Genomic DNA, 96,420 nt, shown 5'->3' on the forward strand with positions numbered 1-96,420 from the left:
ACCAGCAAGGTCATCAATACCTTGCTCAGCCAAATCTTCCAGGGTGCCCACGCCGCGGCCCGCCAGAGCGTATGCCAGTTCACGACTCAGACCGTTCAGATTGAGCAGCTCTTCGGACGGCTCGACGCCATCAAAGGACTCCTCTTTGGCCAGCGCCTGGGTAGTCAGGGCATCTTTGGCACGCTTGCGCAGCTCTTCGACCATGTCTTCATCCAGACCGTCGATAGCCAGCAACTCGTTGACCGGTACGAAGGCGATCTCTTCCAGGGTCGAGAAGCCCTCTTCCATCAGCAGACCGGCGAAATCGTCATCGATATCCAGGGTGCTGGTGAACAGGTTCATGATGCGGTCGTTCTCGGCCTGGTGCTTGGCACGCATGTCCTCAACGGTCATCACGTTCAGCTCCCAACCGGTCAGCTGGGAGGCCAGACGCACGTTCTGACCATTGCGACCGATGGCCTGGGCCAGGTTGGCAGCGTCCACGGCGATATCCATGGTGTGGTTGTCTTCATCAACGATGATGGAGGCCACATCGGCAGGTGCCATGGCATTGATCACGTACTGGGCCGGGTTGTCATCGTACAGCACGATGTCTGCACGCTCACCGCTCAGCTCTGCGGAGACAGCTTGCACACGGGCACCACGCATACCGATACAGGCACCGATCGGGTCGATACGACGATCGTTGGTCTTCACCGCGATCTTGGCGCGGGAACCCGGGTCACGGGCAGCGCCCATGATTTCGATCATCTCTTCGCCGATCTCCGGTACTTCGATACGGAACAGCTCTTTCAGGAAGTCCGGGCTGGAACGGCTGACAAACAGCTGGGAACCACGGGCTTCTGGACGTACTGCATAGAGCAGGCCACGGACACGGTCGCCCGGGCGGAAGGTTTCACGCGGCAGCATGTCATCACGGAAGATCACGGCTTCAGCATTGCTGCCCAGATCCAGAATGACGTTGTCGCGGTTGCTCTTCTTGACGACACCACTGATGATGGTGCCTTCTTTATCTTTAAACTGATCAACTACTTGTGAACGCTCCGCTTCGCGCACTTTCTGCACGATAACCTGCTTGGCGGTCTGGGTAGTGATACGGTCGAAGGTGACAGAATCAATCTGGTCTTCAACATATTCACCGACCTGGATATCCGGCTGATCAATCTGAGCAGCTTCCAGGGTAATCTCGGCGTAAGGGTTCTCCATCGCGGCTTGATCTGCGATTACCAGCCAGCGACGATAGGTGTCGTAGTCACCAGTCTTGCGATCGATTTCGACCCGAACTTCAATCTCGCCTTCATATTTCTTCTTGGTCGCAGTCGCCAGCGCGGTTTCCAGAGCCTGGAAGATCTTCTCGCGGGGTACCGCTTTCTCGTTGGATACTGCGTCAACGACCAGCAAAATCTCTTTATTCATATCCGATAGCCTCGTTAACCAAAGTTCGGCACTATGTTCGCTTTTTGGATATTGGTGAAAGCCAACACGTCGTCCTTACCATCTACTGTCAGGGTGATCATGTCGCCTTGCACAGCTTTGATTACGCCTTTGAACTTGCGGCGGTTGTTTGTTGCCATCCGAAGCGTTACCGCCGCCTCTTGGCCAACGTATTTTTCGAAATGGGCAACCTTGAACAGGGGACGATCCAGGCCTGGGGAGGATACCTCGAGGTAGTACTCCTCGGTGATGGGATCTTCGACGTCCATGATGGCGCCAACCTGATGGCTGACCTCAGCACAGTTCTCGACAGTCACACCCTGCTCGCCGTCAATATAGACACGCAAGGTGGAGTGTTTACCCGCGCGGATAAACTCAATACCCCAAAGTTCAAAACCCAAGGCAACGACCGGAGCCTCGAGCAGATCGGTCAAACGTTGTTCCAACGTAGCCAAAGTCACCCTCCGAAAAACAAAAAAAGGGCATAAAGCCCAGATAGATATCGATTCAGAGTAAATTGCACATAACAAAAAGCCCCGATGTCAAATCGGGGCTTGGCGCTTTACCCTGATTGTCGCCTCGCAGCGACCGCCTTCCTGAGCGTAGGAAATGCGTGAAATTTGGTTGCGGGGGCCGGATTTGAACCGACGACCTTCGGGTTATGAGCCCGACGAGCTACCATGCTGCTCCACCCCGCGTCCGAAATCGTGCGAGATTATAGCCACTTCACTCTCTCGATACAAGACTGACTGGCTATAATACACTCGGCTTCCCGAGCTCACTGCTTAATTGGTGCCGTGGGCGGGACTCGAACCCGCACACCCTAGAGCACTACCCCCTCAAGATAGCGTGTCTACCAATTCCACCACCACGGCAAAACTCTTACTCGGGAACGTCAGTATCTTTCTTCACTGGCGCTTTGGTCTGCTCAACCTGTTGGGTTTGTTGCAGATTTTCCCATTCACTACCCTGCTTTACCTTGTTGCTGGACATAGATCCGAGCACCAGGCTGATAACGAAAAACAGAGTAGCCAAAATTGCTGTTGTTCGGGTCAGGAAACTGCCTGAACCACCGGAGCCGAATACTGTGTTCGATGCCCCTGCGCCGAAGGAGGCGCCCATATCAGCCCCTTTACCTTGCTGAATCATCACCAGACCAATCAGAGCCAGTGAAACCAGCAGATAAACGACTAAAAGAATCTCGTACATTTAACTTGCACCCTTTGCCGCTTCAACAATTCCTAAAAACGCATCGCTATCAAGACTCGCTCCGCCAATCAGTCCGCCATCAATGTCGGGCTGTGCAAACAAATCTCTCGCGTTGCTCGGCGTTACGCTCCCACCATAGATGATTCTAACTTTCTCACCTATTACCGGAGTATCCTCCGCCAAGCGACCACGTATAAAGGAATGAACCTCTTGTGCCTGCTCGGGTGTGGCGCATTTACCTGTACCTACAGCCCAAATCGGCTCGTAGGCGATGATAGCATTATCGAAAGCCATCGCGCCATTTTTCTCTATGACGATATCCAGCTCTTCAGCGATCACCTCGAAGGCTCTTCTCGCCTGCCTCGCCGCACCTGATTCACCTAAACAGAGGATGGGAATCAAGCCTGCCGCTCTGGCTGCCGCAAACTTCTCTGCGACGATAAAACTGGTCTCACCAAAAAGACGCCTGCGCTCGGAGTGCCCTACCAATACGTAACGACACCCTGCCTCAACCAGCATCTGACACGAGATTTCTCCAGTGTAAGCGCCAGTAGCGTGCTGACTCACATTCTGAGCCCCCAACCTTATTACTTTCTGCTCATTGAGTAGTGAAGCGCTAAAGTCGAGATGCACATGGGAAGGACAGAGAACCACATCTACTTTTCCGTCAACGCCGTTTAGGCACTGACTCGTAAACTGCTCTAACTGCGACCTACTACCGTGCAACTTCCAATTGGCTGCTACAAACGGCTTGCGATGTCCCATCGGCAACTCCCTTGCGAAAGCGGGGCTGATAATATCCAGAGGATGCTCAGCTGACAAGTGCTATTTTTAAATTTTTGAATCGTTTGAACAAGATACAACCAGGGCGGCTAAAAAGTCGCCCTGGTTGTTCATTAAAACGCCGATTCAACCTGCTTGGCGATGCGCTGAGCCATGTCACGCACCTGCTGTTCATGCTCCCCTTCGACCATGACCCGGATCAGCGGTTCGGTACCTGATTTACGCAACAGTACGCGACCACGACCAGCCAGCTCCTGTTCCACCTTGGCAACCTCAGCCATGACAGCATCAGCGGCCAGCGGATCCTTGCCTTCGGCAAAGCGAACATTCACCAGTACCTGCGGGAACTTGCTCATGCCGGAGCGCAGCTTGGCCAGCGGCATCTCGGCACTGCACATGGCGGTAAGCACCTGCAAGGCGGCCACAATGCCATCACCCGTAGTGGTCTGATCCAGACAGATTATGTGGCCGGAGTTCTCGCCACCGATACGCCAGCCCTTCTCTTCCATCATCTCCAGCACATAGCGGTCACCCACCTTGGCACGGGCAAACGGAATGCCCAGGGTTTGCAGCGCCAGCTCCAGACCCATGTTGGCCATCAGAGTGCCGACGACCCCCCCCTTGAGGCGACCATTGCGCAGGGCATCGCGTGCGATGATATAGAGCACTTCATCACCGTCGATGAGATAGCCGGTGTGGTCGACCATGATTAGTCGGTCGCCGTCACCATCAAAGGCAACCCCCAGATCGGCCTTGCACTCCAGCACCTTGGCAACCAGCGCGTCAGGCGCAGTCGAACCGACACCATCATTGATGTTGAGACCATCCGGGGCACAGCCCATGGTGATCACTTCGGCACCCAGCTCGCGGAATACAGACGGTGCAATGTGGTAAGTGGCGCCGTGGCCACAGTCGACCACCATTTTCACCCCATCCAGATTCATGTGAGAGGGGAAGGTGCTCTTGCAGAATTCGATATAGCGACCGGCGGCATCATCAATGCGCACCGCTTTGCCAAGTTCGGCCGACTCGACACACTTGAGCTCGTGATCCAGCTCGGCTTCGATAGCCAGCTCGACATCATCGGGCAGCTTGGTACCGTCGGCGGAGAAGAACTTGATGCCGTTGTCGTAGAAGGGGTTGTGGGAAGCACTGATGACGATGCCAGCTTCGGCACGGAAAGTTCGAGTCAGGTAGGCAACCGCCGGCGTGGGCATCGGCCCCATCAGAATGGCCTTGAGGCCTGCCGCGGAGAGCCCCGCTTCCAGCGCGGATTCCAGCATGTAACCGGAGATGCGGGTATCTTTGCCAATCAGCACCTTTTTGGTGCCCTTCTTGGAGAGCACTTTGCCGGCAGCCCAACCCAATTTCATTACAAAATCAGGGGTGATCGGGTATTCACCAACCTTGCCGCGTACACCATCGGTACCGAAATACTTTCTTGCCATTGTCTGTTCTCTTTATTATCTGGAAATAAAATCTTGTCCCGTCATTGCCAGCCAACCTACGCGCAATGCGTCCATGGTCTCCCGTACATCGTGTACCCTGATGATGCGGGCCCCATGCTGCATGCCGATAAGGGTGCATGCCAGACTGCCCGCCAGACGCTCATCCACCGGACGGCCCAGCAGGTTGCCTATCATAGACTTTCGCGACATCCCCACCAATAGCGGCAAGCCATAATCAAGCAGTTCCTTTTGAGCCGCCAACAGCTGATAGTTGTGTGCAAGGGTTTTGCCAAAGCCATATCCCGGATCCAACAACAGCTCTTCACGACGGATCCCGACCGCCAGACAAGCCGCAATACGCTCATCAAAGAAGGCGCGTACCTCCCCGATCAGGTCGTCATAGTGCGGCTCGACCTGCATGGTTCTCGGCTGCCCCTGCATATGCATCAGACAGACCGGAACCCGCGCTTCGGCCGCGGCCTGCAGCGCTCCAGGCTCTTGCAGCGCCCGCACATCGTTGATCAGATGGGCACCCGCCTTGCAACCCTCCCGCATCACAGCCGCTTTGGAGGTATCGAGGGAGATCATCACATCCAGCTCACGAACCATCTGCTCCACAACAGGAATGACCCTGTCCAGCTCCTCCTGCTCGTTCACATCGGGCGCACCAGGGCGGGTTGACTCGCCACCGATGTCGATGAGGGTCGCACCGTCAGAGACCATCTGGCGCGCATGGGCCATTGCCCGTTCAAACTGGTTGAAATTACCGCCATCGGAGAAGGAGTCGGGCGTCACATTGAGGATCCCCATCACATGGGGACGATCGAGGGAGAGGCTGAGCCCCTTGCTGGTTAACTGCATTTTCACGTCCATCTGATAAAGAAAAACCCCGGGCAAGCCCGGGGTTTGGAGAGTCACAATTATTTGGCCGGAGCATCGTTGGCTTTGTCGATAGTGACATCCGCCACCGGTGCAGCCTCATCGGCAGGCTTGGCCTCGGCAGCCACGGTGGAACCACCTTGCGGAGTATCACCGTGCTCGTCATGCCAGTTGCTCGGAGCACGTACCTCGCGACGCGCCATCAGATCATCGATCTGTTTGGCGTCGATGGTCTCGTACTTCATCAGCGCATCTTTCATGCTGTGCAACACGTCCATATTATCCAGCAGGATCTGCTTGGAACGGGCGTAGTTGCGGTCGATGACCTGCTTGACCTCTGCATCGATAACACGAGCGGTATCGTCGGACATGTGCTTGGCCTTGGCCATGCTGCGACCGAGGAACACCTCGCCATCTTCTTCCGCATAGAGCATTGGGCCGAGACGCTCGGACATACCCCACTGGGTCACCATCTTGCGTGCAATGTCGGTCGCCCGCTCGATATCGTTGGACGCGCCGGTCGATACCTTCTCGGCACCGTAGATCAGCTCTTCTGCCAGGCGACCGCCATACAGACTGGAGATCATCGACTCCAGATGCTGCTTGGAGTGGCTCCAGCGATCCTGCTCCGGCAGATACATGGTCACACCCAGCGCACGACCGCGCGGAATGATAGAGACCTTGTAAACCGGGTCATGATCCGGAACCAGACGACCAATGATGGCGTGGCCAGCTTCATGATATGCAGTCATCTCTTTTTCGGACTCTTTCATCACCATGGAGCGACGTTCCGCACCCATCATGATCTTGTCCTTCGCCTTCTCGAACTCGGCCATGGAGACCACTCGGCGGCTCTCACGGGCAGAGAAGAGAGCTGCTTCGTTGACCAGGTTGGCCAAATCCGCACCGGAGAAACCGGGGGTACCACGGGCAATCAGCGCCGGATTGACGTCATCCGCCAGCGGAACTTTACGCATGTGCACTTTCAGGATCTGCTCACGACCACGGACATCAGGCAGACCGACCACCACCTGACGGTCGAAACGGCCCGGACGCAGCAGTGCCGGATCCAGTACGTCAGGACGGTTGGTGGCAGCGATGACGATAATGCCTTCATTGCCTTCAAAACCATCCATCTCGACCAGCATCTGGTTAAGGGTCTGCTCACGTTCATCGTGACCGCCACCCAGACCGGCGCCACGCTGGCGACCGACCGCATCAATTTCATCGATGAAGATGATGCAGGGGGATGATTTCTTGGCCTGTTCGAACATGTCACGCACCCGGGAGGCACCTACACCAACGAACATCTCCACGAAATCGGAACCGGAGATGGTGAAGAACGGCACCTTGGCCTCGCCCGCAATAGCCTTGGCCAGCAGGGTCTTACCGGTACCGGGAGGACCAACCAGCAGCACACCGGTCGGGATCTTGCCACCCAGTTTCTGGAATTTGCTCGGGTCGCGCAGATAGTCGACCAGCTCCTTCACCTCTTCCTTGGCTTCATCACAACCTGCAACGTCAGCAAAGGTAGTCTTGATCTGATCTTCGCTCATCAGGCGAGCCTTGCTCTTGCCGAACGACATGGCACCTTTGCCACCGCCGCCCTGCATCTGACGCATGAAGAAGACCCAGACACCGATCAGCAGCAGCATCGGGAACCAGGAGATGAAGATAGAGGTCAACAGAGACGGCTCTTCCGGCTTCTCGCCCATCACTTTGACATTGTGATTGAGCATGTCGTTGAGCAGCTGGGGATCCGGCGCAGGGATGATGGTGGTGAATCGTTCACCAGTACGCTTGACGCCATTAATGACCTTACCGTCCATCCGCACTTCACGGATCTGCTCTTGGGTCACCTCTTTAACGAAGCTGGAATAGTCCAGCTGGCGACTGGTGGTATCGCTGGGGCTGAAGCTATTGAACACCGACATCAAAACGACGGCGATGACCAGCCACAGGATTAAGTTTTTCGCCATGTCACTCAAATCAGTAACCTCGCAGACTGACAGTTAACGATGAAGGTTAGGGTACTACAGTTTAAAACCGGTAGCCACAATGTAGACTTCCCGTGATCTGGCGCGGGATGAGTCTGGTTTACGAATTTTGACAGCGGAGAAAAGTTTACGAATTTCATTGAGATAGGCATCAAAGCCCTCTCCCTGAAACACCTTCACTACGAAACTGCCGTCACTACGCAATACCTGATTGCACATGTCCAGTGCCAGCTCGACCAGATACATGGCGCGAGCCTGATCCACCTGCTGGGTACCGCTCATGTTGGGCGCCATATCAGACATCACGACATCGACCTTGTCGGGACCCACTCGTTCCAGCAAGGCGCCGAGTACAGTTTCCTCCCGAAAGTCCCCTTGCAGGAAATCGACACCAGCAATGGGATCCATCGGCAAAATGTCACATGCGATGACGCGACCCGAATCACCAACCTGTTCAACCGCAAACTGGGACCAACCACCGGGGGCAGCACCCAAATCCACTACGGTCATGCCATGTTTCAGCAAGCGATCCTTGCCCTGGATCTCGTCAATCTTGAAAACAGCACGAGAACGCAGGCCCATTTTCTGGGCTTTTTTGACGTATTGATCGTCGAAATGTTCTTTTAACCAGCGAGTTGAACTGGGGGAACGTTTTTTCTGGGTCATGATAATCGACTTTAAAAAACCACAAGGGTTATTAGTATTAAGGGCTAAGTGGGGGTAGAATACGCCCCTTTCAACCCTGACTTATGAAGAAATTGCGATGATTCTCAACAATAAACAGAAACAGTACCTCAAGGGCCTTGCCCATAGCCTCAAGCCTGTCGTCCTGCTGGGTCAGCATGGTCTGACCGAAGGTGTACTGGCCGAGATCGATCTGGCACTGAACCATCACGAGCTGATCAAGGTTAAGGTTGCCTCTGAAGATCGCGAAATGAAACAACTGGTTATGGATGCTATCGTCCGTGAAACCGGTTCAATCAAGGTGCAAAGCATGGGTCATGTGCTGACCATTTATCGTCAAGCCAACGAACCCAAAATCCAGCTGCCCCGCAAGTAAAAGGAAAGAGCATCGCTCTTTCCTTATTCCACTTCTTCCCGAGTCGCTTGCCAAAGTAGTCGCAAAGCCCTTAACCTGCGATGAATACTTCCGGACACGCATTATGGCTCACCATCCTATTCTGACCGACGATGAGCTGGCCATGCTGCGGGACTTGGGGAGCAATCAGGACACCCATGTTCTGAGTGGTCACCTCGATGCCCCCATGCTTGGCTTGCTGCAAAAAGCCGAACACCTTGTACTCGAAGCCCGCTTCGCAGGCCATCAGCTGCGTTTTCCTCTGAGCTTTACCCAAGGGGAAGATGGCTTCGTCGAGCCCCGCTTATCTGCACCGGTCATCAGGGAGCTGGGGTTTGCCCAACCGCGCGCCTGGCGTCTCACCCAAAAAGCCAAGCTATGCAGCGAACTGGGCCTGTTTCAGGTACTCAGCCTCTCCCTCAACGGCCTCATCGTGGAAAATTTGCCGACCGACATGGTGGCCGATACCCCCATCAACGGCGAGCTCTGCATCGAGCAAGAGCCCCCTCTTCCACTACAGGGCCGACTGGTTAGGCGCATTAAAGCCAATGCCGACCATGCCACCTGGGCACTGAGCTTTCAAATGAGCGAGAGCAACATCGAACGGCTGCGCCACTGGTTGTTTCAGCGTCATCAGGACGCCTTTACCGAGGCATATCTGTCCTGATTTTTATCAATCATCATATAGATAAAGACAAACAGGGGAGCACCAGCCCCCCTGTTTCATCGTCTGTAGCATTCGCTTAGATATAAGCGACTTCCAGTACTTCGTATTCCACATCGCCAGCAGGGGTCTTGACGATTGCAACATCGTCCACTTCCTTGCCAATCAGGGCGCGGGCAATGGGGGAGTTGACAGAGATGAGGTTCTGTTTGATATCAGCCTCATCGTCACCCACGATGCGGTAAACCACCTCTTCCTCTGTCTCGCTCTTGAGCAGAGTCACTGTCGCGCCAAAAATAACGCGGCCGTTGTTGGTCATCTTGGTGACATCGATCACCTGCGCATTGGAGAGCTTGGCTTCAATCTCCTGAATGCGGCCTTCACAGAACCCCTGCTGCTCGCGAGCGGCATGGTATTCGGCGTTTTCCTTCAGATCGCCGTGCTCACGGGCATCGGCAATCGCTTCGATAATCTGGGGACGAAGCTCGGTCTTGAGATAATCGAGCTCTTCGCGCAGCTTCTCAGCGCCGCGAACAGTCATCGGAGTATGATTCATAGTCGAAACCTGGGTTGCTTGAAAATAGAAACTGCGGCCATCTGCAAGGAGGCCGCAGCAATCGGTTCGGATGAGGCATCTTAATATGAAGCCAACACAAAATCCACGTCAGCCCCCTGATGCAGATCCCACTTGCGTCATCGGCATTCCCCTCGCTTACTTCCCTTCCGGTACGGAAATGGGGGCCGAAACGGTCGGTTTGCCCTGCATGATGGCGATCTCCACCCGCCGGTTCATCCGACGATTTTCCGGGGTGGTATTGGGCACCAATGGTTGGGAGTCCGCCATCCCCTGCACCACCAGCCGCCCCTGATCAAAACCGGGGACCTTCAGCATCTGGTGCGCAACCGCCACCGCCCGTTGCGACGACAACTCCCAGTTGGACTGGAACAGCTCATCTTCGGTCGCCACGTTGTCGGTGTGACCGGAGATGGTGATTTCACCCGGCACATCCTTGAGCAAGGTCGCGACCTTGCGAATGACCGGCCAGAACTGTGGCTGCAGAAATGCCGAACCGGCCGGGAAAGACGCTTTTTCCCTGATCCGGATGATGATCTGCTGGCCCAGCGCCTCAATTTCGATGGCGCCATCCTGGATCTGATCTTTCATCTGCTCGGCGAGGGCTTTGGCCAAGGTATTGGACTGTTCTTGCGCCTTCTTCGCATCCTGCGCAGTATCGCCCCCCGTCTGTTTGCCATCACTCTTGTCCTGACCACCGGCCTGATCCGACTCGCCGGGCAGAAACTCCAGCTCGGTCTGGGTCAGATCGATAGTCTGCTGCATCACGGTATCAATTGGCGTGGGTTCTGGGCGACCGGGCCTGAACTCCTGGGCAATCACCGAGGTTCCCTTGGGAATATCTTTCACCTCAAGGATGTTCTGTACCCCGAATGCCTTGTCCATGGAACCGGCGATCTGCTTGAATTTCTGCACATCCATCTCGGCAAAGGAGAGCAACAGCACGAAGAAGCACATCAGCAACGACATCAGGTCGGCAAAGGTTCCCATGTAACCAGGGAGCCCTGGTGGCGGGCACTTGCAATCAGACATAACGCCCCCTATTCGGTGCCGGTATTACGTTTGGACTGGTTCAGATAGTTTTGCAGCATGGACTGGATCACCCGCGGGTTCTGACCATCCTGAATCCCCATAATGGCATCAAGGATCAGGGTACGACTGAGCTTCTCCTCCCCGCTGCGCAGCTCCAGCTTGTCGGCAATCGGGATCGCCAACATATTGGCCTCTATCGCACCGTACAGGGTGGTAAGCAAGGCCACCGCCATCGCCGGCCCGATCGACTTGGGGTCACTCATGTTGGCCAACATGGCCACCAGACCCACCAACGTACCTATCATCCCCATAGCAGGGCCCAGATCCCCAAGGGTACGGAAGACCTTGATGGCAATGACATGGCGCTCGGCTGTCAGGTCGATATCCTTTTCCATCACGGCACGCACCACTTCGGCATCGTGACCATCCACCAGCATGTCGATCCCTTTTTTCATAAATGCATTGGGGATCTCTGCGGCCTCCAGCGCAAGAAAGCCCCCTTTGCGAGCCGCGTCAGCCAGTTCAACGGCTTTGGTAATCAGGTCTTCAAGCTTGTCGCCCTTGTACATAAAGGCTTTACCCGCCACCTTGAATGCCATCAGGAACTGGCCAAGGTTGAACTTCATCATGGCGATGAAGATGGAACCAAAGATGGTGATGTAGACCGATGGCATATCCACATACATGCTCATGGGCCCACCCAGCAGCATGCCGTACACCACCACCCCGAAACCCAGCACTATCCCTATCAGACTGCCTAGATCCACGTCCCTACTCCTGTCACCGGTTCTTATGCCTAATTATAGTTTGTTGAATTTTCTGCTATTGCGACCCTAGCGGCAAGCATGCATCCACTGAGAATGATGGCTCATTATCGGCCAGTTTAGCGAGAGTTTGAGGGGGCAATGCTTTTCTGCCTCCCCCCTGTGGACGGTCGATGTTAATATAAGCCGTTTTTTTCAATCCCCGAGGATGGACATGGCCAGTAAAAAAATCGACCGTCTGAGTTTTGATGCCACTCTGGAAGAGCTGGAAACCATCGTTCATCAGCTGGAACAAGGTTCCCTACCCCTGGAAGAGGCACTCAAGCAGTTCGAGCAGGGCGTTCATCTGGTACGGGCCGGTCAGCAGAAGCTGGAACTGGCCGAACAGAAGATCCAGATCCTGCTCAGTCAAGCCGATGGCAGTGACCAGCTCGCCCCCTTCCAGCCAGAACAAGGAGAGGAGTGAGTGGCGCTGGACCATTTTTCCCGTCTGCATCGTCAGCGTATTGACGACTGTTTGTCAGCACAACTTGAATCCTTGCCCGCCATGGCGCCACGCCTGCGCGATGCCATGAGTTATGGCCTGCTGCTGGGCGGCAAGCGGGTTCGCCCGTTTCTGGTCTACGCGGTCGGCGAGATGCTGGGCGTCAAGAGCGAACTGCTGGATGGCCCCGCGGCTGCCGTGGAGTGCATCCACGCCTACTCCCTGCTGCACGATGACCTGCCCGCCATGGATAACGACGACCTGCGTCGTGGTCAGCCAACCGTTCACAAGGCGTTTGACGAAGGAACCGCCATTCTGGCCGGTGATGCGCTGCAGACCCTGGCGTTCTCCATTCTGGCCGATCACCCCATGCCCGATACCTTGATGGCCAACCGGGTGCGGATGCTGAGTACCCTCGCCCGCGCCTCCGGCTATCTGGGTATGTGTGGTGGTCAGGCGCTGGATCTGCAGGCCGAAGGGCGCCAGATCACGCTTGCCGAACTGGAGCAGGTACACCGCCACAAGACCGGTGCGCTGATTGAATGCGCCGTGGCGCTCGGCGCCCTGTGCAAAGCCGATGTCGATGACGCCACGCTGGCTGCCCTGCAAACCTATGCCGCCGCGATTGGCCTCGCCTTTCAGGTGCAGGATGACATCCTCGACATCACAGGTGATACCGCCACCCTGGGCAAGCCACAAGGTTCTGACCTGGCGCTGGAGAAAAGTACCTATCCGGCCCTGCTCGGACTCGAAAATGCCCGTGAGCTGGCTCGCGAACTGCACGGTAAAGCCTTAACAGCCCTGCAATCCTTGCCCTACAATACCGATATTCTGGAAGCGTTTGCCGATTACATCATCGAGCGAACCCACTAAACGCTGGATAACAGTAACAATATGAGCGTTGATATTAGCAATTTCCCCAACCTGGCCCTCGCGGACACTCCGGTCGAGCTGCGTTCCTTGCCCAAAGATCGGCTGCCGGTGCTGTGCAACGAGCTGCGCGAATATCTGCTGCGCTCTGTCAGCCGCTCCAGCGGACACTTTGCCTCCGGTCTCGGCACGGTCGAACTGACCGTGGCCCTGCACTACGTCTACAACACCCCGTTCGATCGGCTGATCTGGGATGTGGGCCATCAAGCCTACCCCCACAAGATCCTGACCGGGCGCCGTGACCAGATCCACACCATCCGTCAGAAGGATGGCCTGCACCCCTTCCCCTGGCGTGGTGAAAGCGAGTACGACGTGCTCTCCGTCGGCCACTCCAGTACCTCCATCGGTGCTGCACTCGGTATGGCGGTTGCCGCCGAGAGTGAAGGGCTGGGTCGCAAGGTCGTTGCGGTGATCGGTGACGGTGCCATTACCGCAGGTATGGCCTTTGAAGCGCTCAACCACGCCGGCGATGTCCATAAAGACATGCTGGTGATCCTCAACGACAACGAGATGTCCATCTCCGAGAATGTCGGGGCGCTCAACAACCATCTAGCCCGGGTCATGTCCGGCAAGCTCTACACCACCATCCGCGAAGGCGGCAAGAAGGTGCTGGCCGGTCTGCCGCCGGTCAAGGAGCTGGCCAAGCGGGCCGAAGAGCACCTCAAGGGGATGGTGGTGCCCGGCACCCTGTTCGAGGAGTTTGGCTTCAACTACATCGGCCCCATCGACGGTCACGATATCGAGGCGCTTGTCGAGACCCTGCGCAACATGCGCAATCTCAAGGGCCCGCAGCTGCTGCACGTCAAGACCAAGAAGGGCAAGGGCTACGAGCCGGCGGAGAAAGACCCCATCGGTTATCACGCCGTGCCCAAGTTCAATCCGGACGAGTGCGCCCTGCCCAAGGCGAGTGGTGCCAAGCCCACCTTCTCGGCCATCTTCGGCCAGTGGCTGTGTGACATGGCGGCCAAAGACGAGAAGCTGGTCGGCATCACCCCCGCCATGCGTGAAGGCTCCGGGCTGGTGAAATTCAGCCAGCAGTATCCGGATCGCTACTTCGATGTGGCCATTGCCGAGCAGCACGCGGTCACTTTTGCTGCCGGTCTCGCCATTGCAGACAAGAAGCCGGTGGTCGCCATCTATTCGAGCTTCCTGCAGCGTGCCTACGATCAGGTGATCCACGACGTGGCGCTGCAAGAGCTGCCGGTGCTGTTCGCCATCGATCGGGCCGGTCTGGTGGGCGCCGATGGCCCGACCCATCAGGGGGCGTTCGACATCAGCTTCCTGCGCACCGTGCCCAACATGGTGATCATGACCCCCTCCGACGAGAACGAATGCCGTCAGATGCTCTATACCGGCTATCGCCATCAGGGGCCGGCAGCAGTGCGCTACCCACGTGGCAGCAGCCTGAGCGATGCCCCCATTTCGCAGGAGATGCAGGCGCTGGCGCTTGGCAAGGGACGCATCATTCGAGAGGGTAAAGGCACCGCCATTCTGGCGTTTGGTACTCTGCTGCAACACGCCAAAGCGGCGGCCGAAGCGCTCGATGCCACCCTGGTGGACATGCGCTTCGTCAAGCCGATGGATGAGGCGCTGGTGCTGTCGCTGGCGGCCAGCCACGATCACTTCGTCACCATCGAAGACAATGCCATCATGGGCGGCGCCGGTTCGGCGGTGAACGAGCTGCTGATGCGCTGCAAACAGTGCAAGCCGGTGCTCAACCTCGGCCTGCCGGATCGCTTCGTGGAACAGGGTACCCAGCAGGAGATCTATGCCCTGCTCGGTCTGGACGATGCAGGCATCCAGCGCAGTATTGAAAGCTGGCTGCAAGCCTGATAACGCTTAAAGCTATCAAACAAAAGAAGGGCGCCTCATTGGCGCCCTTCTTATTTTTGCGTTTCTAACCCGGATTACCCTTTATAGATCTTGGGGTTAAACACATCCCGCAGCCAGTCACCCAGCAGGTTGATGACCAGCACCAGCACCACCAGACAGATGCCCGGGAAGGCGGTGATCCACCAGGAGCCGGAGAAGATGTAGTTGAAACCGACGCTGATAAGCGAACCGAGCGAGGGTTGATCAACCGGCATCCCCAGACCGAGGAAGGAGAGCGCCGCCTCACTCATGATGGCGTTGGCCACCTGCACGGTGGAGATAACCAGAATCGGCGACAGGCAGTTGGGCAGAATGTGGCGGAACATGATGCGCGGGGCGCGGAACCCCATCACCTTGGCCGCTTCCACATACTCCTTCTTCTTCTCCGCCAGCACCGAGGCGCGCACGGTACGGGCGTACTGCGGCCACTCGGCGATCCCGATGATCACCACCAGCATCACGATGGCAAAGCGCGAGTAGAACTCGGAGCCAAAGGTCGCCTGAAAGATGGCGGAGATGATGATCGCCACCATCATGGTGGAGAACGACAGCTGCACGTCGGCAAAGCGCATCAAGAGGTTATCGATGCGACCGCCAAAGTAGCCGGCGATCAAACCGATGACAATCCCCAGCACCAGCTGCAGACCCACCGCAAACAGGCCGATGGTGAGGGAGATACGGGCACCATAAAGAATGGTACTCCAGATATCCCGCCCCTGGTTGTCGGTGCCGAGCCAGAAGCGCTCCTCGCCGCCATCCAGCCATGAAGGAGGCAGTTCGGCATCCATCAGGTCGAAGCTGGTCTGGTCATAGACGTTGTGCGGGGCGATCCAGGGTGCCAGTAAGGCAGCCACCACGAACACCACGAACACCGCAAAGCTGAACATGGCTACCTTGTCCCGCAGGAAGTAGTAGACGATGTCGGAGTTCTTGAAACGTGCCCAACGGCTTGGGCTTGCAGTTACAGCATTAGTCATGCGCTTACCCCTTGGCAGTCAGGTTAACGGTCGGGTTGATCAACCCGTAGAGCAGGTCGACCAGGGTATTGGTCACCACGAAGATCAATCCCACGAAGATGACGTAGGCGGTGATCAGCGGGGTATCGACCCGGTGGATCGCTTCAAGAAACAGGAAGCCGGTACCCGGCCACTGGAACACACTCTCGGTCAGAATGGTGTAGGCCACCATAGTGCCGATCTGCACCCCGCCGACGGTAATGACCGGCAGCATGGTGTTTTTGAGGGCGTGGCTGTAATAGACCTTGTTGTTGTCCAGTCCCTTGGCGCGGGCGAATTTGACGTACTCGGAGGAGAGCTGCTCCAGCATCTCGGAGCGCACCAGGCGGATAAACAGCGGCAGCATGATGGAAGAGAGCGACACCGCAGGCAGGATCAGGTGCTTGATACCGTCCCAGGTGAAGAAGCCCGACTCCCAACCCAGCAGGTTGCGGGTCTCGCCGCGACCATAGGCCGGCAGCCAGCCCAGCTGAATGGAGAAGAGATACATCAGCATGATGGCGGTCAAAAATACCGGGATCGAGATACCGATACTGCTCCCTGCCATGATGATTTTGGTGGGAATGCTGCGCGGGCGGATCGCCGAATAGACACCGAGTGGAATGGAGACCACCACGATGATGAGCGCGGCAGCAAACACCAACTCAAGGGTAGCCACCAGCTTGTCGAGGATCACCTCGAGAGCGGGTCGCTTGAAGAAATAGGAGGTGCCCAAATCCCCATGCACCGCATTTTTCAGAAAGCGGCTGTATTTGATGAGGAAGGGATCATTAAGGCCCATCTTCTCGCGCAACTCGTGACGCTGGGCTTCGGAGACGGATTGTCCCACCAGCTCGCGCAACGGGTCACCCAGGTTATCCTGGATGGAGAAGGCGACCAGGCTGATGACGAACATCACTATCACGGCCTGATAGAACCGTTTCAGCAGGAATGTAAACATGCTTGTCCTTCTACGTGGCCTGTGTCGTGGCACAGGCTTCTGTTAGTGAGCGGAGTGGCCAGCTGACCACCCCGCCCCGTCCTTCCTTGCGACGTTCTCTTACTTGCTGACCACCAGGTCACCCAGGTAAGGGAAGTTCATCACGTTGACCACCGGCTTGATGTCGACGTTCTTCTTGGCGCCATAGGCCAGATCTTCCCAGTGCAGCGGCACATAAGCTGCATCCTCGATCACCATGGCTTCCACCTTCTTCAGCATCTCGGCACGCTTGGCCGGATCTGTCTCGGCGTTGGCCTGCTCGACCAGCTTGTCAGCCTCTGCGTTGGCATAACCGGCGCAGTTGTACTGACCCATACCGGTCTTGGCATCCTTGGTGAAGGTCAGGAACTCGAAGAAGTTCGCGGTATCTTCAGTGTCGGAGTGCCAGCCGATCATCTGCATATCGGCAGCGCACTTGTCAAACTCCGGCCAGTACTGGGCCACCGGCATGGTCTTCAGATCCACCTTGATGTTGATCTTGGCCAGCATGGCGGAGACCGCCTGGGCAATCTTGACGTCGTTGACGTAACGGGCAGCCGGGGCGATGAAGGTCATCTTGAAGCCCTTCTCCTGACCGGCCTCTTTCATCAGCTGCTTGGCTTTGGCCAGATCATACTGGGGCACCAGCGCCTCGTTGTGACCGGCATAGCCTTTCGGGCTCAGCTGGCCGGCAGGGGTACCGAAGCCCTTGTTGATCTTCTCGACGATACCCACCTGGTTGATGGCGTAGTTGATCGCCTGGCGCACGCGCTTGTCTTTCAGCGCCGGGTTGGTGTTCTGGTTCAGTTCGATGATGATGGCGCGGGTACCGGACAGGGTCACCAGCTGGGAGTCCTTGCCATTCTTCACCCGCTCCAGATCGTTCGGCGCAACTGGGTAGATCACGTCCACGTCACCACCCAGCAGAGCGGCTACGCGGGTCGCGTCTTCCTTGATCGGCACCACGGTCAGATTCTCGACGTTACCCTTGGAGGCCTTGTCCCAGTAGTTGGGGTTGCGGGCATAATCGAGCTTCACGCCCTGCTCGCGGAACTTGACGGTGAACGGGCCAGTACCGGAGACGTGGGTAGAGGCATAGGAGTCGCCGTTCTTGACGATCTCGGCCTTGTCTTTGCCCGCGTCGGTCTTGCCGGTATAGAACTTGGAGTCCATCGGGAAGATGTAGGTGACGGTCTGCAGGATCAGCGGGAAGGGCTTCGCGGTGATCAGATCGACGGTGTAGTCATCTACCTTCTTCACTTCGACGATGGGGTCGAAGATCGCCTTGAAGTCGACAGAGGACTTCAGACGGTTGACGGTCCACACCACGTCATCGGCAGTGAAGTCGTTACCGGAGTGGAACTTGACCCCTTTGCGCAGGTGGAAGCGGACAGTCTTGTCATCGACACGCTCGAACTTCTCGGCCAGACGGGGCTCGAACTGCAAGTCCTGGGTGTAACGCATCAGGGGATCGAATACCAGGTGCGACATCTCCAGGGTCTGACCGGAGAGCTGCTCCTGCGGATCCAGCGAAGTGGCGTCAGAAGCGACACCCACCTTGATATCAGCGGCTGAGACACTGAAGGCGAAACCGGCGGCAAATAGCGCCAGGGCAATCTTGGACAATCCTTTCTTCATCTTGTTCTCCATGCTTTTGGCTTTCTTATGACACTTTTTTTGACAAGCAGACCGGCGCACCGGCGCTCTCCTAGCTTGCGATTTCCAGCCCCTCGCGGGACATTCCCTTGAACTCCGGCATGAGGGAGATCAGCTTGCGGCTGTACTCATGCTCGGCATTGGTAAAGAGTTTCTCGGTCTCGGCCACCTCCACCAGATTACCGTGCTGCATCACCCCGATGCGGTCGCACATCTGGCGGATCACCGGCAGATCGTGGCTGATAAACAGCATGGTGAGCTTGAGCTCCTGCTGCAGATCCTTGAGCAGGTTGAGGATCTGGGCCTGCACCGACACATCCAGCGCCGAGGTCGGCTCGTCACAGATAAGGAAGCGCGGGCGAGTGGCCAATGCGCGGGCAATGGAGATACGCTGGCGCTGACCGCCGGAGAACTCGTGGGGATACTTGAGGCCAGCACCACGGCCAAGACCCACGTGATCCAGCAGATCGCCGACAATCCCCTCGATCTGGCTCTCGCTGCTCGCCAGCTGATGGAAGCGGATCGGCTCGGCAATGATGTCGCGCACCTTCATCCGCGGGTTCATCGAGGAATAGGGGTTCTGAAACACCATCTGCATCTGGCGACGCAGCGGGCGACGCTCGCGCTCGCTCTTGAGGGCGGTGAGATCGATCCCCTCGAAGAAAATCTTGCCGGTATCAGGCGGATAGAGACCGGTGATGGCGCGAGCAATGGTCGATTTGCCTGAGCCAGACTCCCCCACCAGACCGAAGGTTTCACCCTCGAAGATCTCGAAGCTGATGTTGTTGCAGGCGCGTACATACTGGCGGCGGCTCGGGAAGATGGAGTCCTTGGTGACGAACTTCAGATCGACGTTCTCCACCCGCAGCAGCGCCCCTTCATAGGCACGCTCGTCCTGACTCTGGCCGAGCCAGTGGGTCTTGAGGTCGATATTGGTATCCGGCGCACTGGCATCCTCGATATAGGAGACCAGCGGGAAGCGCACCAGCTTCACATCGGAACGGGGGACCGCCGAGATGAGGCTGCGGGTATAGGGGTGATTGGGGCTGCCCAGCACCTGTTCGGTCAGGCCGAACTCCACCAGATCGCCGCGATACATCACCGCCACCTTGTCGGTAACGTTGGAGACCACGCCCATGTCGTGGGTCACCAGCATGCAGCCCACCTGACGCTCTTTGCAGAGGGCGCGGATAAGCTGGAGGATCTGATCCTGAATGGAGACGTCGAGCGCCGTGGTCGGCTCGTCGGCGATGATCAGCTCCGGATCGCAGGAGAGCGCGATGGCGATAACCACCCGCTGACGCATGCCACCGGAGAACTGGTGCGGATACTGTTTGATGCGCAGCTCCGGCTGCGGAATACCCACCGCCCCCATCAGCTCCAGCGCCTTGGCAAAAGCGGCCTCGCGAGAGAGGTCGGTATTGGCCAGAATGGTCTCCACCAGCTGATGCTCAACGGTGAACAGCGGGTTGAGGGAGGTCATGGGGTCCTGGAAGATGAACCCGATACGGGAGCCACGTATGGCCCGCATCTCGTTCTGGCTCTTGCCGGAGATGAGTTCGCCATTGAGATAGATATCGCCACGGGCGATGCGACCCGGCGGGCTCAGCAGATCGATAACGGCGTTGCCGATGGTGGACTTGCCGGCGCCGGATTCACCGACCACCCCGACAATCTCACCCTTTTCGATAGAGAAAGAGAGATCCTTCACCGCGGCCAGCACCCCGTAGCGGGAGGGGTACTCGATCCGCAAGTTCTTTACTTCGAGCAAGGACATGTTTACCTCTGCGGGGGACATCCGTCCCAAATAATTCGTCCGTAAATCAGCCGCAGATGCCGGTTGTTACCTTGGGCAATATTTGCTCAATCCATGAGGCAGCGAAACCAGCGATCCGGGCGGGTTTTTTGCATTTTTTTGGAATAACCCGCGAGTAACTTAGACGGTTTGACCACGGGTGTAAATGATTGAGTTATACAATTCCGCAATGTTTTGTGCAGATAACCACCAACTCGGCAGAGATAAATGATGATATTCATCACACAAATGGCCGGTGCGTCCGTACTTCTATTGGTATCATTACTTTAATTTCAACAACAACGCAACAAGCAGCATTTATCACTATTTCCAAAACAATCACGAGCCCCGAATGAGTAGTGAATATTTATGTGAAATGGATGATAAACGGCAGCATATGCCGATGAATGAAAATTAAGCAGATATAAATCGGGGAATGCCAGAACGGTCATCCCCCGGAAGATGGCTCTCAACCGAGCCAGAATGCCAGTAATTGCATACAAAACAGGGCGAACAGGCCGGCGATCAGATCGTCCAGCATGATGCCCAGGCCACCGTGGATCCGGCGATCAAACCAGGAGATGGGCCAGGGCTTGAGCACATCAAACAACCGGAACAGCGCGAAGCCCGCCACCACCCACTCCCAACCGGCTGGCGCGGCGATCATGGTGACGCCAAAGCCGATCACCTCGTCCCAGACGATGGCGCCGTGATCCGGCATGCCGATGGCATCGGTGGCGCTCTGGCAGATGCGGATACCGATCAGGAATCCCACCACCAGCAGGGCGATAAACCAATAGGTCGGCAGCCCGCTCACCAGCAGGTAGAGCGGAATGGCCGCCAGGGTGCCCATGGTGCCCGGCGCCTTGGGGGAGAGACCGGAACCAAACCCCACCGCCAAAAAATGAAGCGGATTTTTCAGATCCAGTCGTGTCAGCTCGGGCTTTATCCTAAACAAACTCATGCGAAGTGATCCCACCCTTTCAGTTGCAACTCGACCGCCTGGTCGCCACGCAGGTAGTCGATGCCCGGCTCGCCCGCCACGATGCGGCCGATGCGGCTGAACTTGACCCCGCTGTGGGCCAGCGCCGTATCGAGCGCGCCGCGGTGCTCCTCCGGTACGGTAAAGCAGAGCTCGTAGTCATCGCCACCGGCCAGCGCCAGTTGCCACGCCTCCTGCTCGCTCACCGCATCCTGCAGCACCGGCGAGAGCGGCAGCAGATCGAGATCGATCTGGGCCCGCACGCCGGAGGCCTTGAGGATATGGCCGAGATCCGATGCCAGACCATCGGAGAGATCCAGCGCACTGCCCGCCAGCCCGCGCAGCGCCTGACCGGCCAGAATGCGGGGATGGGGGTGGTCGAGCCGTGGCAGCACGGCCGCCAGCTGGTTCTCGTTGAGAGTGCGTTTGCCCAGCAGGTGGGAGAGCGCCAGCGCGGCATCTCCCAGAGTGCCGGTCACATAGATGCCGTCACCGGCTTTGGCACCGCTGCGCATCAGGGCGCGACCGACAGGCACCGCTCCCTTCACCGAGATGGTGATGGAGAGCGGCCCGCGGGTCATGTCTCCGCCCACCAGCGCCACATTGTAGTACTCGGCCAGCTCCAGAAACCCTTCGGCAAAACCGGCAACCCAGCCTTCGTTGATGGCGGGCAGGGTCAGCGCCAGCGACACCCAGCGCGGCTCGGCCCCCATGGCGGCGAGATCGGAGAGATTGACCGCCAGCGCCTTGTAGCCGAGATCCACCGGATCCATGTCGGGAAAGAAGTGTACGCCGCTCACCAGAGTGTCGGTGCTCACCGCCAGCTGGGTATCGGGGGGCAGGGTCAGCAGGGCACAGTCATCTCCAGGGCCCATCACCACGTCCTTGCGGGCGTGGGGGACCTTGAAGTACTTATCAATCAGCTCAAATTCACCCATACAGTAAAAAGCCAGCAATAAGCTGGCTCCTCTCTTAGATGCTGACGGACAGCAGGATCAACGCTTGTTCAGCGACTTGATCACCTTGTCCAGTACACCGTTGACAAACTTGTGGCTGTCATCGGCAGCAAAAGCTTTGGCCAGCTCGATCGCTTCGTTGATGACCACGCGCGGCGGTACATCATCACGACGGGTCAGCTCGTAGGTCGCCAGACGCAGGATCGCCTTGTCCACCATGTCCACTTCTTCCAGCGGACGGGAGAGGAAAGGTGCAAACACCTTGTCCAGCTCGCTGCAGTGGAGGGCTACCCCGAACAGCAGATCGCGGAAATAGTTCAGGTCTACACCCTTGGTGTCCTGATCGATCTTGAACTGCTCTTCGATGTCACCCACGTTAGCCTTGGTCATCTGCCACTGGTAGATGGCCTGGGTGGCGCAATGGCGGGCTTTACGGCGCTCAGACGGTTTCAATGTACTTCTCCTCGTTACACGTCCAGTTCTTTCAGGACGTTGATCATTTCGAGCGCTGCCAGTGCAGCCTCTGCACCCTTGTTACCCGCCTTGGTACCTGCACGCTCGATGGCTTGTTCAATGTTTTCAGTGGTCAGCACACCGAAGGCAACGGGAATTTCATATTCCATCATTACCTGGGCCATGCCCTTGCTGTTCTCGTTTGCCACCAGGTCGAAGTGGTAGGTGCCGCCACGGATGACAGTACCGACCGCCACGATGGCGTCGTATTGACCACTCTTGGCCAGCTTCTTGATGACCAATGGCATTTCAACCGCGCCCGGCACTTTTACCAGTGTCAGGTTGCTGTCCTGCACTTGACCTTGACGCTTCAGTACGTCCACCGCGCCGTTCACCAGACTGTCGTTGATGAAGCTGTTGAAACGGGCAACAACAATAGCAACGCGCGCCTCAGGAGCGGCGATATTTCCTTCGATAACCTTCATTGGAAATCCTGTATCTGTGCAATCAAAAGGGCCGGAGTCAAAAGTGCGCACATTCTAGCACAACAGACCCACGACAAAAACCATGGCCGCAATAGACGGCCATGATCGCGATGTAACCAGTCCGGCGCACTTGCTCGCCGGTAAATTCCACGACTTCCAGACCGAAACCGCCCGGAAGGGGATGGTACTTCTCTGGTGGAACTTTACTCGCCTACGTATTCAACCACTTCCAGACCGAAACCACCCGGAAGGGGATGGTACTTCTCTGGTGGAGCTTTACTCGCCGACGTACTCAACCACTTCCAGACCGAAACCGCCCGGAAGAGGATGGTACTTCTCTGGTAGAACGTTACTCGCCGATGTACTCAACCACTTCCAGACCAAAACCGCCGAGGGCATGGTACTTCTTCGGCGAGCTCAACAGGCGCATCTTGCTCACGCCGAGCGCCTTGAGGATCTGGGAGCCCACGCCAACCCGGCGCGAGGTGCCCTGCCACTTGGCTCCTTCCGGTGCTAGCCCCTTGTCGGCGGCTTCAAAACCTTTGACCCTAGCCAGCAGCTCGGCGCCATGGGATTCCGCCCCCAAAATCACCAGCACGCCGCCTTCGTCGGCGATGCGGGCCATGGATTTGGGCAGCGGCCAGCTGCGGGCCGCATGACGGTCGGTCAACAGCAGATCGCTCAGCACATCGTGCAGATGGACGCGCACCAGGGTCGGCTGGTCGGCCTGCACCTCACCCTTTTTCAGGGCGAAGTGAACCTGATTGTCGATGGTGTCGCGGAAGGTGATGAGGTCAAACTCGCCAAACTCGGTGGGCAGCTTGCACTCGGCCACCTTCTCGACCGTGGTCTCGTGCTGGTTGCGGTACTCGATAAGATCGGCGATGGTGCCAAGCTTGATGCCGTGCTCCTCGGCGAACACCTCCAGATCCGGACGGCGCGCCATGGTGCCATCCTCGTTGAGGATCTCGACGATGACGGCGGCAGGCTCGAAACCGGCCAGACGGGCCAGATCGCAACCGGCTTCGGTGTGGCCGGCACGGGTCAGCACGCCGCCATCCTGCGCCATCAGCGGGAAGATGTGGCCTGGCTGCACCAGATCGGCCGCCTTGGCATTGGGCGCCACTGCCGCCTGCACGGTCACCGCGCGATCGGCGGCTGAGATACCTGTGGTCACCCCTTCTGCCGCTTCGATGGAGACAGTAAAGGCGGTGGAAAACTGAGCATTGTTGCGATCCACCATCAGCGGCAGCGCCAATTGCTTGCAGCGATCCCGGGTCAGGGTCAAGCAGATGAGGCCACGGCCGTAGCGTGCCATGAAGTTGATATCCTCCGGACGGACGCAGGAGGCGGCCATGATGAGGTCCCCTTCGTTCTCCCTGTCTTCGTCATCCATCAGGATCACCATCTTGCCAGCCTTGATATCGGCAATGATTTCCTGGGTTGTGCTCAGCGCCATGGGCTACTCCATCAGTGTGCTTGGGGGTTGAGCCAGCAGGCTCAACGCAAATGCGAGTGTATGTTGCTCTAGATTGGGGCTAGCGGCTCCATTTCAATCAGAGCGGGATCACAGAAAATCGTTTTGGGGGCCAGATTCAGCGCACACCGTCAGAGAAAGCCGGCCTTGGCCAGGGTCTCCATGGTCAGGGTCGAGGCGCTGCTCTCCTGACTTTTCCCCATCATCAGCCGCTCCAGATAACGGGCGATCTGATCGACCTCGAGGTTGACCTTGTGACCCGGCTTCCAGCTGGCAATAGTGGTCTCCTGCGCGGTGTGGGGCACGATGGTCAGACGGAAAAGGTCCCCCTGCACCGCGTTCACGGTGAGGCTGATGCCATCTACCGCAATGGAGCCCTTCTCGGCGATATAGCGGGAGAGCTCGCCCGGCGCCTTGATCCAGTACTCGATGGCGCGGCCGCTGCTGGAGACGCTTTTCACCTCCCCTACCCCATCCACGTGGCCGGAGACCAGATGGCCGCCGAGGCGGGAGGTAGGCATCAGTGCCTTCTCGAGGTTGACCCGATCGCCCACCCTGGCGGCGGCAAAACCGGTGCGTGAGAGGGTTTCCAGCGACACGTCGGCGGTATAACTCTTGTCGCCCAGCGCTACGACCGTGAGACAGACGCCGTTGGTGGCGATGGAGTCGCCCAGTTTGACGTCGCTAAAATCCAGACCTGGTGCGTGGACGGTGAGGGCCATGTCCTCCCCCTGACGACGCAGTTCGGCCAGGGTCCCCACCGCTTCGATAATTCCGGTAAACATGCAGATCACCTTGCTGATGACGGGGGCAGCAGATGCCCCCTTGAACATTGAAAGATCAGGCTATTTTGGCGGTAATGCGAATATCCGGCCCCACCATGCGCACGTCCTTGATGACGAGCTTGGGCGCCTGGAACAGCCGGGTCAGGCCCGGCAGATGGAACAAACCACGCCCCTCGTCACCCATCAATTTGGGCGCCTGATAGAGCACCAGCTCATCCACCAGCCCCTTATCCAGTAGAGCGCCGCAGAGCCGCGGGCCCGCCTCGACCAGAACCGAGTTGACGTTCTGCTTGGCCAGCAGCATGAAGAGGCTGACCAGATCCAGCTTGCCATCCAGCAGCGGCAGCTCCAGCTGCTGCACCCACTCGGGCCACTCGCCGGACGCCTTGTGACGGGCCAGCAGCACCGGACTCTCGCTCTGGAACAGCGGCAAGTCGGGTGTGAGGCGGTTTTGCGAATCGACGATGACTCGCAGCGGCTGGCGCAGGGTCTCTTTGGGATAACTCGCCTTGACCGAGGGGGGCAGCTCGTCCCAGCGCACGGTCAGGGAAGCGCCATCGGCCAGCACGGTTTCGGCGCTGGAGAGCACTGCATCGTGACGGGCCCGCAGCCGCTGCACGTCGCGGCGCGCATCCGGGGAGGTGATCCACTGGCTCTCGCCGCTCGCCATGGCGGTGCGGCCATCGAGGCTGGCCCCCAGCTTGACGGTCACTCGCGGGAAGGCGGTACGCATCCGCTTGAAAAAGCCCGGGTTGAGCGCCTCGGCTTCGCTCGCCAGCAGGCCGAAATCGGTCTTGATGCCCGCTTCGGAGAGCATCCGCAGGCCGCGTCCGCCAACCTGGGGATTGGGGTCAACCATGGCCGCCACCACCCGGGCCACCCCGGCGTTGATCAGCGCCTCGGCGCAGGGAGGGGTACGGCCGTGGTGGGAGCAGGGTTCGAGGGTCACATAGGCGGTAGCGCCACGGGCGTTGTCACCGGCGGCGCGCAGGGCGTAAACCTCGGCATGGGGCTCGCCCGCCTTCTGATGCCACCCTTCGCCAACCACCACGCCATCTTTGACCAGCACGGCGCCGACGCAGGGGTTGGGGGCCGTGGTGTAGCAGCCGCGGCGGGCCAGTTCGAGCGCCCGACTCATCCATTGGTAATCATCTTGACTAAACATTCGGGCTCCTTTGACAACACATCTCGACTTTACGCAGTATCGTAGGTTCGATTAGCGCAGCGTAATCGGACGCGGCAACATGGGTGAGCATGGAGGTTTACTTCTCCAGCTTGGCAATCTCTTCGCCGAACTCGCGAATATCTTCGTGTCCTGAGGTAGAGAGGGGCGAAGCGGATATCCACTTGCCCATCCGATACCATCATTTCTCCAATTTGGCGATCTCTTCACCGAACTCGCGAATATCTTCGAAGCTGCGATAGACGGAGGCAAAGCGGATATAGGCCACCTTGTCCAGACTCTTGAGCTCATCCATCACCAGATTGCCTACCAGCTCGGAGGCGACTTCGCGCTCGCCGGTGGCACGCAGGCGGGATTTGATATGGTTGACCGCCTTTTCGATGGCCTCCATGCTCACCGGCCGCTTCTCCAGCGCCCGCAGGATGCCGGCACGCAGCTTGTCTTCGTTGAACGGCTCGCGGGAACCGTTGGACTTGATGACGCGGGGCATCACCAGCTCGGCCATCTCGAAGGTGGTAAAACGCTCGTGACAGAGCAGACACTCACGACGGCGGCGCACCTGATGGCCTTCTGCCACCAAGCGGGAATCGATCACCTTGGTATCAACCGCACTACAGAATGGGCAATGCATCGGACCTCCGGCGTTAATGGAACAGGGACCGGCCCGGCGGGCCAGGATCTAGGTCGGCCAGTGTAGCACGGCCATCCAAAACCGGTAAAAGCCAGAAAAAACAATGCCACCCGCAGGTGGCATTGGTCTCAAACCGGATGGTCTGGCTTATCAGCCATAAACCGGGAAGCGGCGGCAGATATCCAGCACCTTCTCACGCACGGTGGCCAGCACGGCATCGTTGTCGTGGTTGTCCAGTACGTCGCAGATCCAGTGGGTCAGCTCGATGGACTCGGCTTCCTTGAAACCGCGGCGGGTGATGGCCGGGGTACCGATGCGTACACCGGAGGTGACGAACGGGGAGCGCGGGTCGTTGGGCACGGAGTTCTTGTTGACGGTGATGTTGGCTTTGCCCAGCGCAGCGTCAGCATCCTTACCGGTCAGCTCGCGGCCGATCAGGTCAACCAGCATCAGGTGGTTGTCGGTACCGCCGGAGACGATCTTGTAACCGCGCTCGATAAAGGTGGCGGCCATCGCCTTGGCGTTTTTCACGACCTGAGCCTGATAGGTCTTGAACTCGGGCTCCAGCGCCTCTTTGAAGGCAACGGCTTTACCGGCGATGACATGCATCAGCGGGCCACCCTGACCACCCGGGAAGACGGCAGAGTTGAGCTTCTTGTAGAGCTCCTCGTCGTCAGCGGCGGAGAGGATCAGACCACCGCGCGGACCGGCCAGGGTCTTGTGAGTGGTTGAGGTGACCACGTGAGCGTGGGGAACCGGGTTCGGGTAGACGCCAGCGGCAATCAGACCAGCCACGTGGGCCATGTCTACGAACAGGTAAGCACCGACCTTGTCAGCGATTTCGCGCATGCGGGCCCAGTCAACGATGCCGGAGTAGGCAGAGAAGCCACCGATCATCATCTTCGGCTTGTGCTCGACAGCCTGACGTTCCATGTCGTCGTAGTCGATCTTGCCGGACTCATCGATACCGTAAGGCACGATGTTGTAAAGCTTACCGGAGAAGTTGACCGGAGAGCCGTGGGTCAGGTGACCGCCGTGGGCCAGGTTCATGCCCAGTACGGTGTCGCCCGGCTGCAGCAGAGCCATGTAAACGGCGCTGTTGGCCTGGGAGCCGGAGTGCGGCTGCACGTTGGCGTAAGTGGCACCGAACAGCTCTTTGGCGCGCTCGATAGCCAGGGTTTCGACCACATCCACATACTCGCAACCACCGTAGTAACGCTTGGAGGGGTAACCTTCAGCGTACTTGTTGGTCAGCTGGGAGCCCTGGGCTTCCATGACACGGGGGCTGGTGTAGTTCTCAGACGCAATCAGCTCGATATGCTCTTCCTGACGACGGGTTTCGTCTGTGATGGCCTGCCACAATTGCGGATCATAATTGGCGATGGTCATGTCACGTTTCAACATCCGTTTCTCTCCTGAAAATCGTTTGCGCGTTAGGTGAAGTGGGCGCGGGCATTGTAACGTGAGCTGGATCAAAGAGACAGTCCAACCACCTAAAAAAATGTTGAATTTATGTTGTAAAAAGCAAGATTCCCTCCCCGTTCAATACCCTGGCCGCTCCGCCAAACGGCACATTTTTCATCCCGCTGCAGGCGGGCAAAACCCGAAGGGGATCACAACGCCCTCTTTATCCATCCTGTAACATATTCATTCGAAACAAATTTAATGATGATGGAGCTGATTGCAGCCATGCATCCGAGGGGCTGCACCTAACCGGAGGAGTTCAAGATGGACCATCTGCTGACATTCGTGATCCTGGCTGTCTTTTTTCTGTTCTACTGGATCTACTACACCAGCCAACGCAAACATGTCCCCACCACCTCGTGGGAGCAGCTCCCCACCAAAGCCGACTATCTGGCGGCCCACCCTGAATCAGTCGATGGCGATATCATCTTCTGTTATCACTGCGGCCACCACGAGTTGCTGGAGGTGGGCATGGTGCACCTGACCGATTTTCGTCGGGAATGGGTCTGTGCCAAGTGCAAGCAGGTGCTGTTTCGCGAGAGCGAATAACGGCGCAGGGGCTGGCCCCCTCTGAACGTTGTGCATCGCCAGCAGGGATCAAAACGGCGCATCCCTGTCGGCCGCCAACCACTGCTGCAACCCGCTCACCGCCGCGTCAAATTGCGCCCCGATTGTCGCAGGCTCCCCGCCTCCCGCCTCAAGAGCCGCACAGTGGCTGGCAAATTCGGTCAACCCAAGCGCCAGCGCACTCCCCTTGAGCTTGTGCGCCAGCTGACGTTGCTCACTTCCCTCACCCTGAGCCAACTTATCCACCAACACCCGCCCTTGCGACTCAAACAGCGCGACCAGCTGACGGATCCGCGCCATGCCGAGCAGGGGCAGATCGGCATCCAGCACCGGATTGGCCCACTCGGGGTGGTTAGTTGGGGGCACGGCTACTGATAACTGCACCTGCGGCTCGATAGAGGCCCCTTCTTGCCGAAATAGTTGATCTATGGCGTTCGCCAGCACCGCCAGCCGCACCGGCTTGCCGACAAAATCGACAAACCCGGCGGCAAGGCAGTGGCGGATATCCTCCGGATACATCTGGGCCGAGATGGCGATGGCGGGCAGCGGCCGCTCATGCATCTCCTCGCTGATGGCGGCCAGATCCTCGCGCAGGGTCATGCCGTCCATATCGGGCAGATTGATATCGAGCAGCGCCAGCTCGAAGGGGCGCTCGGTCACCAGCGCCAGCGCGCTGCGACCATCCTCCGCCAGGGTGACGCGATGGCCGAGGCGGGTCAGCATGCCGTGCGCCACCAGCCGGTTGATCTCGTTATCCTCCACCAGCAGGATGTCGCGGGACTGGCCAAGGTGCAGCGGTTGCGCCTCGGCAGGCAGCTGAGCACTCGAGCGTTGCAAGGGCAGGCTGAAGCTGAATTCACACCCCTTGCCCGGTTCGCTGGCAAGGATCAGCTCGCCCCCCATGGCGGCCACCAGCTTGCGGCTGATCGCCAGTCCCAACCCGGTGCCGCCCTGATGGCCTATATCGCGCTTGCGCTGGCGAAACGCCTCGAACACCGCCTCCTGCTCATCGGCCGGAATGCCGGGGCCGGTATCGCGCACCACAAACCGGATGCAGGGCTCGGCGCAAGGGCCTTGGCAGGCAAGAGGCGCCACCGTCAGGGTAATCTGGCCACGGGCGGTAAACTTGACCGCATTGCCGAGCAAGTTGCCGAGCACCTGCCGCAGCTTGCCCAGATCCCCCTCGACCACAGGCGCCAGCTCGGGTGCATATTCCAGCGCCAGGGTGACCCCCTTGGCCGCAGCCTTTGGCCGGAACAACGCGCTGAGTTCATCCACCAGCTGGAACAGGGGGAAGGGCTCGCGGCGCGCCTCCACATGGCCCGCCTCGATCTTGGAGTAGTCGAGAATGTCGTTGAGGATCTCCAGCAGGGATTCGCCACTGTGCTCGATGGCGGCCAGATAGCGCTGCTGGGTATCGCTCAGGTGGGTATCTTCCAGCAGCGTCAGGCCCCCGAGAATGCCGTTCATGGGGGTGCGGATCTCGTGGCTCATGGTGGCGAGAAACACCGACTTGGCCCGGTTGGCCTGCTCGGCCTCGGCGCGAGCCTGCCGCTGCTTCTCCACCTCCTCATTGAGCCGCTCGTTGGCGTGGCTGAGCTGGCCGGTGCGCTCCTCGACCCGCGACTCCAGCTCTCGCTGATAGCGGCCCAACTCGACCGCATTGTCACGAAACACCTGTAAAGCTCGGCCCAGCTCCGCCAGCTCATCGCGCCCGGTGCTGGCGATCGGCTCAAGAGGTGCCAGATCTCCGCGTGCCAACCGGCTCATCCCCGCCACCGCCCGTTGCAGCGGCCAGACGATCCGGCCGTAGACCATGCGCCACATCAGCAGCATCAGTAGTAGCAGGGTGAGCAGGCCAATGCCCATCAACGCCTGCTCCAGCAGCCTGAGGCGCTGGCTTAGCGCCTGCTGGCTCTGCCCCAGCGAATCGCGGGCACGGCTGACAAGCTCTCCGACCTGCTGGTTGAGACTGCTCATCAGAGCTTCATTGGCATTGGCCAGCACCCGCAGCGCCTCCCCCTTGCCGAGCCAGTCGCTGCGCAGTTGCACCAGCTTGTCGCTCTGTGCCAGCACGGTCAGCGCCTGTTCCACCGCCTGCCGGCGGGCCGGGTCGGTCACAGCCCCGGCCCGCAGTTGCAAGATGGCCAGCTCCCGCAGCCCCTCTTGCAATAGCGTTTGCAACTGTTCCTGTCGTTCGCTGCGCCACATCTCCTCGATGCGCTGCTGCTGCATCAGGGTACGATGACGCAGCTCGGTCATCTGCTCCAGCCAGTCAAGATCCTGCTCCAGCAGGCGGTCCAGCGTCCGGGTCGCCTGCGCACCTTGCTGTTGGTAGAGGGAACCCAACCCCGCCACCATCACGGTTTCGGCGTTCTCCATCTGGCTTCTCGACAGCTCGGCGATCTGCCCAGCCGCCGCCACCAGACGGGCCCGCTGCGCCTCCCCCTGCGCCATCAGGGTCAGTCGCTCTCCCACCAGCCAGCCCTGCTGACCCAGATTACCGATAATGCTCTGGCTGAGCTGATCGAGGCTTGTTGAACCCTGCCCACGGCCAAGTTGTGCCAGTACCTGCTGCAACTGTTGCCCCTGCAGAGTGAGCAAGCGTCCCTGATGCTCCCGCTCCTGCTCGCTGGTCGCGGTGGCCAGCAGCCGCGACGCGCTCTGGATCTCGCCGCTGAGGCGAGAGAGCGTGCGGGCCAGCTCCTGATCGGCCAACGTCTGCTGCACCCCTAGCTCCAGCTGGCGCAGATGGCTAAGCCCCACCCAGCCCAGCAGGGAGGCACTCAGGGTCAACAACGCCATCAGGGAGAAGGCCAGCAGCAACTTGCCACCCAGGCCGGAAAAGATTCTCACGGGAAGTCCCTTGGTTGTGGTCGGCTTTGACCGGATAATATGGCCCAACACTTTAACAAAACCCCTGGCCATGCGAAGCGTCTATCTCTCCCCGTTGTTGCTGATCTGGTTGCTAATGCTTCCCCGCGCCGCCCTCGCCTTTGCAGTCGATATCTGGCCCGGCGGCGAATTCAGCGGCCAGCCGGTGCGCCAGCAGTGGCAGGAACCCGCCGCCGCAACCAAACCGCTGACCCTCTGTGCCCTCTACCCCCATCTGCGCGACGCCTACTGGCTTTCGGTCAATCAGGGCATGGTGGACGAAGCGAAGCGGCTGGGAGTCAAGTTGCAGATCCACGAAGCAGGGGGTTACGGTGCCCTCGCCGAGCAGCGCCAACAGTTGCAGCGCTGCGTGCAGGAAGGGAGCGACGCCATCTTGCTCGGCGCGGTGAGCTATCAGGGCTTGCGCGAGGCCATCAAGGTCACGCCGTTGCCGGTCTTTGGGTTGGTCAACGATCTGCCCAGCGGTCTGGTGCAGGCGAAGGTGGGGGTCTCCTGGTACCAGATGGGCTGGCAAATCGGCCACTGGCTGGCGCAGCGTCACCCCGCCGGCAGCAAACCGGTCTCGGTCGCCCTCTTCCCCGGCCCGCAGGCAAGTGGCGGCAACAACTTCGTCGAGCCGGGCTTTGCCGATGCCATCAAGGGGAGCGCCATCAAGCTGGTCACCACCGAGCGCGGCGACAACAGCCGGGAAATCCAGCGCACCCTGGTGCAGCAGACGCTGGCCCGCTATCCCGACCTCGACTATCTGGTGGGGGGCGCCATCGCCGCTGAAGTGGCGGTCAACGAGCTGGCGCAGCGCCGTCTCGACAGACCCCAGGTGCTGAGCACCTACTTCAGCCACGGGGTACAGCGGGGCCTGCGCCGGGGCAAGATCCTCGCCGCCAACAGCGATCAGATGCGGCTGCAGGGGCGCCTTGCGGTCGCTCAGGCGGTCTGCCTGCTGCAACACCCTGATGCCAATGCCGAGCAGTGCCCGCGGGTGATGGGGCCACCCATTCTGACGCTGTCTGCACCGCTGGCCGTCCCCGCAGATTCCCTCTCGGATGGCGCTTTTCGTCCCGTCTATCGGGTCGAATAGCCGTTCCAAATCCGATTAGCACACTCAAGGAGAAGAGATGAAAGAGTTACATGCAAGCTGCCTGTGCGGCGCCGTCGCCCTGACCCTGCCGGATCAGTTCGACTATAATGGGGAACTGCCACTGCAGCGAATGCCGCAAGTTTTCAGGAGGAGATTACGCCTCGGTCGGCGGACTGGATGGCAGCAAGGTCACCATAGTGAAGGGGGAAGAGGCCATCGGCCGCTACCGGAAATCGGCAGAGACCACCCTGGCCTTCTGTGGTCACTGCGGTTCCAGCCTGTTCAGCCAGAAGAGCAGCAGCGGCAAGATCAACCTGCGCCTCGGGGTACTGGACGATGTGCCGAGCCAGCGACCCGCGTTTCACATCTTCGTTGGCTCCAAGGCGCCCTGGCACCAGATTGGCGACGACTGCCCGCAATTTGATACACGCCCGCCGGTCTGATACCCGGTCAAACAGGCCAGGGCCACCGCAACGGGGTCAGGAGGCTATCTCGCCGGCAAACAGATAGCCTTCACCATGGACGGTGACAAACAGCTGGGGATCCCGCGGATCCGCTTCCATCTTGCCGCGCAGCCGCCGGATCAACACATCTATGGTGCGATCGCTCGGGCCATCGCCGCGATGGCTGATGAGGGTCAGGATCCGCTCCCGACTGAGCACCCGCCCGGCATGGGCGACAAAGGCCACCAGCACTTCATATTCGGCCTTGGTCAGACGCACCGGCACTCCGTCCTTGCTGAGCTGGCGGCGGGGAATATCAAAACGCCAGGGGCCAAAGCGCACCGCATCGTCAGCCACCGCAGGCTCGCTCGGCGCGGCGGCCGCCAGCGAGATCCGCCACAGCAGATTCTTGACCCGCACCAACAGTTCCCTGAGCTCGAACGGCTTGGTGACATAGTCGTCGGCCCCCATCTCGAGGCCAACAATCCGGTCCACCGCATCGCTGCGGCCGGTGACCAGAATGATCCCTACCGTGCTGCGCGCCCGCAGTTCACGGGTCAGCAGCAGACCATCTTCCCCCGGCAGATTGATATCCAGCATCACCAGATCGACCGTCTGCTCCGCCAGCACGGCGCGCATCTCCTGGCCATTTTCGACCGCCGCCACCCGATAGCCCTCCCGCTCGAAATAGCCGGTCAGCTTCTCGCGGGTAACCGCATCATCTTCAACAACCAGAATGTGGTAGCTCATGGGCAGGGTTCACGATGGTCGACAAGGGAGGATTATTCTATTCACATTTTGTCATAAATACCCCTATTTCATTAATTTGTGGCGGCAGCCCTGTTCACAACGCCTCCCTATCATGGCTCCCATCAAAAAAGTGATGTGAGAGAGCATGATGAAAAAACTGTGGCACTTCCTGCGCACCCCCAGCCGTCGCTGGTCGGTACTGACGCTGCTTCTGGTGGGCGTCGGCGTCACCCTCGCGGGCACCGTCGGCCTGCACTACGGCTTTGAGAAAACCAGCAGCCTCGAATTCTGTATCTCCTGCCACTCCATGAAAGACACCGTCTATCCGGAGTACAAGGAGTCCATCCACTTCAAGAATGCCTCAGGGGTACAGGCGGTCTGTACCGACTGTCACCAGCCGAAGGATTTCGTCGGCAAGGTGGCCCGCAAGATGGAGGCGGCCAACGACCTCTATCAGGAGTACATAGGCCACAGCATCGACACCCAGGAGAAGTTCGAAGACCGGCGCCTGCATCTGGCCGAGAAGGTGTGGGCGCGGATGAGCAGCCAAAACTCCAAGACCTGCAAGTCCTGCCACAGCTACGACAACATGGATCACGCCAAGCAGTCCCCGGCGGCAGCGCTGGCGATGAAAGATGCGGCGGCGAAGAACATGAACTGCATCGAGTGCCACAAGGGCATCGCCCACGAACTGCCCAACATGGCGGGCGGCTTCCGGGCCACTTACGCCACCCTGGTCAACGACGCGCAAGAGGCGCCAGCCGCCGAGACCCTCTACAACCTGGGTGAAAAAGATCTCTATGCCAGCGAACAGAGCAGCTACCCGGTCGGCAAACTGCTGCCCGCCTCCCGCATCGATGTGGTGGACCGCAGCGGCGATCGCCTCAAGGTGACCATCGAAGGGTGGCGTGAGAGCGACGGCAAGGGCCGGGTGCTGAGCGAATACATGGGCAAGCGGGTCTTCGTCGCCACCATCCGTGACGAACTGAAAGCGAGCGAGAAAGTGCTCAAGCAGGAGACCGACAGCGCCACCCATATCAAGTGGGAGCAGGTTCAGGTTCAGGCCTGGGTCGATGGCAAGGGCTTTGAGTCCTCGCTCAAACCGATCTGGGATTACGCTGGCGAGATGTACAAATCCACCTGCAACTCCTGCCACGGCGCGCCGGATCCCGCTCACTTCACTGCCAACGGCTGGATTTCGGGACTCAAGGCGATGTCTGCCTACTATCGCCTGAGCAAGGAAGAGGAGCGCACCCTGCTCAAATACCTGCAAAACCATGCCGCCGATACCGGTGGTCAGGGCAGCCACTAAGTCCGGATTCGAAAGAGGAATAACAAGATGATCAATATTTCCCGTCGTGGTTTTCTGGGTGGCTTGCTGGCCAGCGGTGCCTCTGCCCTGATCGGCCCCTCCCTGCTCGGTCGCGCCGTGATGGCCGCCGAGTCCGGCGACAAGCTGGTGCAGTCCGGCTCCCACTGGGGTGCCTTCCGTGCCCGGGTGGTCGATGGCCGCTGGGTCGAGACCCTACCGTTCGAGCACGACAAGCACCCCACCGACATGCTCAAGGCCTTGAATGAAGTGGTCTACAATCCCTCCCGCATCCGCTACCCCATGGTGCGGCTGGACTGGCTGCGCAAGGGCCACCAGTCCGACACCAGCGAACGTGGCCAGAACCGCTTCGTGCGGGTGACCTGGTCCCAGGCGCTGGACTTCTTCTATCACGAGCTGGAGCGGGTGCAGAAGATCTATGGCCCGAGCGCCCTCTATGCCGGCCACTCCGGCTGGCAGTCGGTGGGCAAGCTGCACTCCGCTGGTGCCATGCTGGGGCGCGCCATGAACCTGCACGGCACCTATCTGGCCAAGGCTGGTGACTACTCCACCGGTGCCGCCCAGGTGATCCTGCCCCACGTGGCGGGCGCCATGGAGGTATACGAGCAGCAGACCTCCTGGCCGCTGGTGCTGGAACACAGCAAGACCATCGTTATCTGGGGCTCCGATCCCATCAAGAACCTGCAGGTGGGCTGGCTGGTGCCGGATCACAGCGTCTACGACTACTGGGCGCAGTTGAAAGAGAAGGTGGCCAAAGGCGAGATCCGGGTGATCAGTGTCGATCCGGTCAAATCCAAGACCCAGAAGTACCTCAATTGCGATCAGGTGACCCTGAATCCGCAGACCGACGTACCGCTGATGCTGGGCATCGCACACACCCTCTACAGCGAGAAGCGCCACGACGAGGCGTTCCTGAAGAACTACACCACCGGCTTTGACAAGTTCCTGCCCTACCTGCTGGGCACCAGCGATGGTCAGGTGAAGGATGCCGAGTGGGCCGCCGCCATCTGTGGCGTACCAGCCGAGACCATCCGCGAGCTGGCCCGCGCCATGAGCAGTGGTCGTACCCAGCTTATCGGCGGCTGGTGTGTGCAACGCATGCACCACGGCGAGCAGTACGCCTGGATGCTGGTGGTACTGGCCTCGATGATTGGCCAGATCGGCCTGCCGGGGGGCGGTTACGGCTTTGGCTGGCACTACAACGGAGCGGGCACCATCACCTCCAGCGGCCCCATCATGTCCGGTTTCAGCTCGGTAATTCCCGGGGTCAAGCCGCTCCATGACGGCGACTGGAAGGGCTACTCCAAGTACATTCCGGTAGCACGTTTCGTCGACTGCATCCTCAATCCGGGCAAGCAGATCGCCTTCAACGGCCAGACCATCACCTACCCCCACATGAAGATGGCGGTGTTCTGCGGCAACAACCCGTTCCACCACCAGCAGGATCGCAACAAGATGGTCGCGGCCTGGCGCAAGCTGGAAACCGTGGTCAGCATCGATCACCAGTGGACCGCCAGCTGCCGCTTCGCCGATATCGTGCTGCCCGCCACCACCACCTATGAGCGCGATGACATCGAGCAGTGGGGCTCCCACTCCAACGCGGGCATTCTGGCCATGTACAAGGTGGTAGAGCCGCTGTTCGAGGCGCGCGATGACTACGACATCTTCGCCGATCTCTGCCGTCGCTTCGGTCGCGAGGCCGAGTTCACCGGCGGCAAGAGCAAGCTGGAGTGGATCCAGAGCATCTATGACGACGCCCGCCTGCAGGGCCGCGGCATCGGCATTCGTCTGCCCCGTTTCAGCCAGTTCTGGCACGGCGAGGGCTTCGTCACCTTCCCGGCGGGCCAGCCCTGGGTGCGCCACGAGTCGTTCCGTCAGGAGCCGGATCTGGAACCCCTCGGTACCCCGTCTGGCCTTATCGAGATCTACTCCAAGACCATCGCCGACTACGGCTATGGGGATTGCCCGGGCCATCCGGTCTGGATCGAACCCTACGAGCGCTCTCACGGCGGGCCGGGCAGCAAACAGTACCCGCTGCACCTGCAATCCTGCCACCCGGACAAGCGGCTGCACAGCCAGCTCTGCTCCTCCGACAACTACCGAGCCACCTACACGGTGCAGGGTCGCGAACCTGTCTACATGAATCCGCAGGATGCCAAATCCCGTGGCCTCAAGGATGGCGATCTGGTGCGGGTGTTCAACGGCCGCGGTCAGGTATTGGCCGGGCTGGTGGTGAGCGATGACTACGCCCCTGGGGTGGTGCGCATTCAGGAAGGAGCCTGGTATGGCCCACAAGAGGGTGGCAAGGTAGGTACGCTCTGTACCTATGGTGACCCCAACGTGCTGACCGCCGACATCGGCTCCTCCAGCCTGGCGCAGGCCACCACGGCCCATACCGCGCTGGTGGAGATCGAGAAGTTCCGCGGACAGGCACCCGCCATCACTGCCTTCGGCGCGCCGGAATCGGCCAAGGGCATCGACCCCATGTTCCCGGCACGCTGACCCAGGGGGGACGAAAGCGCCCCCTTGAGTTTCCTTTATTTTTAAAGTCGTTAGAATCGGGAGCCATCAAGGCTCCCGATTGCCATCCACGGAGGAAAAATGCAGGAATTTATGGCTACCAGCGAACGCCGGGCCGAACTCTACTGGTGGTTCTCCACCCTGTTCGCCGCCGAACTCAGTGATGAGCAGATCGCCGAATATGACACCTATGATGTGCGAAGCTTCCTGAAAAGCCTCTCCACCCTTGATCCGATGCGCGAAGCCGTGGCCGAACTCAACGAGGCCATCGCCCGCCTGCTGGTGCGCCCGGATCGCCAGCTGGAACTCGCCGCCGACTTCGCCGGCCTGTTTCTGGTGGATCCCAAACAGGGCGCCCTGCCCTACGAATCGCTCTATCGCGGCGAGGCCAAGCTGCTGATGCAGGCCCCGATGGCCGAGATGCAGGCCCGCCTCGATCGCCTCGGCATCAATGTCAGCGACAAATACAAAGAGCCTGCCGACCATCTGGCTATCGAGCTGGATCTGATGGGCAATCTCATCATCCGCGCGGCGGAAGCCAAGAGCGCAGCCGAGCGGGAACGCTGGCTCGACGAGCAGGAAGCGCTGCTGCACGGCCATCTGCTGGGCTGGTTTGACAAGTTCGAAAGCGCCTGTCGCGCCGCCGACCGGTTTGGCTTCTACGGCGCCAGTGCCCGTCTGCTGGGGGTCTTCCTCAAGATGGATGCCAACTACCTCTCTCTGGTCAAACCGGCACCGTCCGTCGACTGAGCCTGCGATGAAGACAGCCCTGCTTCTGATTGCATGCTGGCTGCTGGCCCTGATCCCGCTGGATCAGGGCATTACTCCCCTGATTGCGCTGCTGTTCAACCCAGATCGCGAGCTCTACGGTACCGCCCAGCTCACCGGCTTTGCCGGCATCCTGCTCACCCTCTACCTTGCCAATCTCGGCGTCGAGGTGGTGTTGCGCCGCCGCTTCCAGATTGCCGGCATGCTGGCGCTGCTGGCCGCCTGGATCGACTTCATCAACAGCAGTGGCAGCGAGTCGCACTTCCTGCTGCTCTATCTGCTTGCCCTCCCGTTCCATCTGATCGGCTGGCTGGTACTGGTGCGCGGTATTCAGGCATTTGGCCGAGAGAAAGGCTAAAAAACAGCCAATAATATTGCAAATCATGACAGCAAGGTCAGGCACTTCCCAGTCATTACAAGCACATCGGTACAGCTCCCCGTAATATTTGCTTACATTCAGCTCCCGTTCAGTTTTACAAAAGCCGATATAGTGCCGCTCCTTTCGCCACACTACACAGGAGCAATCATATGCCTCCACAGGATGCGCGCATCACAGGCCTCGATCTGTTGCGCGGGCTTGTCATCTTCATGGCCGTCTTCGAGCACTACACCGGTTACCTCAACTACTGGTACATCGATTTCTTCAATCGGGAACATGCCTTGTGGGACAGCTTCTATGTATCACACAAGGCAATGGCGGGACACCTGCTCCCCATGGATCAGCTGACAGCACACGCATCAGCCTGGTTAATCCCCTGGGTCAGCCAGATCTACCTGGCCTTGGCCGCATTCAACCTGAGCCGCCGCGATCAGGCCAGCTTCAAGCCGCAGCTGGGCAGCAAGCTGGCCCTGTTTACCAGCATCATACTGATGCTCTATGTCGAAGGGTTGGTCATCGCCCCCAACTTCGGCGAGGCCATCTCGTTCTACCCGGTCATGCTCTGGATGTGCCTGCTGGCGCTCTTCTCCATGGTGTATGCCTGGTTCGGCATCCGCGGCATGCTCCTGCTGACCCTTCTAAGCCTGCTACTGGATCAACTCGGCGTACAGGATCTGCTCGGCCATATCGACAGCTGGATGAAGCTGCACGTTCACCCCGACTATGAGCTGGATGCCCGTCTCGACCTCTTCATGGCCAGTGGCTGTTTCGGCTTTCTCTATGGCTGGTGCTGGCATCAGCGCCCACAATGGCGAGATCGCCTCAACCGTCTGGTACTGACGCTGTCGCTGGTGGCGCTGGCCATCTATCTCATGTTCGGCGAGACAAGCACGGTCGAGCTCAACGACATCTACGCCAACGAACACGAACTGGCGCTGGACATGATCGGCCGAGCCGGGATCTGGGGTATGGAGTTTCTGGTGATCGGTACCGTGCTCTGGCTACACCAACACAATATCCGTCTCTGCTGGCGACCACTCAACTGGATCGGCATGTACTCGCTGACCGTCTTCATCTTCCACAAGAGCATCTTCGTGCACCTGTGGGGCCCCTTGCTACTGTGGTGGACCGCCCGTCAGGGCACCATACTGCCCAACAGTTTTGGCCTTATCATGTTGCTCTGCACCGCCAGCGTACTGCTGATTTATGCTTTCCAGCGCTCCGGCATCATCTGTCATCTGATGGGAATGCATCAGGATCGGGACTGGGCGCGGCTATATGGCAAATAAGTATTGGCTGTCGCTGCTAATACTGGTAACGCTACCATTGCAAGCAAAGGAGTTGTTACTCGGCAGCAGCTGGCAACTGGACAGTAACCAGGCCAGTAGTAACGCAACCCAGCACAGCCAACTCTGGTGGGGTTATGAACGGGAGACCCAGGTTGGGCTCCTTTTCACTAACGGAAGCAGTGCCGGGCTGGCACTACCTCTCTATGAAAAGAGTTTTATCGCCTTGGGAGTCGGATCCATGCCAGTGGTTGATAGTACCCGTTTCAGTGCTATGTGGCGCCTGGGATGGCAGCTGGATGATGACCATCAATTGACGTTGTCCCAGCTCGTCGACCTCACTGGCCGTTATGGCCAGCTCTGGTACATGGAGCACAGCCTGCCGCTGCCGGCCGGGCTCTCCCTCAACCTCTGGCTGACCCGGGGCAGTCAGGCCCACATGGCTGCTTATGATGCTCATGAAGGTTGGCGAGACTGGGGGCTAACCCTGGAGCACAGCTGGGCTTGGCAAAAGTGGCAACTCGACGCAGAAGCGGGTGCCAAGCAGTGGCTCATCCAGGGTTGCGATTGGCAACCCGTCGTGAACCTGACCCTGAGCTATCGCTTCAGCTGGTAACACTCACACCACAGGCAACTTCCACGTTTACCAGCGCCCACCTATCTTGGGTCCAGCCAAATGAAAACGCACAGCACAGACAGTCAAACCCATCGCATCATTAGGCTCTACAATGCAACTGCTTCCTGCAATCAGGGGGATATCCTGTTGCTGCGCACTCCAGGTTTCCTGACCAAATGGCAACATGCCAACCATGTTGCCAAATTCCATTACAACAGAGTCAATCATCGTCAGCCCTCTTTGCCAGCAAGCCGCACAGCTCAAGCACTAACGCTCTGATCGCGCATGATAAACATCCCCTGTTAGCGACATAACGCTCTCTCGGGATGTCAAAAGGACCACGGTAGCAAGGGCTTGCAACTCAGGCTGAACATCTGTGCCCAGAAGCCCTTAACAGGGGAAAAAGGGATTATCTATTGGTACGCAACGTCAGGTCGACTGCGTTCATCAAAGGATGATGATGTCATTGGTGCAGCAGGGGAAAATCCCCTGGCGATAGATATGACTATCTGCCAAACGTCAGGGTGGGAACACCACCATCATCCCGCTCATTGAGCATGCGTGTGAGCGGTGAGTCGCCAGAGTAACGGGATCCAGGCTCACTGAGGGAAAATTTGGCCCCCGGTTTTTTTGCCTGCCATGCGTTGCCAAGCTGATCGGCAACCCGATCCCGCACGGTCTGTGACGGCTCCTGATGCGTAATCGCAAACTCTTTGGGGGGCTTGTCTGCCAGTACAGGCACATCAAACTGCCAGAGGGATGCACAGAGCAATAGAGAGAACATAACTACCTCCATCCATCAAAGTCCTCCTTTTTACTCACTCACCACCTGAGTGTCACCCATTACCCTGTAACCAAATGTTGCTGTCTATCCAAAAGTCTAATTGCCCCCATCAGCCAAAGGTATAAGTTGTTACTTAATTATTAAAAGTATGTATTCAAAGGAGTGAGTGATGAGCGAGAGCAAGGTCTATCCGGTCAAACCCCATATCAGCAACAGCGCCCTGCTCGACAAGGGCGACTACGCCGCCATGTATCAGGCCTCCGTCGAGGATCCCGATACCTTCTGGGGAGAGCAGGGAAAAATTCTCGACTGGATGAAACCCTATAGCAAGGTCAAGAACACCTCCTACGATCCGGGCCATGTCTCCATCAAATGGTTTGAAGATGGCCAGCTCAACGTCTCGGCCAACTGTCTCGATCGCCATCTCGCCGAACGGGGTGACAAGGTCGCCATCATCTGGGAAGGGGACAACCCGGCCGAAGATCGCAAACTCACTTACCGCGAGCTGCACAGCGAAGTGTGCAAGTTCGCCAACGTCTTGAAAGCACAAGGGGTTCACCGCGGCGACGTGGTCTGCCTCTATATGCCGATGGTACCCGAAGCCGCCATCGCCATGCTGGCCTGTACCCGCATCGGCGCGGTACACAGCATCGTATTCGGCGGCTTCTCGCCGGAAGCACTGGCTGGTCGTATCATCGACTCGGGCTCGCGCATCGTGATCACCGCCGACGAGGGACTGCGTGGCGGCCGTCCGGTGCCACTCAAGAAGAATGTGGATGAAGCGCTCACCAACCCGGATACCCAGGTCAACAAGGTGATCGTGCTCAAGCGCACCGGCGGCAATGTCGCCTGGCACAACCACCGCGACATCTGGTGGCATGAAGCGACCGCAGCCGTCAGCAGCGACTGCCCGCCCGAGGCGATGAACGCCGAAGATCCGCTCTTTATCCTCTATACCTCCGGCTCCACCGGCAAACCCAAAGGGGTGCTGCACACCACCGGCGGCTATCTGGTCTATGCCACCCTCACCTTCAAGTATGTGTTCGACTACCACGAAGAGGATATCTACTGGTGTACCGCCGATGTGGGCTGGGTTACCGGTCACTCCTATCTGATCTACGGGCCGCTTGCCAACGGCGCCACCACCATCATGTTCGAAGGGGTGCCCAACTACCCGGCCACCAACCGCATGAGTCAGGTGGTGGACAAGCACCAGGTCACCATTCTCTATACCGCCCCCACCGCCATCCGCGCCCTGATGGCCAAAGGCAACGAAGCGGTCACCGGCACCTCGCGCCAGAGCCTGCGCATCATGGGCTCGGTGGGTGAACCCATCAACCCGGAAGCCTGGGAGTGGTACTACCGCACCATTGGCGATGAGCGCTGCCCCATTGTCGATACCTGGTGGCAGACCGAGACCGGCGGCATCCTGATTACGCCGCTGCCCGGCGTCACCGACCTGAAACCGGGCTCGGCGACTCGTCCCTTCTTCGGGGTGCAACCGGCGCTGGTCGACAACATGGGCGAGCCGCTGGAGGGCGCCACCGAGGGCAATCTGGTGATCACCGACTCCTGGCCGGGCCAAATGCGCACCGTATTCGGCGATCACGAGCGCTTCGAGCAGACCTACTTCTCCACCTTCCCGGGCCGCTACTTCACCGGCGACGGTGCCCGTCGCGACGAGGACGGCTACTACTGGATTACCGGTCGGGTGGATGATGTACTGAACGTCTCCGGCCACCGCATGGGTACCGCCGAAATTGAATCGGCGCTGGTGGCCCATCCCAAGATCGCTGAAGCGGCGGTGGTGGGGGTTCCTCACGAGATCAAGGGTCAAGGCATCTATGCCTATGTCACCCTGATCGCCGGGGAAGAGCCGAGCCGCGAGCTGCACAAAGAGGTGAAGGAGTGGGTGCGCAAGGAGATTGGCGCCATCGCTACGCCAGATGTCATTCACTGGGCGGAAGGGCTGCCGAAGACCCGTTCCGGCAAAATCATGCGCCGCATCTTGCGCAAGATCGCTACCGGCGAGACCGACAGTCTGGGGGATATCTCCACCCTGGCGGATCCGGGCGTAGTGGACAAGTTGATCCGCGAGAAGTCGGAAGCTGCATGATCCCGCTTCGTTTGTTGCTCAATAAAGCCGGCTCTGTGCCGGCTTTGTCGTTTCTCATCCGCCAGCAAACAGCAAGGCGGTAGCTACGGAGCCTTGCCGCCCAAAATGGGCAATAAATAGCCAGATGTAGAGATTAGACCAGTAAAATGCTGCTAATTTTCACGAAATCAATATAATTGCGAAATCTGTGTGCCAGGGCACACCGATTTGCGCAGAAAATGGCTAGATTTCTGGTAGTCCACAAGATAGCTGATAGATAGCAGCATTATCATCGAGGATGTACTCAATATGTCGCAAAATCACCGCATTCTCCTGCTCAACGGACCAAACCTGAATCTGCTGGGCAAACGGGAACCGGGTATCTACGGCAGCAAGACGCTTGATGAGATCGTCGCCGATCTGAAGCTTAACGCCAGCGAACTCGGTGTCACTCTGGAACATCTGCAATCCAACGCCGAACATGAGTTGGTCGGCCGCATCCATCAGGCCATGGGCCAGGTGGACTTTATCATCATCAATCCAGCCGCCTTCACCCACACCAGCGTCGCCATTCGCGATGCGCTGCTGGGCGTTGCCATCCCTTTTATCGAGGTTCACCTGTCAAACGTCCATGCCAGGGAGCCGTTCCGTCATCACTCCTATCTGTCTGATGTCGCTAAAGGGGTCATTTGTGGTCTGGGGGCCGATGGCTACCAATTCGCTTTAACCGCGGCCGTGCACCATCTGCGCGCGGCTTGATAATCACTGATCAGATAAAGAAGAAAGAGAATGCTAATGGATATCCGCAAAATCAAGAAGCTGATTGAACTGGTTGAAGAGTCCGGCATCGCCGAACTGGAGATCTCCGAAGGTGAAGAGTCCGTTCGCATCAGCCGCAACTTCTCCGGTCAGGTGACCACCGCCATGCCGCAGATGATGATGCAGCAAGCCGCTCCGGTTGCCGCACCTGCCGCTGCCGCCCCGGTTGCCGCCGCACCGGCCGCCGATGCCGCCCCGAGCGGTCACCTGATGCGCTCCCCGATGGTTGGCTCCTTCTACCGCTCCTCCAGCCCGGATGCCAAGCCGTTCGCGGAAGTGGGTCAGCAAGTCAATGTCGGCGACACCCTGTGCATCGTCGAAGCCATGAAAATGATGAACCAAATCGAGTCTGACAAGGCCGGTGTGATCAAAGCGATCCTGGTTGAAAATGGTCAGGCCGTCGAATTTGACGAGCCGCTGTTCATCATCGAATAAGGGAAATCGCCACCCATGTTGGACAAAGTAGTCATCGCCAACCGCGGTGAAATTGCCCTGCGGATCCTGCGCGCCTGTAAAGAGCTCGGGATCAAGACAGTGGCCGTTCACTCCACCGCCGACCGGGAGCTCAAACATGTGCTGCTGGCCGACGAATCCATCTGTATCGGCAGACCGGCCAGTACTGAATCCTACCTCAACGTCCCGGCCATCATCGCCGCCGCCGAGGTAACCGGTGCCGTGGCCATCCACCCGGGTTACGGCTTCCTCTCCGAGAACGCCGATTTCGCCGAAGTGGTCGAAAAATCCGGCTTCATCTTCATCGGCCCGCGCGCCGAGACCATTCGCCTGATGGGTGACAAGGTCTCTGCCATCGAAGCGATGAAGAAAGCGGGCGTACCTTGCGTACCGGGCTCTGACGGCCCCGTCGACAACGACGCCAAGCACAACGCCGCCATTGCCAAGCGCATCGGCTATCCGGTGATCATCAAGGCCGCCGGTGGCGGTGGTGGTCGCGGTATGCGCGTGGTGCGCAATGAAGCGGAACTGGCGGGCGCCATCGCCCTGACCAAATCCGAAGCAGGCCAGTTCTTCAAGAACGACATGGTCTACATGGAGAAGTACCTGGAAAACCCGCGCCACATCGAAATTCAGGTGTTGGCAGACGGCCAGGGCAACGCCCTCTATCTGGGCGAGCGTGACTGCTCCATGCAGCGTCGCCACCAGAAAGTGGTGGAAGAGGCGCCGGCACCCGGCATCACCGCCGAAATGCGCAAGTTCATCGGCGAGCGCTGTGTGCGCGCCTGTATCGAGATCGGCTACCGCGGTGCGGGTACTTTCGAGTTCCTGTACGAGAACGGCGAGTTCTATTTCATCGAAATGAACACCCGTATCCAGGTTGAGCATCCTGTCACCGAGATGGTCACCGGTATCGATCTGATCAAGGAGCAGCTGCGCATCGCCGCCGGCCAGCCCCTGTCGATCACCCAGCAGGATATCCGCATCCGTGGCCATGCCATCGAGTGCCGGATCAACGCCGAAGATCCGGCCACCTTCATGCCCTCGCCAGGTCTGGTGCAGCGCTTCCACGCGCCGGGTGGTCTGGGCGTGCGTTGGGACTCCCACATCTATGCCGGTTACAAGGTACCGCCCCACTACGATTCGATGATCGGCAAGCTGATCTGCTACGGCGAGAATCGTGACATTGCCATCGCCCGCATGCGCCATGCGCTGGACGAGCTGGTGGTGGAAGGGATCAAGACCAACGTACCGCTGCAAAAAGAGATCATGAAAGACGAAAACTTCCAGCACGGTGGCACCAATATCCACTACCTGCACAAGAAGTTGGGTCTGTAAGGATCGCTGATAGAGACCGGACTTCCGGTGGAAGTCTGCTCCGCAAGGAGCCTCTGCTGAAAAAGGGCCATGGCGACATGGCCCTTTTTTGTTATCCTTGCGCCCCTCAAATTTGTCGGAGGCCAAGGTGAACCGTTTTGCTCTCGCCCGCCGGGAAGCAGCTTTCTGCCTGCTGCTGACCCTGCTCTACTTCTTTGCCTGGTATGGCACCGCCTATTTTATCCCGCTCCAGCTGGAGTTGTGGGGGCTGCCGTTGTGGTTCCTGCTCAGCTGCATGGTGATGCCGCTGCTGTTCATTCTGCTCTGCGCCCTGATGGTGAACCGGCTGTTTGTGGAGATCCCCCTCGATACCCACTCCCCTTCCGGCAAGGAGTCATCCCATGAATCTTGAGTTGATGCTGCCGCTCGTCATCTATCTGGTGCTGGTGCTGGGGGTGGGTTTCTGGGCCAGCCGCCATCGCGCGCAAGGCAACTTCGTGCAGGAGTACTTCATCGGCAACCGCAGCATGGGCGGGCTGGTGCTGGCGATGACGCTGGTTGCCACCTACACCTCGGCCTCCTCCTTTATCGGTGGGCCGGGCGCGGCCTACAAGATCGGTCTGGGCTGGGTGTTGCTGGCGATGATCCAGCTGCCCACCGTCTGGCTCACTCTGGGAGTGCTTGGCAAGAAGTTCGCCATCATCGCCCGCCGGGTCAATGCGGTGACCATCAACGACATGCTGTGGGCCCGCTACCAGAGCAAGGCGGTGGTGATCCTCGGCTCCGTTACTATCATCCTCGCCTTTATCGCGACCATGGTGGTGCAATTCATCGGCGGTGCTCGCCTGCTGGAGACCGCCACCGGCCTCTCCTACCAGCAGGGATTGATGCTGTTTGCCAGCTGCGTTCTGCTCTACACCATCATCGGCGGCTTCCGCGCCGTGGTGATGACCGATGCTCTGCAGGGGATCATCATGCTGATCGGCACCGGTGCCCTGCTGGCGGGCATTCTGGTCGCCGGTGACGGCTTGCCAAACCTCATCCACCAGCTCAGGGAGATCGATCCCAAGCTGGTGAGCCCGCAAGGGGCCGGCGACATGCTGACCCAGCCCTTTATGCTGAGCTTCTGGATCCTGGTCTGTGTCGGGGTGGTGGGGCTGCCCCACTCGGCGCTGCGCTGCTTTGGTTATCGCGACAGCAAGGCGCTCCATCGCGGCATTCTGATCGGCACAGTGGTCAGCGCCCTGCTGATGTTTGGCATGCATCTGGCGGGCGCCCTCGGCCGCGCCATCCTGCCGGGCATGGACAGCCCGGACAAGATCATGCCCTCCCTGATGATGGAAGTGCTGCCCCCCTGGCTGGCCGGGGTCTTTCTGGCGGCACCGATGGCGGCCATCATGTCCACCATCGACTCCCAGCTGATCCAGGCCTCCGCCACTCTGGTGAAGGATCTCTACCTCAACTATCTCAATCCAAAGCAGGAGAAGCTGGAGGTGCGCATCCCCCGCCTCTCCCTGCTCTGCACCCTGATCCTCGGCACTCTGGTGCTGCTGGCGGCTTTGCAACCGCCCGAGATGATCATCTGGCTCAACCTGCTCGCCTTTGGCGGTCTGCAGGCGGTGTTCCTCTGGCCGCTGGTGCTCGGCCTCTACTGGTCGCGGGCCAACGGCCCGGGCGCGCTGGCCAGCATGGTCAGCGGCATCGTCAGCTATGGGGTACTCAGTCAGTGGGGGATCAAGCTGGCTGGCCTGCACGCCATCGTGCCAAGCCTCACGCTGGCGCTGGTGGTCTTTATCACGGTCAGCCTGCTGACAGCACCGCCCTCGCGGGAAATACGCGAGCTTTTCGGGCAGAAATAATAAAAATATAAATTAGGGGTTCCAAAACTATCCCCAAATAGGTGTTTTCCGGTTAAACTGTGCGCCAAGTCACAGAACGTAGCCGCTGTATGCCCGTTAAAGCCACTCGACAAGTCGTTACTCAAGCCCTGCAGCGGCTCGGTTATGCCCTGCTGCTGCCCGTCTCCATCCTGCCGATGGCGGCGTTGATCTACCGGCTTGGGCAACCCGACGTGCTCGATTTGGCGGTGCTCTCCCTCACCGGTCAGGCGATCTTCAGCCAGATGCCGCTTATCTATGCGGTGGCGATCGCCTTTGGCCTGAGTCGGCAAGAGCTGGGCGGACAGACGCTGGCGGGTGCGGTCAACTTCCTGCTGCTCAGCACCGCCTTCAATACGCTGGCCCCCAACCTGCACGCCGACATGATCTGCGGCCTGCTGGCGGGGCTCACCACCGCCATCATCTACCCCTGGGTACACCAGCAAACCCTGCCCCGCTGGCTGCAGATCGCCAGGGGGGAGTTTCCCAGCCTGCTGGTGTCGGCCTTGGCCTGCCTGCTGATCGCCATCCCCCTCTCGCTGCTGTGGCCGCCACTGGAGCGCGGGCTGACCCTGCTCACCTCCGAGCTGCTCACCACGCCGTTTGGCGCCTTCTGCTACGGCACCCTCAACCGACTGCTGATCCCGCTCGGGCTCCATCAGGTATTGGGCAGCGTCATCGGCCTTGGCGAGAGCAACCTGCAGGCGCTGGCCACCGCCCAACCCCTTCATGAAGGGTATGTGGCCGGTCTTTACCCCATCATCATGTTCGGCCTGCCGGGCGCCTGTTTTGCAATCTGGCTGCACCGCCAGCGGATGCAGCGGCTGCCACAGGGCGGGCTGCTGCTCACCCTGGCGCTCACCTCGGCACTGGTGGGGATCACAGAGCCTATCGAATTTCTGTTCGCCTTTACCGCCCCCTGGCTGTTTCTCGCCCACGCCCTGCTGACCGGGCTATCGCTCGCTGTCTGTAGCGGGCTGGGGATCAAGGTGGGCAGCTACTTCTCCGCCGGCCTGCTGGATCTGGTGCTGAGCTATCAGGCAGGGGAGCACAGCTTCTGGCTCATTCCGGTCGGTATCCTGTTCTTCGTCGCCTACACCCTGCTGTTCTATCAACTGCTGGAGCGCGCGCCCCTCAGCATGCCGAGCAAGCCCATCGCGGTGGAGCATCCGCGCCTTGCCAGCGTTGCCCCCTCAGACCCGCAGATGCTGGCGATCCAGTACCTCAAGGTGCTGGGTGGGATGGACAATCTGGTGGCGATGAGTGTCTGTATCACCCGCCTCAGCCTGCGGGTACGCGATATTTCACTGGTGGATGAATCCCGCCTGCTGGGCCTGGGCTGCCTCTCCTGGATCCAGCTCAACGACCACCAGCTGGTGCTGGTGCTGGGCCCCAGCGCCAGCCTGATTGAAGGGCAGATCCGCATGCTGGCGGAGCGCCAGTCGGTCCCCCTCGGCCTCAAACCAAATCAGGAGTCGGCCAGCCAGAGCAGCTGGTAACTCAGGCAAACGGCAACCGCTCGGCCACGAAATCCATCAGGGTGCGCAGGGCGGGAGCCAGATGCTCCCGACTCGGATAGATAAGGTAAAACGGGTTGGCCGGAATGGGCTGATCCGGCAACACCTTCTGCAGCCGCCCCGCCGCCAAATCCCCTTCACAGACATGGTGGGGCAACAGGGCAATCCCCCCGTCATGAAGCGCCATCTCCCGCAGCGCCAGCAAGCTGTTGCTGACACAGGCCCCCTGCGGCCGCCAGCCACCCTCCTGCAATGGCCACACCGGCATGGCCGAGTGCACCAGACAGGCATAACGGCCCAGCTCGCTCAACTGTTGCGGCATGCCGTGGGCCGCCAGATAGGCGGGCGCTGCCACCAGATGACGCGCCACCTGACCGATACGCCGACAGATGAGGCTGGAGTCTTTCAGCGGCGCTGCCCGCAGCGCCAAATCATAACCTTCCCCCACCAGATCTAGCTGATCGTCACTCAGGGTCAACTCCAGCACCACTTCGGGATAGAGAGCGCGAAACTCGGCGAGGATCCGGCCAAGCAATAGAGTACCGGTCGCCTCGGGGGCGGTGATCCGCACCCGCCCCGCCGGGGCCGAGCGCAGCCGTGCCATCGCCAGATTGGCGCTGCGGGCCAGTGCCAGCAGCCCCTGACAGTGCTCCACATAGAGTTCACCCTGCGGGGTCAGGCTCAACCTGCGGGTGGTACGCTGCAACAGCCGCACCCCGAGCTGGGATTCGAGCCGCGAGATCTTCTGACTCACCGACGACTTGGGCATACCGAGCAGCTCGGCAGCCCGGGTAAAGCTTCCCTGCTCCACCACGGTGGCAAACAGTCCCATCAACTCCAGATCGACATTGTTCATATATTCAAACAGTCTTTACCGATTACCCATCTTAATCTTGATAATCAACCAGACTAGAGTGAGTAGCAATCCCGAACACAGCGATTTGAAAGGAAAAACCATGAAAGCCATTGCCCTGACTCACTATCTGCCAAGCGACCACCCCGACTGCTTTATCGCCGCCAACCTGCCCGATCCGGTTCCGGGCCCGCGGGATCTGCTGGTGCGGGTCACCGCCACCTCCGTCAATCCGGTGGATACCAAGGTGCGTTCCCCCAAGGCCAAAATTGAAAGCTCGCCCCGGGTACTGGGCTGGGATGCGGTGGGGGAAGTGATCGCCACCGGCAGCGAAGTCACCCTGTTCAAGGCGGGCGACCGGGTCTGGTATGCCGGTGATATCAGCCGCCCGGGCAGCAACAGCGCCCTGCAACTGGTGGATGAGCGCATCGCCGCGATCGCCCCCACCACCTTGAGCGATGTGGAGGCCGCCGCCCTGCCGCTCACCGCCATCACCGCCTGGGAGACCCTGTTCGAGCGCTTCGCTCTTACCCGCGAAAGCCGTGGCAAACTGCTGATCATCGGCGGCGCCGGTGGCGTGGGCTCCATCGCCATCCAGCTGGCCCGTCAGCTCACCGGTATGGAGGTGATTGCTACCGCCTCCCGCCCCGAGAGCCGCGAATGGTGCCTCGAAATGGGCGCCCATCAGGTCGTGAACCACCACAAGTTGCAGGAGGAGCTGACCGCCCTTGGCATCACTCAGGTCGATGCCATCTTCTGCACCAATGCCACCGCCGAGCACTGGGCCACCATGGCCGGGCTGATCCGCCCGTTTGGCCATATCTGCACCATCGCCGAATCGAGCGAGCCGTGGGATCTCTCCCTGCTCAAGAGCAAGAGCGTCACCTTCAGCCAGGAGTTCATGTTCACCCGCTCCCTGTTCCAGACGCCGGACATGATCGAGCAGCACCGCCTGCTCGGCCGGGTGGCGGCACTGGTCGATGAAGGGGTATTGCAGACCACCCTGACCAGAACCATCCCGTCACTGACCCCGGTCACGCTGGCTCAGGCCCATGCCGAGGTCGAGGCAGGCCGCATGGTAGGCAAGCTGGTGATCGACATGAGCGGCTTTGCCAACTAAGCCCTCAAACGCACCATGATGGGATAAGTTCACCAAGGAGATGCCCCAAACGGGCACAACCAGCGGCACTCATGACTGCCTGTGGCAGGCCAACGTCCGACAATCAGCCAAAAAAGAGGCCATTTCGCGAGAAATGGCCTGAATACCTGAACATTGGGGTAACAATCACACACATATCCTTATGCAGGACATATTAGTCTTTGCATCTGGCGTGCCAACAGCAGCATGAATGCGCCAAAACGGCGTCAGCCCGTCCTTGAGCAAGGTGCCGACCTTGCTCTTTTTTTCTCTGGCAGACTGTTTACCAGGCAAACAAGTGCAGATAAAAAAATGCCACCCGAGGGTGGCAGTGAAAGATGACGGAACTTGAGCAAAGCGTTCAGCGAAAACCGGTCGTCTTCGCCTGCATAGAGCAATACAGGAACCGTGCCAATCCGGCAAAAGCCCCCGAATCCCTCCACGTCATGGGCAAACCACGACAGCACTGCCCCATGATGGTAGAATCTCGCGGTTTCACATTTATGAAGAGTCGACGCCATGCCCTGGATACAAATTCGAATCAACGCCACTGCCAAGACCGCAGACAAGGTGAGCAACATGCTGCTGGGGCGTGGAGCCCAGGCGGTGACCTTTATGGATGCCAAGGATGTGCCCGTCTATGAACCCATGCCCGGTGAAACCCCGCTCTGGGGCGAGACCGAAGTGATGGGTCTGTTCGATGCCGAAACCGATCCGGCTCCCACCATCGCCTTCTTCCAGCAGATCTTCGGCGAAAATGTCGGCTACAAGGTCGAGCAGCTGGAAGACAAGGATTGGGTGCGCGAGTGGATGGATCACTTCCACCCCATGCAGTTTGGCGAGCGCCTCTGGATCTGCCCGAGCTGGCGCGACGTGCCGAATTCCGATGCGGTCAACGTCATGCTGGATCCGGGCCTGGCCTTCGGTACCGGTACCCACCCCACCACGGCACTTTGCCTGCAGTGGCTGGACGGGCTGGATCTGACCGGTAAAACCGTGGTCGATTTTGGTTGCGGCTCCGGCATTCTCGGCATCGCCGCCCTGAAACTGGGTGCCGCCCGCGTCATCGGCATCGACATCGACCCGCAGGCCATTCAGGCCAGCCGCGACAACGCCGCGCGCAACGGCGTCGCCGACCAGATTGAGCTCTATCTGCCAGCCGACCAGCCACAAGACGTCGAAGCGGACGTAGTGGTCGCCAACATCCTGGCCGGCCCGCTGCGCGAACTGGCTCCGCTGATCGCCGGCCACGGCAAAGCGGGCAGCCTGATGGCCCTCTCCGGCGTGCTGGAAAGTCAGGCCCCGGAACTGGAAACTATCTACGGCCAGTGGTTCGAGATGGACCCGACCGCCGTCAAAGAGGAGTGGTGCCGCCTCTCCGGCCGCAAGCACGGCTAAGCGCGGGCAACATAGACGCCAACCTCATGCCATCAGGGCTCCCATTCGGGGGCCCTGATTGTTTTGGCCTGTCAGGCTCTTCCCGGTCCGTGGACATGGGCTTGATCGCCCTCCCTTCTGATTGTGTTCGTTTGAAAACAACAGACACCTTTTATTCCGGTAAGATAGCGGTCCGAGCCAACGCAACCGAGAAGGATTTCTTATGCGGATTGCCATTCTGGATGACTATCAGGATCAGGTGCGCCACCTCCCCTGCTTTGCCCTGCTGGCGGGTCATGACGTCACCATCCTCAACCAGAGCGAACCCGATACAACGCGCCTTGCCGCACTGCTGGAAGGAATGGAAGCACTGGTGCTGATCCGCGAGCGTACCCGCATCGACGAACAGCTGCTGATACAGCTTCCCACCCTTAAACTCATCAGCCAGACTGGCAAAGTCAGCCAGCACATCGACCCGGCACTATGCCAACGGTACGGCGTTGCCGTGGCAGAAGGGATCGGCAGCCCTATTGCTCCCGCCGAGCTCTGCTGGGCGCTCATCATGGCAGCCTCCCGCCATATACCTGCTTACAGCCAGGCGTTAAGCCAAGGCCAATGGCAGCAATCTGGTGACCTAGGTTTGGGACTCACGCTGCATGGGTTGACGCTCGGCATCTGGGGCTACGGCAAGATAGGCCAGCGGATCGCCCGCTATGGCAAGGCATTTGGCATGTCGTTACTGATATGGGGCAGTGAGGCTTCGCGCAGGCAGGCCGAGCTGGATGGCTATGCCTGCGCCTCCAGCAAGGAGGCGCTTTTCAGTCAAGCCGATATCCTCACGCTGCATCTGCGCCTGAGCGAGGCAACCCGCGGCGCTGTTACACGCGCAGACCTGGCCCGCATGAAAGTTGACTCTCTGCTGGTCAATACCAGCCGTGCCGAACTTATCGAGCCGGGCGCCCTCTATGCAGAGCTCAGTAACCATCCTGAGAAACGGGCCGCGCTCGATGTATTTGACATCGAGCCGGCGACACAGGAAAGCGAGCCCCTGCTGCGTCTGCCCAACGTATTGGCGACGCCTCATCTCGGCTATGTGGAGCAAAACAGCTACGAACTCTACTTTCGCGTGGCGTTCGAGAATGTGCTGGCCTTTGCCGAAGGCAGACCTGCCAACCTGGTTCTGCCCATATCGGGTGGATGATCACGTTACTTCTGCCGTATTGGCGCCAATATCCAAATCCCTGGCAGATAAAGGAAAGCAACCTTCATGATCGAATACCAGAAGATGATTAGCAGCCAACCGTACAACTGCATGGCACCCGAGCTGGCCCTGTTGCGCCAGGAGGCGGCACGGCGCTATCGCCGTTTCAATCAGGCGGAAGAGGAGACAGAGCAGCGGGCACTACTGGCGGAGCTGATTGGCGAGCTGGCAGAAAATGCCTTTATCTGCCCGCCCCTCTACTGCACCTATGGCCGCCACATCAACCTGGGCAAGGACTCCTACATCAATATGGGGGCGACCCTGCTGGACAATGCCCCCATCCGCATCGGCGCCCATGTGATGATTGGGCCAAATGTGCAGATCTATACCGCAGCCCATGCGCTGGAGGCAGATGAACGGATTCAGGGAGCGGAGACGGCGCTGCCGGTCACCATTGAAGACAAGGTCTGGATTGGGGGCGGGGCCATCTTGCTGCCCGGCGTCACCATAGGGCGGGAGGCGATCGTCGGCGCGGGCGCCGTAGTCACCAGAGATGTACCGGCCGGTGCTCGGGTAGTCGGCAACCCGGCCCGGATCCTGCCAGCCAAAAACAGAGCATAAGGCAGCCAACCGGGTTGTATGCCGATACCGCCATCAACTCACAACAGCCCCGACACCCCATAAAAAAATAAAGCCCAATGTCACGAAGACGTTGGGCTGTTAAAAGGTGCTACGGAATTGCGACTCTCATCGCAGAAAAATTAGAAGGAGTGCCCTTCTAAACTGGCAGGGAGATATTAGCGAATGCGCAAACGTTTTACATAGTGAAATACCACAGGATTGCGAGGTACATCGCACTATTTAAATAATTACCTGCTATGGCGCGCGAAGCCTCTTTGAGCCATTTATTTTCCCCAATTTCTCTGGTTACTATTCACGGTTAAACAGAAAAGCCCCGACTTCTCGAGGCTTTGCTTCTCTTAACCGCAACGTGGCCGAAAAGTCAGAAACGGCGGACAAACTCATCGAGCGGCAGTTCGCGCAGTTTGCGTGCTTCCAGCATGGGGGTACCGAGATAGAGGAAACCCACCAGCTGATCCTCTGCGGCCAGTCCCAGTCCCTTGTTGATCTGCCCATCGAAGATAAACCAGCCGGAGCGCCAGATACCGTTGAAGCCCTGCGCCTGCGCCGCCATCTGCATCGCCATCAGGGCACAACCGGCAGAGAGCTCCTGCTCCAGTTTCGGCACCTTGGGGTGATCCTGATAACGGGTTGCCACGGCGACGACCAAGGGTGCCCGCAGCGGCGCTTCGCTGCACTTCTTGATGCTCTCTTCATCTTCGCCACGGGCACGGGCCGCCTCGGCCAGCAGCTTGCCCAGCCGATCACGCCCCTCCCCTTCAAACAGAATGAACTGCCAGGGGGTCAGGGTGCCGTGATCCGGCGCGCGCAGGCCCGCCTTGAGGATATTGTCGAGCACCTCACCGCTCGGGGCGGGATCGGCGAGACGGCCACAGGAGTGGCGATTGAGCAACAGGGTGAGGGCATCCATGGGCAATTCCTTCTCTGGGGCAATGATGGCGCTACCTTAGCACAGCACCGAATGAAGAAAACCCCTGAGGCTCAGGGGTTTATCGCACTATAAAGGACAAGAGGGCACAGTTGGCTAGATGATCGCAGCCAGCTCGGCCCCTTGCAGGATGGCGCGTTTGGCATCCAGCTCGGCAGCCACGTCGGCTCCGCCGATGATATGCACCGGCTTGCCTGCCGCCTGCAACCCCGCCTGCAGCTCCTTGAGGGGCTCCTGCCCGGCGCAGACGATCACCTGATCCACCGGCAGACACTGTTTGGTCTCGCCCACCTGAATGTGCAAGCCCTCGTCATCGATCCCCAGATATTGTACCCCGGAGAGCATCTGCACCTTGCGGTTCTTGAGCACGGTACGATGGATCCAGCCGGTGGTCTTGCCAAGTCCGTCACCCACCTTGCTCTCCTTGCGCTGGAGCAGCCAGATCTGGCGCTCGGGGGCGTCGATTTCAGGAACCGTGAGGCCACCGCGCTCGCCAAGCTGTTTGTCGATGCCCCACTCCTTGAGCCAGTGATCACGGTGCCCATCGGCATCCATCTCCACCTTCTTCTCGACCCTTTTCTCCACAAGGAATTCGGCCACATCGAAACCGATGCCGCCGGCGCCGATCACCGCCACCTTCTGGCCGACCGGCTTGTGATCCCGCAATACATCGAGGTAGTTCAATACCTTGGGATGCTCGATCCCCGGAATATTGGGAGTACGCGGGCGGATACCAGTGGCGAGGATCACCTCGTCAAAACCGCCGCCGAGCAGGCTCTCGGCACTCTGGCGCTGGCCCAGATAGAGCTCGACGCCACACTTCTCCAGCCGTTTGGCGAAATAGCGCAGGGTTTCGTGAAACTCCTCCTTGCCCGGGATCTGCTTGGCGAAGTTGAACTGGCCGCCGATTTCGCTGGCCTGATCGAACAGGCTCACCTGATGACCGCGCTCGGCAGCGTAGCAGGCAAACGCCAGCCCGGCCGGGCCCGCCCCCACGACCGCCAGCTTCTTGGGCTGGGGCACGCGGCCAAAGGTCAGCTCGGTCTCGAAGCAGGCGCGGGGATTCACCAGACAGGAGGCGCGCTTCTGCTTGAACACATGGTCAAGGCAAGCTTGATTGCAGGCGATGCAGGTGTTGATCTCGTCCGCCCGGTTCTCGGCAGCCTTGATGACAAATTCGGGATCCGCCAGGAAGGGGCGCGCCATGGAGACCATATCCGCCTCGCCACCCGCCAGAATCCGCTCGGCCACCTCGGGAGTGTTGATCCGGTTGGTGGTGATAAGTGGCATCTTGAGGTGCTTTTTCAGCTCGGCAGTCACCCAGCTGAAAGCGCCGCGCGGCACGCTGGTGGCGATGGTGGGAATGCGCGCCTCGTGCCAACCGATGCCGGTATTGATGAGGGTCACCCCCACCGCTTCCAGCGCTTTGCCAAGGGCAATCACCTCTTCCAGGGTCGAGCCCTGCTCCACCAGATCGAGCATGGAGAGGCGGAAGATGATGATGAAGTCGGTGCCGACCCGCTCGCGGATGGCGCGGACAATCTCCACCGGGAAGCGCATCCGGTTTTCGCTGCTGCCGCCCCAGCCATCGGTGCGCTTGTTGGTGCGCTCGCAGATGAACTGGTTGATGAGATAACCTTCCGAACCCATCACCTCGACCCCATCATAACCGGCCGCCTTGGCCAGCGCTGCGGTGGTGGCAAAGTCGCGGATGGTGCCACGGATCTGTCGCTCGCTCATGGCGCGCGGTTTGAACGGGGAGATGGGGGCTTTGAGGGCGCTCGGCGCCAGACTGAACGGATGATAGGCGTAACGACCGGCATGGAGGATCTGCAGCGCGATCTTGCCCCCCTCCTGATGCACGGCGCTGGTCACCTTCTTGTGCTTGCTCACCTGCCAGGGGAAGCTCAACTGGGAACCGTGAGGCACCAGCCGACCGCGCAGATTGGGGGCGATACCACCGGTGACGATAAGGCCAACGCCACCACGGGCGCGCTCAGCATAAAAGGCGGCCAGCTTGTCAAAACCGCCCTTCTCCTCTTCGAGGCCGGTATGCATGGAGCCCATCAACACACGGTTGCGCAGTTGGGTAAAGCCGAGGTCAAGGGGCTTCAGCAGATGGGGATAGCGACTCATGATGCCTTCCTCTTTAAGGCCAGGGTGCATGGAACAACGCCCAACACCCGGTTGCGCAGCTGGGTAAAACCAAGGTCGAGCGGGGTCAGCAGGGTCGGATAGCGGCTCACGATGCCTCCAGTTAATTTTTTGTTATCAAACTGAAGCTAGAGTAAAGAATCGAAAATTCTTTTTCAAACAAATGTTTGGACAATTTTTCAGCGAACAGCCGTGCCCTGAACGAAGATAGACGGGATCCGCCAGTCGGAAATGGCAATTTCGCCCGCAACTGGTTAATAATGGCTCTTCTCTACCCATTAACAGGGCGATAACGCGACTATGTCTATTTTCAAAGGTCTGGGTTGGTTGTTCCGCAGCCTGTGGCGCCTGCTCAATTTCACCCGGCTGATGCTGGTCAATCTGCTGTTTCTCATCGTAGTGCTGGTCATCGTCTTCAGCGTCAGCCAGAAAGAGGCGCCCAAGGCGCCCATCGAGGGGGCGCTAACCCTCAATCTCAACGGCGTGCTGGTGGAGCAACGCTCCCAGACAGATCCCACCGTACAACTGCTGCGCCAGATGGACAGCAGCGACGAGCAGCCGAGCGAGATCGTCCTCTCCGACCTGCTGTGGGCCATCAAGAGTGCCAAGGATGACGAGCGCATCAAGGCGCTGGTGATCAAGCCGCAAGGGCTGCAGGGAGCCAACTTCACCAAACTGCAGGAGGTGGCGAGTGCCATCGACTCCTTCCGGGAGAGCGGCAAACCGGTGATCGCCATGGCCGACTTCTACACTCAAGGCCAGTACCTGCTGGCGGCCCACGCCGATCACGTGCTGCTCAACCAGAGCGGCGCCGTGGTGATCGAGGGGCTTGGGGTCTACCAGACCTACTTCAAGTCGGCGCTGGAGAAGCTCAACATCACTCCGCATGTATTCAAGGTCGGCACCTACAAATCCTTCGTCGAGCCCTATACCCGCGATGAGATGTCCCCCGAGAGCAAAGAAGCGAACCAACGCTGGCTGGATCAGCTGTGGCAATCCTATGTGGCTGACGTAGCCGAGCAGCGGGAGATCGAACCCGATGCGGTCGCACCGGGCAAGGAGCGCTTCCTCGAGCTGCTGCGCAAAGCCGGTGGCAATGCCGCTAACTACGCCCTCGACAACGGGCTGGTGGATCAGCTGGCCACCCGCGACGAGATGACCCAGGCGGTCATTAAAGAGGTGGGTGAAGCGGACGACCACGGCTGGAAAGGGGTCGGTCTGAAAGAGTATCTGGCTGCCATTCCGGAACAATATCCCCAGAGCGGCAAGGATGAGGTGGGTCTGGTGGTCGCCAGCGGCGCCATCATGGATGGCGTCCAGCCTGCCGGTACCATAGGCGGAGATAGCCTCTCCGACCTGCTGGCCGATGCACGCCGCGATGACAAGGTCAAAGCTGTAGTCCTGCGGGTCGACAGCCCGGGCGGCAGCGCCTTCGCCGCCGAGCAGATCCGCGCCGAGCTGCTGGCCCTGAAACAGGCAGGCAAACCGGTAGTGGTCTCCATGGGCAGCTATGCCGCCTCCGGTGGCTACTGGATCTCCGCCGATGCGGACAAGATCTTCGCCTCCCCCACCACCCTCACCGGCTCCATCGGGGTGTTCGGCATGTTCGCCACCATCGACAAGGCGTTGGCCCAGTTCGGTGTGCATACCGACGGGGTTGGCACCACAGATTACGTCGGCGTCGGCCCGACCCGCGCCCTGCCGGATCACGTCGGTCAGGCAATCCAGCTGAGCGTGGAAGATACCTACCAGCGCTTTATCGGTCTGGTGAGCAAGGGCCGTGGTCTGAGCCCGGAAGAGGCCGAGAAAGCGGCCGAAGGGCGAGTCTGGACCGGCGAAGATGCCAAGGCCCTGGGGCTGGTGGACGAGTTCGGCAATCTGGATGACGCCATCAAGGCCGCCGCCGAACTGGCCAACCTCAAGGAGTGGCAGGTGACCCCCATCGAGCAGGAGGAGTCCACCAAGGACAAGTTCCTGCGCCAGCTGTTTGACAGCAGTGCCCAAGTGCTGGCCCCCCAGTTGCAAAGCTGGCTGCCGGCTGGATTTGGCAAGGCATTGGTGGAAGTGAACCGCAGTCTCGACCCGCTCACCCGCTTCAACGATCCGCAAGGCACCTACGCCCTCTGCCCGGTCTGCGTGCAGTAAGCAAGCGGCGAATGCCCCATAAAAAACGGCGACCATCTGGTCGCCGTTTTCTTTATTCAGCCAGTGCGCGCGGCACCGCCAACTTGCTCAATCAGGGATTGAGGCGAGTCGGCATACCGGTACGCTGTTCCAGCACCTGCTTGACCACGTTGGAGTCAGACTCGGCGTGAGCGATGAAGCGGGTGATAGCCGGTGTCATCGGGAGCGGCACGGAGGCGGTGGAGTTGAACTCCTCCTCGGTGCGCGACAGCGGCTCGTGTACTTCCATGTAGCGACCGCCATCCGGCTCGACCGTGGTCTTGACCGGCTGGTTGACGAACTGGACGCGGGTACCGACCGGCACGTTGTCGAACAGATACTTGATGTCGTCGGCACGCAGACGTACGCAGCCGCTGCTCACCCGCAGACCGATACCGAAAGTGGCATTAGTGCCGTGGATGGCATAGAGGTTGCCGATGTAGAGGGCGTGCAGGCCCATGGGGTTGTCCGGGCCGGCTGGCCAGACCGCAGGCAGTGTGATTCCCTTCGCGGCGTAGCGACGACGAATGTTTTCGGTCGGGGTCCAGGTCGGGTTGGCGCGCTTGCGCTCTACCTTGGTGATCCAGTTCTCCGGGGTGTTCACCCCCAGCTGACCGATGCCGATGGGCAATACCTGTACCACGTTCTTCCCTTTCGGATAGTAGTAGAGGCGCATCTCGGCAACGTTGATGACGATCCCTTCGCGGGGCGCGTTGGGCAGGATCAACTGGTGAGGGATGATCAGGGTGCTGCCCGCTTTGGGCAGATAGGGATCAACGCCCGGGTTGGCTTCCATGATATTGGTCAAACCCAACTGAAACTCGGAGGCAATCTGCTCCAGCGGACGATTGTCCGCAGGCACCACATATTCCAGATTCTCACCGATCAGACGGCTGTTGGCCGCAGGCAGACGGTACTCGACGGCGGCAGCCTGCTGGCTGATCAGCGCAAGTGTGCATAAAAGGGCCGAAGCGGCAGTGCGAAGGGGGTTCATAAAATTCCTGTGTGGTTTCCTGTACCAAATGGGCCGGAGGCCATCTTATCTTCGGTCTGCCGGTGGCGGGTCAACCTGCACCACGGCGCCAAATAACCGAGCGCGCATTCTTTCCCGAGTCGGCCAAAATTTCAACTTCCATATGTTGCTTTTCTTGTTAAAAGTGGCCGTTTTCGGTGTGATGCTTATCAACAGAGCAAAAGCCCCCTTGGCAAGTCGCCATTGAAAGAGAGATGTACAGCATAGCCCCCTCTCTGCGGACCAACCCCGCCCCCTTAGACCACAGCGCTGTGCCACCTGGTGTCACGGTTGCAGCCCTGGCTGAAACGTTTGTCACCTCGGAGGAGATAGGCCAATGTTGACTGTGGCACTTTCATTGGAGCGAAAAGGTGGAAAATAGCGCTTCGACTACAGCAGGGACTGGCTGCCACCATAAAAAAACCGCTCCGAAGAGCGGTTAATGGAGCCACCAGGCAACCATAAAAGGGACTTCAAGCGTTGTCATTGGAATTACTGGACGGCCGCCTCCCCCGCCGCACCACTCTGCTCTTTGAGGAAGCTGATCCAGGGGGATGCCCGACCGCTGACGTTGCCATTCTGAGCCGCCTGGGTGAAGGCGTTGAGGGCCTCCTTCGGCTTTTGTTGCTCAAAATAGGCGACCCCGGTCAGGAACTTGAGATCCGCCCGCTGTTCACCATTTGCATTGGCTGCCGGTTTGGCGGCCAGCGCCACCAGATCCTGATAGCGTTTGCTCTGGATCATCATGCGCGCCATTTTCAGCTGCAATTCGGCGCTCGGGGCCAGCTGGTAGGACTTGGCCAGGGTGTCGATGGCCGGATCCAGCTCCTTGGCCTGATGCCAGTAGTTGGCCAGGGTCTTGTAGTTGCCAGCGCTCTGCTCAATCACCCCGTCCTTCATCCCCTTCTCCATCACCCGTGCGGCGCGATGGGGAATGCCGGTGAAGGCGAGGTAGTTGGCGAGACGCTGCAGCTCGGCAGCCTCGGTCAACATGCCGAGGTTGTAGGCCGACTCCAGCGCCGCCAGCGCCTTGCCATCGTTGCCTGCCTGCATATGCATGGCCGACAGCTGGGTCCAGTACTTCTTCTTCTCCGGGAACATATTGACCAGAGAGGTCAGCACCTCGGTCGCCGGTTTGTACTGTTTCAGCTCGTAGTGAGCGCCCATCTTCAGCAGATACCAGGACTCCGGCGCTTTACCTGCCGACAGCTTGATCGCCTGATCCACCGCCGGGATCGCGTCACGGTACTGCTTGAGCTGCACGTGGGCGTTGGCCAGCGTGATATAGGCATGGGAGTTGGGCTTGTCATCCTTGCCCTGGTTGGCAAACCACTCCTTCATGGTCTTGATCGAGCCCTGATAATTACCCTCAGCCATATAGAGCTGGGCCAGGTTGTAGCGCACCTGCTGGGCCACCGGTGGCGGCAGGCCGCCTGTCGCGATGGCATCGGCAAAGTACTTGGTCGCCTGACCGTATTTCTCCTGCTGGGCGGCTACGAAACCGAGAGTCTGCAATATGACCCCCTTGTCGTAGACCCGATCACCCACGCTGGAGAGTGCCTCCTGCAATCTGGCATTCGCCAGACCGTATTGCTTGTCAGTGATCAGCTCCTGCGCCTTGTTGACCGCCCGATAGGCCCGATCCGACAGGGCCGGCTGCTCGGCGGCCCAACTGGCGGTGCTGAGCAGCACCGCCATGGCGACCGGGGCGAGGATCATCTTGTGTAACTTGTTCATCGCCACCTTCCTTAGTTGACCGCAAACTCGATCTCTTGCTGCATACGGCTCGCCTGCGGCTTGCCATCCACCATGGCCGGTTTGAACGTCCACTTGGCGATGGTTTTGCGCGCCTCTTTGCCGAGGTCATAGCTGCGCGGCTCTTCCTTGACGATCCGCACGTTGCTGACGGTGCCGCGCTCGGTGACGGTGAACTCCACCAGCACCTTGCCGGAGGCCAGGCCCGCCAGCGCCGCCTTGCGGGGCATCATGGGCTCGAAGGTTGCCAGCGGAATGGCGCCGTTGTTGCCACCGACTCCGCCACCACCGCCGCCGGTGCTGTAGGCCCCCAGCGCGTTGCCACCACCGATGTTGACCGGGATGTCGAGCTTGGGCATGTCCATCGGCGCGCTCTCCATCTTAGGCCGATCCGTGCTGGCCACTTCCATCTCGGGAGGCGGTGGCGGACGCTTGGGCGGCGGCGGTTTGGGCAGCTCCCGCTGTTTCTCTTGCAGGGTCTCCTGGGGCTTGAGGCGGATGAAATCGGTCATGCTGACGTCTTCCTTCTCCACCAGCTCCCGGTGATCCGGTGTGATCAGCTTGTTCATTCCCAGAAACAGAAAGAACACCACCACACAGGAGACCGCCAACGATATCAGGTATCTCATAGGTCTCTCTCCGGCATCAGCTGCTCTTGTCTGCCGCGATGGAGATGTTCTGGACACCGGCCATGCGGATCTGATCCATGACCTGCACCACCAGACCGGAACGGGATTCGTTATCGGCCTGGATCACCACGGCGCTCTCCGGGTTTTCGGCCCGCAGCCGCTCGATGTTGGCGCGTACCGCCCCCACCTCGACCACCCGCTTGTCGACCCAGACCTGACCGTTTTCGCGCACCGCGACCATGATATTGCCCTTCTTCACCGTCTCGGCCGTGCTGGCACTGGGACGGTTGATCTCGACACCGGACTCCTTGACGAAGGAGGTGGTGACGATGAAGAAGATCAGCATGATGAACACTATGTCCAGCATGGGGGTCAAATCGATAGCCGCCTCGTCAGCACCGCTGTCGCTGTAACGTTTTCTCATAGCAGAAACTCCTTGCTTGTTCTGTGCCCCCGGCAGGCCAGGGGGTATGCATCCTGCATCAACCGTGTTTCAGGTTGTCTTCCAGCTTTTGCACCGCCAGTTTGGCCTTGTGATCGAGCTGGTTGACAAAAAACAGGCCGGAAAGGGCGGCGATCATGCCCGCCATGGTCGGTACCGTTGCCTTGGAGATCCCCGATGCCATCGCCCGCGGCGAACCGGTGCCTGTGATGGCCAGGGTGTCAAACACCTGCACCATCCCCACCACGGTCCCCAGCAGCCCCATCAACGGGCAGAGAGCGATCAGCACCTTGATGACCGGCATCCCCTTGTCCACCGCCATGGCAACCCGTGAGACCAGCTCGCGCCGGATCTGCTTGGCAGACCAGGAGAGATGATCGGTACGGGCCAGCCAGGTCGCCTTGGTCTGCTTCACCTGCTTGGGGTAGACCGCCATGAAGTAGAACCAGCGCTCCAGCAACAGGGCCCACATCATCAGGGTCAGGAAGAACAGGGCGACCAATACATCGCCCCCCAATCCCAAAAACCGGCGGACCGACTCGACTTCTTCAATCAACCAGAACCACATGGGTGACTCCTTACGCTGCGGCTTTGGAGGCGTGCAGACGTTCCTGATAACGGGCGACGAAACCGGCGCTCTGCTCTTCCAGCACCTGGATCAGACGACGGCTCTGGGTCTGCACTATGGTGTAGAGGAACAACATGGGCACGGCGACGACCAGCCCCTGCATAGTGGTCACCAGCGCCTCCGAGATACCGCCCGCCATCAGCTTGGGATCGCCGGTACCGAACAATGTGATGGCCTGGAAGGTGGCAATCATCCCCACTACAGTACCGAGCAGGCCCAGCAGCGGCGCGACGGAAGCGATCAGCTTGATGATGCTGATGCCCTTCTCGAACTTGGGCACGTTGCGCAGGATGATCTCGTCGAGCTTGGACTCCAGATCCTCGATGTTGTCACCGCGATGGCTCTGGTAGGCCCCCAGCATGTCACCAATGGGGTTGCCCTTGATGATCTGATCAGATTTCAGCTGCTTGCGCATGGACGAGCCGATCAGCGACAGGCGGATACCGCAGAAGATGGCCAGCAGGGTACCGAGCACGCCGAGCACCATGATGACGTAACCCACTTCACCACCCTGATCGATCCGCTCCTTGAGAGTCGGTGACTGCACCAGCAGAGAGAGGATCACGCCGCGAGACGGGTCGATAAAGATGGGCTTGACCCCGTCACCGTCCTGTTCAAACTCGGCGATCGGTTCCAGCACCCCCTTGTCAGGTTGACGGGAAAGCTGCTCGAACTTGCCGGTCTCCGGCACGAAGGTGAGGTACTTGCCTTCGGAGACAGTGTTGAACTCACCGATCTGGGTGACCGTCTTCTCGGCCTGGTTGCCTTCGCCGTAGACCACGGTCGCCGGGATCTGGCTCACCTTGCCACCGTCCACCATGCGGCTGAGGGTGGTGGTCCAGAACGCTTCCAGATCGTCGCTGGAGGGGAGCTCTTTACTCTCGGCCAGACGGGTCAGCAGCGCGGTCTGTTCCGGATGCTCGACCCGACGGGCGGAGGCGTTGAAGATCCCCTTGAACTCACCGGCGAACTGACGCAGTACGCCGAACATCTCACCCATGTTGCCGGAACGCTGGCGCAGGGTTTCAGTCAGCTCGGTCAGCTGCTTGTCATTGGCATCGAAGGTCGCCTTGAGCTGCTCGCCCTTGGCGGTTTCGGCAGCCAGCTCGGCCTTGGCCTTGGCCAGCAGCGCCCCCTGCTCGTTCTTGTCAGCCAGGAAGCGGGCTTCCCGCTCCTTGTTGAGTTGGGATTCGCTCAGGCTGGAGGCCTTGACCTGATTCAGCAGCGCATTGAGATCCACCGGTTTTTCGGCGGCGGTCACCGGCAGGGTGACCAGGGTTGCTCCCGCAATCAGGGAGGCAATCGCAAGTTTGATTCCTTTCATGATGCTTTCTCCGCAGTTTGAACCGGCAGCTTGATCAGAGCGGGAGGCGCCTGCTTCTTGGCGATGCGAAGGCCCTGTTCAACCGCACTGCGATACTCCTGGGGCAACTCTTCCCACTGGCGAGTCTTCTTGTTCCACATCCCGGTCTCATTGCCATCCGGGGATTGATAAAGCAGCGCGATGCGGCCAACCCGCAGGAACTCGTAGGTCTTCTCGCTACCATCCTTGTCCAGGCTCGCCTTGTAGGATTCGATGGTGCGGCTGAAGCCCTCCTCGATCTGGTAGGCCTCCAGGATCTTGCGGTACTTCTCGGAGATGGTGACATCGGCCCGGTTCATCAGGTCGGTCAGGGCTGCTACGCGGTCCTCGCGCTCGACCTTCTGGAACGGCAGATCCAGCGCCACAAACTGCTCGAGGGAGTCGATCATCTTGAGCATCAGGGGGACAACTTCGGTGCTGGTCTGATCAATCTGGGCGATCTGCTTTTGCATCGACGCCAGCTCGGCACTCTGGGACTCGACCATCTTGCTCACCTGCTCGTTGTAGGTGCGCAGACTGTCGACCTGACGCAGGGCTGCCTTGTACTGGGCCAGTGCGGATTCGGCAGATTCGGCATAGCTGTCGATCTTCTGCTGGGAAACTTTGGATGCGTTGTCGGTGGCGGCTTGAACGTCCACGGCCTGACCGGCAGTGGCGGCACTCAGATTGAAGCTGGTCAACAAGGCGGCCGAAACCAGGCTGCCAAGGAGCGCTTTCTTCATTGTAATGGTCCTTGTCTTCATAGGATTACCCTATCTCCGTAACTTCCTTGGACGTTGGGCACAGCCGGCCCGACCGGGCCGGCTGAGGTTGTATATCAACGGGGTTGATTAGAACTTCTGGGTGTAGTCGATGTAGTAGACCCGTCCGTCAATGCTGTAGAGGTATTCATCGTAGGTGTAACCATCATTTGACAGGGAAGGTCCACGGTTGAACATGTTCTTCACGCCGGTCTGGATCTTGGCATTCCAGCTGGTATCGACCGCAACGTTCAGGTTCCAGATGGTGTTGGAAGCAATATGGCCCTCTTCCTTGTCATCCACATAGTCCTGGCTCTGGGAGTCGATATAGTTGGTGCTCAGGTAGGTATCCAGATTCCACAGCTGTGGGAAGTTGGCACCGATCCCGGAGTTGAAACGGAAATCGGGTTTGCCATTCCAGCCCTTCTTGTCAACCATTGGGCCACCAGCAAACAGACCTTCCTCATATTTCAGGATGTAGCTGCTGCCAAAGTCGTAACGCAGGGTGAAGGAGTTGAAGTCGTACTTGTAGTCCGCCTTGAAGTCGATACCACTGGTCTTGAGTTGCCCCAAGTTGACCATGCCGGCATAGACCTTCTCGACATCGCCGTTGGCGTCACGAATGACGTTCGGGTTGCTGCCGGTATTGAGCTCCTGATAGAACTGGGTCTGGGTGGTAGCCAACTGGATCACGTCATCAATCTTGATGTAGTAGTAATCGAGCGACAGGTTCAGATTGTCCAGCGGATTGTAGGCCGCCCCGATAGTGAAGGTATTGGCGGTCTCTTCCTTCAGGTTCTTGTTGGATTGGCGCGTTGTCTCGTACTGCTCTTCGGAACAGTTGGCAATACCATTGGCCTGGCAGTAGACATAGTCCTTGGCAAAGTCCGCTGACTGGGCATCCGCCGCATAGAGATCATTCAGACCCGGCGCGCGGAAAGACTGGGACCAGGAGGTACGGAACATCAGCTGGTCGAGTGGCTGATAACGCAGACTCGCTTTGGGCGAGAAGGCACTGCCAAAGTCGCTGTACTTGTCGTAACGACCCGCCAGGTTCAGCTCGATCTGCTCGGTGATGGGGATCAGGCTCTCGATGTAGGTGGCAAACACATCGCGCACACCGCTACCGGAGTTGCCGGATGAACCCAGTACGTTACCCGCTTCGGACTGGCTGTCGTAGGTGTCGGAGTAAACCCAATCGTTATACTCGGCACCCAGATACCAGCTGACCGGGCCAGCAGGCAGTTCGCCCATCTCCCAACCCAGACCGCCATACCACTGGAAGAAATCCATCTTGGAGTTGCGGCTGGTGGTATAAGAGAGATCCTTGGTGGCATCAGCGGAGAAGCTGCCGTTGACGAAGTTTCCACTGTTTACCTGAGTCTGAACCGCCGGCTCCAATACATAGCCATTACCAATACTCTGGTTATCTGTCTTGGAGTACATGTAACCGGCGTTCCACTCCAGATCGCCAACCGCCTCGGTCGGAACCACCCCTTCAAAACCCAGGTTCAGAGTACCGGTCAAGTCGGTCACTTCGTTGTCACGGGGACCGACGTTGTTGAAGCGGTAGTAAACCGTCGCAGCCTTGGCGGTGCTGAAGTTGTTGGCAGACAGGACTGCAGCGCTTTCAGGGGTGGAGCCATCCACGGTGAAGGCACCTGCAGCAGGGGCGAAACGACCAAAACTGGTGACCCGGGAACCAATCATCTGTGGCACGAAATCCACATTGTCGTTGATATGGTAGCGGCCGTTGACATAGACGGTGTCGCGAGTACGCGAGGCGGTCTTGGCTGCGACCTGGGCAAAGTCGAAGCGGCAAGCCGTACCCTTGGTGACAAAACCGGCGCCGGTGCTTTCACAGTCGACCCCATTCAGAGTACGGGTTACGGTCTTGCCAGTTGCCGCGTCTACTCCCTTGATATTGCGACCATAGAGGCTAGGAGACTCAGCCCCCTGCTTGGCCAGATAGTCACGATCCTTGTAATAGATCTCGTCTTTCACATCATGCTCGTAGACCATCATCAGGGAACCTTTCTCACCCGAAATACCGCTGACGATGGAACCACTCTGTTCGTCACCACCTTCCTCGGTCGGTGAACCGACGCGCCCCTGGAATGACAAACCTTCAAAACCCTCTTTGAGGATCACGTTGATAACGCCACCGATGGCATCAGAACCATACAGGGCAGAGCCACCGTCCAGGTTCACTTCCACCCGCTCAACGGCCGCCATGGGGATGGTGTTGAGGTTGATGGCGGTGCCCCCCATGGAGGGAGAACCGGCGATACGCTTGCCATTGAGCAGCACCAGTGTGCGATCTTCACCAAGGCCACGCAGCCCTACGGTGGCTTGTGACTGGGCTGAGCTACCGGAGGATGGAGAGAAACCACCAAAGGAGTTGTAGGAGGCCTGTTTCAGATAATCAGCCACAGTCTGCTGGCCAGACTGTTCAATTTGGGCCTTGCTGACAGAGACAACCGGAGTCGCCCCCTCAACATCAACACGAGAGATACGGGAGCCGGTGACTTTGATTTTCTGCAGTTTTTCGACGTTCTGCCCTTCTTCGGCAGATACGGATGGGGCCGCCGCAAGGCTCGCCAAGGCGAACGCAATCGCAGCAGAGATTCTGCTCTTCCTAAGCATCGCTTATATCCTTCCTGGTTGTTTATTGTTTGCTTCCTGATACCGCCCTCTTTGGAGCGATGCGTAAGGCTTATCAATCTTTGACTGGCGACGTCAATGGAGTGGGGGGATCGGGAGGGTGAGATGTGGAATAAGCGGAGTGTATTAATTTTGACCGGCATAATTAGTGAATAATTCTGCCAAAAACATCCCGCGCAATGTGAAATCGTTGTTAAAACATGTAAAAGACGCTGAATTAAAAGTTGATGAACTTATTTGTTTACGTGCTGTCTCTTTATATCTTATTTCGATTTATTGGCAAAAATAAGAATAAAACTCTATTTTAATTATTATTGTGACTGACCACTCCGATGGGGGAGATAGATAAATTTGTCGAGATGATATCGTTTTCCCTTCTTTGACAGCAGAAATAAAAGCACTTAAAATTCAATCACATAAACAAACACAAGATTCAAACAAACAGCTGTTTATATTTTTTAAAATAATGTTGAGCAGTAGCGTTTTGTTTTGATTTTCACTTTTCAGATAAAAAACGTCATTTTTCGGTGCTTTTGGTCTCAGCGGGTCATTTGTCCCAGTTTTCCATTTCCTTGTACTTGATTTTTGTTGCAGAGCTTTTACAGTGGCCAAGCGGATTGTCTGCTGTTTGGCAACCAATCCAGCGCGTAATGCCAGGAAGGACAGGCCCGTCACCGGATTTGACTGGCCGCAAAAAAGAACAACAAGGACGAGGTTCCACCATGCTGTCGTATTTCCTACGCCGGATGCTTTTGATCATCCCGACGTTTCTCGGTATCACCCTGCTCGTCTTCACCATAACCCGTTTCGTGCCGGGCGGACCGGTCGAACGCATGCTGCTGCAAGCCCAGGTTTCCCAGAATGAATCCGGCCGTTCCAGCGGCAGCAAGGGGGCGCAGGCCCTCTCAGATGAGCAGATCGAGGAGCTCAAGGCCTTCTATGGTCTCGACAAGCCGATGCTGGTCGCCTACTGGGAGTGGCTGCAGAAGCTGGCGGTGCTGGATCTGGGCGAATCGACCCGCTACTACGAGCCGGTGTGGGATCTCATCAAGGAGCGGCTCCCCGTTACCGCCTTCTTTGGACTGGCGACCTTTCTGCTGAGCTATGCGGTCTCCATTCCGCTGGGGGTGGCCAAGGCGCTCAGGCACAACAGCCGCTTCGACTCGTTAAGCTCCATGCTTATCTACATGGCCTATGCCCTGCCCGCCTACGTGGTGGGGATCTTCCTCATCACCGTCTTCGCCTTCCATCTGGAGTGGCTGCCGATGGGTGGTTTTCCGGGAGACGACTTTGAGTACATGGAGAGCAGCTGGGATCAGATCCGCACTGTCTTTGCCCACGCCCTGCTGCCGCTTATCGCCTACGCCATCGGCGATTTCGCCATCCTCACCATGACCATGAAAAACAGCCTGATGGAGAACCTGTCGGCCGATTATGTGCGTACCGCCGTGGCCAAGGGGTTACCGTTTCGCAAGGCGGTCACCGACCATGCCATGCGCAACAGTCTGATCCCCATCGCCAGTCACCTGGGGTCTGTGCTCACCGTTTTCTTTGGCGGCTCCTTCCTCATCGAGACCATCTTCAACATCGACGGCATCGGCCTGCTCGGTTACGAGGCGATCGTCGAGCGGGATTACCCCACCGTCATGGGCATTCTGGCCATCACCTCCATGCTGATGCTGATTGGCAATATCGTCTCCGATATCTGTGTTGCCCTTGTTGATCCGCGCGTGCGGTTTGGAGACTGACCATGAAGCTCAATCCGGTTACCTTGAAAAAACTCAAGCGCTTCAAGTCGATCAAGCGCGGTTACTACTCCTTCATCATCTTCACCACCCTGGTGCTGCTCTCCCTGCTGGCGGAGCTGCTGGTCAACAGTCGGGCACTGATGGTGAGCTATCAGGGCCAGCTGCACTTCCCCACCTATGGCGATGTGATCCCCGGCCAGCAGTTCGGGCTCGATTACGAGTACGAAACCAACTACCGCCAGCTCAAGGCCAAATTTGCCGCAGAGGGCCAGGGCGACTGGGTGCTGCTGCCGCCGGTGCCCTGGAATCCCTACGAGCAGGATTTCAAGGAGGATGCCTACCCGCCCTACGCCCCCAGCGCGGCTGAGCGCCACTTCCTCGGTACCGACACCAGCGGCCGCGACGTACTGGCGCGGCTGGTTTACGGCTTTCGCATCGCCATCGGCTTTGCCTTTATCGCGCTGGCTGCCAGTTACGCCATCGGGGTAACCATCGGCTGTCTGATGGGCTTTCTCGGCGGCCGCTTCGACCTCATCCTGCAACGCTTTATCGAGATCTGGTCCCAGGTGCCGTTTCTCTACGTCATCATGATCCTGGTGTCGCTGGCCAAGCCCAACTTCGGCCTGTTTGTTGCCATCAACGTGCTGTTCGGCTGGATGGGGATCACCTGGTATATGCGCACCCTCACCTACAAGGAGCGGGCGCGGGACTATGTGATGGCGGCGCGGGCGCAAGGGGCGACCACCGGGCGGATCATCTTCAACCACATCCTGCCCAACACCCTGATGATGATCGTCACCCTGGCGCCGTTCGCCGTGGTGGGCAATATCTCGACCCTGACGGCACTCGACTATCTGGGCTTCGGGCTGGCACCGCCGACCCCGAGCTGGGGGGAACTGCTCTCCCAGGGCATCAACAATCTGGATGCCATCTGGATCGTCAGCTCGGTGGTGGCAGCGGTGAGTCTGGTGCTGATCATGGTCTCCTTTATCGGCGAGGCGATCCGCGAGGCGTTCGATCCGCGCAAATTTACCCGTTACCAATAAGCCAGCCGATGCCAGCGCATCGGCAGGCGTCGGGTAACGAACAGTGATTAATGAAGGACGGGCCGCCGCCATCGGCGGTCCCGAGAGCAAGGGATAATCCCGTGATCAATCAAGACCCCCAGTGCAGGGGCCAGACCTGGAAGTCAAACATGAAAAATAAAATCAAATGGATAGGTGCTCTCTTTGTGCTGGTAAACGGATCCTGGGTCTGGGCGGCCAGCCTGCCCGCGGATCTCAAATGGGAGACCAACGACACGGATCCTGTGTTCGCCTCCCCCAAGGCGCAGCCGGGCGGCAGCCTCAATATGTTTGTGGAGAGCTTTCCGCTGACGTTTCGCACCGTGGGGCCTGACTCCAACGGATCGTTCCGCTCCTTTATTCTCGATAACCAGTTGCGACTCATCAGCTTCCATCCCAATACCGGCAACCCCATTCCCTCGCTGGCGACCCACTGGGCCATCGCGCCAGACAGCCAGACCGTCTACTTCAAGCTGGATCCCCGTGCCAAATGGTCGGATGGCAAGCCGGTCAATGCCGATGACTACACCTTCGGCTACGAGATGATGCGCTCCAAACACATCAAGGGGCCCTGGTTCAACAACTACTACACCACTGAAGTGGTCGCGGTAGAGAAGATCGATGATCACACCATTATGGTCAAAGCGGGCAGCCGCAAGGCCAAGCTGGATCTGCTCAACACCACCGAGCTGTGGCCCCAGCCCAAGCACTACTACAAGCTGACCCCCAACTGGGTGAAGCAGTACAACTGGGCCGTGGTGCCCACCACAGGTCCCTACGTGATCAGCGACGTCAAGAAGGGCAAGTCGGTCACCTTCAGCAAGCAGAAGGATTGGTGGGCAAAAGACGATCGCTACAACCAGCACAGATTCAACATCGACACCATCAAGGTGCAGGTGATCCGCGACCACAACATCGCCTTCCGCCACTTCCTGAAAGGGGAGATCGATACCTTCGAGATGATCCTGCCCAACTGGTGGCATGAAAAAGCGGTCACCCCGGAGTACAAGAAGGGGTACGTGCAGAAGGTGATGGCCATGACCGACACCAAACAGGGCGGTCAGGGAGTTCACCTCAATGTGGCCAACCCCAAACTGGCAGACGTGAACGTGCGCCTCGGCATCCAGCACGCCTTCAACATCGACAAGATGATCGAGACCGTGCTGCGCGGCGACTATGACAGAGCCACCACCTTCGGCTCGGGTTTTGGCGAGTTCACCGACATGACGCTGCCGGAGCGGGCTTATGACATCGGCAAGGCGCGGGAGTACTTTGCCAAAGGCGGCTACAACAAGCCGGGGCCGGACGGCATCCTGCAAAATGAGAAGGGGGAGCGGCTGACGCTGGCACTCACCTACACCAGTCAGGAGCACTCCAAGCGCCTGACCGTGTTGAAAGAGGAGGCCAAGAAAGCGGGTCTCGATCTGGAGCTTAACCTAGTGGATGGCGCCACCGGCTTCAAGGTGATGCTGGAGAAGAAACACGAGGCGGCCTGGCTTGGCTGGGGCGGCGGCGGTCTCTACCCACAATATTGGGAGTCGTTCCACTCCGCCAATGCCAACAAACCGCAGACCAACAACCTGTTCAACGTAGCGGACAAGGAGCTGGACGCACTGATCGACGCCTACAACGTCGAATTCGACATGGCCAAACGGGCCGAGATCTCCCGCCAGATCCAGCAGCGCATCTATGATCTCGCCATCTTCGTGCCCGGGGTGCAGCTCAACTATGTGCGGGCCAGCAGCTGGCGTTATGTGATGCTGCCGGAAGTGCCTGCCACCAGGAACACGCCGGATCTGCTCTACTGGCCGATGGACGGTTATCCTCACAGTAGTGGCGGTCTGCTCTGGCTCGATCCCAAGGTGAAGGAAGAGACCCGCAACGCCAAGGAGGCAGGGGAGGCGCTGGCGCCCATCAACCTGCTCGACAAGACCTATGCACGTCATTGATATTCAGGCCATTGCGAAGGGAGCAGCCGTTATGCCCAACACCCAGGCCCCCATTCTTGACGTACCGGATAACGGGGGGGAGTTCGCCGAGGATAACGGCCAGCACCAGACCCCAATCCTTGAGGTAAGCGATCTCGAGGTGGAGTTCGCCGTCGATGACGGCAAGATCAAGGTGCTCGACGGGGCCAGCTTCAAGGTGGCCCCGGGTCAGACGCTGGGGATCGTCGGCGAGTCCGGCTGTGGCAAGAGCGTTACCTCGCTCGCCATCATGGGGCTCTTGCCCAAACCCCACGGTCAGGTGGTCGCCGGTTCTATCCGCTTTCAGGGGGAGGAGCTGCTGTCGCTTGCGCCGGATCAGATGTACAAGGTGCGCGGCAACCGCATCTCGATGATCTTTCAGGAGCCGATGACGGCCCTCAACCCGGTGCAGACGGTCGGTGAGCAGCTGATGGAGGTGTTTCGTCTCCATCGCCCCGAGTATGACAAGGCCCAGCGTAAAGCCGCGGCCATCGCCATGCTGCAGAAGGTGGGGATCCCGGAACCAGCCCAACGCTTTGCGGTCTATCCCCACAACCTCTCCGGCGGTATGCGCCAGCGGGTGATGATCGCCATGGCGCTCTCCTGCGAGCCAGACTTGCTTATCTGCGACGAGCCGACCACGGCGCTGGATGTTACCATTCAGGCCCAGATCCTCGAACTGATGAAAGAGCTGCAGGCCCAGACCGGGATGGCCATCATCTTTATCACCCACGATCTGGGGGTGGTTGCAGAGCTGTGCGACGAAGTGGTGGTGATGTACGCCGGGCGGGCGGTGGAGCAGGCCGATGTGTTCGAACTGTTTGACCATCCCCGTCACCCCTATACCCACGGCCTGATGAGCTCGATCCCGCGCCTGGAGGATGAGCCCAAGAGCCTGCTCAAGACCATCAAGGGACAGGTGCCAGCCCTGCACGAGATGCCCGCTGGCTGCCGCTTCTCCAACCGCTGCCCCCATGCGACCGATCTCTGCATCAGCGCCATTCCGGCGGTGGAGCAACTCAATCCGCGCCACCATGTCGCCTGTCACTACTGGAAGGAGTTGACCGTATGAGCACTCTGTTATCGGTCAGGGACCTGAAACAGCACTTCCGGCTGGGAGGCGGGTTCCTGCGCAAGCAATATACGGTTCACGCGGTGGATGGCATCAGCTTCGACCTGAAACAGGGGGAGACGCTGGGGCTGGTGGGTGAGTCGGGCTGCGGCAAGTCCACCCTCGGACGCAGCCTGCTCAAACTGTTCGAGCCGACCGCGGGCACCATCACCTTCGAGGGGCGCGACATCACCGCCCTCAGCCCGAAGGAGATGCGCTCCCTGCGTCAGGAGATGCAGATGGTATTTCAGGATCCTGCAGAATCCCTCAACAGCCGCCACACCGTGGGCCAAATTTTGGAGGAGCCCTTTATCATCCACGGTAAAGGCAACACTGAACAGCGCCGCTGCTGGGTGCAGGAGTTGCTGGCAAAAGTGGGCCTGCCGGGCAGTGCGGTGGATCGCTACCCCCACGAGTTTTCCGGCGGTCAGCGCCAGCGGATCGGCATCGCTCGCGCCATCGCCCTCAAGCCCAAGCTGCTGGTGTGCGACGAGGCGGTCTCGGCCCTCGATGTATCGGTGCAGTCGCAGATTGTCAACCTGCTGCTCAGCCTGCAGCGGGAGATGAATCTCTCCATCATCTTCATCGCCCACGATCTGTCGGTGGTCAAACACATCTCGGATCGCATCGCGGTGATGTATCTGGGACGGATCGTCGAACTGGCGGATGCCCAGTCGCTCTATCTGGCGCCACGTCACCCCTATACCCAGGCACTGATCTCCGCCATTCCGGTACCGGACCCGCACAGGCGCAGCCAGCGCATTTTGCTGACCGGCGATGTGCCCTCCCCCATCTCGCCGCCAAGCGGCTGCCACTTCCACCAGCGCTGCCCCCATGCGACCGAGCTGTGCAAAAGCAAGGCGCCAAGGCTTGAGGCGTGTGATGAGTCCCATCATCAGGTGGCCTGTCACACCCCGCTCGCTGTTGGTGGTCACGCCATCAGCGGCAACGCTATAAGCGGCGACAGCAGGCTGGAGCAGGCGAGCTAAGCGAGCTAGGCGCAGCGAACAAACCCCAGGGTAGAAACAGACGAGGCGGCCATCAGGCCGCCTCGTGCTATCGGGTCACGCTTGTCTTATCGGGTCACGGCTGCCGCTTGTCAGGCAATCTGGTAACGGCCCGGCTTGTGGTTGAGTGTCAACACCAGATTACAGATAACCGCCGCCACGATGGAGAGCGCCAGGATCCAGGGCTGCACCACGAAAAACGAGGCAACAACAATGACGCAATCGAGCCCCATCTGCAGCTTGCCCGCCCGGATGCCAAAGCGATCCTGAATAAAGAGCGCCAGAATGTTGAAGCCCCCCAGACTCGACTTGTGACGGAACATGATGAGCAGCCCCATGCCAATCAAGGTACCGCCGATCAGCGCCGCATAGAGAGGCTCTATCTTGCCGATCTGCAACACCCCGTTGAGGTGATCGGTCATGTAGGAGACCGCCGCCACCGAGACAAAGGTGTTGAAGGTAAAACGTGGCCCCATCCGCAGCCATGCCAATGCATAGAAGGGCAGGTTGATGCCGAAAAACAGCAGGCCGAAGCTGATACCGGTCACCTTTTGCAGCAGCAGCGCCAGCCCGGCAGTACCGCCAGTGAGCAGGCCAACCTGATGAAACAGAAAGATGCCGAGGGAAACAAAGCCGGCCGCCGTCAGCAGGGCCAGCACATCCTCATAAATAGGATGGGCAGTGCGAATCGAGGTGTTGTCCATAACCTGTATCCAAGCGAAGTAAAGAGAGAGTGTCTGTCGCCTGCCGTTGCGGGCAGGCTGCGAGCCCTGTCCACAGGGCTTCGTTATGGGGTCCAGTCTATTTTTTGTGAAAAGGATCACAACAGTCAGGCTGAACGCCCCATTCTGGTGCCTGTCATCTGGCATTGACACCCGCTGCACCAAGATGCAGCATGCCGCGGTTTAAGCGCGCTATCACTCCATTCACAGCACGAGGCACTTTTCATGAAGGTCACCATTTTTGGCACAGGCTATGTCGGGCTGGTGCAGGCCGCCGTTCTGGCCGAGGTGGGCCATCAGGTCTGCTGCGTGGATGTGGATGACGAGCGGATCGCCGCCCTCAGGCAGGGGCAGATCCCCTTCTATGAGCCGGGGCTGGCCCCGCTGGTCGAGAGCCATCTGGCCAGCGGCCGCTTGAGCTTCACGGTCGATCCCGCCATTGGCGTGGCACACGCCGACCTGCTGCTGATCGCCGTGGGTACCCCGGCTGACGAGGATGGCTCGGCCGATCTGCAACATGTGCTGGCGGTGGCCGACACCATAGGCCGACTGATGAGCAGCCCCAAGCTGGTGGTGACCAAGAGCACTGTGCCGGTCGGCACGGCGCAGCAAGTAAGAGAACATATTGAGCTACAGTTGGCCGAACGTGGGCTAACCCTCACCTGCGAGGTGGCGGCCAACCCCGAGTTTCTCAAGGAGGGAGCGGCGATCAACGACTGCATGCGGCCAGATCGCATCATCATCGGCTGTGACAGCGAGCGGGCGCTTGAGCAGTTGCGCACCCTCTACGCCCCCTTCAACCGCAATCACGACCGGATCGTGGTGATGGATCTGCGCAGCGCCGAGCTCACCAAATACGCCGCCAACGCCATGCTGGCCACCAAGATCTCCTTTATGAACGAGATGGCAGCCCTCGCCGAGCAGCTGGGGGCCGATATCGAGGCGGTGCGCCAGGGGATGGGGGCCGATCCCCGCATCGGTTACCACTTTATCTACCCGGGCTGCGGCTACGGCGGCTCCTGCTTCCCCAAAGATATCAAGTCGTTGCGTCATACCGCGGCGAGTGTCGGCTGCGACGCCCCGCTGCTGACGGCGGTCGAGCAGGTCAACCTGCGCCAGCAACAGAAGATGGCGCAAACCCTGCTGACCCGCTTCGGCCCGGATCTGCGTGGCCACACCTTTGCCCTGTGGGGACTGGCGTTCAAACCCGGCACCGACGATATGCGCGATGCGCCGAGCCGCCCGCTTCTGGCCGCTATCTGGGCTGCCGGTGGCCGGGTGCAGGCCTTTGATCCCAAGGCGATGGAGCGTGCCCGCCAGATCTACGGCCAGCGGCCGGATCTGCTGCTCTGCCCGACTCAGGAAGCGGCACTGGAAGGGGCCGATGCCCTGCTGATCTGCACCGAGTGGCAGGCGTTTCGTGCCCCCGATTTCCAGCAGCTGAAAGCGCTGCTCAACCAGCCCGTCATCATCGATGGCCGCAACCTCTATGATCCGCGCCAGCTCAGCGAGCTCGGGTTTGACTATCACGCCATCGGGCGGCCACATCTTCCCGCCAAAAAGCAGCCTGCCAACACCAGTTGTAACCCGGAGACCCAACCATGACGTATCTGGTCACCGGCGTCGCCGGTTTTATCGGTTTTCATGTAGCCAGCCAGCTGTGCGCCGCAGGTCATCGGGTGGTGGGGATCGACAACCTCAACAACTACTACGAGGTGAGTCTGAAAGAGGCGCGGCTGGCCCAGCTGGCCAGTTTCCCCCATTTTCACTTCGAGCGGCTGGATCTGGCGGATCGCGAAGCGATGGCGGCTCTCTTTGCCAGCAACCGTTTCGAACGGGTGATCCATCTGGGGGCGCAGGCGGGGGTGCGTTACTCTATCGACAATCCGTTCGCCTATGCCGACAGCAACCTCACCGGCATGCTGACGGTGCTGGAGGGGTGTCGTCACCACGGGATTCAGCACCTCATCTACGCCTCCTCCAGCTCGGTCTATGGCATGGGGGATCAGATGCCCTACTCCACTGCGCAGCAGGTGGATCACCCGGTCTCCCTCTACGCCGCCACCAAGAAGAGTGGCGAGCTGATGGCCCACGCCTACTCGGCGCTCTATGGCCTGCCCACCACAGGGCTGCGCTTCTTTACCGTCTACGGCCCCTGGGGCCGCCCCGACATGGCCATCATCAAGTTCACCCGCGCCATCCTCGCGGGAGAGCCTATCGACGTCTATAACCACGGCGATCTCAGCCGCGACTTCACCTACATAGATGACATCGTCACGGGGATCCTCGCCGTGGCCGACCAGCCGCCCCGCCCCAATTCCGATTGGCACGCCAGCGAGCAGAGCGCGGCCGAGAGCGCAGCCCCCTACCGCATCCTCAATATCGGCAACGGCCAGCCGGTGCGGCTGCTCGATTTTATCGAGGCGCTGGAAGAGGCCATCGGCAAGCCCGCCATCAAGCGGATGCTGCCGATGCAGGCAGGTGACATGCACGCCACCTGGGCCGACAGCGAGCCGCTGCACACCCTCACCGGCCTGCGCCCCGCCACGCCTCTCAAGCAAGGTGTTGCCGAGTTTGTCCGCTGGTATCTCGACTACTACCGGCCCGCCCGTTGATGAGAGCGGGCTGCCCCTCGGTCATTGATGAGTTAATCAGATACCACAGATGCCCCGCGGGTTTTAGGATGGCTGAACGCACTGTCTGCGCACCATAGCGAGGATTTGAGATGCAATCACAGGAACAGGGTCTGATCGATGGACTGTTCGACCGCCTCAAGCAAGCGCAAGCCAGGGATAGCAAGCGAGACCCACAAGCGGATCAGCTGATCCGCCAGCATCTGGCCCAGCAGCCCGATGCCCCCTACTACATGGCCCAGGCGCTGCTAATTCAGCAGGCTGCCCTTACTCGCCTCAACGAGCGGGTCAAGGAGCTGGAAGCCAGCCAGAGCGCCCCAAGTGGTGGCAGTTTTCTCTCCGGCCTGTTTGTTAGCGAAAGCAGCCCTCCTCCGCGCTTTACGCCGCCACCGGCATCCGCGCCAGCCCAGTCAGCATCCCGTACCAGCTCCTTTTGGGCGGCGCCCTGCAAACCGCCGCCGGTGTGGCCGGTGGCGTGATGCTGGCCGATATGATCGGCGGACTGTTTCACAGCAACCGGCCCGAGGAGATCATCGACATCATAGAGCCAGCGCCCATTGCCAATCCGGTCGATGCAGAACCGGTACGCTGGGACGGCTGGGATTCACCTCCCGATGATGGCAGCAGTTTTCTCGACGACGATAGCCAGAGTGGCGGCTGGACCGACAGTGACGATAACAACGGCGGTTTCTTCTGACCGTCAAACCATTACTGGCCCCGCATGTGGCGGGGCCCAACTCGATACGAACCCCATGACTATGGAAAGTGTGATGACACCACGGATCGGCAGCGGCATGACGCGATATACTCAGCGCGCTTCGTGCCACCCGGGAACAAATCCCGACCCCAGGCGCTCTGTCCGTGGCCACGCAACCCCCCCATGACGACAAGGAGCCACCCATGATCCGAACCCTGCTTTTGACCGGTGCCGCCATTGCGGCCTATGCCCTGACCCAGAGTCACTCTCTGCTTCCCCTGCTCAGCCTGCTGGCCCTGCTTTCGCTCTGGGTTGTCAGCGAAATTGGCAGCTTCTATCGCACGCTTCCTCCCGCCGTGCTGGATGAGCAGGAGTATCACCACGACTTCTAACCGGATGAAAAATGGTGTGAAACGGTCGAGATACCGTTAGTTCCATACCGTTTTGCTCTCTGAAACCAACCGGCTATAACAACAGGATCCACTGGGTTCATGGCGATAGCAGCCATGTTCCTCTATATCTTCTGTACTCAAACAGGAGATAACCCATGAGGCACATCAGCGAAAACGGACTGTTTTTGCTGCTTTTTTTGTCGTTGTTACTGGCAGGTACGCCGCGGGCGATGGCACAAGGCAGGGATTTCAGACAGGCCCCCAAGGCGCTAACGGCGATCAAGCAGGGTCAAGTGGCCCAGCAACACGGCAATCTGCAAAAAGCCATCGCCCTCTACTGTGTCGCCGCCAGCACCGGCAATCCCGAAGGTTATTTCCGGATCGGCCGCCTGCTCGCCACCGGCCCAGCCTCGGTGCGCAGCGCCAGGCTGGCCAACAGTTATCTCGCCATGGCTATGCGCCTGGGTAACCAACAGGCCGCCCGTTACTACAACGCCCGCATCGGCAATGCCCCTATGGGGGAGCGGTGTGGCATCGGGATCCGTGGCGGTCAGGGGGGCTATCTGGCGCAGCTCCCCTCCACCCCCTTCAATGTCGACTCCTGGGTTGCGCGCCAGCCCCCCGCCAAGCAAAAACTGGTCACCATGCTGCGCAACGCCGCCAAACACCATCAGGTGGATGCCCGGCTGGTGCTGGCGATTGCCATCGCCGAATCCAACCTCAACAGCCGCGCCGTTTCACCCAAGAATGCCCAAGGGCTGATGCAGCTGATCCCCGAAACTCAGCAACGGTTCGGGGTGACCCGTCCATTCGATCCGGCCCAGAACATCAAGGGCGGCGTCACCTATCTCAAGTGGCTGGATCGCCGCTTCGATGGCGACTGGGTGCTGATCTCGGCGGCCTACAATGCCGGGGAAAAAGCGGTGGAACGCTATGGCGGGATCCCACCCTATGACGAAACACAGGAGTATGTAAAACGGGTGCTCTACTTCGCTGGCCACAAGCAGCCCTGAGGCCATTCATCAGCATGTCCGTTACTGACAAAACACGCACCAACATTGCGCAACCGTTTTCCTTTCGGTAGGATCCGGCGCTTTCTCGCCAGCCCTACAGGTATCCCATGAATATCATCAAACGCTGTTCGCGCCTGCTCACCCTCTTTGCCCTCCTCTCCTCCAGCGTGATGGCGGCCACCCCGGCCCCCATCCTGATCCAGGGGGCGATGGACGTCGAAGTCGAAACTCTCGTTGCCGCACTGAAAGACAAGACGGAGCTGACTGTGGGGGCCTGGACATACTGGCAGGGTACTATCTCGGACTATCCGGTGGTCATCTCCCGCACCGAGGTGGGTCTGGCCAATGCCGCTGCCGCCACCACGTTGGCGATTGAGCGTTTCAAGCCGCGTCTCATCATCAATCAGGGTACGGCAGGAGGCCATGATCCGGCACTGCACCGGGGCGATATCGTTATCGGCACCAAGAGCTTCAACATGGGAGCCTATCGCAGTGACCTGATGCCCGCCGAGCAAGGCGTCGATCCGAGCAAATGGCACAACTTCGAGGTCACCATGCGTCTGCGCGATAACGGCAAGCTGGTGGAGCACAGCTCGTTCGCTGGCGATCCCGAGCTGATTGGCCGCGCCCTCGGTATGGCCGATCGCTATCGCCACGGCCGAGTAGTAGGCGGCATCATTGGCACCGCCGATGAGTGGAACCGACAGGTAGCGCGCATCAACTGGCTGCATCAGACCTACCAGACCGCCGCGGAAGAGATGGAAACCTCCTCCGCCGCCCTAGTGGCTGAGGCCTACAAGGTACCCTTTGTCGGCATCCGGGTACTCTCCAATACCGATCTCCACGGTGAAGAGTTTGACCCGCAGACTGCCATCCACTGCCAGCAATTTGTCATTGATTACGCAAACGCGCTGATCAACAGTTTCCACAAGGCATAAGGCCCTATAAGAGGCCGTCATGACAGGCGGCCTATCTTCCCCCCCCCATCTTTGCCCCCCCTTGCCCATTGGTTTACAATCGACGGGTTTTTTGGAACCCGGTTGACCTGTGTCGACCTGGCCCCACCACGACATCAGTCTGTTAATGCCAAGACATTAACCTGCTGAAAAGGAAGAGAATTAGCCAATGGCTCAATTTATTTACACCATGAACCGGGTCGGCAAGGTAGTGCCGCCCAAGCGTCATATTCTCAAGAACATCTCCTTGAGCTTCTTCCCGGGCGCCAAGATTGGCGTGCTGGGTCTGAACGGCGCCGGTAAATCGACCTTGCTGCGCATCATGGCGGGCATCGACACCGAGATCGAAGGGGAAGCCCGTCCGCAGCCCGGTATCAAGATTGGCTACCTGCCGCAGGAGCCGAAGCTGGAGCCGGAGCAGACCGTACGCGAAGCGGTCGAAGAGGCCGTTGGCGAGGTGAAGCGCGCCATGGCCCGTCTGGACGAAGTCTATGCGGCCTACGCCGACCCGGATGCCGACTTTGACAAGCTGGCCCGCGAACAGGGCGAGCTGGAAGCTATCATCCAGGCCCAGGGCGGCCACAACATGGAAAACCAGCTGGAGCGTGCGGCCGATGCCCTGCGCCTGCCGGCCTGGGATGCCAAGATCAAGCACCTCTCCGGTGGTGAGCGCCGCCGTGTGGCACTCTGCCGTCTGCTGCTGGAAAAGCCGGACATGCTGCTGCTGGACGAACCGACCAACCACCTGGATGCGGAATCCGTGGCCTGGCTGGAGCGCTTCCTGCACGACTACGAAGGCACTGTAGTGGCCATCACCCACGACCGTTACTTCCTCGACAACGTGGCAGGCTGGATCCTGGAGCTGGACCGCGGCGAAGGTATCCCGTGGGAAGGCAACTACTCCTCCTGGCTGGAGCAGAAGGATGCCCGTCTGGCGCAGGAAGCAAGTTCCGAAGCGGCCCGTCGCAAGTCCATCGAGAAAGAGCTGGAGTGGGTTCGTCAAAACCCGAAAGGCCGTCAGGCCAAGTCCAAGGCCCGTATGGCTCGCTTCGAAGAGCTCAACACCAACGACTACCAGAAGCGCAACGAGACCAACGAGCTGTTCATTCCGCCCGGACCGCGCCTCGGCGACAAGGTGGTTGAAGTGGCCAACCTGCGCAAATCCTACGGTGATCGGGTGCTGATCGACGATCTGTCGTTTGCCATTCCGAAAGGGGCCATCGTCGGCATCATCGGTCCTAACGGTGCCGGTAAGTCGACCCTGTTCCGCATGATGTCGGGTCAGGAGCAGCCGGACTCCGGCGCCATCACCCTGGGTGAAACCGTGGTGCTGGCCTCTGTCGATCAGTTCCGCGACAGCATGGATGACAAGAAGACGGTCTTCGAAGAGGTCGCGGACGGTCAGGATATCCTGCGCATCGGAAACTACGAGTTCCCGAGCCGCGCCTATATCGGCCGCTTCAACTTCAAGGGTTCCGACCAGCAGAAGCGGGTTGGCGAGCTCTCCGGTGGTGAACGTGGTCGTCTGCATCTGGCCAAGCTGCTGCAGACCGGCGGCAACGTGCTGCTGCTGGATGAACCGACCAACGATCTGGACATCGAAACCCTGCGCGCCCTCGAGAACGCCCTGCTGGAGTTCCCGGGTTGTGCCATGGTCATCTCCCACGACCGCTGGTTCCTCGACCGTATCGCCACTCACATCCTCGACTATCAGGATGAGGGCAAGATCGAGTTCTTCGAAGGTAACTTTACCGAATACGAAGAGTGGAAGAAGAAGACCTACGGCGCCGAGGCGATCCAGCCCCATCGCGCCAAGTACAAGCGCATCGCCAAATAAGGCTGACTGCGTGTTGAGGGGAGCTTCGGCTCCCCTTTCTGTTGCCTTTTGACTTACAATCCTAGACGGATGCCTTTGCATGGATGTAGCACGATGACGACCCCCATAGAGAAAAAACTCACCATCCAGATCCGGGTTGAACCGGGGTGCCTCGGGCCGGATGGCAAGGAGCACATAGAGACCTTCTGTGCTGCTGCCGCCAAGATTTTTGCCGCCGTGGAGCCCGAGCTGGTGAGCTGGGTGCTGATCCCCCGCTACGACAAGCAACTGCCTGAGCAGGAGTTCTTTATCGAGGGACGCAAGCTGACCGAAGAGCAGGCAAGCCTCTTTCTGCGCCGCTTCGGCCGTGAACTGGGTGAAGTGCAAGACCGGCTCGACTCGGTACTGGCCCAGCTGGTCGAGCGCTACTTCAAGACCCTTTAAGCCCCCAATTTTCGATAAAAGGTTCTCTGCTGAGAACCTTTTTTCACGCTCAAGAAGCAAACGTTTGAATTTTTACTCTATTCATTGATCTGCTTCGCAGATCCGGGGTTTGTAAACGGCGACGCCTGTGTAAAAATGTGCGCGCTGTCACGGTATCAGGACGAGTCTGGTTACTTAACCGCCAGAAACAGGGCAATTTACCCCGCATGGATGGGATAGCCCGTTCCCCTGCTGCTTATTTCACGTCACCTATTGGAATCCAACATGAATCAACAACACCAAGCTGCCAATCAGGCTGCCGGGCAAGGATTGCTTGAGCGCCTGTTTGCCCTGCAAGGCCATGGCACTACCGCCCGCACCGAAGTGATCGCCGGTATCACCACCTTCCTGACCATGGTCTACATCGTGTTCGTCAACCCGCAGATCCTCTCTGCGGCGGGCATGGACACCCAGGCCGTGTTCGTCACCACCTGCCTCATCGCCGGTATCGGCAGCATCCTGATGGGCCTGTTGGCCAACCTGCCGATAGCGCTGGCCCCCGCCATGGGTCTCAACGCCTTCTTCGCCTTCGTGGTCGTCGCGGGTATGGGCTACTCCTGGCAAGTGGGCATGGGCACCATCTTCTGGGGCGCCATGGGTCTGTTGATCCTTACCCTGCTGCGGGTGCGCTATTGGCTGATCGGCAACATCCCGCTCACCCTGCGGGTCGGCATCACCGCCGGTATCGGTCTGCTGATCGCCCTGCTCGGCCTGCACAACGCCGGGATCGTGGTCGCCAGCCCCGCGACTATGGTGACCGTGGGCAACCTCACCTCCCTGCCCTGCCTGCTGGGTCTGCTCGGTTTCTTCCTGATCTGCATCTTCTCCGCCCGCGGCGTCCACTCCGCCGTGCTGATCGCCATCGTGGTCACTACCGGTCTGGGCTGGCTGTTTGGCGATGTCACCTTCAAGGGCTTTGTCTCCATGCCCCCCAGCATCGAGCCGGTGTTCGGCCAACTGGATCTGATGGGATCGCTCGATATCAGCCTCGCCGGGATCATCTTCTCCTTTATGCTGGTCAACCTGTTCGACTCTTCCGGCACCCTGATCGGTGTCACCAACCGCGCCAAGCTGGCCGATGACAAGGGCCACTTCCCGCGCATGAAACAGGCGCTGATGGTGGATAGCGTGAGCTCCGTCGGCGGCGCTTTCATGGGCACCTCCTCGGTCACCGCCTTTATCGAGAGCAGCTCCGGCGTCGCCGTTGGCGGCCGTACCGGTCTGACCGCCATCGTGGTCGGCCTGCTGTTCCTGCTGGCTATCTTCTTCTCTCCGGTCGCCGCCATGGTGCCGGCCTATGCCGCTGCTGGCGCCCTTATCTATGTGGGCGTGCTGATGTGCTCCGAGCTGACCCGGGTGAAGTGGGAAGATCTGACCGAAGCGGTACCGGCCTTTATGACCGCGGTGATGATGCCGTTCAGCTTCTCCATCACCGAGGGGATCGCCGTGGGCTTTATCTCCTACTGCGTGATGAAGGCAGGCACCGGCCGCTGGCGCGAAATCAACCCCTGCGTGCTGGTGGTAGCCCTGCTGTTCGTGCTCAAGTTCGTCTGGGTCGATAGCCACTGATAATGACCAGCGCAATCCGATGGGCTCCCGACAGGGAGCCCATTTTTATTTGCCGGATCATGCTTCTCGCCCCTGCGCTGTGACGCGGGGGCCTGACAGTGCTAGATTGGCAGCCACCATTTTGAACCGGCAGCGTTGTTAACCTCGTGTCGTTAACCCGCTGTCGTGAACCACAAGGACGGCAACCGTGGCCCAGCACTCTCCCTCTTTCTCCGCCTTCTCCCCCCTGCTGCAAGAACAGGCCGAGCGCCAATGGCAGCGACTGGTCGAGCTGGCCCCCGACTATGGCTCGCTGCCCGAGCCCGTTCGCCAGACCCTGCTGACCCTGCTCGGCCTCTCCGATTTTGTCGCCGACTCCCTCTTCAAACAGCCCGAGTTGCTGACCGAACTGCTCGCCTCCGGAGAACTGGATCAGGCCGAACGCTGGCCCGCCTACCAGCGCGATCTGACCGCCCTGCTCGCCGAGGTAAGCGATGAAGAGGCGCTCAAGCGTATCCTGCGCCAGTTCCGCCGCAGCCGCATGCTGGTGATCGCCTGGCGCGAGCTGCTGGGCCATGCGGCGGTGGAAGAGAGCTTTATCCACCTCACCAAACTGGCGGATGCCCTCATCTGCTCCGCTCGCGACTGGCTCTACGCCAAACAGTGCAGCGAGCTGGGCACCCCGATGGATGGCAACGGTAATCCGCAACCGCTACTGATCCTCGGCATGGGTAAGCTCGGGGGCGGCGAGCTCAACTTCTCCTCGGATATCGACCTTATCTTCACCTTCCCCGAGAACGGCTACACGGTTGGCGGGCGACGCGAGCTCGCCAACCAGCAATTCTTCATCAAGCTGGGCCAGCGCATCATCAACGCCCTCCACCAGCCCACGCAGGATGGTCAGGTGTTCCGGGTCGATATGCGACTGCGCCCCTTTGGCGATGCGGGGCCGCTCGCCATCTCCTTCGCCGCCATGGAGGATTACTACCAGCATCACGGCCGCAACTGGGAGCGCTACGCCATGGTCAAGGCGCGGGTACTGGGGCCCCAGTGCGAGCACGCTGTGGAGCTCGCCGAAATGCTGCGCCCCTTTGTGTTTCGCCGCTATATCGACTTTGGCGTCATCGACGGCCTGCGCCAGATGAAAGCGATGATCGCTGCCGAGGTGCGCCGCAAGGGGCTGGAGGGCAACATCAAGCTGGGGGCTGGCGGCATCCGTGAAGTGGAGTTTATCGCCCAGGCGCTGCAACTTATTCGCGGCGGCCGTGAACCGGCACTGCGGGTGCGTCACCTGCCGGAGGCGCTGGCCGCCATCGCCCAGTGCGGCGCCCTCGAGGCAGAGCATTGCGACCGCTTGCTGGTGGCGTACCGCTTCCTGCGTCGGATCGAAAACATCCTGCAGGAGATCGGCGATCAGCAGACCCAGACCCTGCCCACCGAGGAGCGGGATCGCCAGCGGCTGATCGCTGCTCTAGGTTTTGGCGACTGGGACGCCTTTATGGCTCATCTCGATGAGGAGATGGCCGCCGTCCATCAGGAGTTCGCCGCCGTGGTGGGGGAAGAGAAGGAGGCCCCCGCCAATCTGGAGCAGCTCTGGCTCGATCTCTGGCGCACCGAGCTCGACGCCGCCGAGCTGGAGCAACTGCTGACCGCGCAGGGGGTGGCCGAGCCCTCCCCGCTCTGCGCCGCTCTGCTGCGTTTCAAGGAGGAGTACAAGCGCCGTCAGGTGGGGCCGCAGGGGCGCATCGCGCTGGACTGGCTGATGCCGGAGCTGCTGCGGCTGGTGGTCGCCAGCGAGCAACCCGCCCGCCTGTTCGAACGGGTGTGCGAGTTGCTGACCCGTATCTTCACCCGCAGCGCCTATCTGCAGCTGCTGGCGGAAAACCCGGGCGCCCTGCGCCAGCTGGTGCGGCTGTGTGACGCCAGCCATCTGGTGAGCGAGCAGCTGGCCCGCTACCCCATCCTGCTGGACGAGCTGCTCGATCCCCAGCACCTCTATCACCCCACCCCGCTCGATCAGTACAAGCCCCAGCTGCGCCAGTTCCTGCTGCGCATCCCCGAAGAGGACGTGGAGCAGCAGATGGAGGCGCTGCGCCAGTTCAAGCAGGTGCAACTGCTGCGTATCGTGGCGGCCGACATCGCCGGCGCCCTGCCGCTGATGAAGGTGAGCGACCACCTCACCTGGCTGGCGGAGGCGATCACCGAAGAGGTGGTCAATCAGGCTTGGTCCCAGATGAGCGAGCGCTACGGGGTGCCACCCGAGGTGGCGGTGAGCGGCCAGCGCGGCTTTGCGGTGGTGGCCTACGGCAAGCTGGGTGGCATCGAGCTCGGCTACGGCTCGGATCTCGATCTGGTGTTCCTGCACGGCGGCGATCCCAACAGCTACACAGATGGCCGCAAGCCCATCGATAGCCGCCAGTTCTACCTGCGCCTTGCCCAGCGGATCCTGCACCTGTTCAGCACCCGCACCCCCTCCGGCATTCTCTACGAGATCGATATGCGGCTGCGCCCCTCCGGCGACTCCGGCCTGCTGGTCTCGTCGCTGTCGGCCTACGAGCTGTATCAGCAAAGCGAGGCCTGGACCTGGGAACATCAGGCGCTGGTGCGGGCCCGTCCCATCTATGGCGATGAGGCGGTGATCGCCGAGTTTGCCCGCATCCGCCGCGCCGTGCTGGCCAAGGAGCGCGACCTGCCGACCCTGGCCCGCGAGGTGCGCGAGATGCGCCACAAGATGCGGGATCACCTGCTGAAAGCGGGGGCTGGCGAGTTCGACCTCAAGCAGTCCCCCGGCGGCATGGTAGATATCGAGTTTATCGCCCAGTATCTGGTGCTGGCCCACGCCTGCGGCGAGCCCGATGCCCTCACACGCTGGTCCGATAACGTACGCATCTTCGACGAGTGCGTCCTGGCAGGGGTGCTGACCCTGGAGCAGGCAGAGGGGCTGAAACAGGCCTATCTGGAGATCCGCAACCTCGGCCATCGCCTCAACCTCTCGGAGATCTCCCGCAAGGTGAGCGACGATCAGCTGCAGAGTGAGCGCAGCCATGTCCTCGGCGTCTGGCAAACCCTGCTGGGGGAGTAATTCCCGCCTGCGGTAATGAAAAAGGGCCCGCCTGAAGCAATTCAGGCGGGCCCTTCCCTATAGAGTTGCCAGGCCAATGCCTAGTCCGATACGACACTCACAGAACGGTCTCCACAATAAGAAAGAGCCCGCACGGGGCGGGCTCTGCATGGGGATAAAACGAAAGGCTGGGGCTATTTGAACAATCCCTTGAGCAGCTGGTCAGCCACACCTTTGACGGCTTCATTGTCGGCCTTGTCCCCCAGCAGCTTCTTGAGGCCGCGTTCGGCCTCCTTGCGCGCCTTATCCTCCAGCAGCTTGTTGTTGCTAAGCAGCGCCTTCACATCGAGCTGGTAGCTGGGGGCTTGCCAGTGACCGCCGATCCGCACCGGAATGGTGATCTCCTTCAGCTCATCCACATCCTTGCCCCCCTGCCCCTTGCTGCTCTCGACAATGGAGGTGAGGAACAGGAAGTCGAGGCTCTCCAGCACCAGCGCCGTCTGCCCCTCGCCCTTGACCCGCAAGGCGGGGGCAAAGAGCTGGATGTCGTTGCTACGGGCGATGCCGTCGGCAATCTGGAAGCTGGCGGTGAGGGCGCTGAAGTCGGTCTTGCGCGCCTCCTTCACCTGCTCGGCCCCCTTGCCGGTGAGGGTGGCCCGCGCCTCGCGGATCATTTCCGCTAGGTTGATGCCGTGCAGGGCGCCGTCGCTCAGCTTCAAGGTCACCTTGCCCTGCATTCCGTTGCGCAGTGCCAGAGGGGAGAGACCACGCCCCTGCACCTGCACATCGAGATCGCCCTTACCCTCCAGCAGATCGCTCTGGGCCAGAGTCTGCAGCAAGGGACGAATGTTCACTCCGGCCACCTGCTTGTGCACCTTGTAGGTGGCGGGTTGCTGGCGTGCGTCGAGAACCCCTTTCGCGCTTACCTGACCGCCCGCCACGGTCGCGCTGAACTGTTTGAGCGTCAGCAGTCCCTTGGCCAAAACCACCTGCAGATCGACAGTACCGAGATCCAGCCCTTTCAGGCGCAGGCTACCGAGTTGCAACCGACCATCCAGATCCACACCTTTGAGCGCGCCCAGATCCGGTTCAACCGCGGAAAGGGCTTCGCTCTTGCCGGTTGCTTCTTTATCGCCAGTTGCAGCGGTATTGGAAGCACCGACCGTTGGTTTGTCCTCTCTCGCCTGCGCTGGTGTGGTCGGTGCCGATCTGGCGAGCCATTTGTCGAGATCCAGCTTCTCCCCCTTGAGATCGAAGCTGATCGAGGGAACAGCGCCAAGCTGCACGGTTCCATCACCACTCAGCAGCGCCTCATCAGCACTCATCACCAGCTTGCTCAGGGTAATCAACTGCTTGTCGAGCTCGGCACGGGCAAACCCGGCCAGTTTCAGCTTCATCTGCGGGCGCGGCAGCGCATCACCTTCCAGCGCAGCCGTCAGCAGCACATCGGAGAGCTCGGCAAGCTTCATCTCTTTATCGAGCCGTCCCTTGAGCGTTCCTTCCAGCGAACCAGCCAGTGAAGCTTGCTGCCCCTCACCCTTGGCTCCTTTCAGCGCCAACGTGAGGTTGCTCCACTCACCAAGGGCCAGTCGGTCTCCCTTGATGGAGAAACTGTCGAGTCGCAGAGACGGGTCACTCAGGCTGCCGCTGAGGCTCAGATCTTTCAGCTCACTCGCCATCACCTCCTGCGCCAGCTTGATCTGGGTCTGCCCTTTAACGTCGAAAGCGAGCTTGTCGGCACTCCCCTTGGCGGCCAGCGTCACGGGTACCCACTGACCGGTGGCCAGTTGCCCCATATCGAGATCGAGGCGATCCAGTCGCAGCGACGTGCCGCTGCGATCATCCTGCACCAGCGCACTGGCCTGGGAGAGCGCGACACCCTGCAAGCTGATCTGCCAGGGCTTGCTATCAGCGGTTGGCGCTGGGGTTGCGGGGACGACCGGTTCGCTTGCATCAGCAGTGGCATCTTTGAGCAGTCCGCTCAGATTGGAGCTGCCATCCGCCTTGGTCTGGATAAAGAGATTGGCGCCACTCAGGGTCACCTTGCCGATCTCCAGACGATGGGAGAGCAGCGGCAACAGGGCCACCGAGGCCTCGCCCTGCTCGAAACGAACCAGATCCGGCTCGGCAAAACCGGCCGGATTGCGCAGAGCGACCTTCTCCAGCGAGAGCCCGAGACTCGGCCAGAAACGCCAGTCAATCTCCCCCGCCATCACCAGCTCCCGACCCGTGCTCTTGCGCACCTGTTCAGCCAGTTGGGGCTTGAATTGATTGGGGTCGATAAGGCTTATCAACGTCACTATGGCCAGCAAGGCTGCCACGGCGATGCCGAGCAAGATGAGAACTATCTTCTTCACGATATGCTCCTTGAATCCGGATCCACTGCTGACTATACCACTCACCGTCTGACGAATGGCGTCTGCGGGACAAAAGTGGACAAGGATGAGACAAGGATGGTCGCTGCCAATCCCCATCGTCATCAGCAGGGATCAGGCTTGCAAAGAGGATTGCTGCAGCCGCGCCACCGCGGTGCGCGTCGATTCGAAAGCAAAGCGGGGCAAGGGAATATCGCTGATCTTCAGCCACTGACAGGCGGCCACATCGTCAGCCGGCTGGATGAACGGTTTTTCACTCAGCTTGATAGCGAAAAAGGTGTCACAGGTGTGATAGGTGATGCCATCGTAGAGATAGATATTGGGAAAGGAACCGAGATAGGTACAAGGATGAGCGCTGACATCGAGCCCCAGCTCCTCCTGCAACTCGCGCACCAGTGCCTCCTCCAGCGACTCGCCGGGATCGACAAATCCGCCCGGCAGATCCAGCAACCCCTTGCCCGGATTGCGGGCACGCACCGCAACCAGCACCTCATCCTGCCAGCAAAGCGCCACCATCACCGCCGTCGCCACATTCTGGAAAAAATGAAAACCGCAGCCACAGAGAAACTCTTTAGGGCTGACGCTCTGCAAGGTTTGACCACCGCATTTTGGACAAAACATGGGCTATCTCCGACGAAATAAAGCACCATTTTACGCTGTTGTGACCGTTTTTTATGAGTAAAACCGACGGGGAAGACTAGGCATTCAAAGGGAGAGGAATAAAACGGGACAATTATCAGGCGATTTGCTAATTTTCAGGCAATAAAAAACCCCGCTCGATGAGCGGGGTTTCTTGTATTGGGTGCCTGGCAGTGTCCTACTCTCGCATGGCGAATGCCACACTACCATCGGCGCTACCGCGTTTCACTTCTGAGTTCGGCATGGGATCAGGTGGTTCCACGGCGCTATGGCCGCCAGGCAAATTCTTCAATCTGTGAAAGCTGACGTGAGTAGTGATGTTGCGCTTGGCTTGTCACTATCACTGAATTTGAGTAGTTCGTTCTATTTGCTACAAGCCTTAGAACACTTCTTGGGTGTTGTATGGTTAAGCCTCACGGGTAATTAGTATGGGTTAGCTCAACACGTCGCCGCGCTTACACACCCCACCTATCAACGTTGTGGTCTCCAACGGCCCTTTAGGACCCTCAAGGGGTCAGGGATGACTCATCTCAGGGCTCGCTTCCCGCTTAGATGCTTTCAGCGGTTATCGATTCCGAACTTAGCTACCGGGCAGTGCCACTGGCGTGACAACCCGAACACCAGAGGTTCGTTCACTCCGGTCCTCTCGTACTAGGAGCAACTCCCTTCAATCATCCAACGCCCACGGCAGATAGGGACCGAACTGTCTCACGACGTTCTGAACCCAGCTCGCGTACCACTTTAAATGGCGAACAGCCATACCCTTGGGACCGACTTCAGCCCCAGGATGTGATGAGCCGACATCGAGGTGCCAAACACCGCCGTCGATATGAACTCTTGGGCGGTATCAGCCTGTTATCCCCGGAGTACCTTTTATCCGTTGAGCGATGGCCCTTCCATTCAGAACCACCGGATCACTATGACCTACTTTCGTACCTGCTCGACCTGTCCGTCTCGCAGTTAAGCTGGCTTATGCCATTGCACTAACCTCCTGATGTCCGACCAGGATTAGCCAACCTTCGTGCTCCTCCGTTACTCTTTGGGAGGAGACCGCCCCAGTCAAACTACCCACCAGGCACTGTCCGCGAGCCCGATTCAGGGCCCTGCGTTAGAACATCAAACATACAAGGGTGGTATTTCAAGGACGGCTCCAGCGCAACTGGCGTCACGCCTTCAAAGCCTCCCACCTATCCTACACATGTAGGTTCAATGTTCAGTGCCAAGCTGTAGTAAAGGTTCACGGGGTCTTTCCGTCTAGCCGCGGGTACACCGCATCTTCACGGCGAATTCGATTTCACTGAGTCTCGGGTGGAGACAGCATGGCCATGGTTACACCATTCGTGCAGGTCGGAACTTACCCGACAAGGAATTTCGCTACCTTAGGACCGTTATAGTTACGGCCGCCGTTTACCGGGGCTTCGATCAAGAGCTTCGCTTGCGCTAACCCCATCAATTAACCTTCCGGCACCGGGCAGGTGTCACACCCTATACGTCCACTTTCGTGTTTGCAGAGTGCTGTGTTTTTGATAAACAGTCCCAGCCATCTGGTCACTGCGACTCCCGACAGCTCCATCCGCAAGGGACTTCACCATCAAGAGCGAACCTTCTCCCGAAGTTACGGTTCTATTTTGCCTAGTTCCTTCACCCGAGTTCTCTCAAGCGCCTTGGTATTCTCTACCCGACCACCTGTGTCGGTTTGGGGTACGATGACTTGTAATCTGAAGCTTAGAGGCTTTTCCTGGAAGCAGGGCATCAATGGCTTCCGCACCGTAGTGCGTTCGTCTCGTGTCTCAGCGTTGTGTCTGCGGATTTGCCTACAAACACCACCTACGCACTTTCACCAGGACAACCGTCGCCTGGCCCACCTAGCCTTCTCCGTCCCCCCATCGCAATTACAAGTCGTGCAGGAATATTAACCTGCTTCCCATCGACTACGCCTTTCGGCCTCGCCTTAGGGGTCGACTCACCCTGCCCCGATTAACGTTGGACAGGAACCCTTGGTCTTCCGGCGAGGAGGCTTTTCACCCCCTTTATCGTTACTTACGTCAGCATTCGCACTTCTGATATCTCCAGCATACCTCTCGATACACCTTCGCAGACTTACAGAACGCTCCCCTACCACTCACGCTTAGCGTGAATCCGCGGCTTCGGTGCCTGGTTTGAGCCCCGTTACATCTTCCGCGCAGGCCGACTCGACTAGTGAGCTATTACGCTTTCTTTAAATGATGGCTGCTTCTAAGCCAACATCCTAGCTGTCTGAGCCTTCCCACATCGTTTCCCACTTAACCAGAACTTTGGGACCTTAGCCGGCGGTCTGGGTTGTTTCCCTCTTCACGACGGACGTTAGCACCCGCCGTGTGTCTCCCGGATATTACTTACTGGTATTCGGAGTTTGCATGGGGTTGGTAAGTCGGGATGACCCCCTAGCCCAAACAGTGCTCTACCCCCAGTAGTATTCGTCCGAGGCGCTACCTAAATAGCTTTCGGGGAGAACCAGCTATCTCCGAGTTTGATTGGCCTTTCACCCCCAGCCACAGGTCATCCCCTAACTTTGCAACGTTAGTGGGTTCGGTCCTCCAGTTGATGTTACTCAACCTTCAACCTGCCCATGGCTAGATCACCCGGTTTCGGGTCTACACCTTGCAACTAGACGCCCAGTTAAGACTCGGTTTCCCTACGGCTCCCCTATACGGTTAACCTCGCTACAAAATGTAAGTCGCTGACCCATTATACAAAAGGTACGCAGTCACCCCGAAGGGCTCCCACTGCTTGTACGTACACGGTTTCAGGTTCTATTTCACTCCCCTCACAGGGGTTCTTTTCGCCTTTCCCTCACGGTACTGGTTCACTATCGGTCAGTCAGGAGTATTTAGCCTTGGAGGATGGTCCCCCCATATTCAGACAGGATGTCACGTGTCCCGCCCTACTCGATTTCACATCAAGGTTGTTTTCGTGTACGGGGCTATCACCCTGTATCGCCGGCCTTTCCAGGACCGTTCCACTAACTTCCAAGATG

83 protein-coding genes, 2 tRNA genes, 2 rRNA genes and 1 pseudogene (2 of these 88 cut by a window edge) are annotated in these 96,420 nt (G+C 59.3%); 42 read left to right on the forward strand and 46 right to left on the reverse strand.

All coding sequences use genetic code 11. From position 1 onward, the window contains the following. The 10 genes from nusA to rlmE all read right to left on the reverse strand — a co-directional run. Nucleotides 1-1,416: the 5' portion of a transcription termination factor NusA gene (gene nusA / locus ACTG2G_RS06530; protein WP_421387218.1), read on the reverse strand. Its footprint begins 84 nt before the window's first position; 1,416 of the gene's 1,500 nt are visible here — the first part of the coding sequence; it begins with the start codon at nt 1,414-1,416; its stop codon lies off the left edge, out of view. A 14-nt stretch (nt 1,417-1,430) separates the two neighbouring features. Continuing rightward, nucleotides 1,431-1,889 (reverse strand): ribosome maturation factor RimP, encoded by a 459-nt coding sequence (gene rimP / locus ACTG2G_RS06535; RefSeq protein ID WP_005338809.1) that lies wholly within the window; start codon nt 1,887-1,889, stop codon nt 1,431-1,433. A 166-nt stretch (nt 1,890-2,055) separates the two neighbouring features. Beyond that, nucleotides 2,056-2,132: transfer RNA gene (locus tag ACTG2G_RS06540), tRNA-Met, on the reverse strand. 92 nt (nt 2,133-2,224) lie between these two features. Further along, nucleotides 2,225-2,309 (reverse strand) — tRNA-Leu (locus ACTG2G_RS06545). Nucleotides 2,310-2,316: 7 nt separating this feature from the next. Next, on the reverse strand, nt 2,317-2,643 hold the full coding sequence (gene secG / locus ACTG2G_RS06550; RefSeq protein WP_005338811.1) for a preprotein translocase subunit SecG: 327 nt from the start codon (nt 2,641-2,643) through the stop codon (nt 2,317-2,319). Then, nucleotides 2,644-3,408 (reverse strand): triose-phosphate isomerase, encoded by a 765-nt coding sequence (tpiA, locus tag ACTG2G_RS06555; RefSeq protein ID WP_123173651.1) that lies wholly within the window; start codon nt 3,406-3,408, stop codon nt 2,644-2,646. Nucleotides 3,409-3,539: 131 nt separating this feature from the next. Then, on the reverse strand, nt 3,540-4,874 hold the full coding sequence (gene glmM, locus ACTG2G_RS06560; protein WP_421387219.1) for a phosphoglucosamine mutase: 1,335 nt from the start codon (nt 4,872-4,874) through the stop codon (nt 3,540-3,542). A gap of 15 nt (nt 4,875-4,889) precedes the next feature. Next, the gene (gene folP, locus ACTG2G_RS06565; protein ID WP_421387220.1) at nt 4,890-5,735 is read right to left on the reverse strand and encodes a dihydropteroate synthase; all 846 of its coding nucleotides are present in this window, start codon (nt 5,733-5,735) and stop codon (nt 4,890-4,892) included. A gap of 59 nt (nt 5,736-5,794) precedes the next feature. Beyond that, on the reverse strand, nt 5,795-7,741 hold the full coding sequence (ftsH, locus tag ACTG2G_RS06570; RefSeq protein ID WP_005343537.1) for an ATP-dependent zinc metalloprotease FtsH: 1,947 nt from the start codon (nt 7,739-7,741) through the stop codon (nt 5,795-5,797). A 45-nt stretch (nt 7,742-7,786) separates the two neighbouring features. After that, on the reverse strand, nt 7,787-8,416 hold the full coding sequence (gene rlmE / locus ACTG2G_RS06575; protein ID WP_005338828.1) for a 23S rRNA (uridine(2552)-2'-O)-methyltransferase RlmE: 630 nt from the start codon (nt 8,414-8,416) through the stop codon (nt 7,787-7,789). A 97-nt stretch (nt 8,417-8,513) separates the two neighbouring features. Here rlmE and yhbY point away from each other — a divergent pair, with 97 nt between their 5' ends. Together yhbY and ACTG2G_RS06585 are read left to right on the forward strand one after the other, a co-directional pair. Further along, nucleotides 8,514-8,810 carry a ribosome assembly RNA-binding protein YhbY gene (yhbY, locus tag ACTG2G_RS06580; RefSeq protein WP_005338829.1) on the forward strand — a complete coding sequence of 99 codons (297 nt, stop codon included), beginning with the start codon at nt 8,514-8,516 and terminating at the stop codon, nt 8,808-8,810. Nucleotides 8,811-8,913: 103 nt separating this feature from the next. Beyond that, nucleotides 8,914-9,495, forward strand: a complete 582-nt coding sequence (locus ACTG2G_RS06585) for a PilZ domain-containing protein (RefSeq protein ID WP_139461167.1) — start codon at nt 8,914-8,916, stop codon at nt 9,493-9,495. A gap of 76 nt (nt 9,496-9,571) precedes the next feature. Here the strand turns inward: ACTG2G_RS06585 and greA are convergent, their stop codons facing one another. The 3 genes from greA to pomA all read right to left on the reverse strand — a co-directional run bounded on the left by greA (nt 9,572) and on the right by pomA (nt 11,865). Then, complete coding sequence (greA, locus tag ACTG2G_RS06590) at nt 9,572-10,048, reverse strand: transcription elongation factor GreA (protein WP_005343528.1); 477 nt, start codon at nt 10,046-10,048, stop codon at nt 9,572-9,574. A gap of 156 nt (nt 10,049-10,204) precedes the next feature. Continuing rightward, complete coding sequence (locus tag ACTG2G_RS06595) at nt 10,205-11,098, reverse strand: flagellar motor protein MotB (protein ID WP_005349528.1); 894 nt, start codon at nt 11,096-11,098, stop codon at nt 10,205-10,207. A gap of 8 nt (nt 11,099-11,106) precedes the next feature. Further along, a complete protein-coding gene (pomA, locus tag ACTG2G_RS06600) occupies nt 11,107-11,865 on the reverse strand; it encodes a flagellar motor protein PomA (protein WP_421387221.1) in 759 nt (252 codons plus the stop codon). A 211-nt stretch (nt 11,866-12,076) separates the two neighbouring features. On the opposite strand from pomA, the gene xseB reads away from it, so the two are divergent. Genes xseB through dxs form a run of 3 tightly spaced genes read left to right on the forward strand, consistent with a single transcriptional unit; the run spans nt 12,077 to nt 15,109 of the window. Further along, nucleotides 12,077-12,328, forward strand: coding sequence for an exodeoxyribonuclease VII small subunit (gene xseB, locus ACTG2G_RS06605; RefSeq protein WP_005338838.1), 252 nt, complete (start codon nt 12,077-12,079; stop codon nt 12,326-12,328). Further along, nucleotides 12,329-13,219 carry a (2E,6E)-farnesyl diphosphate synthase gene (gene ispA / locus ACTG2G_RS06610; protein ID WP_042080637.1) on the forward strand — a complete coding sequence of 297 codons (891 nt, stop codon included), beginning with the start codon at nt 12,329-12,331 and terminating at the stop codon, nt 13,217-13,219. A gap of 21 nt (nt 13,220-13,240) precedes the next feature. Beyond that, nucleotides 13,241-15,109, forward strand: a complete 1,869-nt coding sequence (gene dxs / locus ACTG2G_RS06615; protein ID WP_421387222.1) for a 1-deoxy-D-xylulose-5-phosphate synthase — start codon at nt 13,241-13,243, stop codon at nt 15,107-15,109. Nucleotides 15,110-15,183: 74 nt separating this feature from the next. On the opposite strand, the gene ACTG2G_RS06620 is transcribed toward dxs, so the two are convergent. From ACTG2G_RS06620 to glyA, 13 genes are all read right to left on the reverse strand, one after another. Beyond that, nucleotides 15,184-16,125 carry an ABC transporter permease gene (locus ACTG2G_RS06620; RefSeq protein ID WP_041207967.1) on the reverse strand — a complete coding sequence of 314 codons (942 nt, stop codon included), beginning with the start codon at nt 16,123-16,125 and terminating at the stop codon, nt 15,184-15,186. Nucleotides 16,126-16,129: 4 nt separating this feature from the next. Further along, a complete protein-coding gene (locus tag ACTG2G_RS06625) occupies nt 16,130-17,104 on the reverse strand; it encodes an ABC transporter permease (protein ID WP_005338853.1) in 975 nt (324 codons plus the stop codon). A gap of 99 nt (nt 17,105-17,203) precedes the next feature. Next, nucleotides 17,204-18,760, reverse strand: a complete 1,557-nt coding sequence (locus ACTG2G_RS06630; protein ID WP_439985297.1) for an ABC transporter substrate-binding protein — start codon at nt 18,758-18,760, stop codon at nt 17,204-17,206. Between the two features lie 70 nt (nt 18,761-18,830). Beyond that, a complete protein-coding gene (locus tag ACTG2G_RS06635) occupies nt 18,831-20,555 on the reverse strand; it encodes a dipeptide ABC transporter ATP-binding protein (protein WP_203119592.1) in 1,725 nt (574 codons plus the stop codon). Nucleotides 20,556-21,042: 487 nt separating this feature from the next. Next, nucleotides 21,043-21,537 carry a phosphatidylglycerophosphatase A family protein gene (locus tag ACTG2G_RS06640; RefSeq protein ID WP_151286983.1) on the reverse strand — a complete coding sequence of 165 codons (495 nt, stop codon included), beginning with the start codon at nt 21,535-21,537 and terminating at the stop codon, nt 21,043-21,045. Further along, nucleotides 21,534-22,493 carry a thiamine-phosphate kinase gene (thiL, locus tag ACTG2G_RS06645; protein WP_247823990.1) on the reverse strand — a complete coding sequence of 320 codons (960 nt, stop codon included), beginning with the start codon at nt 22,491-22,493 and terminating at the stop codon, nt 21,534-21,536. Before thiL ends, ACTG2G_RS06640 begins: the two co-directional genes overlap by 4 nt. Nucleotides 22,494-22,550: 57 nt before the next feature. Further along, the gene (gene nusB, locus ACTG2G_RS06650) at nt 22,551-22,964 is read right to left on the reverse strand and encodes a transcription antitermination factor NusB (RefSeq protein ID WP_005343514.1); all 414 of its coding nucleotides are present in this window, start codon (nt 22,962-22,964) and stop codon (nt 22,551-22,553) included. 14 nt (nt 22,965-22,978) lie between these two features. Continuing rightward, complete coding sequence (ribH, locus tag ACTG2G_RS06655; RefSeq protein WP_005338866.1) at nt 22,979-23,449, reverse strand: 6,7-dimethyl-8-ribityllumazine synthase; 471 nt, start codon at nt 23,447-23,449, stop codon at nt 22,979-22,981. 349 nt (nt 23,450-23,798) lie between these two features. Continuing rightward, nucleotides 23,799-24,908, reverse strand: a complete 1,110-nt coding sequence (ribBA, locus tag ACTG2G_RS06660; RefSeq protein ID WP_021230382.1) for a bifunctional 3,4-dihydroxy-2-butanone-4-phosphate synthase/GTP cyclohydrolase II — start codon at nt 24,906-24,908, stop codon at nt 23,799-23,801. 149 nt (nt 24,909-25,057) lie between these two features. Continuing rightward, the gene (locus ACTG2G_RS06665; RefSeq protein ID WP_043823065.1) at nt 25,058-25,711 is read right to left on the reverse strand and encodes a riboflavin synthase; all 654 of its coding nucleotides are present in this window, start codon (nt 25,709-25,711) and stop codon (nt 25,058-25,060) included. Nucleotides 25,712-25,766: 55 nt separating this feature from the next. Beyond that, entirely contained in the window at nt 25,767-26,876 is a 1,110-nt protein-coding gene (gene ribD, locus ACTG2G_RS06670) for a bifunctional diaminohydroxyphosphoribosylaminopyrimidine deaminase/5-amino-6-(5-phosphoribosylamino)uracil reductase RibD (RefSeq protein WP_421387223.1), read from the reverse strand. A gap of 199 nt (nt 26,877-27,075) precedes the next feature. Next, nucleotides 27,076-27,525 (reverse strand): transcriptional regulator NrdR, encoded by a 450-nt coding sequence (nrdR, locus tag ACTG2G_RS06675; RefSeq protein WP_005338880.1) that lies wholly within the window; start codon nt 27,523-27,525, stop codon nt 27,076-27,078. A 150-nt stretch (nt 27,526-27,675) separates the two neighbouring features. Then, a complete protein-coding gene (glyA, locus tag ACTG2G_RS06680; RefSeq protein WP_005338884.1) occupies nt 27,676-28,929 on the reverse strand; it encodes a serine hydroxymethyltransferase in 1,254 nt (417 codons plus the stop codon). Nucleotides 28,930-29,253: 324 nt separating this feature from the next. Here glyA and ACTG2G_RS06685 point away from each other — a divergent pair, with 324 nt between their 5' ends. After that, nucleotides 29,254-29,538, forward strand: a complete 285-nt coding sequence (locus ACTG2G_RS06685; RefSeq protein ID WP_421387225.1) for a hypothetical protein — start codon at nt 29,254-29,256, stop codon at nt 29,536-29,538. Between the two features lie 48 nt (nt 29,539-29,586). Here ACTG2G_RS06685 and torS read toward each other — a convergent pair whose 3' ends face one another. After that, the gene (gene torS / locus ACTG2G_RS06690) at nt 29,587-32,412 is read right to left on the reverse strand and encodes a TMAO reductase system sensor histidine kinase/response regulator TorS (RefSeq protein WP_439985298.1); all 2,826 of its coding nucleotides are present in this window, start codon (nt 32,410-32,412) and stop codon (nt 29,587-29,589) included. Between the two features lie 70 nt (nt 32,413-32,482). Between torS and torT the strand changes: the two genes are divergently transcribed. Both torT and ACTG2G_RS06700 read left to right on the forward strand, forming a co-directional pair. Then, entirely contained in the window at nt 32,483-33,529 is a 1,047-nt protein-coding gene (torT, locus tag ACTG2G_RS06695) for a TMAO reductase system periplasmic protein TorT (protein ID WP_439985299.1), read from the forward strand. Between the two features lie 37 nt (nt 33,530-33,566). Further along, a pseudogene (locus tag ACTG2G_RS06700) lies at nt 33,567-33,972 on the forward strand (GFA family protein). Between the two features lie 36 nt (nt 33,973-34,008). On the opposite strand, the gene torR reads toward ACTG2G_RS06700, so the two are convergent. After that, nucleotides 34,009-34,722 (reverse strand): two-component system response regulator TorR, encoded by a 714-nt coding sequence (gene torR / locus ACTG2G_RS06705; protein WP_421387228.1) that lies wholly within the window; start codon nt 34,720-34,722, stop codon nt 34,009-34,011. Nucleotides 34,723-34,867: 145 nt separating this feature from the next. Between torR and torC the strand changes: the two genes are divergently transcribed. The 6 genes from torC (at nt 34,868) to ACTG2G_RS06735 (ending at nt 41,621) form a co-directional block, all read left to right on the forward strand. Further along, entirely contained in the window at nt 34,868-36,034 is a 1,167-nt protein-coding gene (torC, locus tag ACTG2G_RS06710; protein WP_439985300.1) for a pentaheme c-type cytochrome TorC, read from the forward strand. Between the two features lie 27 nt (nt 36,035-36,061). Continuing rightward, the gene (gene torA / locus ACTG2G_RS06715) at nt 36,062-38,554 is read left to right on the forward strand and encodes a trimethylamine-N-oxide reductase TorA (RefSeq protein WP_421387230.1); all 2,493 of its coding nucleotides are present in this window, start codon (nt 36,062-36,064) and stop codon (nt 38,552-38,554) included. Nucleotides 38,555-38,653: 99 nt separating this feature from the next. Continuing rightward, on the forward strand, nt 38,654-39,322 hold the full coding sequence (gene torD, locus ACTG2G_RS06720) for a molecular chaperone TorD (protein WP_421387232.1): 669 nt from the start codon (nt 38,654-38,656) through the stop codon (nt 39,320-39,322). Between the two features lie 7 nt (nt 39,323-39,329). Further along, nucleotides 39,330-39,698: a hypothetical protein gene (locus tag ACTG2G_RS06725; RefSeq protein ID WP_421333579.1), complete on the forward strand. Its 369-nt coding sequence runs from the start codon at nt 39,330-39,332 to the stop codon at nt 39,696-39,698. Nucleotides 39,699-39,868: 170 nt separating this feature from the next. Continuing rightward, nucleotides 39,869-41,008, forward strand: coding sequence for a hypothetical protein (locus ACTG2G_RS06730; RefSeq protein ID WP_421313401.1), 1,140 nt, complete (start codon nt 39,869-39,871; stop codon nt 41,006-41,008). Next, complete coding sequence (locus ACTG2G_RS06735) at nt 40,998-41,621, forward strand: hypothetical protein (protein WP_421172939.1); 624 nt, start codon at nt 40,998-41,000, stop codon at nt 41,619-41,621. Before ACTG2G_RS06730 ends, ACTG2G_RS06735 begins: the two co-directional genes overlap by 11 nt. A 27-nt stretch (nt 41,622-41,648) precedes the next feature. Here the strand turns inward: ACTG2G_RS06735 and ACTG2G_RS06740 are convergent, their stop codons facing one another. Beyond that, complete coding sequence (locus tag ACTG2G_RS06740) at nt 41,649-41,849, reverse strand: hypothetical protein (protein ID WP_421387235.1); 201 nt, start codon at nt 41,847-41,849, stop codon at nt 41,649-41,651. 277 nt (nt 41,850-42,126) lie between these two features. Then, the gene (locus ACTG2G_RS06745; protein ID WP_216951969.1) at nt 42,127-42,405 is read right to left on the reverse strand and encodes a hypothetical protein; all 279 of its coding nucleotides are present in this window, start codon (nt 42,403-42,405) and stop codon (nt 42,127-42,129) included. Nucleotides 42,406-42,574: 169 nt separating this feature from the next. Here ACTG2G_RS06745 and acs point away from each other — a divergent pair, with 169 nt between their 5' ends. From acs to ACTG2G_RS06780, 7 genes are all read left to right on the forward strand, one after another. Continuing rightward, entirely contained in the window at nt 42,575-44,521 is a 1,947-nt protein-coding gene (acs, locus tag ACTG2G_RS06750) for an acetate--CoA ligase (RefSeq protein ID WP_421387236.1), read from the forward strand. A gap of 288 nt (nt 44,522-44,809) precedes the next feature. Next, nucleotides 44,810-45,259 (forward strand): type II 3-dehydroquinate dehydratase, encoded by a 450-nt coding sequence (gene aroQ, locus ACTG2G_RS06755; protein WP_005338907.1) that lies wholly within the window; start codon nt 44,810-44,812, stop codon nt 45,257-45,259. Nucleotides 45,260-45,295: 36 nt separating this feature from the next. Further along, complete coding sequence (gene accB, locus ACTG2G_RS06760) at nt 45,296-45,754, forward strand: acetyl-CoA carboxylase biotin carboxyl carrier protein (protein ID WP_005338908.1); 459 nt, start codon at nt 45,296-45,298, stop codon at nt 45,752-45,754. Between the two features lie 15 nt (nt 45,755-45,769). Beyond that, complete coding sequence (gene accC / locus ACTG2G_RS06765) at nt 45,770-47,110, forward strand: acetyl-CoA carboxylase biotin carboxylase subunit (RefSeq protein ID WP_005338910.1); 1,341 nt, start codon at nt 45,770-45,772, stop codon at nt 47,108-47,110. Nucleotides 47,111-47,237: 127 nt separating this feature from the next. Then, nucleotides 47,238-47,501 carry a YhdT family protein gene (locus tag ACTG2G_RS06770; RefSeq protein ID WP_005338912.1) on the forward strand — a complete coding sequence of 88 codons (264 nt, stop codon included), beginning with the start codon at nt 47,238-47,240 and terminating at the stop codon, nt 47,499-47,501. Next, nucleotides 47,491-48,948 carry a sodium/pantothenate symporter gene (gene panF / locus ACTG2G_RS06775; RefSeq protein WP_429204738.1) on the forward strand — a complete coding sequence of 486 codons (1,458 nt, stop codon included), beginning with the start codon at nt 47,491-47,493 and terminating at the stop codon, nt 48,946-48,948. The genes ACTG2G_RS06770 and panF overlap by 11 nt, the downstream gene beginning before the upstream one ends. A gap of 89 nt (nt 48,949-49,037) precedes the next feature. Next, nucleotides 49,038-50,465: a PTS transporter subunit EIIC gene (locus ACTG2G_RS06780; RefSeq protein ID WP_042080616.1), complete on the forward strand. Its 1,428-nt coding sequence runs from the start codon at nt 49,038-49,040 to the stop codon at nt 50,463-50,465. A gap of 1 nt (nt 50,466) precedes the next feature. Here ACTG2G_RS06780 and ACTG2G_RS06785 read toward each other — a convergent pair whose 3' ends face one another. Next, entirely contained in the window at nt 50,467-51,339 is an 873-nt protein-coding gene (locus ACTG2G_RS06785) for a LysR family transcriptional regulator (RefSeq protein WP_162504381.1), read from the reverse strand. 100 nt (nt 51,340-51,439) lie between these two features. Between ACTG2G_RS06785 and ACTG2G_RS06790 the strand changes: the two genes are divergently transcribed. The 4 genes from ACTG2G_RS06790 to ACTG2G_RS06805 all read left to right on the forward strand — a co-directional run bounded on the left by ACTG2G_RS06790 (nt 51,440) and on the right by ACTG2G_RS06805 (nt 55,673). Continuing rightward, the gene (locus ACTG2G_RS06790; protein WP_139461870.1) at nt 51,440-52,456 is read left to right on the forward strand and encodes a zinc-binding alcohol dehydrogenase family protein; all 1,017 of its coding nucleotides are present in this window, start codon (nt 51,440-51,442) and stop codon (nt 52,454-52,456) included. 537 nt (nt 52,457-52,993) lie between these two features. Then, nucleotides 52,994-53,872, forward strand: coding sequence for a 50S ribosomal protein L11 methyltransferase (gene prmA / locus ACTG2G_RS06795; protein ID WP_421387239.1), 879 nt, complete (start codon nt 52,994-52,996; stop codon nt 53,870-53,872). A gap of 202 nt (nt 53,873-54,074) precedes the next feature. After that, a complete protein-coding gene (locus ACTG2G_RS06800; protein ID WP_421387242.1) occupies nt 54,075-55,052 on the forward strand; it encodes a D-2-hydroxyacid dehydrogenase family protein in 978 nt (325 codons plus the stop codon). A 66-nt stretch (nt 55,053-55,118) separates the two neighbouring features. Continuing rightward, nucleotides 55,119-55,673: a sugar O-acetyltransferase gene (locus ACTG2G_RS06805; RefSeq protein ID WP_421387243.1), complete on the forward strand. Its 555-nt coding sequence runs from the start codon at nt 55,119-55,121 to the stop codon at nt 55,671-55,673. Nucleotides 55,674-56,055: 382 nt separating this feature from the next. Here the strand turns inward: ACTG2G_RS06805 and ACTG2G_RS06810 are convergent, their stop codons facing one another. Together ACTG2G_RS06810 and ACTG2G_RS06815 are read right to left on the reverse strand one after the other, a co-directional pair. Next, the gene (locus ACTG2G_RS06810) at nt 56,056-56,604 is read right to left on the reverse strand and encodes an NAD(P)H nitroreductase (RefSeq protein WP_439985301.1); all 549 of its coding nucleotides are present in this window, start codon (nt 56,602-56,604) and stop codon (nt 56,056-56,058) included. Between the two features lie 114 nt (nt 56,605-56,718). Beyond that, nucleotides 56,719-58,758: an oxidoreductase gene (locus tag ACTG2G_RS06815; RefSeq protein ID WP_439985302.1), complete on the reverse strand. Its 2,040-nt coding sequence runs from the start codon at nt 58,756-58,758 to the stop codon at nt 56,719-56,721. Between the two features lie 318 nt (nt 58,759-59,076). Between ACTG2G_RS06815 and sppA the strand changes: the two genes are divergently transcribed. Beyond that, nucleotides 59,077-60,921, forward strand: a complete 1,845-nt coding sequence (gene sppA, locus ACTG2G_RS06820) for a signal peptide peptidase SppA (protein ID WP_421387248.1) — start codon at nt 59,077-59,079, stop codon at nt 60,919-60,921. A gap of 91 nt (nt 60,922-61,012) precedes the next feature. Here sppA and ACTG2G_RS06825 read toward each other — a convergent pair whose 3' ends face one another. From ACTG2G_RS06825 to ACTG2G_RS06860, 8 genes are all read right to left on the reverse strand, one after another. Next, entirely contained in the window at nt 61,013-61,933 is a 921-nt protein-coding gene (locus ACTG2G_RS06825) for a L,D-transpeptidase family protein (protein ID WP_216979401.1), read from the reverse strand. A 510-nt stretch (nt 61,934-62,443) separates the two neighbouring features. Beyond that, nucleotides 62,444-63,688 carry a tetratricopeptide repeat protein gene (locus ACTG2G_RS06830; protein ID WP_216951981.1) on the reverse strand — a complete coding sequence of 415 codons (1,245 nt, stop codon included), beginning with the start codon at nt 63,686-63,688 and terminating at the stop codon, nt 62,444-62,446. Nucleotides 63,689-63,699: 11 nt separating this feature from the next. Next, nucleotides 63,700-64,335: an energy transducer TonB gene (locus ACTG2G_RS06835; RefSeq protein WP_064337222.1), complete on the reverse strand. Its 636-nt coding sequence runs from the start codon at nt 64,333-64,335 to the stop codon at nt 63,700-63,702. 16 nt (nt 64,336-64,351) lie between these two features. Then, nucleotides 64,352-64,759, reverse strand: coding sequence for an ExbD/TolR family protein (locus ACTG2G_RS06840; protein WP_005338933.1), 408 nt, complete (start codon nt 64,757-64,759; stop codon nt 64,352-64,354). Between the two features lie 58 nt (nt 64,760-64,817). Further along, nucleotides 64,818-65,345 carry a MotA/TolQ/ExbB proton channel family protein gene (locus tag ACTG2G_RS06845; protein ID WP_005338936.1) on the reverse strand — a complete coding sequence of 176 codons (528 nt, stop codon included), beginning with the start codon at nt 65,343-65,345 and terminating at the stop codon, nt 64,818-64,820. A 10-nt stretch (nt 65,346-65,355) separates the two neighbouring features. Next, nucleotides 65,356-66,729, reverse strand: coding sequence for a MotA/TolQ/ExbB proton channel family protein (locus ACTG2G_RS06850; protein WP_439985303.1), 1,374 nt, complete (start codon nt 66,727-66,729; stop codon nt 65,356-65,358). Beyond that, nucleotides 66,726-67,490 carry a DUF3450 domain-containing protein gene (locus tag ACTG2G_RS06855; RefSeq protein ID WP_421387254.1) on the reverse strand — a complete coding sequence of 255 codons (765 nt, stop codon included), beginning with the start codon at nt 67,488-67,490 and terminating at the stop codon, nt 66,726-66,728. Before ACTG2G_RS06855 ends, ACTG2G_RS06850 begins: the two co-directional genes overlap by 4 nt. A gap of 108 nt (nt 67,491-67,598) precedes the next feature. Further along, nucleotides 67,599-70,154 carry a TonB-dependent receptor gene (locus ACTG2G_RS06860; protein WP_216951982.1) on the reverse strand — a complete coding sequence of 852 codons (2,556 nt, stop codon included), beginning with the start codon at nt 70,152-70,154 and terminating at the stop codon, nt 67,599-67,601. Between the two features lie 740 nt (nt 70,155-70,894). Here ACTG2G_RS06860 and ACTG2G_RS06865 point away from each other — a divergent pair. From ACTG2G_RS06865 to ACTG2G_RS06885, 5 genes are all read left to right on the forward strand, one after another. After that, nucleotides 70,895-71,920 (forward strand): ABC transporter permease subunit, encoded by a 1,026-nt coding sequence (locus ACTG2G_RS06865; protein ID WP_031227629.1) that lies wholly within the window; start codon nt 70,895-70,897, stop codon nt 71,918-71,920. 2 nt (nt 71,921-71,922) lie between these two features. Continuing rightward, nucleotides 71,923-72,966 (forward strand): ABC transporter permease, encoded by a 1,044-nt coding sequence (locus tag ACTG2G_RS06870; protein WP_013724081.1) that lies wholly within the window; start codon nt 71,923-71,925, stop codon nt 72,964-72,966. 149 nt (nt 72,967-73,115) lie between these two features. Next, nucleotides 73,116-74,933, forward strand: coding sequence for an extracellular solute-binding protein (locus ACTG2G_RS06875; protein ID WP_439985304.1), 1,818 nt, complete (start codon nt 73,116-73,118; stop codon nt 74,931-74,933). Nucleotides 74,934-74,964: 31 nt separating this feature from the next. After that, nucleotides 74,965-76,023, forward strand: a complete 1,059-nt coding sequence (locus tag ACTG2G_RS06880) for an ABC transporter ATP-binding protein (protein WP_439985305.1) — start codon at nt 74,965-74,967, stop codon at nt 76,021-76,023. Beyond that, nucleotides 76,020-77,051: an ABC transporter ATP-binding protein gene (locus ACTG2G_RS06885; RefSeq protein ID WP_421387260.1), complete on the forward strand. Its 1,032-nt coding sequence runs from the start codon at nt 76,020-76,022 to the stop codon at nt 77,049-77,051. The genes ACTG2G_RS06880 and ACTG2G_RS06885 overlap by 4 nt, the downstream gene beginning before the upstream one ends. Nucleotides 77,052-77,161: 110 nt before the next feature. Here ACTG2G_RS06885 and ACTG2G_RS06890 read toward each other — a convergent pair whose 3' ends face one another. After that, nucleotides 77,162-77,773 carry a YitT family protein gene (locus ACTG2G_RS06890; RefSeq protein ID WP_005358385.1) on the reverse strand — a complete coding sequence of 204 codons (612 nt, stop codon included), beginning with the start codon at nt 77,771-77,773 and terminating at the stop codon, nt 77,162-77,164. Between the two features lie 243 nt (nt 77,774-78,016). On the opposite strand from ACTG2G_RS06890, the gene ACTG2G_RS06895 reads away from it, so the two are divergent. The 11 genes from ACTG2G_RS06895 (at nt 78,017) to glnE (ending at nt 90,411) form a co-directional block, all read left to right on the forward strand. Then, complete coding sequence (locus tag ACTG2G_RS06895) at nt 78,017-79,396, forward strand: UDP-glucose dehydrogenase family protein (RefSeq protein ID WP_236296048.1); 1,380 nt, start codon at nt 78,017-78,019, stop codon at nt 79,394-79,396. Beyond that, nucleotides 79,393-80,406, forward strand: coding sequence for an NAD-dependent epimerase (locus tag ACTG2G_RS06900; protein WP_421311300.1), 1,014 nt, complete (start codon nt 79,393-79,395; stop codon nt 80,404-80,406). Before ACTG2G_RS06895 ends, ACTG2G_RS06900 begins: the two co-directional genes overlap by 4 nt. 110 nt (nt 80,407-80,516) lie before the next feature. Beyond that, a complete protein-coding gene (locus tag ACTG2G_RS06905) occupies nt 80,517-80,903 on the forward strand; it encodes a DUF2076 domain-containing protein (RefSeq protein WP_439985306.1) in 387 nt (128 codons plus the stop codon). Further along, entirely contained in the window at nt 80,903-81,121 is a 219-nt protein-coding gene (locus tag ACTG2G_RS06910; protein WP_439985307.1) for a hypothetical protein, read from the forward strand. The genes ACTG2G_RS06905 and ACTG2G_RS06910 overlap by 1 nt, the downstream gene beginning before the upstream one ends. A 203-nt stretch (nt 81,122-81,324) precedes the next feature. Beyond that, nucleotides 81,325-81,513, forward strand: a complete 189-nt coding sequence (locus ACTG2G_RS06915; RefSeq protein ID WP_042054915.1) for a hypothetical protein — start codon at nt 81,325-81,327, stop codon at nt 81,511-81,513. Nucleotides 81,514-81,668: 155 nt separating this feature from the next. Next, a complete protein-coding gene (locus ACTG2G_RS06920) occupies nt 81,669-82,526 on the forward strand; it encodes a lytic transglycosylase domain-containing protein (protein ID WP_421387265.1) in 858 nt (285 codons plus the stop codon). Nucleotides 82,527-82,633: 107 nt separating this feature from the next. Further along, complete coding sequence (locus tag ACTG2G_RS06925; RefSeq protein WP_216951989.1) at nt 82,634-83,464, forward strand: phosphorylase family protein; 831 nt, start codon at nt 82,634-82,636, stop codon at nt 83,462-83,464. A gap of 187 nt (nt 83,465-83,651) precedes the next feature. Beyond that, entirely contained in the window at nt 83,652-85,319 is a 1,668-nt protein-coding gene (ettA, locus tag ACTG2G_RS06930; RefSeq protein WP_005338959.1) for an energy-dependent translational throttle protein EttA, read from the forward strand. A gap of 93 nt (nt 85,320-85,412) precedes the next feature. After that, nucleotides 85,413-85,742, forward strand: a complete 330-nt coding sequence (locus tag ACTG2G_RS06935) for a hypothetical protein (RefSeq protein ID WP_005343410.1) — start codon at nt 85,413-85,415, stop codon at nt 85,740-85,742. A gap of 264 nt (nt 85,743-86,006) precedes the next feature. After that, nucleotides 86,007-87,350, forward strand: coding sequence for an NCS2 family permease (locus ACTG2G_RS06940; protein ID WP_005343409.1), 1,344 nt, complete (start codon nt 86,007-86,009; stop codon nt 87,348-87,350). Nucleotides 87,351-87,537: 187 nt separating this feature from the next. Further along, nucleotides 87,538-90,411: a bifunctional [glutamate--ammonia ligase]-adenylyl-L-tyrosine phosphorylase/[glutamate--ammonia-ligase] adenylyltransferase gene (gene glnE, locus ACTG2G_RS06945; RefSeq protein WP_421387269.1), complete on the forward strand. Its 2,874-nt coding sequence runs from the start codon at nt 87,538-87,540 to the stop codon at nt 90,409-90,411. A 173-nt stretch (nt 90,412-90,584) separates the two neighbouring features. On the opposite strand, the gene ACTG2G_RS06950 is transcribed toward glnE, so the two are convergent. From ACTG2G_RS06950 to ACTG2G_RS06965, 4 genes are all read right to left on the reverse strand, one after another. Then, complete coding sequence (locus ACTG2G_RS06950) at nt 90,585-92,747, reverse strand: AsmA family protein (protein WP_421250022.1); 2,163 nt, start codon at nt 92,745-92,747, stop codon at nt 90,585-90,587. A 132-nt stretch (nt 92,748-92,879) separates the two neighbouring features. Then, on the reverse strand, nt 92,880-93,386 hold the full coding sequence (locus ACTG2G_RS06955) for an NUDIX domain-containing protein (protein ID WP_227341338.1): 507 nt from the start codon (nt 93,384-93,386) through the stop codon (nt 92,880-92,882). A gap of 183 nt (nt 93,387-93,569) precedes the next feature. Then, nucleotides 93,570-93,684, reverse strand: a 5S ribosomal RNA gene (gene rrf, locus ACTG2G_RS06960). A gap of 122 nt (nt 93,685-93,806) precedes the next feature. Next, nucleotides 93,807-96,420 (reverse strand): 23S ribosomal RNA (locus tag ACTG2G_RS06965); it runs 275 nt beyond the window's last position.

Origin of the sequence: Aeromonas sp. 55A, assembly GCF_051919665.1 — a bacterium.
Lineage (GTDB): Bacteria > Pseudomonadota > Gammaproteobacteria > Enterobacterales > Aeromonadaceae > Aeromonas > Aeromonas veronii.

Excerpts from the sequence above, each read along its gene's own strand:
- ribH (WP_005338866.1), bottom strand. The coding sequence starts at position 23,449 with ATGAAGGTTATCGAAGGAAATATCGCCGCTCCTGAGGCGCGCGTTGCT.
- acs (WP_421387236.1), top strand. The coding sequence starts at position 42,575 with ATGAGCGAGAGCAAGGTCTATCCGGTCAAACCCCATATCAGCAACAGC.
- ACTG2G_RS06800 (WP_421387242.1), top strand. The coding sequence starts at position 54,075 with ATGCGGATTGCCATTCTGGATGACTATCAGGATCAGGTGCGCCACCTC.
- ACTG2G_RS06915 (WP_042054915.1), top strand. The coding sequence starts at position 81,325 with ATGATCCGAACCCTGCTTTTGACCGGTGCCGCCATTGCGGCCTATGCC.
- secG (WP_005338811.1), bottom strand. The coding sequence starts at position 2,643 with ATGTACGAGATTCTTTTAGTCGTTTATCTGCTGGTTTCACTGGCTCTG.
- ACTG2G_RS06870 (WP_013724081.1), top strand. The coding sequence starts at position 71,923 with ATGAAGCTCAATCCGGTTACCTTGAAAAAACTCAAGCGCTTCAAGTCG.
- ACTG2G_RS06875 (WP_439985304.1), top strand. The coding sequence starts at position 73,116 with ATGAAAAATAAAATCAAATGGATAGGTGCTCTCTTTGTGCTGGTAAAC.
- ACTG2G_RS06625 (WP_005338853.1), bottom strand. The coding sequence starts at position 17,104 with ATGTTTACATTCCTGCTGAAACGGTTCTATCAGGCCGTGATAGTGATG.
- tpiA (WP_123173651.1), bottom strand. The coding sequence starts at position 3,408 with ATGGGACATCGCAAGCCGTTTGTAGCAGCCAATTGGAAGTTGCACGGT.
- ACTG2G_RS06785 (WP_162504381.1), bottom strand. The coding sequence starts at position 51,339 with ATGAACAATGTCGATCTGGAGTTGATGGGACTGTTTGCCACCGTGGTG.
- ACTG2G_RS06905 (WP_439985306.1), top strand. The coding sequence starts at position 80,517 with ATGCAATCACAGGAACAGGGTCTGATCGATGGACTGTTCGACCGCCTC.
- ACTG2G_RS06825 (WP_216979401.1), bottom strand. The coding sequence starts at position 61,933 with ATGAACCCCCTTCGCACTGCCGCTTCGGCCCTTTTATGCACACTTGCG.
- ACTG2G_RS06630 (WP_439985297.1), bottom strand. The coding sequence starts at position 18,760 with ATGAAGAAAGGATTGTCCAAGATTGCCCTGGCGCTATTTGCCGCCGGT.
- ACTG2G_RS06595 (WP_005349528.1), bottom strand. The coding sequence starts at position 11,098 with ATGTCTGATTGCAAGTGCCCGCCACCAGGGCTCCCTGGTTACATGGGA.
- ACTG2G_RS06955 (WP_227341338.1), bottom strand. The coding sequence starts at position 93,386 with ATGTTTTGTCCAAAATGCGGTGGTCAAACCTTGCAGAGCGTCAGCCCT.
- ACTG2G_RS06665 (WP_043823065.1), bottom strand. The coding sequence starts at position 25,711 with ATGTTTACCGGAATTATCGAAGCGGTGGGGACCCTGGCCGAACTGCGT.
- accC (WP_005338910.1), top strand. The coding sequence starts at position 45,770 with ATGTTGGACAAAGTAGTCATCGCCAACCGCGGTGAAATTGCCCTGCGG.
- ACTG2G_RS06815 (WP_439985302.1), bottom strand. The coding sequence starts at position 58,758 with ATGAGTCGCTATCCCCATCTGCTGAAGCCCCTTGACCTCGGCTTTACC.
- accB (WP_005338908.1), top strand. The coding sequence starts at position 45,296 with ATGGATATCCGCAAAATCAAGAAGCTGATTGAACTGGTTGAAGAGTCC.
- xseB (WP_005338838.1), top strand. The coding sequence starts at position 12,077 with ATGGCCAGTAAAAAAATCGACCGTCTGAGTTTTGATGCCACTCTGGAA.
- ACTG2G_RS06740 (WP_421387235.1), bottom strand. The coding sequence starts at position 41,849 with ATGATTGACTCTGTTGTAATGGAATTTGGCAACATGGTTGGCATGTTG.
- ACTG2G_RS06780 (WP_042080616.1), top strand. The coding sequence starts at position 49,038 with ATGCCCGTTAAAGCCACTCGACAAGTCGTTACTCAAGCCCTGCAGCGG.
- ACTG2G_RS06620 (WP_041207967.1), bottom strand. The coding sequence starts at position 16,125 with ATGACTAATGCTGTAACTGCAAGCCCAAGCCGTTGGGCACGTTTCAAG.
- ACTG2G_RS06920 (WP_421387265.1), top strand. The coding sequence starts at position 81,669 with ATGAGGCACATCAGCGAAAACGGACTGTTTTTGCTGCTTTTTTTGTCG.
- ACTG2G_RS06940 (WP_005343409.1), top strand. The coding sequence starts at position 86,007 with ATGAATCAACAACACCAAGCTGCCAATCAGGCTGCCGGGCAAGGATTG.
- ACTG2G_RS06925 (WP_216951989.1), top strand. The coding sequence starts at position 82,634 with ATGAATATCATCAAACGCTGTTCGCGCCTGCTCACCCTCTTTGCCCTC.
- ACTG2G_RS06810 (WP_439985301.1), bottom strand. The coding sequence starts at position 56,604 with ATGGATGCCCTCACCCTGTTGCTCAATCGCCACTCCTGTGGCCGTCTC.
- thiL (WP_247823990.1), bottom strand. The coding sequence starts at position 22,493 with ATGGGTGAATTTGAGCTGATTGATAAGTACTTCAAGGTCCCCCACGCC.
- dxs (WP_421387222.1), top strand. The coding sequence starts at position 13,241 with ATGAGCGTTGATATTAGCAATTTCCCCAACCTGGCCCTCGCGGACACT.
- ACTG2G_RS06685 (WP_421387225.1), top strand. The coding sequence starts at position 29,254 with ATGGACCATCTGCTGACATTCGTGATCCTGGCTGTCTTTTTTCTGTTC.
- ACTG2G_RS06860 (WP_216951982.1), bottom strand. The coding sequence starts at position 70,154 with ATGCTTAGGAAGAGCAGAATCTCTGCTGCGATTGCGTTCGCCTTGGCG.
- ACTG2G_RS06745 (WP_216951969.1), bottom strand. The coding sequence starts at position 42,405 with ATGTTCTCTCTATTGCTCTGTGCATCCCTCTGGCAGTTTGATGTGCCT.
- ACTG2G_RS06865 (WP_031227629.1), top strand. The coding sequence starts at position 70,895 with ATGCTGTCGTATTTCCTACGCCGGATGCTTTTGATCATCCCGACGTTT.
- ACTG2G_RS06790 (WP_139461870.1), top strand. The coding sequence starts at position 51,440 with ATGAAAGCCATTGCCCTGACTCACTATCTGCCAAGCGACCACCCCGAC.
- aroQ (WP_005338907.1), top strand. The coding sequence starts at position 44,810 with ATGTCGCAAAATCACCGCATTCTCCTGCTCAACGGACCAAACCTGAAT.
- rlmE (WP_005338828.1), bottom strand. The coding sequence starts at position 8,416 with ATGACCCAGAAAAAACGTTCCCCCAGTTCAACTCGCTGGTTAAAAGAA.
- ACTG2G_RS06585 (WP_139461167.1), top strand. The coding sequence starts at position 8,914 with ATGGCTCACCATCCTATTCTGACCGACGATGAGCTGGCCATGCTGCGG.
- glyA (WP_005338884.1), bottom strand. The coding sequence starts at position 28,929 with ATGTTGAAACGTGACATGACCATCGCCAATTATGATCCGCAATTGTGG.
- torD (WP_421387232.1), top strand. The coding sequence starts at position 38,654 with ATGCAGGAATTTATGGCTACCAGCGAACGCCGGGCCGAACTCTACTGG.
- ACTG2G_RS06640 (WP_151286983.1), bottom strand. The coding sequence starts at position 21,537 with ATGAGTTTGTTTAGGATAAAGCCCGAGCTGACACGACTGGATCTGAAA.
- yhbY (WP_005338829.1), top strand. The coding sequence starts at position 8,514 with ATGATTCTCAACAATAAACAGAAACAGTACCTCAAGGGCCTTGCCCAT.
- ACTG2G_RS06900 (WP_421311300.1), top strand. The coding sequence starts at position 79,393 with ATGACGTATCTGGTCACCGGCGTCGCCGGTTTTATCGGTTTTCATGTA.
- ACTG2G_RS06735 (WP_421172939.1), top strand. The coding sequence starts at position 40,998 with ATGGCAAATAAGTATTGGCTGTCGCTGCTAATACTGGTAACGCTACCA.
- torT (WP_439985299.1), top strand. The coding sequence starts at position 32,483 with ATGCGAAGCGTCTATCTCTCCCCGTTGTTGCTGATCTGGTTGCTAATG.
- ACTG2G_RS06910 (WP_439985307.1), top strand. The coding sequence starts at position 80,903 with ATGCTGGCCGATATGATCGGCGGACTGTTTCACAGCAACCGGCCCGAG.
- ACTG2G_RS06855 (WP_421387254.1), bottom strand. The coding sequence starts at position 67,490 with ATGAAGAAAGCGCTCCTTGGCAGCCTGGTTTCGGCCGCCTTGTTGACC.
- ACTG2G_RS06850 (WP_439985303.1), bottom strand. The coding sequence starts at position 66,729 with ATGAAAGGAATCAAACTTGCGATTGCCTCCCTGATTGCGGGAGCAACC.
- sppA (WP_421387248.1), top strand. The coding sequence starts at position 59,077 with ATGTCTATTTTCAAAGGTCTGGGTTGGTTGTTCCGCAGCCTGTGGCGC.
- ACTG2G_RS06840 (WP_005338933.1), bottom strand. The coding sequence starts at position 64,759 with ATGAGAAAACGTTACAGCGACAGCGGTGCTGACGAGGCGGCTATCGAT.
- ACTG2G_RS06805 (WP_421387243.1), top strand. The coding sequence starts at position 55,119 with ATGATCGAATACCAGAAGATGATTAGCAGCCAACCGTACAACTGCATG.
- ACTG2G_RS06885 (WP_421387260.1), top strand. The coding sequence starts at position 76,020 with ATGAGCACTCTGTTATCGGTCAGGGACCTGAAACAGCACTTCCGGCTG.
- ACTG2G_RS06835 (WP_064337222.1), bottom strand. The coding sequence starts at position 64,335 with ATGAGATACCTGATATCGTTGGCGGTCTCCTGTGTGGTGGTGTTCTTT.
- folP (WP_421387220.1), bottom strand. The coding sequence starts at position 5,735 with ATGCAGTTAACCAGCAAGGGGCTCAGCCTCTCCCTCGATCGTCCCCAT.
- greA (WP_005343528.1), bottom strand. The coding sequence starts at position 10,048 with ATGAATCATACTCCGATGACTGTTCGCGGCGCTGAGAAGCTGCGCGAA.
- glmM (WP_421387219.1), bottom strand. The coding sequence starts at position 4,874 with ATGGCAAGAAAGTATTTCGGTACCGATGGTGTACGCGGCAAGGTTGGT.
- ACTG2G_RS06730 (WP_421313401.1), top strand. The coding sequence starts at position 39,869 with ATGCCTCCACAGGATGCGCGCATCACAGGCCTCGATCTGTTGCGCGGG.
- torA (WP_421387230.1), top strand. The coding sequence starts at position 36,062 with ATGATCAATATTTCCCGTCGTGGTTTTCTGGGTGGCTTGCTGGCCAGC.
- ribD (WP_421387223.1), bottom strand. The coding sequence starts at position 26,876 with ATGTTTAGTCAAGATGATTACCAATGGATGAGTCGGGCGCTCGAACTG.
- ACTG2G_RS06725 (WP_421333579.1), top strand. The coding sequence starts at position 39,330 with ATGAAGACAGCCCTGCTTCTGATTGCATGCTGGCTGCTGGCCCTGATC.
- ettA (WP_005338959.1), top strand. The coding sequence starts at position 83,652 with ATGGCTCAATTTATTTACACCATGAACCGGGTCGGCAAGGTAGTGCCG.
- torR (WP_421387228.1), bottom strand. The coding sequence starts at position 34,722 with ATGAGCTACCACATTCTGGTTGTTGAAGATGATGCGGTTACCCGCGAG.
- prmA (WP_421387239.1), top strand. The coding sequence starts at position 52,994 with ATGCCCTGGATACAAATTCGAATCAACGCCACTGCCAAGACCGCAGAC.
- torC (WP_439985300.1), top strand. The coding sequence starts at position 34,868 with ATGATGAAAAAACTGTGGCACTTCCTGCGCACCCCCAGCCGTCGCTGG.
- ACTG2G_RS06890 (WP_005358385.1), bottom strand. The coding sequence starts at position 77,773 with ATGGACAACACCTCGATTCGCACTGCCCATCCTATTTATGAGGATGTG.
- ribBA (WP_021230382.1), bottom strand. The coding sequence starts at position 24,908 with ATGGCGCTGAGCACAACCCAGGAAATCATTGCCGATATCAAGGCTGGC.
- ACTG2G_RS06830 (WP_216951981.1), bottom strand. The coding sequence starts at position 63,688 with ATGAACAAGTTACACAAGATGATCCTCGCCCCGGTCGCCATGGCGGTG.
- panF (WP_429204738.1), top strand. The coding sequence starts at position 47,491 with ATGAATCTTGAGTTGATGCTGCCGCTCGTCATCTATCTGGTGCTGGTG.
- ACTG2G_RS06935 (WP_005343410.1), top strand. The coding sequence starts at position 85,413 with ATGACGACCCCCATAGAGAAAAAACTCACCATCCAGATCCGGGTTGAA.
- nrdR (WP_005338880.1), bottom strand. The coding sequence starts at position 27,525 with ATGCATTGCCCATTCTGTAGTGCGGTTGATACCAAGGTGATCGATTCC.
- ACTG2G_RS06880 (WP_439985305.1), top strand. The coding sequence starts at position 74,965 with ATGCCCAACACCCAGGCCCCCATTCTTGACGTACCGGATAACGGGGGG.
- ACTG2G_RS06635 (WP_203119592.1), bottom strand. The coding sequence starts at position 20,555 with ATGTCCTTGCTCGAAGTAAAGAACTTGCGGATCGAGTACCCCTCCCGC.
- ACTG2G_RS06845 (WP_005338936.1), bottom strand. The coding sequence starts at position 65,345 with ATGTGGTTCTGGTTGATTGAAGAAGTCGAGTCGGTCCGCCGGTTTTTG.
- ACTG2G_RS06895 (WP_236296048.1), top strand. The coding sequence starts at position 78,017 with ATGAAGGTCACCATTTTTGGCACAGGCTATGTCGGGCTGGTGCAGGCC.